Annotated in this window: 113 protein-coding genes and 1 pseudogene (2 of these 114 running past the window's edge); 42 read left to right on the top strand and 72 right to left on the bottom strand. The window is 68.6% G+C overall.

All coding sequences use genetic code 11. The annotated features are described in order from the left end of the window. The 5 genes from thyX to AC5Y4T_RS02815 all read right to left on the bottom strand — a co-directional run. Positions 1-213, bottom strand: the beginning of a protein-coding gene (gene thyX, locus AC5Y4T_RS02835; RefSeq protein ID WP_499919321.1) for an FAD-dependent thymidylate synthase. 540 nt of this gene lie to the left of the window's left edge; 213 of the gene's 753 nt are visible here — the first part of the coding sequence; it begins with the start codon at positions 211-213; its stop codon lies beyond the left edge, outside the window. A 30-nt stretch (positions 214-243) separates the two neighbouring features. Next, positions 244-1,467 (bottom strand): winged helix-turn-helix domain-containing protein, encoded by a 1,224-nt coding sequence (locus tag AC5Y4T_RS02830; protein WP_499951933.1) that lies wholly within the window; start codon positions 1,465-1,467, stop codon positions 244-246. Between the two features lie 35 nt (positions 1,468-1,502). Next, positions 1,503-2,174 carry a cell division protein DivIVA gene (locus AC5Y4T_RS02825; protein ID WP_499952011.1) on the bottom strand — a complete coding sequence of 224 codons (672 nt, stop codon included), beginning with the start codon at positions 2,172-2,174 and terminating at the stop codon, positions 1,503-1,505. Positions 2,175-2,282: 108 nt separating this feature from the next. Continuing rightward, a complete protein-coding gene (locus tag AC5Y4T_RS02820) occupies positions 2,283-2,801 on the bottom strand; it encodes a dihydrofolate reductase (protein WP_499951931.1) in 519 nt (172 codons plus the stop codon). Positions 2,802-2,851: 50 nt separating this feature from the next. Beyond that, on the bottom strand, positions 2,852-3,652 hold the full coding sequence (locus AC5Y4T_RS02815) for a thymidylate synthase (protein WP_499919315.1): 801 nt from the start codon (positions 3,650-3,652) through the stop codon (positions 2,852-2,854). A gap of 98 nt (positions 3,653-3,750) precedes the next feature. On the opposite strand from AC5Y4T_RS02815, the gene AC5Y4T_RS02810 reads away from it, so the two are divergent. Beyond that, positions 3,751-4,500: a dienelactone hydrolase family protein gene (locus AC5Y4T_RS02810; RefSeq protein WP_499951927.1), complete on the top strand. Its 750-nt coding sequence runs from the start codon at positions 3,751-3,753 to the stop codon at positions 4,498-4,500. Here the strand turns inward: AC5Y4T_RS02810 and AC5Y4T_RS02805 are convergent. Genes AC5Y4T_RS02805 through AC5Y4T_RS02790 form a run of 4 tightly spaced genes read right to left on the bottom strand, consistent with a single transcriptional unit; the run spans position 4,489 to position 8,798 of the window. Beyond that, positions 4,489-5,703, bottom strand: a complete 1,215-nt coding sequence (locus tag AC5Y4T_RS02805; RefSeq protein ID WP_499951924.1) for a glycosyltransferase — start codon at positions 5,701-5,703, stop codon at positions 4,489-4,491. The two genes, AC5Y4T_RS02810 and AC5Y4T_RS02805, sit on opposite strands and share 12 nt — an antisense overlap. Positions 5,704-5,728: 25 nt before the next feature. Further along, positions 5,729-6,832 carry an acyl-CoA dehydrogenase family protein gene (locus AC5Y4T_RS02800; protein WP_499951920.1) on the bottom strand — a complete coding sequence of 368 codons (1,104 nt, stop codon included), beginning with the start codon at positions 6,830-6,832 and terminating at the stop codon, positions 5,729-5,731. Then, entirely contained in the window at positions 6,829-8,019 is a 1,191-nt protein-coding gene (locus AC5Y4T_RS02795; protein WP_499951915.1) for an acyl-CoA dehydrogenase family protein, read from the bottom strand. Before AC5Y4T_RS02795 ends, AC5Y4T_RS02800 begins: the two co-directional genes overlap by 4 nt. Then, positions 8,016-8,798: an SDR family oxidoreductase gene (locus AC5Y4T_RS02790; RefSeq protein ID WP_499951910.1), complete on the bottom strand. Its 783-nt coding sequence runs from the start codon at positions 8,796-8,798 to the stop codon at positions 8,016-8,018. The genes AC5Y4T_RS02795 and AC5Y4T_RS02790 overlap by 4 nt, the downstream gene beginning before the upstream one ends. A gap of 134 nt (positions 8,799-8,932) precedes the next feature. Between AC5Y4T_RS02790 and AC5Y4T_RS02785 the strand changes: the two genes are divergently transcribed. Further along, on the top strand, positions 8,933-9,253 hold the full coding sequence (locus tag AC5Y4T_RS02785) for a PE-PGRS family protein (RefSeq protein ID WP_499951905.1): 321 nt from the start codon (positions 8,933-8,935) through the stop codon (positions 9,251-9,253). Positions 9,254-9,265: 12 nt separating this feature from the next. Here AC5Y4T_RS02785 and AC5Y4T_RS02780 read toward each other — a convergent pair whose 3' ends face one another. Together AC5Y4T_RS02780 and AC5Y4T_RS02775 are read right to left on the bottom strand one after the other, a co-directional pair. After that, entirely contained in the window at positions 9,266-12,502 is a 3,237-nt protein-coding gene (locus AC5Y4T_RS02780; RefSeq protein ID WP_499951903.1) for a carboxyl transferase domain-containing protein, read from the bottom strand. Next, complete coding sequence (locus AC5Y4T_RS02775; RefSeq protein ID WP_499951901.1) at positions 12,499-14,031, bottom strand: class I adenylate-forming enzyme family protein; 1,533 nt, start codon at positions 14,029-14,031, stop codon at positions 12,499-12,501. The genes AC5Y4T_RS02780 and AC5Y4T_RS02775 overlap by 4 nt, the downstream gene beginning before the upstream one ends. Positions 14,032-14,075: 44 nt before the next feature. Here AC5Y4T_RS02775 and AC5Y4T_RS02770 point away from each other — a divergent pair, with 44 nt between their 5' ends. Then, complete coding sequence (locus AC5Y4T_RS02770) at positions 14,076-14,909, top strand: acyl-CoA thioesterase domain-containing protein (protein WP_499951899.1); 834 nt, start codon at positions 14,076-14,078, stop codon at positions 14,907-14,909. 42 nt (positions 14,910-14,951) lie between these two features. After that, on the top strand, positions 14,952-15,446 hold the full coding sequence (locus AC5Y4T_RS02765; protein WP_499951898.1) for a hypothetical protein: 495 nt from the start codon (positions 14,952-14,954) through the stop codon (positions 15,444-15,446). Here AC5Y4T_RS02765 and AC5Y4T_RS02760 read toward each other — a convergent pair. The 4 genes from AC5Y4T_RS02760 to AC5Y4T_RS02745 all read right to left on the bottom strand — a co-directional run bounded on the left by AC5Y4T_RS02760 (position 15,443) and on the right by AC5Y4T_RS02745 (position 17,732). Continuing rightward, positions 15,443-15,898 (bottom strand): flavodoxin family protein, encoded by a 456-nt coding sequence (locus tag AC5Y4T_RS02760; RefSeq protein WP_499951897.1) that lies wholly within the window; start codon positions 15,896-15,898, stop codon positions 15,443-15,445. The genes AC5Y4T_RS02765 and AC5Y4T_RS02760 overlap by 4 nt on opposite strands. Then, positions 15,895-16,359 (bottom strand): tetratricopeptide repeat protein, encoded by a 465-nt coding sequence (locus AC5Y4T_RS02755; protein WP_499951896.1) that lies wholly within the window; start codon positions 16,357-16,359, stop codon positions 15,895-15,897. The genes AC5Y4T_RS02760 and AC5Y4T_RS02755 overlap by 4 nt, the downstream gene beginning before the upstream one ends. Then, entirely contained in the window at positions 16,356-17,093 is a 738-nt protein-coding gene (gene dapB / locus AC5Y4T_RS02750; RefSeq protein ID WP_499951894.1) for a 4-hydroxy-tetrahydrodipicolinate reductase, read from the bottom strand. Before dapB ends, AC5Y4T_RS02755 begins: the two co-directional genes overlap by 4 nt. 81 nt (positions 17,094-17,174) lie before the next feature. After that, positions 17,175-17,732: a hypothetical protein gene (locus tag AC5Y4T_RS02745; RefSeq protein ID WP_499951893.1), complete on the bottom strand. Its 558-nt coding sequence runs from the start codon at positions 17,730-17,732 to the stop codon at positions 17,175-17,177. Positions 17,733-17,961: 229 nt separating this feature from the next. Here AC5Y4T_RS02745 and AC5Y4T_RS02740 point away from each other — a divergent pair, with 229 nt between their 5' ends. Then, the gene (locus tag AC5Y4T_RS02740) at positions 17,962-19,326 is read left to right on the top strand and encodes an HNH endonuclease signature motif containing protein (RefSeq protein WP_499951892.1); all 1,365 of its coding nucleotides are present in this window, start codon (positions 17,962-17,964) and stop codon (positions 19,324-19,326) included. Here AC5Y4T_RS02740 and AC5Y4T_RS02735 read toward each other — a convergent pair. Beyond that, entirely contained in the window at positions 19,294-20,376 is a 1,083-nt protein-coding gene (locus AC5Y4T_RS02735; RefSeq protein WP_499919296.1) for an NAD(P)H-dependent amine dehydrogenase family protein, read from the bottom strand. The two genes, AC5Y4T_RS02740 and AC5Y4T_RS02735, sit on opposite strands and share 33 nt — an antisense overlap. Then, a complete protein-coding gene (locus AC5Y4T_RS02730) occupies positions 20,373-21,380 on the bottom strand; it encodes an aromatic ring-hydroxylating dioxygenase subunit alpha (RefSeq protein WP_499951890.1) in 1,008 nt (335 codons plus the stop codon). Before AC5Y4T_RS02730 ends, AC5Y4T_RS02735 begins: the two co-directional genes overlap by 4 nt. Before the next feature lie 117 nt (positions 21,381-21,497). On the opposite strand from AC5Y4T_RS02730, the gene AC5Y4T_RS02725 reads away from it, so the two are divergent. Further along, positions 21,498-22,148, top strand: a complete 651-nt coding sequence (locus tag AC5Y4T_RS02725; protein WP_499951887.1) for a TetR/AcrR family transcriptional regulator — start codon at positions 21,498-21,500, stop codon at positions 22,146-22,148. A gap of 2 nt (positions 22,149-22,150) precedes the next feature. Here AC5Y4T_RS02725 and AC5Y4T_RS02720 read toward each other — a convergent pair whose 3' ends face one another. The 5 genes from AC5Y4T_RS02720 to AC5Y4T_RS02700 all read right to left on the bottom strand — a co-directional run bounded on the left by AC5Y4T_RS02720 (position 22,151) and on the right by AC5Y4T_RS02700 (position 27,990). After that, positions 22,151-23,227, bottom strand: coding sequence for a PDR/VanB family oxidoreductase (locus tag AC5Y4T_RS02720; protein ID WP_499951885.1), 1,077 nt, complete (start codon positions 23,225-23,227; stop codon positions 22,151-22,153). 12 nt (positions 23,228-23,239) lie between these two features. Beyond that, on the bottom strand, positions 23,240-24,997 hold the full coding sequence (locus AC5Y4T_RS02715) for an SDR family oxidoreductase (protein WP_499951884.1): 1,758 nt from the start codon (positions 24,995-24,997) through the stop codon (positions 23,240-23,242). After that, entirely contained in the window at positions 24,997-25,905 is a 909-nt protein-coding gene (locus AC5Y4T_RS02710) for a metal-dependent hydrolase (protein ID WP_499951883.1), read from the bottom strand. The genes AC5Y4T_RS02715 and AC5Y4T_RS02710 overlap by 1 nt, the downstream gene beginning before the upstream one ends. A 138-nt stretch (positions 25,906-26,043) precedes the next feature. Beyond that, positions 26,044-27,507 (bottom strand): flavin-containing monooxygenase, encoded by a 1,464-nt coding sequence (locus AC5Y4T_RS02705; RefSeq protein WP_499951880.1) that lies wholly within the window; start codon positions 27,505-27,507, stop codon positions 26,044-26,046. 21 nt (positions 27,508-27,528) lie between these two features. Further along, a complete protein-coding gene (locus tag AC5Y4T_RS02700) occupies positions 27,529-27,990 on the bottom strand; it encodes an SRPBCC family protein (protein WP_499951879.1) in 462 nt (153 codons plus the stop codon). A gap of 90 nt (positions 27,991-28,080) precedes the next feature. On the opposite strand from AC5Y4T_RS02700, the gene ald reads away from it, so the two are divergent. Beyond that, positions 28,081-29,196, top strand: coding sequence for an alanine dehydrogenase (gene ald / locus AC5Y4T_RS02695; protein ID WP_499952010.1), 1,116 nt, complete (start codon positions 28,081-28,083; stop codon positions 29,194-29,196). A gap of 8 nt (positions 29,197-29,204) precedes the next feature. Here the strand turns inward: ald and AC5Y4T_RS02690 are convergent, their stop codons facing one another. From AC5Y4T_RS02690 to AC5Y4T_RS02670, 5 genes are all read right to left on the bottom strand, one after another. Continuing rightward, positions 29,205-30,230, bottom strand: coding sequence for a nitronate monooxygenase (locus AC5Y4T_RS02690; RefSeq protein WP_499919818.1), 1,026 nt, complete (start codon positions 30,228-30,230; stop codon positions 29,205-29,207). Positions 30,231-30,305: 75 nt separating this feature from the next. Continuing rightward, positions 30,306-31,688: a M16 family metallopeptidase gene (locus AC5Y4T_RS02685; protein WP_499951877.1), complete on the bottom strand. Its 1,383-nt coding sequence runs from the start codon at positions 31,686-31,688 to the stop codon at positions 30,306-30,308. Beyond that, the gene (locus tag AC5Y4T_RS02680; protein ID WP_499919285.1) at positions 31,666-33,930 is read right to left on the bottom strand and encodes a polyribonucleotide nucleotidyltransferase; all 2,265 of its coding nucleotides are present in this window, start codon (positions 33,928-33,930) and stop codon (positions 31,666-31,668) included. Before AC5Y4T_RS02680 ends, AC5Y4T_RS02685 begins: the two co-directional genes overlap by 23 nt. 355 nt (positions 33,931-34,285) lie before the next feature. Continuing rightward, positions 34,286-34,555, bottom strand: coding sequence for a 30S ribosomal protein S15 (rpsO, locus tag AC5Y4T_RS02675; RefSeq protein WP_007775081.1), 270 nt, complete (start codon positions 34,553-34,555; stop codon positions 34,286-34,288). A 144-nt stretch (positions 34,556-34,699) separates the two neighbouring features. Next, positions 34,700-35,674, bottom strand: a complete 975-nt coding sequence (locus AC5Y4T_RS02670; RefSeq protein WP_499919283.1) for a bifunctional riboflavin kinase/FAD synthetase — start codon at positions 35,672-35,674, stop codon at positions 34,700-34,702. A gap of 114 nt (positions 35,675-35,788) precedes the next feature. Between AC5Y4T_RS02670 and mntR the strand changes: the two genes are divergently transcribed. Further along, positions 35,789-36,481 carry a manganese-binding transcriptional regulator MntR gene (mntR, locus tag AC5Y4T_RS02665; RefSeq protein ID WP_499951874.1) on the top strand — a complete coding sequence of 231 codons (693 nt, stop codon included), beginning with the start codon at positions 35,789-35,791 and terminating at the stop codon, positions 36,479-36,481. An 81-nt stretch (positions 36,482-36,562) separates the two neighbouring features. On the opposite strand, the gene AC5Y4T_RS02660 is transcribed toward mntR, so the two are convergent. From AC5Y4T_RS02660 to pptH, 5 genes are all read right to left on the bottom strand, one after another. Further along, positions 36,563-37,810, bottom strand: a complete 1,248-nt coding sequence (locus AC5Y4T_RS02660; RefSeq protein WP_499951870.1) for an acyl-CoA dehydrogenase family protein — start codon at positions 37,808-37,810, stop codon at positions 36,563-36,565. A 7-nt stretch (positions 37,811-37,817) separates the two neighbouring features. Further along, positions 37,818-39,008 (bottom strand): lipid-transfer protein, encoded by a 1,191-nt coding sequence (locus tag AC5Y4T_RS02655; RefSeq protein WP_499919281.1) that lies wholly within the window; start codon positions 39,006-39,008, stop codon positions 37,818-37,820. A 74-nt stretch (positions 39,009-39,082) separates the two neighbouring features. Beyond that, positions 39,083-39,979, bottom strand: coding sequence for a tRNA pseudouridine(55) synthase TruB (gene truB / locus AC5Y4T_RS02650; RefSeq protein WP_499919280.1), 897 nt, complete (start codon positions 39,977-39,979; stop codon positions 39,083-39,085). Then, positions 39,976-40,656, bottom strand: a complete 681-nt coding sequence (pptT, locus tag AC5Y4T_RS02645; RefSeq protein WP_499919279.1) for a 4'-phosphopantetheinyl transferase PptT — start codon at positions 40,654-40,656, stop codon at positions 39,976-39,978. The genes truB and pptT overlap by 4 nt, the downstream gene beginning before the upstream one ends. Continuing rightward, a complete protein-coding gene (gene pptH / locus AC5Y4T_RS02640; protein ID WP_499919278.1) occupies positions 40,653-41,630 on the bottom strand; it encodes an ACP phosphodiesterase PptH in 978 nt (325 codons plus the stop codon). The genes pptT and pptH overlap by 4 nt, the downstream gene beginning before the upstream one ends. Positions 41,631-41,789: 159 nt before the next feature. Here pptH and AC5Y4T_RS02635 point away from each other — a divergent pair, with 159 nt between their 5' ends. Beyond that, a complete protein-coding gene (locus tag AC5Y4T_RS02635) occupies positions 41,790-42,377 on the top strand; it encodes a DUF3558 domain-containing protein (RefSeq protein ID WP_499919277.1) in 588 nt (195 codons plus the stop codon). 28 nt (positions 42,378-42,405) lie between these two features. Here the strand turns inward: AC5Y4T_RS02635 and AC5Y4T_RS02630 are convergent, their stop codons facing one another. Then, on the bottom strand, positions 42,406-42,966 hold the full coding sequence (locus AC5Y4T_RS02630; protein WP_499919276.1) for a DUF1802 family protein: 561 nt from the start codon (positions 42,964-42,966) through the stop codon (positions 42,406-42,408). Continuing rightward, complete coding sequence (locus AC5Y4T_RS02625; RefSeq protein WP_067354023.1) at positions 42,963-43,232, bottom strand: DUF2277 domain-containing protein; 270 nt, start codon at positions 43,230-43,232, stop codon at positions 42,963-42,965. The genes AC5Y4T_RS02630 and AC5Y4T_RS02625 overlap by 4 nt, the downstream gene beginning before the upstream one ends. Positions 43,233-43,334: 102 nt before the next feature. Between AC5Y4T_RS02625 and AC5Y4T_RS02620 the strand changes: the two genes are divergently transcribed. Further along, entirely contained in the window at positions 43,335-44,084 is a 750-nt protein-coding gene (locus AC5Y4T_RS02620) for an enoyl-CoA hydratase (RefSeq protein WP_499949163.1), read from the top strand. Positions 44,085-44,141: 57 nt separating this feature from the next. Continuing rightward, the gene (locus tag AC5Y4T_RS02615) at positions 44,142-44,723 is read left to right on the top strand and encodes a hypothetical protein (RefSeq protein WP_499951869.1); all 582 of its coding nucleotides are present in this window, start codon (positions 44,142-44,144) and stop codon (positions 44,721-44,723) included. On the opposite strand, the gene AC5Y4T_RS02610 is transcribed toward AC5Y4T_RS02615, so the two are convergent. The 6 genes and pseudogenes from AC5Y4T_RS02610 to rimP form a co-directional block, all read right to left on the bottom strand. Further along, the gene (locus AC5Y4T_RS02610; protein ID WP_499952009.1) at positions 44,720-45,685 is read right to left on the bottom strand and encodes a DHH family phosphoesterase; all 966 of its coding nucleotides are present in this window, start codon (positions 45,683-45,685) and stop codon (positions 44,720-44,722) included. The two genes, AC5Y4T_RS02615 and AC5Y4T_RS02610, sit on opposite strands and share 4 nt — an antisense overlap. A gap of 27 nt (positions 45,686-45,712) precedes the next feature. Further along, positions 45,713-46,190: pseudogene (gene rbfA, locus AC5Y4T_RS02605) on the bottom strand (30S ribosome-binding factor RbfA); the annotation flags it as partial. A 12-nt stretch (positions 46,191-46,202) separates the two neighbouring features. Next, on the bottom strand, positions 46,203-48,944 hold the full coding sequence (infB, locus tag AC5Y4T_RS02600) for a translation initiation factor IF-2 (RefSeq protein WP_499951866.1): 2,742 nt from the start codon (positions 48,942-48,944) through the stop codon (positions 46,203-46,205). Positions 48,945-49,019: 75 nt separating this feature from the next. After that, the gene (locus tag AC5Y4T_RS02595) at positions 49,020-49,265 is read right to left on the bottom strand and encodes a YlxR family protein (RefSeq protein WP_499919816.1); all 246 of its coding nucleotides are present in this window, start codon (positions 49,263-49,265) and stop codon (positions 49,020-49,022) included. A gap of 183 nt (positions 49,266-49,448) precedes the next feature. Then, positions 49,449-50,495: a transcription termination factor NusA gene (gene nusA, locus AC5Y4T_RS02590; RefSeq protein WP_499949169.1), complete on the bottom strand. Its 1,047-nt coding sequence runs from the start codon at positions 50,493-50,495 to the stop codon at positions 49,449-49,451. After that, on the bottom strand, positions 50,492-51,028 hold the full coding sequence (gene rimP, locus AC5Y4T_RS02585; RefSeq protein ID WP_499951864.1) for a ribosome maturation factor RimP: 537 nt from the start codon (positions 51,026-51,028) through the stop codon (positions 50,492-50,494). Before rimP ends, nusA begins: the two co-directional genes overlap by 4 nt. A 229-nt stretch (positions 51,029-51,257) precedes the next feature. Here rimP and AC5Y4T_RS02580 point away from each other — a divergent pair, with 229 nt between their 5' ends. Beyond that, complete coding sequence (locus AC5Y4T_RS02580) at positions 51,258-51,788, top strand: hypothetical protein (protein ID WP_499919267.1); 531 nt, start codon at positions 51,258-51,260, stop codon at positions 51,786-51,788. Then, complete coding sequence (locus tag AC5Y4T_RS02575) at positions 51,785-52,231, top strand: ferritin-like domain-containing protein (RefSeq protein ID WP_067130971.1); 447 nt, start codon at positions 51,785-51,787, stop codon at positions 52,229-52,231. Before AC5Y4T_RS02580 ends, AC5Y4T_RS02575 begins: the two co-directional genes overlap by 4 nt. Here the strand turns inward: AC5Y4T_RS02575 and AC5Y4T_RS02570 are convergent. From AC5Y4T_RS02570 to mqo, 8 genes are all read right to left on the bottom strand, one after another. Continuing rightward, entirely contained in the window at positions 52,228-53,973 is a 1,746-nt protein-coding gene (locus AC5Y4T_RS02570; protein WP_499919266.1) for a proline--tRNA ligase, read from the bottom strand. The genes AC5Y4T_RS02575 and AC5Y4T_RS02570 overlap by 4 nt on opposite strands. 126 nt (positions 53,974-54,099) lie before the next feature. Next, positions 54,100-55,716, bottom strand: a complete 1,617-nt coding sequence (locus tag AC5Y4T_RS02565; RefSeq protein WP_499919265.1) for an MFS transporter — start codon at positions 55,714-55,716, stop codon at positions 54,100-54,102. Between the two features lie 33 nt (positions 55,717-55,749). Further along, complete coding sequence (cobA, locus tag AC5Y4T_RS02560) at positions 55,750-56,955, bottom strand: uroporphyrinogen-III C-methyltransferase (protein WP_499919264.1); 1,206 nt, start codon at positions 56,953-56,955, stop codon at positions 55,750-55,752. A 119-nt stretch (positions 56,956-57,074) separates the two neighbouring features. Then, on the bottom strand, positions 57,075-58,472 hold the full coding sequence (locus AC5Y4T_RS02555; protein ID WP_499919263.1) for a cobyrinic acid a,c-diamide synthase CobB: 1,398 nt from the start codon (positions 58,470-58,472) through the stop codon (positions 57,075-57,077). Next, complete coding sequence (cobO, locus tag AC5Y4T_RS02550; RefSeq protein WP_499919261.1) at positions 58,469-59,083, bottom strand: cob(I)yrinic acid a,c-diamide adenosyltransferase; 615 nt, start codon at positions 59,081-59,083, stop codon at positions 58,469-58,471. Before cobO ends, AC5Y4T_RS02555 begins: the two co-directional genes overlap by 4 nt. A 19-nt stretch (positions 59,084-59,102) precedes the next feature. Continuing rightward, the gene (locus tag AC5Y4T_RS02545) at positions 59,103-60,944 is read right to left on the bottom strand and encodes a magnesium chelatase subunit D family protein (protein ID WP_499919259.1); all 1,842 of its coding nucleotides are present in this window, start codon (positions 60,942-60,944) and stop codon (positions 59,103-59,105) included. Then, complete coding sequence (locus AC5Y4T_RS02540) at positions 60,941-61,411, bottom strand: GNAT family N-acetyltransferase (RefSeq protein ID WP_499919258.1); 471 nt, start codon at positions 61,409-61,411, stop codon at positions 60,941-60,943. Before AC5Y4T_RS02540 ends, AC5Y4T_RS02545 begins: the two co-directional genes overlap by 4 nt. Further along, a complete protein-coding gene (gene mqo / locus AC5Y4T_RS02535) occupies positions 61,408-62,907 on the bottom strand; it encodes a malate dehydrogenase (quinone) (protein ID WP_499919254.1) in 1,500 nt (499 codons plus the stop codon). Before mqo ends, AC5Y4T_RS02540 begins: the two co-directional genes overlap by 4 nt. 135 nt (positions 62,908-63,042) lie before the next feature. Here mqo and AC5Y4T_RS02530 point away from each other — a divergent pair, with 135 nt between their 5' ends. Both AC5Y4T_RS02530 and mtr read left to right on the top strand, forming a co-directional pair. After that, positions 63,043-64,059 carry an alpha/beta hydrolase gene (locus tag AC5Y4T_RS02530; RefSeq protein WP_499919815.1) on the top strand — a complete coding sequence of 339 codons (1,017 nt, stop codon included), beginning with the start codon at positions 63,043-63,045 and terminating at the stop codon, positions 64,057-64,059. A 4-nt stretch (positions 64,060-64,063) separates the two neighbouring features. Then, a complete protein-coding gene (gene mtr / locus AC5Y4T_RS02525; protein WP_499919251.1) occupies positions 64,064-65,443 on the top strand; it encodes a mycothione reductase in 1,380 nt (459 codons plus the stop codon). On the opposite strand, the gene AC5Y4T_RS02520 is transcribed toward mtr, so the two are convergent. Further along, positions 65,440-65,934 (bottom strand): Fur family transcriptional regulator, encoded by a 495-nt coding sequence (locus tag AC5Y4T_RS02520; RefSeq protein ID WP_499919247.1) that lies wholly within the window; start codon positions 65,932-65,934, stop codon positions 65,440-65,442. The genes mtr and AC5Y4T_RS02520 overlap by 4 nt on opposite strands. Before the next feature lie 157 nt (positions 65,935-66,091). On the opposite strand from AC5Y4T_RS02520, the gene nicT reads away from it, so the two are divergent. The 22 genes from nicT (at position 66,092) to AC5Y4T_RS02410 (ending at position 85,880) form a co-directional block, all read left to right on the top strand. Then, positions 66,092-67,204 (top strand): Nickel transporter NicT, encoded by a 1,113-nt coding sequence (gene nicT, locus AC5Y4T_RS02515; RefSeq protein ID WP_499919244.1) that lies wholly within the window; start codon positions 66,092-66,094, stop codon positions 67,202-67,204. A 102-nt stretch (positions 67,205-67,306) separates the two neighbouring features. Next, positions 67,307-67,642 (top strand): hydrogenase maturation nickel metallochaperone HypA, encoded by a 336-nt coding sequence (locus tag AC5Y4T_RS02510; protein WP_499919242.1) that lies wholly within the window; start codon positions 67,307-67,309, stop codon positions 67,640-67,642. A 12-nt stretch (positions 67,643-67,654) separates the two neighbouring features. Next, a complete protein-coding gene (gene hypB, locus AC5Y4T_RS02505) occupies positions 67,655-68,428 on the top strand; it encodes a hydrogenase nickel incorporation protein HypB (protein WP_499919240.1) in 774 nt (257 codons plus the stop codon). 268 nt (positions 68,429-68,696) lie between these two features. Beyond that, entirely contained in the window at positions 68,697-69,752 is a 1,056-nt protein-coding gene (locus AC5Y4T_RS02500; protein ID WP_499919236.1) for an NADH-quinone oxidoreductase subunit B family protein, read from the top strand. A gap of 97 nt (positions 69,753-69,849) precedes the next feature. Continuing rightward, on the top strand, positions 69,850-71,649 hold the full coding sequence (locus AC5Y4T_RS02495; RefSeq protein WP_499919233.1) for a nickel-dependent hydrogenase large subunit: 1,800 nt from the start codon (positions 69,850-69,852) through the stop codon (positions 71,647-71,649). A gap of 3 nt (positions 71,650-71,652) precedes the next feature. Continuing rightward, a complete protein-coding gene (locus tag AC5Y4T_RS02490) occupies positions 71,653-72,579 on the top strand; it encodes a NifU-related iron-sulfur-binding protein (protein WP_499919228.1) in 927 nt (308 codons plus the stop codon). Continuing rightward, positions 72,576-73,220 carry a DUF5947 family protein gene (locus AC5Y4T_RS02485; protein ID WP_499919224.1) on the top strand — a complete coding sequence of 215 codons (645 nt, stop codon included), beginning with the start codon at positions 72,576-72,578 and terminating at the stop codon, positions 73,218-73,220. The genes AC5Y4T_RS02490 and AC5Y4T_RS02485 overlap by 4 nt, the downstream gene beginning before the upstream one ends. Continuing rightward, positions 73,217-73,870 carry a DUF6084 family protein gene (locus tag AC5Y4T_RS02480; RefSeq protein WP_499919223.1) on the top strand — a complete coding sequence of 218 codons (654 nt, stop codon included), beginning with the start codon at positions 73,217-73,219 and terminating at the stop codon, positions 73,868-73,870. Before AC5Y4T_RS02485 ends, AC5Y4T_RS02480 begins: the two co-directional genes overlap by 4 nt. Beyond that, positions 73,867-75,198: a hypothetical protein gene (locus AC5Y4T_RS02475; RefSeq protein ID WP_499919221.1), complete on the top strand. Its 1,332-nt coding sequence runs from the start codon at positions 73,867-73,869 to the stop codon at positions 75,196-75,198. Before AC5Y4T_RS02480 ends, AC5Y4T_RS02475 begins: the two co-directional genes overlap by 4 nt. A 12-nt stretch (positions 75,199-75,210) precedes the next feature. Continuing rightward, the gene (locus tag AC5Y4T_RS02470) at positions 75,211-75,330 is read left to right on the top strand and encodes a DUF6893 family small protein (RefSeq protein WP_499919218.1); all 120 of its coding nucleotides are present in this window, start codon (positions 75,211-75,213) and stop codon (positions 75,328-75,330) included. A gap of 17 nt (positions 75,331-75,347) precedes the next feature. Then, positions 75,348-75,842 carry a hydrogenase maturation protease gene (locus AC5Y4T_RS02465; RefSeq protein WP_499919216.1) on the top strand — a complete coding sequence of 165 codons (495 nt, stop codon included), beginning with the start codon at positions 75,348-75,350 and terminating at the stop codon, positions 75,840-75,842. Between the two features lie 3 nt (positions 75,843-75,845). Then, the gene (locus tag AC5Y4T_RS02460; protein WP_499919214.1) at positions 75,846-76,118 is read left to right on the top strand and encodes a HypC/HybG/HupF family hydrogenase formation chaperone; all 273 of its coding nucleotides are present in this window, start codon (positions 75,846-75,848) and stop codon (positions 76,116-76,118) included. After that, the gene (gene hypF / locus AC5Y4T_RS02455; protein ID WP_499951861.1) at positions 76,115-78,472 is read left to right on the top strand and encodes a carbamoyltransferase HypF; all 2,358 of its coding nucleotides are present in this window, start codon (positions 76,115-76,117) and stop codon (positions 78,470-78,472) included. The genes AC5Y4T_RS02460 and hypF overlap by 4 nt, the downstream gene beginning before the upstream one ends. Further along, a complete protein-coding gene (locus AC5Y4T_RS02450) occupies positions 78,469-79,188 on the top strand; it encodes a HypC/HybG/HupF family hydrogenase formation chaperone (RefSeq protein WP_499951859.1) in 720 nt (239 codons plus the stop codon). Before hypF ends, AC5Y4T_RS02450 begins: the two co-directional genes overlap by 4 nt. Next, positions 79,185-79,859, top strand: coding sequence for a D-sedoheptulose-7-phosphate isomerase (locus AC5Y4T_RS02445; protein WP_499919206.1), 675 nt, complete (start codon positions 79,185-79,187; stop codon positions 79,857-79,859). Before AC5Y4T_RS02450 ends, AC5Y4T_RS02445 begins: the two co-directional genes overlap by 4 nt. Then, on the top strand, positions 79,859-80,971 hold the full coding sequence (hypE, locus tag AC5Y4T_RS02440) for a hydrogenase expression/formation protein HypE (RefSeq protein ID WP_499952008.1): 1,113 nt from the start codon (positions 79,859-79,861) through the stop codon (positions 80,969-80,971). Before AC5Y4T_RS02445 ends, hypE begins: the two co-directional genes overlap by 1 nt. Positions 80,972-80,982: 11 nt before the next feature. Beyond that, positions 80,983-81,255, top strand: a complete 273-nt coding sequence (locus AC5Y4T_RS02435; protein WP_499919202.1) for a HypC/HybG/HupF family hydrogenase formation chaperone — start codon at positions 80,983-80,985, stop codon at positions 81,253-81,255. A gap of 12 nt (positions 81,256-81,267) precedes the next feature. Further along, complete coding sequence (gene hypD, locus AC5Y4T_RS02430; protein ID WP_499951857.1) at positions 81,268-82,398, top strand: hydrogenase formation protein HypD; 1,131 nt, start codon at positions 81,268-81,270, stop codon at positions 82,396-82,398. Beyond that, the gene (locus AC5Y4T_RS02425) at positions 82,395-83,141 is read left to right on the top strand and encodes a DUF6390 family protein (RefSeq protein WP_499951855.1); all 747 of its coding nucleotides are present in this window, start codon (positions 82,395-82,397) and stop codon (positions 83,139-83,141) included. Before hypD ends, AC5Y4T_RS02425 begins: the two co-directional genes overlap by 4 nt. Before the next feature lie 21 nt (positions 83,142-83,162). Continuing rightward, entirely contained in the window at positions 83,163-84,284 is a 1,122-nt protein-coding gene (locus AC5Y4T_RS02420) for an alkaline phosphatase family protein (protein ID WP_499951854.1), read from the top strand. 78 nt (positions 84,285-84,362) lie between these two features. Continuing rightward, complete coding sequence (locus AC5Y4T_RS02415) at positions 84,363-84,821, top strand: hypothetical protein (RefSeq protein ID WP_499951853.1); 459 nt, start codon at positions 84,363-84,365, stop codon at positions 84,819-84,821. A 108-nt stretch (positions 84,822-84,929) separates the two neighbouring features. Further along, positions 84,930-85,880: a PPE family protein gene (locus AC5Y4T_RS02410; protein WP_499951852.1), complete on the top strand. Its 951-nt coding sequence runs from the start codon at positions 84,930-84,932 to the stop codon at positions 85,878-85,880. Here AC5Y4T_RS02410 and AC5Y4T_RS02405 read toward each other — a convergent pair. From AC5Y4T_RS02405 to dxr, 13 genes are all read right to left on the bottom strand, one after another. Then, positions 85,877-86,656, bottom strand: a complete 780-nt coding sequence (locus tag AC5Y4T_RS02405; RefSeq protein ID WP_499951851.1) for a 3-oxoacyl-ACP reductase — start codon at positions 86,654-86,656, stop codon at positions 85,877-85,879. The genes AC5Y4T_RS02410 and AC5Y4T_RS02405 overlap by 4 nt on opposite strands. 2 nt (positions 86,657-86,658) lie before the next feature. Next, positions 86,659-88,023, bottom strand: coding sequence for an aldehyde dehydrogenase family protein (locus AC5Y4T_RS02400; RefSeq protein ID WP_499951850.1), 1,365 nt, complete (start codon positions 88,021-88,023; stop codon positions 86,659-86,661). Between the two features lies 1 nt (position 88,024). Then, positions 88,025-88,819, bottom strand: coding sequence for a gamma-glutamyl-gamma-aminobutyrate hydrolase family protein (locus tag AC5Y4T_RS02395; RefSeq protein WP_499952007.1), 795 nt, complete (start codon positions 88,817-88,819; stop codon positions 88,025-88,027). Then, positions 88,785-90,179 carry a glutamine synthetase family protein gene (locus AC5Y4T_RS02390; RefSeq protein WP_499951848.1) on the bottom strand — a complete coding sequence of 465 codons (1,395 nt, stop codon included), beginning with the start codon at positions 90,177-90,179 and terminating at the stop codon, positions 88,785-88,787. Before AC5Y4T_RS02390 ends, AC5Y4T_RS02395 begins: the two co-directional genes overlap by 35 nt. Positions 90,180-90,199: 20 nt before the next feature. Continuing rightward, positions 90,200-90,751: an alpha/beta hydrolase gene (locus tag AC5Y4T_RS02385; protein ID WP_499919812.1), complete on the bottom strand. Its 552-nt coding sequence runs from the start codon at positions 90,749-90,751 to the stop codon at positions 90,200-90,202. Positions 90,752-90,880: 129 nt separating this feature from the next. Continuing rightward, the gene (locus tag AC5Y4T_RS02380; RefSeq protein ID WP_499952006.1) at positions 90,881-92,386 is read right to left on the bottom strand and encodes a cobyric acid synthase; all 1,506 of its coding nucleotides are present in this window, start codon (positions 92,384-92,386) and stop codon (positions 90,881-90,883) included. Positions 92,387-92,397: 11 nt separating this feature from the next. After that, a complete protein-coding gene (gene map, locus AC5Y4T_RS02375) occupies positions 92,398-93,255 on the bottom strand; it encodes a type I methionyl aminopeptidase (protein ID WP_499951846.1) in 858 nt (285 codons plus the stop codon). 149 nt (positions 93,256-93,404) lie between these two features. Continuing rightward, positions 93,405-93,989: a DUF1707 SHOCT-like domain-containing protein gene (locus tag AC5Y4T_RS02370; protein ID WP_499919180.1), complete on the bottom strand. Its 585-nt coding sequence runs from the start codon at positions 93,987-93,989 to the stop codon at positions 93,405-93,407. 92 nt (positions 93,990-94,081) lie between these two features. Continuing rightward, positions 94,082-95,896: a penicillin-binding transpeptidase domain-containing protein gene (locus tag AC5Y4T_RS02365; protein ID WP_499951844.1), complete on the bottom strand. Its 1,815-nt coding sequence runs from the start codon at positions 95,894-95,896 to the stop codon at positions 94,082-94,084. Positions 95,897-96,090: 194 nt separating this feature from the next. Beyond that, a complete protein-coding gene (locus tag AC5Y4T_RS02360; protein WP_499951842.1) occupies positions 96,091-96,945 on the bottom strand; it encodes a GNAT family N-acetyltransferase in 855 nt (284 codons plus the stop codon). Between the two features lie 49 nt (positions 96,946-96,994). After that, positions 96,995-98,161: a flavodoxin-dependent (E)-4-hydroxy-3-methylbut-2-enyl-diphosphate synthase gene (gene ispG, locus AC5Y4T_RS02355; protein WP_499951841.1), complete on the bottom strand. Its 1,167-nt coding sequence runs from the start codon at positions 98,159-98,161 to the stop codon at positions 96,995-96,997. 75 nt (positions 98,162-98,236) lie between these two features. Then, entirely contained in the window at positions 98,237-99,460 is a 1,224-nt protein-coding gene (locus AC5Y4T_RS02350) for a M50 family metallopeptidase (protein ID WP_499951840.1), read from the bottom strand. 19 nt (positions 99,461-99,479) lie between these two features. Further along, positions 99,480-100,703 carry a 1-deoxy-D-xylulose-5-phosphate reductoisomerase gene (dxr, locus tag AC5Y4T_RS02345; protein ID WP_499951839.1) on the bottom strand — a complete coding sequence of 408 codons (1,224 nt, stop codon included), beginning with the start codon at positions 100,701-100,703 and terminating at the stop codon, positions 99,480-99,482. Positions 100,704-100,824: 121 nt separating this feature from the next. Between dxr and AC5Y4T_RS02340 the strand changes: the two genes are divergently transcribed. Next, the gene (locus AC5Y4T_RS02340) at positions 100,825-101,079 is read left to right on the top strand and encodes a DUF2631 domain-containing protein (RefSeq protein ID WP_499919174.1); all 255 of its coding nucleotides are present in this window, start codon (positions 100,825-100,827) and stop codon (positions 101,077-101,079) included. A gap of 21 nt (positions 101,080-101,100) precedes the next feature. Here AC5Y4T_RS02340 and rlmN read toward each other — a convergent pair whose 3' ends face one another. From rlmN to pyrH, 4 genes are all read right to left on the bottom strand, one after another. Continuing rightward, complete coding sequence (gene rlmN, locus AC5Y4T_RS02335) at positions 101,101-102,195, bottom strand: dual-specificity RNA methyltransferase RlmN (RefSeq protein WP_499952004.1); 1,095 nt, start codon at positions 102,193-102,195, stop codon at positions 101,101-101,103. 33 nt (positions 102,196-102,228) lie between these two features. After that, the gene (locus tag AC5Y4T_RS02330) at positions 102,229-103,125 is read right to left on the bottom strand and encodes a phosphatidate cytidylyltransferase (RefSeq protein WP_499952002.1); all 897 of its coding nucleotides are present in this window, start codon (positions 103,123-103,125) and stop codon (positions 102,229-102,231) included. 62 nt (positions 103,126-103,187) lie between these two features. Beyond that, entirely contained in the window at positions 103,188-103,745 is a 558-nt protein-coding gene (gene frr / locus AC5Y4T_RS02325; protein WP_067130836.1) for a ribosome recycling factor, read from the bottom strand. Between the two features lie 65 nt (positions 103,746-103,810). Next, positions 103,811-104,644 carry a UMP kinase gene (gene pyrH, locus AC5Y4T_RS02320; protein WP_499951838.1) on the bottom strand — a complete coding sequence of 278 codons (834 nt, stop codon included), beginning with the start codon at positions 104,642-104,644 and terminating at the stop codon, positions 103,811-103,813. A gap of 343 nt (positions 104,645-104,987) precedes the next feature. On the opposite strand from pyrH, the gene mbp1 reads away from it, so the two are divergent. Both mbp1 and AC5Y4T_RS02310 read left to right on the top strand, forming a co-directional pair. Further along, positions 104,988-105,227, top strand: coding sequence for a microaggregate-binding protein 1 (gene mbp1 / locus AC5Y4T_RS02315; protein ID WP_499919171.1), 240 nt, complete (start codon positions 104,988-104,990; stop codon positions 105,225-105,227). A 201-nt stretch (positions 105,228-105,428) separates the two neighbouring features. Then, positions 105,429-106,184 carry a winged helix-turn-helix domain-containing protein gene (locus AC5Y4T_RS02310; RefSeq protein ID WP_499951836.1) on the top strand — a complete coding sequence of 252 codons (756 nt, stop codon included), beginning with the start codon at positions 105,429-105,431 and terminating at the stop codon, positions 106,182-106,184. Positions 106,185-106,195: 11 nt separating this feature from the next. Here the strand turns inward: AC5Y4T_RS02310 and AC5Y4T_RS02305 are convergent, their stop codons facing one another. Beyond that, positions 106,196-107,134, bottom strand: a complete 939-nt coding sequence (locus AC5Y4T_RS02305) for a lysophospholipid acyltransferase family protein (RefSeq protein ID WP_499951833.1) — start codon at positions 107,132-107,134, stop codon at positions 106,196-106,198. 95 nt (positions 107,135-107,229) lie between these two features. Then, positions 107,230-107,787 carry an MPT63 family protein gene (locus AC5Y4T_RS02300; RefSeq protein WP_499919167.1) on the bottom strand — a complete coding sequence of 186 codons (558 nt, stop codon included), beginning with the start codon at positions 107,785-107,787 and terminating at the stop codon, positions 107,230-107,232. 356 nt (positions 107,788-108,143) lie between these two features. Between AC5Y4T_RS02300 and AC5Y4T_RS02295 the strand changes: the two genes are divergently transcribed. Together AC5Y4T_RS02295 and AC5Y4T_RS02290 are read left to right on the top strand one after the other, a co-directional pair. After that, positions 108,144-108,983, top strand: a complete 840-nt coding sequence (locus tag AC5Y4T_RS02295; protein WP_499951831.1) for an SDR family oxidoreductase — start codon at positions 108,144-108,146, stop codon at positions 108,981-108,983. A 112-nt stretch (positions 108,984-109,095) separates the two neighbouring features. Next, positions 109,096-109,428 (top strand): hypothetical protein, encoded by a 333-nt coding sequence (locus tag AC5Y4T_RS02290; RefSeq protein WP_499951827.1) that lies wholly within the window; start codon positions 109,096-109,098, stop codon positions 109,426-109,428. Here AC5Y4T_RS02290 and AC5Y4T_RS02285 read toward each other — a convergent pair. From AC5Y4T_RS02285 to AC5Y4T_RS02270, 4 genes are all read right to left on the bottom strand, one after another. Beyond that, positions 109,394-109,747, bottom strand: a complete 354-nt coding sequence (locus AC5Y4T_RS02285) for a hypothetical protein (RefSeq protein ID WP_499951824.1) — start codon at positions 109,745-109,747, stop codon at positions 109,394-109,396. The genes AC5Y4T_RS02290 and AC5Y4T_RS02285 overlap by 35 nt on opposite strands. Before the next feature lies 1 nt (position 109,748). Then, the gene (locus AC5Y4T_RS02280; RefSeq protein WP_499919156.1) at positions 109,749-111,239 is read right to left on the bottom strand and encodes a molybdopterin-dependent oxidoreductase; all 1,491 of its coding nucleotides are present in this window, start codon (positions 111,237-111,239) and stop codon (positions 109,749-109,751) included. 11 nt (positions 111,240-111,250) lie between these two features. Beyond that, entirely contained in the window at positions 111,251-111,751 is a 501-nt protein-coding gene (locus AC5Y4T_RS02275) for an oxidoreductase (RefSeq protein ID WP_499951820.1), read from the bottom strand. Positions 111,752-111,866: 115 nt separating this feature from the next. After that, positions 111,867-112,327, bottom strand: the 3' end of a protein-coding gene (locus AC5Y4T_RS02270) for an Hsp70 family protein (protein ID WP_499951815.1). The gene runs 1,378 nt beyond the window's last position; the window shows 461 of its 1,839 coding nt (coding positions 1,379-1,839); its start codon lies off the right edge, out of view — the gene reads right to left on this strand; its stop codon occupies positions 111,867-111,869.

Genomic DNA, 112,327 nt, shown 5'->3' with positions numbered 1-112,327 from the left:
CGAGAAGTGGCCGACATCGATGATGTGCTTGATGTAGCCGGCGTTGGTCGCGGTCTTGGGGTTCGGTTTCGACCAGCTCTGGTAGCAGGCCCGGCCGGCGAACTCGACCAGCGCGGCCCCGCCGTCGGCGTCGGTGGCCCACGGCACGTCGGGGGGTGCCAAGAAGTCGGTCTTGGCGATCAGTTGCACGCGCAGCGGCGCGATCTCGGCCACGGCGCTCACCTTAGCCCGGCGACGCTGGCCTCAACTGACCCGCTTGGCCGCCGCGCGCAGCTCGGCGGCCAGATCACCGCGGCCGGCGACGCTCAACCCGCCCAGGCCCAGCCACGACGCCATGGACTCGCACTCACGGGCCAGCGCCGCAGCGACGCGGGGCTTGGCCACACCGGGCTCGCCGAACGCACCCAGGACCCGCAGCGAGTCGGCGGCGCGGTCGGCCTTGAGGTCGACCCGCGCCACCAGTCGTCCGTCCATGAGTAGCGGCCACACGTAGTAGCCGTACCGCCGCTTGGCGGCCGGGGTGTAAATCTCTATGCGGTAATGGAATTCGAACAATCGCTCGACGCGCGGGCGAAAGAAGATGAGTGGGTCGAACGGGCACAGCAACGCAGTGCCGCGGTCGGTGCGGGGCACCGTGCGCCCCTCCCGCAGATAGGCCGGTGCGGACCAGCCGTCGACGTCGACCGGCTCGATGTCTCCGGCGGCCACCAGTGCGGCGATCGCCGGCTTGATCTGTTGCGCCGACAGCCGAAAGTAGTCGCGGATGTCGGCCTCGGTGCCCACGCCCAACGCGGTGGCGGCCCGCAGCGCGAGCTCGCGGATCGCCTCGTCGTCGTCGACCTCGCGGGCCAGCACGCCGGCCGGCAGCACCCGTTCCACCAAGTCGTAGTGGCGAGCGAAGCCCACCCGGGTGGCGGTGGTGAGCACGCCGGCCGAGAACAGCGCCTCGGCCACCCACTTGGTGTCGCTGCGGCTGCCCCACCAGCTTCCCCTGGGCCCGCGTGTTTCGGCTTCCAGATGGGCCTCGATCTGCCCGGCGGTGCTGGGCCCGAGTTCGGCGACGGCGGCAACGATCTTGTCGGCAAGTTCCGGGTTGGCCTTGACGATGTGGGTGCCCCACCGGCCGTGGGAGTACTGGCGCATCCGCCAGCGCAGCAGCGGCCAGTCCTCGACGGCCATCAGCGCGGCCTCGTGCGCCCAGTACTCCGCCAGCAGCCGCGACGACCGCGGGCCCCAGGCGGCGCGGTCGAGCACGTCACGGTCGTAGGGGCCGAGCCGGCTGAACACCGGCGCGTAGTGTGCGCGCACCGCCACCGAGACCGAATCCAGTTGCAGCACCTGAATTCTGGAGATCAACCGCTTCAGGTGGGCCCGGGTGACCTCGCCGCCCGGCCGGGGTTCGGTAAATCCTTGGGCCGCAACGGCTATCCGCCGGGCTTGGGCGGCCGATAGCCTGCGGGTCGACACGCGCCGAGAATACCGGCCGTGTCCGACATGCCGCGTTAGGACGCTGAGCCGGCGCTGACTTTCTCGTCCAACCGCGCCATCGTGTCCGTCTCGGGCGCATTCTTTTGTTCGTCGTATGCGGCATCGAGGGCATCCGGAACCGCTTTCAGGTCGCGGTAGACGCCCATCAGCTGTTCGAGGATCCGGATCCGTTGCCGGCTCGCCTCCTCGACGGCCCGTCGGGCCTCCTCACGATCCCGGTCCGCCCTCTCCTTCGCCTCCGCGAGGAGCCGCTCACGCGCCTGCTGGGCGTCTTCGCGCAGGCTGGTCAGCTCCGCTTCGAGCTTTTCCTTGGTCACTTGGTACTCGGCTTCCATGGCTTCGCGCTCCGCGGCCATGTCCGACAACATCTGCTCGCGCTTTCGCTGGGTCTCTTCGGCCTCGGCCTCGGCCGCCGCGATCAGCGCATCCGCTTCTGCTCGCGCCTCGGCCTGCATCTCCGCCACCTCGTCGACCGCGCGGCTCAGCATTTTCGCCAACCGCTGCTGCACCGCGTGCGGCGACGGCGACGTGTCCGTCAAAGCGGCCACTTCCTTGCGCAGCGCGGCCGTTTGTTCGCCGGATTCCCGCAGCCGGGCACGGAGGCTCTCGACGTCGTCGAGCAGCAGTTGCTGCTTGGCGGTCAGCATCTCGACGTGGGCATCGACCGCGGTCGCGTCATACCCCATGAATTTTCGCGCGAACGTCCTGGGTTCGGGTGTCACTGCCAATTCCCCCTCCTAATGCGAACGCCTGATTGACCCCGTACGACCGACCCCGGGTCCGAGTATGTCAGGTCAGGCCGTGGGCGCGACCGGGTGCGCGGCGCTGCGACGGTAGCTGTGGAAGCGATACCGCAGGCCCGAGCGGCTGGCCCGCCACTGCCCCGTTTCACCCACCCAAGTGTCGTCCAGCGTCGGCGCCAGCGCATCGTCGTCATCGCGTCGCAAATCGATTTCGATCTCGGTGACCTCACAGCGCGTGGCGTACGGCAGGGCCAGCAAATAAATCTGTGCGCCGCCGATCACCCACGTTTCGGGCCCCCCCTTGGCGAGGGCTTCGTCCAGGGTGCCGACCACGCACGCCCCGTCGGCGACGAAACCGGTGTCGCGGGACAGGACCACATTGCGCCGGCCCGGCAGGGGCCGCACCTTCGCCGGCAACGAATCCCAGGTCCGCCGGCCCATGATCACCGGGTGCCCGATGGTCACCTCTTTGAAGCGCATCAGATCTTCCGGCACTTTCCAGGGGATGTCGCCATCGCGCCCGATGACGCCGGAGGTCGACTGAGCCCACACCAGGCCCACCTCGGTCATACGCGCTACTCCTTGCAGGCCGCCCGAGCCGGCGTCGTCGCCGGCGCGATTCATACAGCGACTGGGGCTTTGATCGCCGGATGGGGGTCGTAGTTCTTCACGACAACGTCGTCGTAGGTGTAATCGAAAATCGAATCCCGTGGCCCCAGAACGAGTTCCGGGTATGGCCGGGGGTCGCGGCTCAGCTGCAGCCGCACCTGCTCGACGTGGTTGTCGTAGATGTGGCAGTCCCCGCCCGTCCAGACGAACTCACCGACGGCGAGGCCGGACTGGGCGGCCATCATGTGCGTCAGCAGCGCGTAGCTGGCGATGTTGAACGGCACGCCCAAAAACAGGTCGGCGCTGCGCTGGTAGAGCTGGCAGCTCAGCCGGCCGTCGGCCACGTAGAACTGGAAGAACGCGTGACACGGCGGCAGGGCCATCTGCGGGATTTCGCCGACGTTCCAGGCCGACACGATGATGCGCCGCGAGTCGGGGTCGGTGCGCAGCAGGTCCAGAGCCGCACTGATCTGGTCGACGTGCTCGCCCGACGGCGTGGGCCAGGACCGCCATTGCACACCGTAGATCGGCCCGAGATCGCCTGTGCTGCTTGCCCATTCGTCCCAGATGGTAACCCCGTGCTCGTGCAGCCAGGCGACGTTGGAATCGCCGCGCAGGAACCACAGCAATTCGTAGATCACCGATTTCAGGTGCACCTTCTTGGTGGTGAGCAGCGGGAACCCGGCCGACAGGTCATAGCGCAGCTGCCGACCGAACAGGCTGCGGGTCCCGGTGCCGGTGCGGTCGGATTTGGCCGCCCCCTGGTCGAGCACCAAGCGGAGCAAGTCCTCGTAGGGGGTCGGGATCGGCACGCCGCAAGCTTAGCGGCGATCGCCAGCGCGGCGTGGCCGGGCGCGGCGGGTCGGCGCCGATTGATTCGGGTCTAGGCGCGCGGAGTAGAACGGGTGCCATGCCGAACATCATCGACGTCGTCACCACACCCGATGGCAGCTGCACGGTGCACCTGTTCACCCCCGACGGCCCGGAATCGCAAGTCCCATGGCCCGCGGTGGTCATGTATCCCGACGCGGGCGGCGTGCGTGACACGTTCGAGCAGATGGCGGCCAAGCTGGCCGGGTTCGGTTACGCGGTGCTGCTTCCGGATGTCTACTACCGCACCGCGGACTGGGCGCCGTTCGACATGGCGACGGTGTTCAGCGACCCGAAAGAACGCGGACGCCTGTTCTCGATGATCGGCAGCGTCACCCCGGACCGGATGGCCGCCGACGCCGGCGCGTTCTTCGACTATCTGGCCGCCCGCCCCGAGGTGGCCGGCGAGCGATTCGGGGTGTGCGGCTACTGCATGGGCGGCCGGACGTCGCTCATGGTGGCCGGCCGGGTGCCGGACCGGGTGGCCGCGGCGGCGTCCTTCCACGGCGGCGGCCTGGTGACCGACGCCGACGACAGCCCCCACCTGCTCGCCGACCGGATGACCGCCACGGTGTACGTGGGCGGCGCCAAGGATGACGCGTCGTTCACCGCCGATCACGCCGAACAGCTCGACAAAACGCTGACGGCGGCCGGCGTCGAGCACACCATCGAGTGGTACCCGGCCGGCCACGGATTCGCGGTTCCGGACAACGCGCCCTACGACGCCGCGGCGGCCGAGCGGCATTGGGCGGCGCTGACGGAGGTGTTCGCGTCCGCGCTACCGCGCTAGCGCGGTCATCAGCAGCGTCGCGGCCACCGAAGCGCCGTCTGTGCGGATCTTTGCGGCCACAGAACTCGCCCGTGCGCGGACGTGATCGGTCAGGACCGCCTTGAGCGCGGTCGACAGCGACTCGGTGGTGGGAGCGGGACCGTCATGGGGGGCGCCGATGCCGAGGTCGCGCACCCGGGCAGCCCAGTGGGGTTGATCGGCCCCCTGGGGCACCACCACCTGCGGGGCGCCCGCCCGGGCGGCCGTCGTCGTGGTGCCCGCGCCGCCGTGGTGCACGACGGCGGCGACCCGCCCGAACAGCGCCAGGTGGTTGACCTCGCCGACGGCGAAGCAGTCGTCCCGGTCGTCGATCGGGGCAAGGCCGGCCCAGCCGCGGGACACCACGGCGCGATGGCCCAGCGCGCGCACCGCCTCGATGGCCGTGCGCGCGACGTCCCGCGAGGCGCGCATCGGCATGCTGCCGAAGCCCACATAGACCGGCGGCGCGCCCGCGTCGAGGAATGCCAGCAAGTCGGCGGGCAGCGGGCGTTCGTCGCGCAGCAACCACGCTCCGGTTTGGACGACGTCGAGGTCGGCGGCCTGCCACGGGTCCAGGATGGGGTCCGTCGCCAGCCATGGGCAGTCGGTCAGGGCGTAGTCGCGCAAGTTGTCCAGCGGCGGCAGGCCGATCGCCGCACGGTGACCGTTGAGCGTCGCGCCGAACAGCTCCTGCATGTGCCGTCCATCCAGTTGCCACAGGACGCGGTTGTCGGCCATGCCGAATGGAATCGGCCCGTTCGCGTACGCCGGCGGTGAGTGGTGCGGCGACGGCAGGATGGTGGGCTGGTAACTGACATAGACGTAGTGAAGTCCCAGCCTTTCGGTCGCCGAGCGCGCGGCTGCCGCGGCGGCCGGGAAGCCGGCGACCACCAACGCGTCACAGCCTTCGGCCGCGGCGGCCACGGTGTCGAATTGCGCGGCGATGAGCCGGTCCAAGTGCCCGCGCAGGTCCTCCTCCGACGGCGTCGTGCCCGTCTTCATCGCCCGCAGCGATTCGCCGAAGGGCAACAGCGGCACGCCGGCACGGGCCAGCAGTTCGACGAATTCGGCGTCCGGCGGCGCGCTCACCCGCGCGTCAACGCCGAGCGTCCGCAGCTGCACCGCGAGCGCGGCGAGCGGCTCGACGCCTCCGCGCGAGTCGTACGCCGACAGCAACACTCGCACTGGCCCAGCTCCGAAAGATGTGTGGTCAGAACGCCGGCAGGTCCACCAATTCGGCCAGCCGGGCGCGGTGCCGGTAGGCGGTGCCGAACGCCAACTGGTCGCTCTTGGCCCGCTTGAGGTACAGGTGCGCGGGATATTCCCAGGTCATGCCGATGCCGCCGTGCAGCTGCACGCACTCTTCGGCGGCATGCACGGCGACGTCGCCGCAGTAGGCCTGGGCGATCGCCGCCGCTGCGTCGGCGTCCTTTGCGCCCCGGGCGCAGGTGTCGGCCGCATAGCGCGCCGCGGCGGTTGCCGCGCCGACCTCGAACCACAGATCCGCCAACCGATGCTTGATCGCCTGGTAGGAGCCGATCGTGCGGCCGAACTGCCTGCGTTGCCTGACGTATTCCAGCGTGGTTTCAAAGCACCATTGGGCGACCCCGAGTTGCTCGGACGCCAGCAATGCCGCTGCGGTCCGGATGGCCTCGGTGACCGGCTCGTCGCCCGCCCCGACAAGGGACGACGGAGACCCCGAAAATGCCACGGCGGCAAGGGGTCTGGTCATATCCAGCGCGAGCAGCGGGGAAATCTGCACGCCCGCCGCGTCGCGCGCCACGGTGTGCAACTCGAGCCCGTCGCGCCCGGCGACCGGCACCACCAGCACGTCGGCGGCGTCGGCACCTGCGACGCTGGTGACCGACCCGCTCAGTCCGTCGGCGTCGGCGCTGACCGCGGTGACCGGGTCGCCCGGTGCGTTCGACAGCGGGACCACCAGCGCCGCCGTCAGCTCGCCCTGGGCCAGGGCCGGCAGGGTTGCGGTGTCACCGGCGCGTAGCAGCGCGATCGTGGCGAGGACCGCGCTGGACAAAAAAGGCACCGGCGCAACGGCGCGGCCGATCTCCTCCATGACCACGGCGGCCTCGCGCACGCTGGCGTCGGCGCCACCCAGCGACTCCGGAACCAGCAGGCCGGCCACGCCCAGTTCGGTGGCCAGCGTGTGCCACACAGCCGAAAAGTCTTGTGGCTGTGGGTCGTAGAGGCGCGTCACCGATTCGGCCGGGCACCGTTCGGTGAAGAGTTGACGGACACCGGCCCGCAACGCCTCTTCGGTGTCGGAGTACAGCAGGTCCGCGGCGTGCGCGCTCATCGGGGGAGGTCCTTCCACGCGGCCTCTTTGTCGACACGGTGTTCTCCCGGCAGGCCCAGGATCCGCTCGGAGATGGTGTTGCGCAGGATCTCCGACGTACCGCCCTCGATCGAGTTGCCGCGCGCCCGCAGGTAGCGGTAGCCGGGCCCGCGACCGACCAGGTCGACCGTCTCGGGCCTGCGCATGGTCCAGTCATCGTAGAGCAGCGCCGCTTCACCATGCAGCTCGATCTCGAAGCCCGAAATCGCTTGTGCCAGCTTAGCGAACGCCACCTTCATGCCAGCGCCTTCCGGGCCGGGCTGACCGGTGGCGGCCTGTTGCCGCAACCGTTCACCGGCCAGCCGAAGGACCTCGGCCTCAACCCACAGCCGCATCAGCTGGTCGTGCATTGCGGGGTTGCGCAGCGCCGGGTCGTCGCGCCAGGCCTCGGTGACCTTGCCGATGTGGCCACTTTCCCGGGGCGCCCCGGCGCGCGACCCGATGGCGACGCGCTCGTTGTTGAGGGTGGTGGTCGCGACCCGCCAGCCACCGCCCTCCGGGCCGAGCCGATTCGCATCGGGCACCCGCACGTCGGTGAGGAACACCTCGTTGAATTCGGCCTCGCCGGTGATCTGGCGCAACGGCCGGATCTCGACGCCCGGCTGCGTCATGTCGCACAGAAAGTAGGTCAGGCCGTGGTGTTTGGGCACGGACGGATCGGTGCGGGCGACCAGGATGGCCATCTGCGCGTGCTGCGCCTGCGACGTCCACACCTTCTGCCCGTTGACAATCCAGTCGTCACCGTCGCGCACCGCACGGGTGGCCACCCCCGCCAGGTCCGATCCGGCGCCCGGCTCGCTGAACAGCTGGCAGTAGATCTGCTCACCGGTGAACAACGGGCGCAGGAACTTTCGCTTCTGCTCGTCGGTGCCGAACGCCGCGATCGTCGGCGCCGCCATGCCCATGCCGATGTAATTCTTGCGGGTGCCGCCCACCGGAGCACCGGCGGCCGCCAGCCGCACATCGACTCGCTCCTGGGCGGTGCGCGGCAGGTCCAGCCCGCCGAAGCCGCGCGGCAGGTGCACCCAGGCCAGGCCCGCATCGTATTGCGCGGCAAGGAAATCCCGCGGGTCACTGGTGGCCGGATCGTGCTCGTCGAGCAGCGCCTGAATCCGCGCGTCCAGGCCGGCCGCGTCGGCGGCGGTCATTGCCCGCCGCCGGGTGCGGACTGGAATCCCTGGGCGGCGCCCAGCAGCAGGCCACCGTCGATCACCATGGTCTCGCCGGTGATCCAGCTCGCCGCGTCGGAAACCAGGAAGGCGACGGCCGCGGCCACGTCGACCGGCTCCCCGATGCGACCGAGCGCGATCGACGACGCCAGCGGGTCCTCGTGGTCCTTCCACAGCGCCTCGGCCAGGCGGGTGCGCACCACGCCGGGCGCGATGGCGTTGACCCGGACGCGCGGCGAAAGTTCCAGTGCCAATTGCTTGGTGACGTGGATCAGCGCGGCCTTGGTGGCGTTGTACATGCCCATGGCCGGTGACTGGTGCAGTCCGCCGATTGACGCGGTGTTGACGATCGCGCCGCCGTGCTCCCCCATCCACGACTTGACCGCGAGTGAGGTCCACAGCAGCGGTGCCCACAGGTTGACGTCGAAGATCTTGGTGAAACGGGCGTGATCCTGGTCGATCAGCGGACCGTAGGCGGGATTGGTTCCGGCGTTGTTGATCAGGATGTCGACGCTGCCGAAGCGCTCCAGCGTGAGGTCGACGCAGCGGCGCGCCGCGTCCTCGTCGACCGCGTGGGCGCCCACCCCGAGGGCCTGCTGCCCCACCTGGGCGGCGGCCTCGTCGGCGGCCTCCTGCTTGCGCGCGGTGAGCACCACATTGGCGCCCGCGGCCGCCATCTGCTGAGCTATCGAGAGGCCGATTCCGCGCGACGCGCCGGTGATGATCGCGGTGCGGCCGGTCAGATCTTGTGAGGTCATGGTGTCAGGCCTTCCGTCGCGGTCAAGAGCCGCCGGGCGGCAGCGCAGACTTGGTTGCTGCCGAATTTTATTCACGATGTTTTGGACATGTGTTGAGGTGGTATGCCACGCGCATGTTATCGAAATTGACACTCATGAAACCGCTGGTTGTTGCCGGTGCCGTCGCCGCGGCCATCGCCGCCGCGCCCGCGGCCGCGGCCGAGGTCTACGTCGCCGGACCGGCCGCTGCACCCACGCACGTGACCTTCAAGGACGACCCGGGCGGCGGCGGCTGCGACGCGAACGGAAACTGCGGCTCGGGCGGCCAGTTCAACGGCCCCGGCGGCGGTCCGGGCGGCCAGGGCTGCGTCCCGGGCGTCGGCTGCGGCTCCGGCGGGCAGAACGCTGGACCCGGCGGCATTCCGGGCGGGCAAGGCTGTCTGCCGGGCGTCGGCTGCGGCGGCGGCCACGCGTAATCGCTGAACCCGTCAGCCTCCCGAGAGCCTGGTGATCCAGGCCCGGGAGGCTGCTGGGTCGATGACGTCGTCCAGTTCGAATGTGGTGGCCGCCCGCAGCGCCTTGCCGTGCTCGTAGGCGCCGGCCACCAAGCGATCGAACAGGCTTTGCCGCTCGGCGGGATCGCCTGACTGGTCCGCGGCGGCCAGTTCCTTGCTGAAGCCAAGCCGCACCGCGCCTTCCAGGCCCATGCCGCCGATCTCTCCGGTCGGCCAGGCGACGGTGAAGTGCGGCGCGCGAAATGAGCCGCCGGCCATCGCCATCGCGCCGAGCCCGTATCCCTTGCGCAGGATGATCATTCCCAGCGGCACCGTCAGCCGCGCGCCCAGGACGAACATCCGACCGAAGCGGCGAACGGCCGCTTCCTTTTCCGCGTCGGGCCCGACCATGAAGCCCGGGGTGTCGCACAGCGAGATCACCGGCAGCCGGAACGATTCGCACAACGCCAGGAAGTCGCCGGTCTTGTCGGCGGCCTCGGCATCGATCGCGCCACCCAGATGGTGGGTGCTGTTGGCGATCAACCCGTACGGAACCCCCTCGACGCGCACCAGCGCGGTGACGATTCCCACGCCGTAATCCGGACGCAGCTCCAGCACCGATCCGACGTCGACGATCGCCTCGATCGCGCGGTGCACGTCGTAGGCGCGTAACCGGTTCTGCGGCACCACATGCCGGGCCAACCGCGGATCGGGCGCCGCCCAGTCGCTGACCGAGCCCTGAAAGTACGACAGGTACTGCTTGGCCAGTGCGACAGCGTGCGCCTCATCGCGGGCGACCAGGCTGACCACGCCGTTGCGGCGCTGCACGCCGATCGGCCCGATCGCCTCGGGCGGATACACGCCCAGCCCGCCGCCCTCGATCATCGCCGGCCCGCCCATCCCGATGTTGGCGTCCGGCGTCGCGATGATCACGTCGCACACCCCGGCCAGCGCGGCATTGCCGGCGAAGCACCGGCCCGAGACGACCGACACCAGCGGCACTTCCCCACTCAGTCCCGCGAGCATCCGGAAGGTAGGGACGTCCAGCCCGGCGGCGCCCCCGACGTCGGTGTCCCCCGGCCGGCCCCCGCCGCCCTCGGCGAACAGCACCACCGGCAACCGCTTTCGCGCGGCGAGGTCGAACACGCGGTCGGTCTTGGCGTGGTTGCGCATGCCCTGCGTGCCGGCCAGCACGGTGTAGTCGTAGGACACCACGACGGCCTGCGCCGCCGCCCGGCCGAACCGATCCGCGCCGATGGTGGCCAGGCCGGCGACCAGGCCGTCGGCCGGGGTGTTGACGATCAGGTCCTCCTCCGAGCGCCGGCTGCGCTGCGCGGCGATGGCCAGCGCGCCGTATTCGACGAAGCTGTCGGGGTCGACGAGGTCGGCGATGTTCTCCCGCGCGGTGCGCCGGCCTTGGTTGTGCCGCTTGGTGACCGCGGCCTGGCGGCCCTCGTCGAGGGTCAGGGCGTGGCGGTGCACGACCTCGTCAAGATCGGCACGTGGACGATCGAGATCGGTTCCGGCCGAGACGGATTCGCTATCACCAGCATCGGCGGTGCGGGTGAAGACCAACAGCGGGTCTCCGGTGCCGACCACCTGGCCCGGAGCCACCAGGACCCGGACAATCCGCAGCGCGTCCGGCGCGACGAGCACGTGCTGCATCTTCATCGCTTCCAGCACAACCAGCTGACCACCCGCGGGGTATTCGGTGCCCTCGGGCACCACCTCGACCACGGTGCCGGCCAGCTGCGCGCGCAGCGCGTCCTCACCGGGGTAGAGCTCGACCGCGGCCACCCGCGTTTCCTGCCGGTGCGACAGCGCCGCCTGGGCGAGTTCGGGTAGCTTCTCATCGAGGAAACCGGTGCTCACCCAACCGGACTCGATGCGATCGTCGCGCAGCAGTTCGCGCAGGAATGCGATGTTGGTGTTGACGCCCTCGATGCTGAACTCGGCCAGGGCGGTGCGGGCTTTGCGCACCGCCGCCCGCCAGGACGACCCATGCACAAAGACGATGAGCTTGGCCAGCAGCGAATCGTACTGGGGGCTTATCACCAATCCGGCCCGGCCATAGGTGTCGACGCGCACGCCGGGACCGCTGGGCGGGGAGAACACCGTGAGCGTGCCCGCCGATCCGGCGACGGAGGAGTCGGGCCCGAAGGTCTCCGTGTTGACCCTGAGTTGCATGGCGATGCCGTGGTGCGCGGCGGGCTCGCCGATGACTTCCATTCCGTCGGAGGCGATCCCGGATGCCAGCCCCAGCTGGTAGAAGGATGCACCGCCGGCGATCGCCAGCTGGACGGCCACCAGGTCGAGTCCGGTGGTTTCCTCGGTGACGGTGTGCTCGACCTGGATTCGCGGGTTGACTTCGAGGAAGACGAATTGCTCGCCGGTGACCAGGAATTCGACCGTGGCCAGTCCGCGCAGGCCCACGCGGGCGCACAGGCGCACCGCCGCCTCGTGCAGTGCTCGGCGGAGGTCGTCCGAAAGTCCTTGCGCGGGAGCGATTTCGATGATCTTCTGGTAGCGCCGCTGGATGCTGCAGTCGCGGTCGCCGACCGCGCGGGCGTGCGTCTGGTGACCCGCTGGCGCGGCGACGACCTGCACCTCGATGTGGCGCGCGTCGGTGAGCAGCGCCTCGGCGAACAGCGCGGGATCGCCGAAGCCCAGCTGCGCCTCGGCGGCGCACCGCCGATAGGCCTCGTCGATCCGATCGGCGTTGCGCACCTTGCGCATTCCGCGCCCTCCGCCACCGGCGAGGGCCTTGATCATGATGCCACCGCCGTGGGCGGCAAAGAATGCCCTGATGTCCTCGACGCTGCTCGGCCCCTCGGTTGCCGGCAGCACCGGCACCCCGGCGGCGATCGCGGCGCGGCGGGCCGACGTCTTGTTGCCGAGCAGCTCGAGCACCCCGGCGTCGGGACCTACGAACGTGTAGCCGCCCGTCGCGCAGGCATCGGCGAATGTGGCGTTCTCGCTGAGGAATCCGTAACCCGGATGGACCAGATCCGCACCGGAGTTCTTCGCCGCGGCCAGCACGGCGGACTGGTCCAGGTAGGCGCGCGGCCCGGCGCCCGGCAGGCCGATCGCCTCGTCGGCCGCGTGCACATGCGGGCTCTCCGCATCGTCCTCGGCATAGACCGCGATCGTGCGCATCCCCAGTTCGGTTGCCGTGCGGATGATTCGAAGGGCGATCTCGCCGCGGTTGGCGACCAGCAGGCTCGGGCTCATCGCAGCGGGTCTCCCCACTGGACCTGCTCGCGGAGTCTGGCCTTGAGCAGTTTGCCGCCGGCATTGCGCGGCAGCGCACTGTCTACCACCGTGACGTATTGCGGCACTTTGAAGTCGGCCAGCTGGCTGCGGCAGTGGTCGAGCACCGCCGGCACGTCGATTTCGTCGTCGCCGCCGAACAACACCGCCCCCACCTTCTCGCCCATGACCTCGTCGGAGACCCCGAGCACGCAGGCGTCGGCCACGTGCGGCGCCGCCAGCAGCACGGCCTCCACCTCGACGCTGGAGACGTTCTCACCACCGCGGTTGATGATGTCCTTGAGCCGGTCCACGATGTGCACCCGGCCCGCATCGTCGACGCGCACCACGTCGCCGGTGTGCAGCCAGCCGTCCGCAAACGTCGTGGCGGTGGCCGCGGAGGTCCTAGCCCGATTCCAGTAGCCGGTGGTCACATTGGCGCCCCGCGCCACCAACTCCCCTACACCCGGGTCGTCCCCGAACGGGATCACCCCCAGGTCCACCGATGGAACCGCGTAGCCGACGGAGTCGGCGTGCTCGACGGCCTCGCTGTCGGGCAGCACGGTCATCAGTGACGCCGTCTCCGTCATGCCATAGCCGTTGAACACCGTGGCGCAGGGGAACGCGTTCTTCACCGACCGCACCAGCGACGGGGCGATCGGTGCGCCGCCGTAGCCCACCCACCGCACGTTCGACACGTCGAGGTCGGCAAAACCGCTGTGCCGCAACAACAGCGAATATATTGCCGGGACGGTGACCATGACCGAGATGCGTTCGGCGGTCAGCGTGGCGAGCAACGCGTCCAGATTGAGCGTGGGCATGATCACCGAGGCTCCCCCGAGCCGGGCGGCGGCCAGCAGCTGGGTATTGCAACCCGTCACATGAAACAGCGGCACGGAGATGAGCGTGCGCATCGCTTCGCCGAGGTCCCGCGGCTGTTGCAGACAGCGGATCGCGTTCTCGGTGTTGGTCAGGAACGCCTCGTGCGTGGTCGGAACGCCCTTGGGGTGGCCGGTGGTGCCCGACGTGTAGAACAGGGCCGCCGTGTCGGCGCGGCCGCGTTGCTCGGTGACGTAGGGCCGCCCGTCGGGCAGCGCGGCGTCCGGCGCCAGATCCACTCGCGCACCGGAGTCCGACAGGACGAACTCGACCTCGGGCTGCGCCGATCGCGTATTGACCGCCACCACAACGCCACCGGCCATCACGGTGCCCCAGAACGCCAGCGCCCAGTCGATTCCGGCGGGGTAACGCACCGCGACGCGGTCGCCCGGCTTCAGGCCGTCCGCGCGCAGCCCCCCGGCGACCCGCGCCGCGCGATCCCAGAGCTGCCGGTATGTGAGACGCCCGGCCCCCAGCTCGACCAGGGCTTCTGCGCCCGGACGGGCGTCGACCTGTTCGGCGAGCATGTCCAGCAGGGACGCGGGCAGCTCGTCGAAGCGCGGAATACCATCGCGACCCCGGAACACGCCGGTCAGCGGGAACGGGTTACGGTCGCGCGGAATTTCGATCACAGCATGCCCGGTCCTTGCTAATCCGGTGTCCTATCGTGATAGCGGTGACGATCGACGATTCCGCCATCATGCCCGAGGCGTTCTTCACTGTAGACGGCGACTCCTATGTTCCGGGCCCGATGACGCAAGGCCCGTGGGGCTCGGCGATGGGCGGCCAGATCGTCGGGGGTCTGTTGGGTTGGGGCATAGAGCAATCCGGCATCGATCCGGACCTGCAGCCCGCCCGCTTCACGGTTGACCTGTTGCGCCCGGCCCTGATGGAGCCGGTGCAGATCCGGACCGCGGTGCAGCGCGAGGGCCGGCGCATCAAACTGGTCGACGGCAGCCTGGTCCAGAACGGCACCGTCGTCGCCCGGGCCAGCGCGCTGTTTTTGCGCCGCGGCGATCATCCCGAGGGTCAGGTGTGGTCGTCGCCGGCGCAGATGCCGCCGCTCCCGACATCCTCGGACGGCTTCGGAGACGGGATGCCGTTTCTCATCTGGGGGTATGGTGCGACGCTGCAAGGCAGTCCGGGAATCGCGGCCGGCGAATGGGAGCAGACCCACTCCCAGAAGTTCGCCTGGGCGCGGGTGTTTCGCCCGATGGTGCACGGACATCCGCTCACACCGTTCACCCGCCTGGCCTTCGTCGGTGACATCACGAGTTCGCTCACCCATTGGGGCACCGGTGGATTGCGCTACATCAACGCCGACTACACCGTGACGGCGAGCCGATTGCCCGACGGCGAATTCCTCGGTCTGGCCGCCCAGAGCCACTACGGCGCGGCCGGTGTCGCCACCGGCGCCGCGACCCTGTTCGACCGGCACGGGCCGATCGGCACCAGCTCGGCGCTGGCCCTGGCTCAACCGGCCGACGCCTTCAAACCGACCTACGCCTAGGCGGCCGGCCTGGACTCCCGAGCCGTTCCACGGGAACCTTGAGTGGTGAGCCAGCGCCTAACGGACAATCGCCTCGCGGCCGCCGCCGTCGCCTTCCTCGGCTACACGGCGCTGATGCTCGTGCTGGAACGTCGCATGCGCCGCAGCGGCGGGCCGGGGATCATCGCATTCGAGTTGGCCGGCAATGCATCTCGGGCTGAAGACATCATGACGCGGTGGGGCAGCGACGGCCGGCGGTCCGCGCGCCTGTCGCTGTGGCTCGATTTCGGCTACATGGCCACCTATGGCGTGCTGACGGCGCTGCTCGTCGACCGCGCGCGCCGGCGGCATGGCCACCCGGCCGGTCTGCCCGCCGCCGTGCTTGTCGCCGTCGCCGGTGATGCGGCGGAGGGAGTTTCACTGCTGAGGGTGCTGCGCGGGACACGGATCGGCGTCCATGCCCGGCGCGCACAGGTCGCCGCGCTGATCAAGTTCGCGGTCCTCGTGGGGGCACTGGGATACGCCGTTACCGGATCGGGCCGTCCGGTCGCCGGTTAGTCCATCAGCTGCGCGGCGACCGTCGCCCCGAGCTCCCAGCACGCCTGCAGCTCGTCCTTGCCGGGTTTGCCCGACACGATCACGGTCTCCGCTGCTTTGACCCAGCCCAGCCCGGTGGTGATGGTGTCGACGGCGCGCTCGGCGCCCTCCGTGCCCTCGTTGCCGTGCAGGTACAACCCGAAAGGTCGCCCACGGGTCGAGTCGAGAAGCTGGTAGTAGGCGCAGTCGAACGCGTGCTTGAGAGCGCCCGAGATGTAGCCGAGGTTCGCCGGGGTGCCCAGCAGGTAGCCGTCGGCGGCCAGCATCTCGGCCGGCGAGACCGTCAGCGCCGGGCGCCGCAGCACCTCGACGCCCTCGATGTCGGGGTCGGTGGCGCCGGAAATTACGGCCTCGAACATCTCCTGGCAGTGCGGTGATGGCGTGTGGTGCACGATCAGCAGCGTCTTGCTCATGGGCTGCTCTGCAGCTCGACCGCCGTCTTCATGGCCTCGCGGGCGCGGCGGCGATCGCCCGCGTAGTCATAGGCGCGGGCCAGCCGGTACCAGCGCCGCCAGTCTTCCGGGTGGTCCTCCACCTCGGTTCGGACCGCGGCGAACAGTTCGTCGGCCGCGTCGCGCCGGATGCGGCCCGACGGGCGGCGCGGCAGCGCGCTGGTGTCCAGCTCCATTCCGTCGGCCGCGATCAGCCGGGCCAGCTTCTGGTGCGCGAACCCGGCGCGCAGGGTGGCGATCATGGCCCACAGCCCGATCACCGGCAGGATCAGCACCGCGAGTCCGAGGCCGACGGCGGCGGCCCGGCCGGAGCCGATCATCGCGACGGCCACGCGCCCCAGCAGCACGAAGTACACCAGCAGCGCGACGCACATGAAGGCGACGAGCAACTGGGTGCGCACCACCCGCGCGGTGTCGCTCATTGCAGATTGAGCAGGGCCTCGAGACCCACCGTCAGGCCGGGGTGTTCCTTGATCCTCCGCACGGCCAGCAGCACGCCGGGCACGAACGAGGTCCGGTCGATGCTGTCGTGGCGGATGGTCAGCGTCTCCCCGTCGGTGCCGAACAGGATCTCCTGATGGGCGACCAGCCCGGCCAGCCGAACCGAGTGCACCGGGATGCCGTCGACGTCGGCCCCACGCGCGCCCGCCAGGCTGGTGCTGGTGGCATCGGGGTTGGGCGGCAAGCCCTTTCGCGACTCGGCGATCAGTTTCGCAGTGCGGGTCGCGGTTCCCGACGGGGCGTCGGCCTTGTGCGGGTGATGCAGCTCGATCACCTCGGCCGAGTCGAAGAAGGGCGCGGCCTGCTTGGCGAAGTGCATCGAAAGCACCGCCCCGATGGCGAAGTTCGGCGCGATCAACACCGACGCGCCGGGGCCGTCGGCGAGCCAATCCTGCACCTGCCGCAGCCGCTCGGCGGTGAAGCCCGTGGTCCCCACGACCGCGTGAATTCCGTTGCCTATCACGTACTTCAGATTGTCCATCACCACGTCGGGGTGGGTGAAGTCGATGACGACCTCGGTGTCGCCCTCGGTCAGCAGGCTCATCGGATCGCCGGCGTCCACTTCGGCCGACAGGGTCAAATCCTCGGCGGCCTGCACGCCCGCCACCATCGCCGATCCGACCTTGCCCTTGGCTCCCAGCACCCCTACCCGCATGGCCTTCACCCTAGACCGCGTCGATTCCGCGCCGCGCGTGCGTCTTTCCACGACAACTCGGATGGCGCTGATTCGCGGCGATCAGGTGTGGACGATCCAGCCCGCTTCGGTATAGGGAGCGGGTTGCTTGGGGTCGTTGATCGTGATGTACAGGTCGCCTGGCGTCGGCATAGCGAAGCCGACGAATCCGTGGGCGGTCTGCCCGTCGTGAAGGCCGCCCGATTGCAGCGCGGGCAGCTTGTCGAGCCGCCGGTAGTCGACCGCCAACGTTGACGGCTCGGGCGCGTCGTCGGGATGAGTCCAAGGCTGAGGGCCGCCGCCGTATCCGGCGAACATGTAGCGCTGGTCGAACTGGAAGAACTGGTGGGACGTCGCGGTGACAGTCATTTCCACTACGTTGCATCCGGGGCCACTCGGAGCCGCGAAATGAGAGGCGCACCCTGGCGGAAACCACGTGGCACTGTTGACCGTGATGTCGGCGGTCGCGCCGCTAGCCGTCTGCACATGCACGGGCACGCCCATCTGACCGATCGGGAACGGTGGACTCTCCGGCGTGGAGTCGGCCGAACCGGAGGGACACGACCATCCGGCGATGACGACGGTGACCGCCGTTGCCGCACTGACGAATCCCGCGCGCACCAGAACAGGCTACCGCAGCGCTGCCACGAAAACCGCGGAATCGTTTCGATCCAGCGCGTTTGCTGGATCCCCTTGCGGCTGAGGTCGAATCGACAAAATGATCCGGCAGGGTGACCCCCGTCTGCGTGCCGCGCGGGCGTGGCGGGTTGGCTTGTCCACAGTTCGGGGTTCATCCACAGCTGCCGCGCGGTCCGTTTTCTTCGCTGTTCCCTGGGCATACGATTCGAACATGCATTCGATCGAGTTTCCGGCCGAGGTGTCCGCCGCCCTGGCCGCGCAGGATGCCGCCGATGCGGCCATCCGCGGGCTGAACTTCGATGCGCTGCGCCCCGCCGTCCGGCTGCGCGTCCTCGAACGGATCGAGGCGTCGCGGCGCCGACAGGTGGCGGTGAGCCATGACGTCATTGCCGGCTTAGCGGCGGAGGATCCCGCCGACATCGGCGGCCCGGTGCACAAAGTTGTCGCCGGCTGGCTGCGCATCAGCTACGCCGAGGCGTGCCGCCGGGTTCGCGACGCCAAAGAGCTATCGCCGCGCTCGACCCTCACCGGCGCGGAGCTGCCACCGCAGTTGCCGGCCACGGCCGTCGCGTGGCGTGAAGGCGCTCTCGACGGTCACCACCTACGAGTCATTCAAACGTTCGTCCGGGATCTTCCGGAGTCCATACCCGCTGCCACGGTGGAGAACGCCGAACGATTCCTGGCCCGGCAGGCGCGGACGCTACGGCCGGATCAGCTGCAGAAGCTCGCGCACCAGTGCGCGCTACGGATCAATCCCGACGGCAAGTTCTCCGACGTCGACCGGGCCCGCCAGCGCGGCTTCACCTGGTGCGGTCAACGGCCCGACGGGATGAGCGTGGGGAAGCTGATCGCCTCGCCGGAGCTGCGGGCCAACCTCGACGCCTGGCTGGCCCGGTTCGCGGCCCCCGGGATGTGCAATCCCGGTGACCAAACCCCTTGCATCGCAGACGAACCCGACGACGAGCGCGTGCGCAGCGATCTGCGCAGCCCCACGCAACGCCGGCACGACGCACTCAACGCCCTGGTGCGCGGCCAGCTAGGCGACCCGAAACTCGGCCAGCACAACGGACTGCCGGTCACGGTCATCGTGTCGACCACACTGCAGGAGCTGACCTCGGGCACCGGGCGAGCGGTGACCGGTGGCGGGACGCTGCTACCGATGCGCGATGTGATCCGGATGGCCCGCCACGCCTACCACTATCTCGCTGTGTTCGACGAACACTCCAGCCGCCCACTGTATCTCGGACGGTCGCGACGCATCGCGACACCGGATCAGCGCATCGTGCTGTACGCCCACGACCGCGGCTGCACCCACCCCGGCTGCGACGCACCCGGCTACTGGTGCGAGGCGCACCACCTCTCCGAGTGGGCGACCGGCGGCACGACCGACGCGGACAATCTCACGTTCGCCTGCGTGCCACACCACAAGCTCGCCGAAAAGGGCTGGCGGACAACGAAAACACGCCGAGGTGACACCGAGTGGATACCGCCGCCCGAACTAGACCGCGGTGCGCGCACCAACGAGTTTCACCATCCCGAACGCCTACTTCCGGAACCGCCCGGCGAATCCGCGTAGCGGTAGGTCGGCGCTGGTGATCAGTCCCGGTGGCGCCGCGACCACCGACTTGATGGAAGCCAGCGCCGGCATGCCGGTGACGGTCATGCCGATCGAGGCGAAGTTGTCCGGGTTGGACAGGTCTACGCCGGGCTTGGGGAAGATCATGTGCTTGTTGTAGATGCAGGGGTCGCCTTGAATCTGAGTGATGTAGCAGCCCTTGATGTTCCAGCTCGGGTCTGTGTGCGGGGTCATCTGCCATTCGAGGTGCGTCTCGACCCGCGGCACGCCGTCGACCATGCCCTGGTACTTGATGTAGTTACCGCCCAGCGAACCTTTGGGCAGCGTGTACCAGCCCAGGTCGACGTCCTTGGTGCAGGCGCCCAGCTCGTAGCTGAACTTGACCTCGTCGAGCCGCAGGTCGAAGCAGTCGGCCATCATGTAGACACTGTCGGCGAACACCCGTGTGTACTTCTCCAGCTTCGAGGGAATCTCGGGGTCGTCGACCGGCTGGCCGTAGCCCACCTCGATCCAGGTGTCTTTGGAGTGGTGGCACGACACGTCGACCGATTCGATCGTGGTGACGTTTTCGATGTCGGCGACGTCGGCCGAGCACACCACGCCCAGGATCTGGTTCAGACCCGGGTTCATCCCGGTGCCGTAGAACGTCGCGCCACCCAACTCAGCGGCCTCGGCCAATAGCTGGCTGACCGGCTTGCCCGACGGATGTGGGTGGTTCGTGTCGCGGTGCCAGCCGGTGATCCAGTCGGCGGTGGTGACGATATTGATGCCCGCCTCGAGCACCTGTAAGTAGAGGTCCTCGTCGGGAAACACGCCGTGGAACGTCAGCACGTCCGGCTTGGCGGCGATGATCTCCTCGATCGTACCGGTGAACGCCACCCCGTTAGGCGCCAGGCCCGCGAACTCTCCGGTATCCTTGCCCACCTTCTCCGGCGAATAGCAGTGCACGCCAACGAGTTCGATGTCGGGCTGGGTGGCGATCCGCTTGATCATCTCGGTGCCGACGTTTCCGCTTCCGACCTGAAAGACGCGAACCGGTGCTGTACTCACTGCCTTAAGCCTTCCTGCGCTACCAACGCTTCGGGATAGAATTGCTTGGCCCACTTGCGAATTGCGGTGAAGCCTTCGTACTCGTCGGTGGCCAGGGCCGGCGGATCCGAATAGCGCTGGTGCTGCCAGATCTCGATGTCCTGCTCGAACTGGCGGATGACCTCGCGTCCGAATTCGTCCGCCTTGAGTTCGGCACGGGCCGAATCGTTTCCGGGGACCCGGCCGATGTAGACCATAAAGCGCACATCGGAGGTGAACTCGTCGATCGGCGTAATCGCCGAGATGGTGCGGTTGTCGATCATGCCCCAGCTCTTGGTCACGGCGATGCCCAGTCCACCGTTGATGGCCTGCACGCCGCTGTTGACGTCGTCGATCAACTGGGCGTCGTCGCCCTCGAAGGTGATGGTGAAGTCGACGTAGGACACCGGCTCGTCGAAATCGTGGCGGGTGAACACCGGCACGATCGGGGTGTTGTGCACGTACTTGAAGTGCGCGAAGTCCACCCCGTTCTCCAGCACGTATTGCGGGTGCATCTCCAAACCCTCGCGGTACAACCGCTGTTGCGGGTAATAGTCGTCAGCGCAGCTGCGGTCGTCGAACGCGGCGAACACGTCCGGCGCATCGAAATAGGGCTCGCGGCGGTGCAGGTCGTGCCAGATGTACACCGATGCGTTGCGCTCGACCACCGGGTAGGTGCGAATGCGGCGGCCGCGGTTGGGCCGATCCTGGTACGGGATGCAGACGTTGCGGCCCTCCTGGCTCCACTGCCACCCGTGGAAGGGACACTGCAGCACCTCGCCGACGACCTTTCCGCCATATCCCAGGTGCGCGCCCAGGTGCTCGCAGTAGGCGTTCATCACCGTGAGCTCGCCGGATTCGGCGCGCCAGGCGACCATCTCCTGGCCGAAGTACTTCATCTTGTGCACGTCGCCGACGCCGATCTCGTCGGACCACGCGACCTGGAACCAGCCGGTCGGTGTCATCGACAACGGTGGCTTAGCCATCGATCTTTGCCATGTGAGCCGCCCTCCCGGATGAATGATAGGCCGCGCCGCGACGAAATCAAAGTACCCTCTATGAAACCCGGCGGTGCAACCGGCGTCAGTGGATAAGATCGGCGAATGACCCGCGCACGCACCGGCGCCGGCGTGGACGGCCGGCGGCCGAACCGGCGGGGCAACGCGACTCGCGAAAGCATGCTCGAGGCGGCGTTGCGCTCGCTGGCGTCCGGCGAGCCGGGCTCGGTCTCGGCCAACCGCATCGCCAAGGACATCGGCGCCACCTGGGGCGCGGTGCAGTACCAGTTCGGCGACACCGACGGGTTCTGGGCCGCCGTGCTGCACCGCACCGCCGAACGTCGCGCGGCGACGTTCTCGACGCTGTCGACGCCGATCTCGCCAGACGCTCCGCTGCGCGAGCGTGTCGGCGCCATCATCGATACCCTCTACCGCGGCCTCGCGTCCCCGGATTCACGTGCGATCGAAAACCTGCGGGCCGCGTTGCCGCGCGACCCCGAGGAGCTCGAGCGGCTCTACCCGCGCACCGCCGCCGAGCTGTTTTCCTGGGGCAAAAGCTGGCTGGAGACCTGCCAGCACGCCTTCTCAGGTCTGGCGGTCGACCCCGATCGGGTTCGCGAGGTCGCCGCCCTGATTCCCGGCGCGATGCGCGGCCTGGTGTCGGAGCGTCAGCTGGGTTCCTATGCCGACCTCGATATGGCGCGCCGGGGTCTGACCAACGCCCTGGCCGCCTACCTGGAGCAGTCCCGGCCTTAACCTCAGGCGTCGATGACGACGCGGTCGCCGTCGGCCCGCGAGACGCACACGAGCATGCCGTCGTCGCCCGGGTCGGTGCGGCCACGGTGATCCACTTGTCCGGCAAGCACTTTGACCCGGCACGTCCCGCAGAATCCCTGCCGGCACGAGTACGGGGTGGTCGGGTCCCTGTCGAGCATGACCTCGAGCGCGGTCCGATTCGCCGGTATCGCGAGCACCTGCCGTGATCGCGCGAGCTCCAACTCGAACGGCACCCCATCGACGACGGGCGCCGGGCTGAACCGCTCGTAATGCAATGGCGCACCGGCATGCTCGTTGCGGGCGACGCGGACCGCCTCCAACATGGCGCTCGGCCCGCAGACGTATACGGCGGTCGTCGGTCCCGCTCCGTCCAGCAGCTCCGCCACGGTTGCGAAGCGGCCGCGCTCGTCGTCGGCCCACACCGTCACCCGGTCTCGCCCCAGCGACACGACCTCGTCGAGCAGCGGCATGTACTCGCGGCTGCGGCCGGTATAGATTGCGCGCCAATCGATCCCGCGCTGCGCGGCTACCTGGAGCATCGGCAGGATGGGCGTCACCCCGATGCCCCCGATGACGAACAGCGCCTGCTGCTCGGCGGTGCCGAGGTAGAACGCGTTGCGCGGACCTTCGAACGACAGCGTGTCACCGACGTCGAAAGTCTCATGCATCTCGATGGATCCGCCTCCGCCGTCGGCGATCCGGCGAATGGCGATGCGGTAGTCGGTGCGCCGCCCGGGCGCGCCGCACAACGAGTACTGCCGGCGCCGGCCCGAGGGCAACAGGACGTCGATGTGGCCACCCGGTGTCCAGGACGGAAGCAAACCGCCGTCGGGGTCGGCCAGGGTCAACGCGACGACGTCCGGCGCGACGACCTCGCGCTTGGTCACCACCGCGGTCAGCTTGCGCGGCACCGGCTGCACCCGCGACGGCGACCACCGTGACACCGTGGCGAAGCCCTCGAACACCGCCCGCACGCCCCACAGCAACGACCCGAAGCGATCGCGCTCGCGCCGTCCGTACAGGTCGGCGGGTCTGCTGGACCAAATGCTCTCCGGCACCGAAACCGCCCCTTACTTCTGCCGAATGTCGAAGCGCGCGAACAGCCGGATCGCTCCCGGGCTGATGCGCCGCATCGCGTAGCCGATCCGCGACTCCGCGGCGATCGGCAACACGGCCGGAGCGGTCTTGACGGACTTGACGATTGCCTTGGCGGTCGCTTCGGGGGTGAAGTTGCGGCGCCGATAGGCGGCGTCGGCCTTGCCCCGCGCCCGCTCCTGCTGGTCCGCGCTCATGCCCGCGTAGATCGTGTTCTTTGCGATGTTGGTGTTGACAAATCCCGGGCACACGGCCGTGACGCTGATCCCCTCGTCGGCGAAGTCGGCGCGTAACGATTCGCTCAGCGCCAGCACCGCCGCCTTGGTGGTGCTGTAGGCGACCATGGACTTCGAGGGCAGGTAAGCCGCCGCCGACGCCACGTTGATGATCGTGCCGCCCTCGCCACGTTCGACCATCTGCGCCCCGAACGCCCTGCTGCCCGAGATGACGCCGTGGACGTTGACGCCCATGATGTTCTCCCAGTTCGCCGAGCTCGTCTCCAGGAACCGGCCCGCCATGCCGATGCCGGCGTTGTTCACCAGGATGTCGACCACCCCGTGTTCGTTGCGCACTTGGGCCGCAAGCTCATTCATGGCGGCCTCGTCGCTGACGTCGACCTGGTACACCGCTGCCTCGGCGCACGCGGCGCGTACGGCGTCGGCGGTTTCCTTGGCGGCGGCCAGATCACGGTCGACGAGGACGATCTTTCGGGCGCCGTTTCGGGCGAGCTCCACCGCCGTGGCCCGGCCGATTCCGGCTCCGGCGCCGGTGACCAGGGCGAGTTTTCCGCGCACGTCACGCCGCTCGCCGCGCATCTCGGCCGGCCCGGCGGCGGGAGCGCCATCGACGTTGCGGTCGACCCACTCGGCGGTCAACCGGGCGATGACGTCCGGGCGCGACGTCACCACCCAGTGGCCGCCCTCGATCTCGATCACCCTGCCGCCTAACGGAATCGCTCCGGTGAATCGTTGCAGCGCGGGCGTGACGAACATGTCGCGGCGCGGCACCAGCGTCTGGACGGGGACCTTGGTCTCGGGCAGCCGGCGTCCCGGCGCCAGCATCGGCGCCGGCATGTTCTGCCGGTACAGGTTGAGCCCGTGCACATAATCGGTGACCGAGCGCAGCGTGTCGTGGTGCTGGCTGCGCGTGCTCGATCGGCCGATGCGCTCAAGCGCCTCAATGACTTTCACGCCGACGCGCGAGCGAAACGACAGTTCCGGCACGCCCGGGCACAAGAAGAAGCCGATGTAGCCCGACGCGATCAGTTGCCTGAGCACCTGGGCCACGGCTCGCGGCGTGCGCGCCGAGCGCAGAAATGCGCCGGCATAGTTCAGGTGCGGGCCCGAGATCGAGGTGAAGGACGCGACTTTGCCCATCACCGAGTCGTCGGTGACCGCCGCCCACGCCTGGATCGACCCCCAGTCGTGGGCCAGCAGGTGCACCCGCCCCACACCCAGGCTGTCGATCACCGCACCGATGTCGGAGATCAGTTGCGCGAACAGGTATCCGGATCTCTGTGCGGGACGCGATGATTCACCGGCGCCCCGCACGTCGTAGGCCACCACGTTGTAGGGTTTGCCGGTCAGTTCGTGGGCCACGCCGTCCCAGACGTGGTGGTTGTCCGGAAATCCGTGAATTGCCAAGATGGTTGGCCGCGCCGGGTCGATGTCGGTGTACCGGTGCACGGCCAGCGTGACGCCGTCGCCGGCGGTGAGGGTCGATGTGCCGGTCATCAGTGCGAGGCGCGCGCGGCCGGTGAGACGGACAGGTAGTCGACGGCCAGACCCAGCCCACCGAGCTGCGAGGGGTGAAATCCCGGCCGGTAGTAGTTGGCGACCGCCCGGACGAAGCGCATGGGCCCGGGCACCAGGCCGCGGCGCGCCGCCGAGAAGTAGTCCCGCCAGCGCGGCTTGGCGCCCGGTGGCAGCTGGGGATCCAGCGAGTACATGAACCGCACGCCGCGGATCCACAACAGCAGCATGGCGGGCGTCACGACCAGCTGGGCGCGCGTCTGGCGCCAGTAACCGGCCCGCAGATGCTTCATGGTGTCGAAGGCCACCGCCTTGTGCTCGACCTCCTCGGCGCCATGCCAGCGCAGCATGTCCAGCATCACCGGATCGGTGCCGATCTGGTCGTGGGCCGGCGAGTCGAGGATCCACTCGCCCAGGATGGCGGTGTAGTGCTCGATGGCGGAGACCAGCGAAACCTGCTCGAGCAGCCAGCTCTGCCGGCGGCGCTGGCTCCAGGTGGGCCGGGGCCCCAGCAGCTTGTCGAACAGCCACTTGATCTGGCCGGTGTAGGGGGTCAGGTCGATGCCGCGCGCGGCGAAGTGCGCCAGCACGTTCGCGTGCGCCTGCGAATGCACGGCCTCCTGGCCGATGAAGCCCTGCACGTCGAGCCGCAGCTGGTCGTCCTTGATCAGCGGTAGCGTCTGCTTGAACACCTCGACGAAGAACTCTTCCCCGGCGGGCAGCAGCAGGTGCAGCACGTTGAGGACGTGGGTGGCAAACGGTTCACCGGGCACGTAGTGGAACGGCAGCTGAGTCCAGTCGAAGTCCACGTCGCGGGCTTCCAGCACCAGGCGCTCGTGATCGAGGGAGGCATCATGCGGACCCGCTGCTTGGTTGTCGACGGTCAGCATCGTGCCCCCTACCTCGGCTTTTAGCCCTCGATCCGGTCTTGTGGTGGACGTCGCGCGTCCCAAGTATAAGTACGCGGCGCAGATATGCGAAACCGCCGGTACTGGGTTCTTCCGCGATGAATTCTTGCGTGATCGTCTTCAGCCGGCCGCGACGTGGCGGCGCAGCTCGTACTGGCCGGGGTCGGGGTGGGCCAGCATCCGGCGGTGTTCGGCCGGCGTCAGCGGCCACACCTCGGGCACACCGTCCTTGTTGAGGTACCAACTGTTACAGCCGGTGGTCCACACCGTGTCCGGCATCGCGGCGCGCAGCTTCGCGTTGAAACGCTCCGTCGCGGCGGCCGTCGGCTCGACCGTGTCGAATTCGCGGCGGCGCCAGCGCTCGATCCAGCCCAGGATGTGCTCGGCCTGCGATTCGGCCACGGTCGTCAGCGCGAGGTTTCCCACCGGGCTGTGCGGCCCCAGCATCATGAAGAAGTTGGGAAAGCCCGACAGCGCCACGGTTTGGTAGGCCCGAGGCCCGTCGCGCCAGACGTCATTGGCGTGGATGCCGTCGCGGCCGATCAGCTCCATCGGCCGGAAAAAAGCGTGGGTGTCGAATCCGGTGGCGAGCACGATGATGTCCACCTCGTGCAGGACGCCGTCGGCGGTGACGATGCCGCGCCGTTCCACGTGGTCGATGCTCGCCGTCACCAGCTCGACGTCGTCGCGCTGCATCGCCCGGTAGAAACCGTTCGACATCACCAGGCGCTTGCAGGCCGGCGTGTAGTCGGGCGTCAGCGACCGCCGCAACTCGGGATCGCGGATTTCCCAGAGGCTGGCGCGGCACAGCGCCGCCATGATCTTTCGGCGCAGGCCCGGCTTGGTCAGCCCGACCGCGAAGAAGTCGAACGCGAGGCTGTAGAGGCGGTACGCCAACTTATCCAGCCACGGCATCTTGCGCCGGGTGATCCCGGTGAAGCCGCTGTAGCGCGGATTCGCCAGGCGCAGCACCCATTGCGCGGTCCGCTGGAACATCGCGACGTGGCCCGCCACCCCGGCCAGACCGCACACCAGCTGCACGCCCGTCGAGCCGTTGCCGACGATCGCGACGCGCCGACCCCGCACGTCCACGCCGTGATCCCACCGCGCGGAGTGAAAAACATTGCCGCCGAAGTCATCCAAGCCCGAAATCGACGGCAGTCGCGGGTGATGCAGGACGCCGGTGGCCGAGATCAAGAAGTCGACCGTTGATTCCTCGCCGGCGTCGGTGCGCAGCACCCAGCGGCCGTCGTCGAAACGCGCGTGAGTGACTTCGGTGCCGAACCGGATGCGTTTCCGCAACCCGTAGCGGTCGGCGACGTCCCGGAAGTAGGCCTGGATTTCGCCGCCGGGTGAGAACAGGTGCGACCAGTCGGGATTCCTGGCGAAGCTGTACTGGTAGATGCGCGACGGGATGTCACAGACCAGACCCGGGTAGGTGTTCTCCCGCCAGGTGCCGCCCACCTCGTCGGCCTTCTCGTAGATGGTCACGTCGGTGATACCGCTGCGCAGCAAGGCAATTGCGACGCACAGCCCCGACATGCCTGCTCCGACGACGGCTACGGCGGGATCGCGTCGCGTCATCGGTACTCCCGTGGTTTTCGGCTACTCGGCCTCGGCGCGCTGCTTGAGGCGCTGCAACGTGAGCCGGATGTGCTCGGTGTTGGCGGCCGCGCGATCGGCGACGCCGGTGGCCCTGCCGGCGACCTTGCGAAACCACCCGGGTCTGCGGTCCCAGGTGCTTTCCGTCACCTCACACCCGCCGCCGGCCGCGGCGATGTCGTACTGCCAGCGGGCGATCGGAAAGACCGTGTGAGTCACGTCGAACGCAAAGCGGCGGCCCGGTTCCGCGTCGGTGACCGTGCACTTGGTGCTCCAGCTGCGGCTGCCGCTCTTGTTGTGGCCGGTGAACACCGCGCCGGGCGTCACCGCGTCGCCCTTGCGCCATTCCATCGCGACCGCCTCCTCGGCCAGCTCGGCCAGCGTGGGCAGGTCGGTGATGAGCCGGTACACCACGTCGGGCTGGGCGTCGATCTGCACGGTGGCCTGCACGCACGGGTCGGTCATTCGCCGATCATAGCCAGCAAACAGCCAGCCTTTGCGGCTCCCGCGAAGTTTCTTCACACTTGAACGTGAACCGGCAACCTAGGGGCGATGATGCGAGTCGGCGTACCGACCGAGACCAAGACCAATGAGTTTCGGGTCGCCCTCACCCCCGCCGGTGTCGCCGAGCTGACCCGCCGCGGCCACGACGTTCTTGTGCAGGCCGGCGCCGGCGAAGGGTCGGCGATCCCCGACTCGGAGTTCAAGGCGGCGGGCGCCCAGCTGACCGAGGCGGCCGAGCAGGTCTGGGCCGACGCGGACCTGCTGCTCAAGGTCAAGGAGCCGGTGCCGGCCGAGTATGACCTGTTGCGGCGCAACCAGATCCTGTTCACCTTTCTGCACCTGGCGGCCTCGCGGGCGTGCACCGAGGCGCTGTTGGCATCCGCAACGACGTCGATCGCCTACGAGACGGTCCAGACCGCCGACGGCACATTGCCGCTGCTGGCCCCGATGAGCGAGGTCGCCGGCCGGTTGTCCGCTCAGGTCGGGGCCTATCACCTGATGCGCACCCACGGTGGGCGCGGCGTGTTGATGGGCGGTGTGCCCGGCGTCAAGCCCGCCGACGTCGTGGTGGTGGGCGCGGGGACGGCCGGGTACAACGCGGCGCGGGTCGCCGGCGGCATGGGGGCGTCGGTCACGGTGCTCGACGTCAACATCAACAAGCTTCGCCTGCTCGACGCGGAGTTCGGTGGCCAGGTCCGCACCCGCTACTCGTCGGCCTACGACCTGGAGGGCACCGTCAAGCGCGCCGACCTCGTCATCGGCGCCGTGCTGCTGCCCGGCGCGAAAGCCCCCAATTTGATTCCGAATTCCCTTGTCTCACAGATGAAATCGGGCGCCGTGCTGGTCGACATCTCGATCGATCAGGGGGGATGCTTCGAGGACTCCCAGCCCACCACGCACGACGACCCGACCTTCGGCGTGCACGACACGCTGTTCTACTGCGTGACGAACATGCCCAGCGCGGTGCCCAAGACGTCGACGGTGGCGCTGACCAACGCGACCATGCCGTACGTGCTCGCGCTCGCCGATCGCGGCTGGCGGGCGGCCTGCCGCTCGGATCATGCTCTGGCCAAAGGCCTTTCGACCCACGACGGCGGGCTGCTGTCGGAACAGGTGGCCACCGACCTCGGCCTGCCGTTCACCGACCCGGCGGCCGTTCTGGGCTGAGCGGGGCGTTAACTTGTCGCCGCGAGACTGGCGATGATGTCGGCCGCGGGGCCCGCGCACGCGTTCTTGAACGACGTTCCGGCCCACAGCGGCATCCCGTTGGGATCCTCCATGGCGGCGGCCGCTTCCCGTATCGGCGAGGTCATCTGGTTGACCTCGGGGTAGCCCAACGGCGCGACGTGATCGAGCATGCGGGTGAAATCGTTTTCCAGGCCGCGCGCGTAGCGGCCCGAGAACGCCCGCGTGACAACGGTCGTGGCGAACAGCGGGTTCTTCAGGGCGACCCGGTGCGCGGCGTTGGTGCCCGCCTCGTCGGCGAGCAGTAGCGCGGTGCCGACCTGGGCCGCCACCGCTCCCCTGCGCAGCGCGGCCCCCACTTCATCGGCGGTGCCCAGTCCGCCCGCCGCGATGATCGGCACGTCGTGCGCGTTGCGGATGCGGTCGATGAGCTGATGCAGCGACTCGTTGGCCGGTTCCATGTCCGGTGCGAAGGTGCCGCGGTGCCCGCCGGCCGCAGGCCCCTGAACCACGAGGCTGTCCGCGCCGGCGGCGACCGCGATTCCCGCCTCGTAGGCCGACGTCACGGTGACCATCACCAGCAGGCCCAGCGCGCCCAGCCGCCGGATCACGTCGGGTGGCGGCACGCCGAACGTGAAGGACACCAGCTCGGGCCGAAGGTCGGCGACCACCTCGAGCTTCTGCTCCCACTCGTCGTCGTCGCCGTGCTGCGGCTGACCGACCTCCACCTGGTAGTGCTCGGCGATTTCTTCGAGTTCGGCCGCGTAGTAGTGCAGGGCCACCCAGTCGGCGACGCTGGGCTGGGGCACGAACAAGTTCACCCCGAGCGGGCCGGTGGTGGCCTTGCGCGCCGCGGCGATGTCGTCGGCGAGTTGCTCGGCGCTGCGATGCCCGCCGGGCACGAAACCGAGCCCACCGGCATTGGTCACCGCGGCCGCCAACGCGGGAGTCCCGGGCCCGCCGGCCATGGGCGCGCCGACGATGGGCACGGGGATGTCCCAAAAGCCCAGCACCATCTGGCCCAGTACCATTCGGCTAGTCCGTCGACGGCGAGCGCCGGCACGGCGCGAGTGTGGAGGCGGACATGCGAGCTACGTTACCATCGCCCGAAGTTGTTGGGGCAGTGACCGTTTGGCGGCATAGGGACCAAGAACCGCAGCGCCGTAGCGCTGCCCGAGCAGCTTGTGCGCCACCGCGTTGACCTCGTCGACGGTCACCTGGTCGATCTGGCGCAGGGTGTGCTCGATGCTGCGGTGTTTGCCGTAGTTGAGTTCGTTGCGGCCCAACCGGCTCATCCGCGAGCTGGAATCCTCCAGGCCGAGCACCAGACCGCCGCGCAAGGATCCCTTGGCGATGCGACATTCCGATTCGGTGATGCCGTCGCGTGTCACCGAGTCGAGCACGTCGCGCGTCACCGCCATCACCTCGGCGAAGCGTTCGGGTTGGCAGGCCGCATAGACGGACAGCGCGCCGCTGTCGGCGAAGACGTCCACCGTCGAGTACACCGAGTAGGCCAGCCCGCGCAGCTCTCGAACCTGCTGAAACAACCGCGAGCTCAGGCCGCCGCCCAGCGCGGTGTTGAGCACCGACAGCGCCCAGCGATGCTCCCAGCCACGCCCGGGCGTGCGGACGCCCAACGACACGTGAGCCTGCTCGGCGTCCCGGTTGCCCAGCAGCAGAACGGGGCGACCTGTGACCCGTCCGGCACCCTTGCGCGGCGCGATGGGTTCGCGGCCGCGAACCAGATGCGGCCCAAAATGCCTGCGCACCAACGCGACCACCTCGTCGTGGTCGACATTGCCGGCCACCGCCACCACCATCCGCTCAGGCGTGTAGCGCCGGACGTGAAACGAGTGCAGCTGATTTCGGGTCATCGACGCCACCGACCGTGCGGTGCCGATGACGGGACGGCCCACCGGGTGGTCGCCGAAGAGCGCGCTCAGGAACATGTCACCGAGCGCGTCCTCGGGGTCGTCGTCGCGCATCGCGATCTCTTCGAGGACCACGTCGCGTTCCAGCTCGACATCTCCTGCCGCACAGCACCCGTTGAGCACCACGTCGGCGACCAGGTCGACGGCCAGCGCCAGGTCGCTGTCGAGCACGTGCGCGTAGTAGCAGGTGTGTTCCTTGGCGGTGAACGCGTTCAGCTCTCCCCCGACGGCGTCCATCGCCTGGGCGATGTCCACCGCGGTGCGGCTGGGAGTGGACTTGAACAGCAGGTGCTCGAGGAAGTGCGCGGCCCCGGCGACCGTGGCACCCTCGTCGCGCGAGCCGACACCGACCCACACCCCGACCGATGCGGATCGCACCGAGGGCAGGTACTCGGTGACCACCCGCAAGCCACCCGGCAGCGTGGTACGCCGCAGCGCGGCCTGGGGTGCCGATTCCGCCTCGGCGGCCTTGCCCCGGCGCAGGGCGCCGGCCCGACCGGGACGCGTCCCGGCCGGCGAGTCAGCTGCTCGCCGTTGCGGCATCGGCAGGGGCGGCCGCCGGAGCGTCGGCGGAAGCCGCGTTGTCTTCCTCCACCAGGACCAACGAGATCTTGCCACGCTTGTCGATGTCGGCGATTTCGACGCGCAGCTTGTCGCCGACGTTCACCACGTCCTCGACCTTGGCGATCCGCTTGCCCTTACCGAGCTTGGAGATGTGCACCAGGCCGTCACGCCCGGGCAGCAGCGACACGAACGCACCGAAATCCGTTGTCTTGACCACGGTTCCGAGGAACCGTTCGCCGACCGTGGGCAGCTGCGGGTTCGCGATGGCATTGATGCGGTCGATCGCGGCCTGCGCCGAGGGCCCGTCGGTGGCGCCGACGAACACGGTGCCGTCGTCCTCGATGGAGATCTGCGCGCCGGTCTCCTCGGTGATGCCGTTGATCACCTTGCCCTTGGGCCCGATGACCTCACCGATCTTGTCCACCGGAACCTTGATGGTGGTGACCCGCGGTGCGTACGGGCTCATCTCGTCGGGCTGGTCGATCGCCTCGGCCATGACCTCCAGGATGGTCAGCCGCGCATCCTTGGCCTGCCCCAGCGCGCCCGCCAGCACCTGCGACGGAATGCCGTCGAGCTTGGTGTCCAGCTGCAGCGCGGTGACGAAGTCCTTGGTGCCGGCGCACTTGAAGTCCATGTCGCCGAACGCGTCCTCGGCGCCCAGGATGTCGGTCAAGGTGACGAAGCGACGCTCGGTCTTGCCGTCGACCTCGACGTCATCGGAGACCAGACCCATCGCGATGCCGGCCACCGGAGCCTTCAGCGGCACACCGGCATTCAGCAGCGACAGGGTGGACGCACAGACCGACCCCATCGACGTCGAGCCGTTGGAGCCCAACGCCTCCGACACCTGACGGATGGCGTACGGGAACTCCTCGACGCCGGGCAACACCGGGATCAGGGCACGCTCGGCCAGCGCGCCGTGCCCGATCTCGCGCCGCTTGGGCGAGCCCACGCGGCCGGTCTCGCCGGTGGAAAACGGCGGGAAGTTGTAGTGATGCATGTAGCGCTTCGCGGTTTCCGGTCCCAGCGAGTCGATCTGCTGAGCCATCTTGACCATGTCGAGCGTGGTCACACCCAGGATCTGGGTCTCCCCGCGCTGGAACAGGGCGCTGCCGTGCGCCCGCGGCACCACGGCGACCTCGGCCGACAACGCGCGGATGTCGGTGATGCCGCGGCCGTCGATGCGGAAATGGTCGGTCAGGATGCGCTGGCGCACCAGCTTCTTGGTCAGTGACCGGTAGGCGGCGCTGACCTCCTTCTCGCGACCCTCGTAGGTCCCAGAGTCTCCAGTGAGCCGCGCCAGCACTTCCGCTTTCAGCTCGTCGGTGCGCGCGTCGCGCTCGGCCTTGCCGCCGATGGTCAGCGCCTTGGCCAGCTCGTCGGTGGCCACCGAGGCCACCGAGTAGTAGACGTCTTCCTGGTAGTCCGGGAACGTCGGGTACTCGCCGACGGGCTTGGCGGCTGCCCCGGCCAGCTCCTCCTGCGCGGTGCACAACACCGCGATGAACGGCTTGGCGGCCTCGAGTCCCTCGGCCACAACGGTTTCCGTCGGTGCCTGGGCGCCACCCTCGACGAGCTCGATGACCTTGTCGGTGGCCTCGGCCTCGACCATCATGATCGCGACGTCACCGTCGACCTTGCGGCCGGCCACCACCATGTCGAACACCGCCCGCTCGAGTTGCTCGACCGTCGGGAACGCCACCCAGGTGCCGTCGATCAGCGCGACCCGCACGCCCCCGATCGGACCCGAGAACGGCAGGCCGCTCAGCTGGGTCGAGGCCGACGCGGCGTTGATCGCCAGCACGTCGTACAGGTCATTAGGGTCCAGGCTCATGACCGTGACCACGACCTGGATCTCGTTGCGCAGGCCGGAGACGAACGACGGGCGCAGCGGCCGGTCGATGAGCCGGCAGGTCAGGATCGCGTCGGTGGAGGGTCGGCCCTCGCGACGGAAGAACGAACCGGGGATGCGACCGGCGGCATACATCCGCTCCTCGACATCGACGGTCAGCGGGAAGAAGTCGAAGTGCTCCTTGGGGCTCTTGCTGGCGGTGGTCGCCGACAACAGCATGTTCTCCTCATCGAGGTACGCGACCACGGCGCCAGCTGCCTGCTGGGCCAACCGGCCGGTCTCGAAACGGATGGTGCGGGTGCCGAAGCTCCCGTTGTCGATGGTGGCGGTCGCCTCGAACACGCCCTCTTCAATTTCAGCGACAGACATAGACGTCCGTACGGCCTCTCTTGTATTCAGCTTTTTCGCGTGACCACGCGCGAACCGCAGGCCGACGGCCACGGGTCACCCGCGGGAGGCGCTGAGTCTGAATACGGCTACGGCCATCGATCGAAGCGGCCGACCTGCCCCAGATCCGGAGAGCCCGGCAGCCACTACCGAAGACCGCCCGATGCAGACTGGGCTGCTCCCTCGGGGGTGCGTAGTGACACGCTGGAACGGCACACGCGGATCTGCGTGACCGCACCGTTTGCTCGGGCCGAACCGGCCCAGAACGTCCTTACTCTACACGGGCGACCTCTGCCCGCGATATTGCTCGATTTCGCCGGCGCTGGCGCCGCCTGCCTCAGCGACGCAGGCCCAGCCGCTCGACCAGCGAGCGGTACCGCTCGACGTCGATCTGCGCGACGTACTTGAGCAGCCGGCGCCGGCGTCCGACCAGCAGCAGCAGCCCGCGCCGCGAGTGGTGATCGTGCTTGTGCACCTTCAGGTGCTCGGTCAGGTCGGCGATCCGCTTGGTCAGCAGCGCGACCTGCGCCTCGGGCGACCCGGTGTCGGTTCCGTGCAGGCCGTAGTTGCCCAGGATTTCTTTTTTCTGCTCGGCTGTAAGCGCCACGAACTATCTCCATCAATCGGTCCGCGAAAGGTAAATGTTCAAGGCGCGGCCACCGCGAACCGCAGCACGCGCCGATGTCGTCCGGCAGTTTAGCAGCGGTGCCGGTGCCGGGCACAAACCGCGGGGCACCCCTGCCGCGGCGCCTCAACCCGCCGACAGCAAGCCCCGGGCCCGCTCCGTGTCCTTGCCCATCGCAACCACGAGCTCCTCGATGGAGTCGAACTTCTGCTGGCCGCGGATGCGGGCGACGAAATCCAGGGCGACATGCTGACCGTAGAGATCGGCGGTGGTGTCCAGGACGAAGGCCTCGACCGTCCGGGTGCGCCCGGAGAACGTCGGATTGGTGCCGACGGAGACCGCCGCTTGGTAACGCTCACCGGGAACGACGGTGCCGGTGGCCGGTCCGTGGCCGAGCACGGTGAACCACGCGGCGTACACGCCGTCGGCCGGAATCGCCGAGTACATCGGCGGCGCCACGTTGGCGGTCGGGTAGCCCAGCTCGACGCCGCGTCCGTGGCCGCGGACCACGACACCTTCGACGCGGTGCGGGCGGCCCAGCGCCTCGGTGGCCGCCACCATGTCGCCGGCGTCCACGCAGGACCGGATGTAGGTGGACGAGAAGGTCACGGTCTCGTTGCTGTGATGCTCGGACAGCAGCGACATCGACTCGACGGCGAACCCGAAGCGGTCGCCGGCGCGCCGCAGGGTCTCGACGTTGCCGGCCGCCTTCTTTCCGAAGGTGAAGTTCTCCCCCACCACGACCTCCACGACGTGCAGGTGCTCCACCAGCAGCTCGTGCACGTAACGCTCCGGGGTGAGCTTCATGAAATCGGTCGTGAACGGCATCACCAGGAAGACGTCGATGCCCAGCTCTTCGACCAGTTCGGCGCGCCGGGTCAGCGTCGTCAACTGCGCGGGATGGCTGCCGGGGTAGACGACTTCCATGGGATGCGGGTCGAACGTCATCAACACGGTCGGGACGTTGCGGGCCCGCGCCGCCTTCACCGCATGGGCGATCAGCTCGGCGTGGCCGCGATGCACGCCATCGAACACACCGATGGTGAGCACACACCTGCCCCAGTCCGTGGGTATCTCGTCTTGGCCGCGCCACCGCTGCACGCCCGCAAGCCTACGGCGCCGGGTCGTCCGCCGGGAGATGGGAGAGGGGCTAAGCCCGGCCACGGTTTCGGGGAACGCGCCGGATCAGGCGTGGGTTGCCTAAACTTTCTGGTTGTGAGGGCTGACGAAGAGCGTGGCGGTATCACCGCGGTCGGCCAGGACTACCTCAAGGTCATCTGGAATGCCCAGGAGTGGTCGCTGGAGAAGGTCAGCACCAAGATGCTGGCCGAGAAGATCGGGGTGTCGGCCAGCACGGCCTCGGAGTCCATCCGCAAGCTCGCCGAGCAGGGCCTCGTCGACCACGAGAAATACGGTGCGGTGACGCTGACCGAGGCGGGGCGGCGGGCGGCGCTGGAGATGGTGCGCCGGCACCGGTTGTTGGAGACCTTCCTGGTCAACGAGCTCGGTTACGCCTGGGACGAGGTGCACGACGAGGCCGAGGTGCTCGAGCACGCCGTGTCCGATCGCCTGGTGGCCCGCATCGACGCGAAGCTGGGCTTCCCGCGCCGCGACCCGCACGGTGACCCGATCCCGGCCTCCGACGGGCAGGTGCCGACCCCGCCGGCCCGCCAGCTGTGGGCGTGCGACGACGGTGATTCCGGCACGGTGGCGCGCATCTCCGACGCCGACCCCGAGATGCTGCGCTACTTCACCGACGTCGGCATCAATCTCGACTCCCGGCTGCGGGTCCTGACCCGGCGCGAATTCGCCGGCATGATCTCGGTCGCGATCGACTGCGGCGACGGCGCCGAGACGACGGTCGACCTGGGCAGCCCCGCCGCCCGGGCCATCTGGGTGACGGCCTAGCCATTTCGGTTCGCCGAGCGTGACGTCACGGCGAAATTCCGCGACTTTTCCCGCCCTCAGTACACGTTCGGCGAACGAAGGTCAGTTGGTCAAGAGCCCCTTGGCGATGTGGGTGACCTGCACCTCGTTGCTGCCCGCGTAGATCATCAGCGACTTGGCGTCGCGGGCCAGCTGCTCCACCCGGTACTCGGCCATGTACCCGTTGCCGCCGAACAGCTGTACGGCCTCCATCGCCACCTCGGTGGCGGCCTCCGACGAATACAACTTGATCGCCGAGGCCTCGGCCAGCGTCAGCGGCTTGCCGGCCTGTTGGCGCTCGATGGTGTGAAAGACCATGTTCTGCACGTTCATTCGGGCGATCTCCATCTTCGCAAGCTTCAGCTGGATCAGTTGAAATTGCCCGATGTTCTTGCCCCACAACGTCCGGCTCTTGGCGTAGTCCACGCACAGCCGGTGGCATTCGTCGATGATGCCCAGCGCCATCATCGCGATGCCGATCCGCTCGGCGGCGAAGTTGGCGCGCGCGCTGTCGCGGCCGTCGCCGTCGGCGTGCTGTTCATTCTCGCCGAGCAGCCGGTCCGGGCTCAGCCGCACGTTGTCGAAGAACAGCTCGCCGGTCGGCGAGGACATCATGCCCATCTTCTTGAACGGCTTGCCTTGCGTCAGGCCCGGCATGCCGGCATCGAGCACGAACACCAGCACCGGCCGGTTGCGTTTGTCGTCGGTCGAGCCGTCGTCGAGCTTGGCGTACACGACCAGGACGTCGGCGCAGGGTCCGTTGGTGATGAACGTCTTCTGCCCGTTGAGGATGTAGTCCTCGCCGTCGCGCTTGACGTAGGTCTTCATGCCGCCGAACGCGTCCGAGCCCGAGTCGGGCTCGGTAATCGCCCACGCCGCAATCTTTTCCAGCGTCATCAGCTCGGGCAGCCAGCGTTCCTTCTGTGCCAGCGTCCCCCGGCTCATGATGGTCGCCGCGCCCAGGCCGAGGCTCACCGACGCGGTGCTGAGCAGACCGATGCTGACCCGGGCGATCTCGGACACCAACACCGCGATCATCGACCCCTGCGCGCCGCCCCCGAAACCGCTTGAGTCATCCGGCTTTTCGTCGAGCTGCTCGCCGTTCTGCTTGGCGCGCTCGCGGTCCAGCATCTTCTTGACCGACTCGGCGGCCATGGCGTCGAGACCGAACTGGCTGAACAGCTTGCGCACGATCGGATACGGCGACATTTCGCCGGTTTCCAATTCGTCCAGATGCGGGCGAATCTCTTTGTCCACGAACTGCCGAACGGCGTTCTGGACCATCAGGTCGGTGTCGGACCACTCGATCACGGCACCCCTACCGCTCGGCGCGCTGGTAAGCGGTGACGACGGCGGCGCCGCCCAGCCCGATGTTGTGTTGCAGTGCGGCGCTGACGTTGTCGACCTGACGCTTGTCGGCCGTCCCGCGCAGCTGCCAGGTCAGCTCCGCGCATTGCGCCAGCCCGGTCGCGCCCAGCGGGTGTCCCTTCGAAATCAGGCCGCCGGACGGGTTGACCACCCAGCGGCCGCCGTAGGTGGTGTCGTTGTTGTCGATCAGCTTGGGCGCCTCACCGGGACCGCACAGGCCGAGGGCCTCATAGAGCAGCAGTTCGTTGGCCGAGAAGCAGTCGTGCAGCTCGATCACCTGGAAGTCCTGCGGCCCTAGTCCGGATTGCTCGTAAACCTGTTGTGCAGCTTGAACATTCATGTCGTAGCCGATGAGGTTTTTCGCGCTGCCGTCGAACGTCGACGCGAAGTCGGTGGTCATGGCCTGGCCGACGATCTGGACCGCCTGGCCGGCCAGCCCGTGGCTTTCGACGAAGCTTTCCGAGGCCAGGATGGCCGCGCCCGAACCGTCCGAGGTCGGCGAGCACTGCAGCTTGGTCAGTGGATCGGAGATCATCCGCGCCGCCAGGATGTCGTCGAGCGTGTAGGACTCCTGGAACTGGGCGAACGGATTGTTGACCGAGTGCTTGTGGTTCTTGTAACCGATCTTGGCGAAATGCTCTGCGGTGCTGCCGTATTGCCTCATGTGCTCGCGCCCGGCGGCGCCGAACATCCATGGGGCGACGGGCATCGCGAACTCGTCGATCGCGGCCATCGCCTTGACGTGCTTGCCCATCGGCGATTCGCGGTCCTGGGCGCCCCCGCTCAGCGAGCCGGGCTGCATCTTCTCGAAGCCGAGCGCGATCGCGCAGTCGACAATGCCGCCGCGGATGGCCTGCGCCGCCAGGAACAGCGCCGTCGAGCCGGTGGAGCAGTTGTTGTTGACGTTGACGACCGGGATGCCGGTCATCCCCAGCTCGTAGAGCGCCCGCTGCCCCGACGTCGAATCACCCGCGACGTAGCCGACGTAGCCCTGCTGAACCTCGCGGTAGTCGATGCCGGCGTCGTTGAGGGCATTGGTTCCCGATTCCCGGGCCATGTCGGGATAGTCCCAGCCTTCACGGCGGCCCGGCTTCTCGAACTTGGTCATGCCAACGCCGACGACGTAAACCTTGCTGGACATCCTTGTCCCCTTCCGTAGGCCGCCTAGACACCCCAGTGTGCAACCTAGCCCAACCAACCGTTCGGCCGGGGCGGTTACAGCGTCGCCGGGCGGATGACCACCACCGGCTTCGTGCGCGCGCCCTCGTCGCGCAGCAGCGCCATCACCCGGCCGTCGGGGTCACAGGCGGCATAGACGCCCTCGATCCCCGCCGCCTCCAGGGCCCGCCCGTTGCCGGTCGCCTCGGCTTGTTCGGTCGACAGGTCGCGGCGCGGGAAGATCAACAGGCAGGCTTCGTCCAGGGTGTAGCTGAGCCGCGGGCGCTCCGCCAGTTCGTCGAGCGGGTATGCCTGATCGAGCCCGAAGCGCCCGACGCGGGTGCGCCGCAACGCCGTCAGGTGCCCGCCCACCCCAAGGGCGGCGCCGACATCGCGGGCCAGGGCCCGGATGTAGGTTCCCGACGAGCAGTCGACCTCGACATCCAGGTCGACGAAATCGTCGCCGCCGGTCCGGATGTCGCAAACCTCGAACCGGTCGATGCGCACCGGCCGGGCGTTGAGCTCGACGGTGTGGCCCTCGCGGGCCAGCCGGTAGGCGCGCTTGCCGTCGACCTTGATAGCGCTGACCGTCGACGGAACCTGTGCGATGTCGCCACGCAGGCCGCCCACGGCGGATTCGATCGCCTCGCTCGTCAGGTGCCGCGCCGAGACGCTGCGCACCAAGTCACCCTCGGCGTCGTCGGTCGACGTGCTCTGGCCCAGCCGGATGGTGGCGGTGTACGACTTGGCGGCCGCGGTCAACAGGCCGAGGATCTTGGTGGCGCGCTCGACGCCGATCACCAGCACGCCGGTGGCCATCGGGTCCAGCGTCCCCGCATGCCCCACCCGGCGGGTGGAGAAGATCCGGCGGCAGCGGCCGACCACGTCATGACTGGTCATCCCGGGCGGCTTGTCGACGACGACTATGCCGGGCCCGCTGGAGCTTTCGCTCATAGCACGATCGCGGTGAGCACCAGCCCGCGCTCGACCGACCACCGGCCCCGCAGCGCGGTCAGCGGCGGGCCCGACAGCGCCTCCGGATCGATCAGGATCTTGGAGACGAACACGCCGGTGGTTGCCCCGTCGGGCGGGTCGAGGTCGAACACGACATGCGCGTCCTCGAAACCCAGCCACCGCTTGGTCAGCGGGAACCAGGCCTTGTACGTTGCCTCCTTGGCGCAGAACAGGATTCGGTCCCAATGCAGCCCCGCGGGCAAGGCGGAGAGTTCGTGTCGCTCCTCGTCGAGCGCGATCGCGTTCAGCACGCCATCGGGCAGCACGTCGTGCGGTTCGGCGTCGATGCCCACTGAGCGCACCGCGTCGGTGCGGCCCACCACCGCACCCCGATAACCCGTGCAGTGGGTGAGGCTGCCCACCACGCCGTCGGGCCAGCACGGTTCGCCCTTGTCGCCCTTGAGGATCGGCACCGGCGGCAGCCCGAGCTCACCCAGCGCGACCCGGGCGCAGTGCCGCACGGTGATGAACTCGTTGCGCCGTTTGGCCACCGACTTGGCGATCAGCGGCTCCTCTTCGGGCAGCGGCGCGAGATCGGGCGGGTCGGAATACACCTCCGAGTAGGCCAGGCCGTCCGCCTCGGGCAGTACAGCGGAAACCAGCGAGTCGAGGGTCATCGTGATTGCCTCTGCCGCAACCGTTCCCGGAACTGCGCGGCCTGACGCCGCATCTCGGGGGTGATCTCGAAGTGGCCGCCGAAGTCGTTGAGGTCGCCCGGCGCGTACTGCGGATCCGGCAGCACCTGTCGCAGCCAGCTGGGCGGCCTGCGACGCCGCCACTCCCGCGGATAGCCGACGGACACTTCCTCGAAGCGCACGTCGTCATACCAGGTGGTCCGCGGGATGTGCAGGTGACCGTAGACCGAGCAGACGGCGTTGTAACGGGTGTGCCAGTCGGCGGTCTTGGTGGTGCCGCACCACAGCGAGAACTCGGGATAGAACAGCGCGTCGCAGGGTTCGCGGACCAGCGGGAAGTGATTCACCAGGACGGTCGGTGTCATCCAGTCCAGCTCTTCGAGGCGGGCACGGGTGATCTCGAGACGCTCTCGGCACCACGCCTCACGGGTGGCGTACGGCTCCGGGGAGAGCAGGAACTCGTCGGTGGCCACCACGTTGCGCTCGCGCGCGATGGTCAGGCCTTCGGCTTTGCTCGTGGCCCCGTCGGGCAAGAAGCTGTAGTCGTAGAGCAGGAACATCGGCACGATCGTGGCCGGGCCACCGCGCTCGGTCCACACCGGGAACGGGTGCTCGGGCGTGACCACACCCATCTCGTCGCACATGTTGACCAGGTACTCGTAGCGCGCCTTGCCGAAGACCTGCACCGGGTCGCGGGTGGTGGTCCACAGCTCGTGGTTGCCCGGCACCCAAATCACCTTGGCGAAGCGCCGTCGCAGCAGGTCAAGGGCCCACCGAATCTCGTCGGTGCGTTCGGCGACATCGCCGGCGACGATCAGCCAGTCGTCCGGGTGGGACGGATGCAGCGATTCGGTGACCGGCTTGTTGCCGAGGTGACCGGTGTGCAGGTCGGACACCGCCCACAGCGTCGGTTGCCCACCGTTGGTCGATTCCTGCCCCGATGTATGCCCAGCCACGATTAACCACCCTAACGACCCGAACCGGGCAAGCCCGTTTCGCGGGCGTCGTTTCGGGCGGCGGGCGGGTGAGTTAGAACAAGTTCAGGTTTGCCTGTGGCGTCTCCCGCGGGACTTGTACACTCCCCCAAAAGGACCGCTGGGGCGTCAGGGGGTGTCGTGTTCGCCAATGTTCGTCTGGTGGGGGCGCTGGGGGCGCTGCTCACAGCGGCCATCGGGGGCACGGTGGGTGTGTTGACCGCCCCGGCCGGGCCGGACGCCGGCGGTCGGTCCGTCGAGCTGAGGTCGACCGCCCAGCCGATGGAAACCACCATGAAGAGCCCGATCGTGGCGACCACCGATCCGCGCCCGTTCGACGCGTGCGAGGACATTCCGTTCGATGTGATCCAGCGGCTCGGGCTGGGCTTCACGCCGCCCGAACACGAAGACGGGCTGCGCTGCCACTTCGACGCCGGCAACTATCAGGTGGCCGTCGAGCCGATCATCTGGCGCACCTACGAGGCCTCACTGCCCGCCGACGCCGTCGAGACGACGATCGCGGGTCACCGCGCCGCGCAGTACTGGGTGCTCAAGCCGACCTACCACAACAGCTACTGGTTCTACTCCTGCATGGTCGTGTTCAAGACCAGCTACGGGGTGCTGCAACAGGCGCTGTACTACTCGACCGTCTATTCCAATCCCGAGGTCGATTGCATGCAGACCAACGTGCAGCGCGCCAACGACCTCGCGCCGTATTACAAGTTCTGATTCCAGTCGCGCAGCACCGGCCGAGTTGTCAGCCCACCGCGGCGCGGACCCGGGCGGCGACCGCGGCCAGCGCTGCGTCATCGTGCACCGGCGCCCCCAACGGCGCCTGCACCGGCAGCTCCACCCAGCTCTTGCAGCCGCCGTACTCCGCGGCCCGCATCATGCGCACCGGCTCGACCAGTGGGCTCACCGACACCACCAGGACGGCCAGCCTGTGCTTGGGGCGGAAATCGAGCCGGTCGGCGCGCACCGAATCGGCGGTCCAGATGTGCAGGTCCTCGATCGCCGAAAGGCCATCCGGGCGCTCAACCGGCACCGCCGCAACGACTTTCGCGGCGGCCCGGATCACCAATTGCTCGTCGGTGCTGTCGGCGGCGGCGGCCGCCAGCAGGTCTTGATGCTCGGCGCGCACGCGCTCGGCGTGGCTGTGCGCGACCGTCGGGAACAGCAGGAATTCGCGAGCGGCCAGTTCGAATCGCTTCTCCCCGATGCCGCCCTTGCGCAGCAACACCCGCTGGCGGCCGTCCAGCAGGGCGTGCACCGCGGCGCTCCACTCCTTGAGCGCGGGAACTGTTGTGGTGACGGTCATTTGGCGCCCGCCATCCGCGCCACCACCTCGGGGCGACGCAACGGCGGAACCGTCTTGGGCGGCTGGCGCCGCGGCGGCAGCTGCCCCAGCAACCGCGTCGTCGTCTCGGTGACCTCGGCGACCGCCGCCTCGAACGCATCGACGTTGGCGGCCGACGGGTGGGTGATGCCGCTGACCTTGCGCACATATTGGCGGGCCGCCGCCGCGATTTCCTCGGCGGTGGCCGCTGGCTGCAGGCCGCGCAGTTCGGTGATGTTTCGGCACATCTTGTCCACGATAAGCGTTGCTCGGTGCCGCCGCTCCCCGGCGAAATTGCCCGCGGTGAGGCGCCCGCCCGACCGTGCCGGGCGACTGGCTACGGTGAGCTGATGACCGACGAGATCCTGCTGATCGACACCGACGAACGAGTGCGCACCCTGACCCTCAACCGGCCCCAGTCGCGCAACGCGCTGTCGTCGGCATTGCGGGACCGCTTCTTCGGCGCATTGGCCGACGCCGAAACCGACGACGACGTCGACGTCGTCATCGTCACCGGCGCCGACCCCGTCTTCTGCGCGGGACTGGACCTCAAGGAACTGGGTGGCTCCTCGGCGCTACCAGACATCTCGCCGCGCTGGCCGGCCCTGACCAAGCCGGTGATCGGCGCGATCAACGGCGCCGCGGTGACCGGCGGGCTGGAGCTGGCGTTGTACTGCGACATCCTGATCGCCTCGGAGAACGCCCGGTTCGCCGACACGCACGCACGGGTGGGGCTGCTGCCCACCTGGGGCCTGAGCGTGCGGTTGCCGCAGAAGGTGGGCGTCGGGCTGGCCCGGCGGATGAGCATGACCGGGGACTACCTGTCCGCCGCCGACGCGCTGCGCGCCGGCCTGGTGACCGAAGTGGTGGCGCACGACCAGCTGCTTCCCGCCGCCCGCGCCGTGGCGGCATCGATCGTCGGAAACAACCAGGACGCGGTGCGGGCGCTGCTGGCGTCCTATCACCGCATTGACGACGCGCAGACCAGCGCGGGGCTGTGGCAAGAGGCGACGGCGGCCCGGCAGTTCCGGACCAGCGGGGACGACATCGCCGCCAACCGGGAGGCCGTGCTGCAACGCGGGCGCTCGCAGGTGCGCTGACGTGGCGATCTGCACCAGTCCGGCCCGGCGATTCGGCCCAGCCCATACGATCAGTTGATGCACGCCGTCGTCGGGATCGCCGTGAGGCTGCTGGTCGGCCTGGCACTGGCGGCCGCGTCGGCGATCGCGGTGTTCGCCTCGCCGGCGGGCGCGCTGCCGCCACCGGGATTCCCCAACCTCGACGCCTTCACCGCGGTGCCTGCCGACGGCTACCTGGGCACCGGCGCGCCGGGAAGCCCGCCGCGGGTCAGCTTCTCCGCCGGTCCCGCCCTGGTCTGTGATTTCTACGGCGGGCCGCCGCCCGTGCCGCAACCGTCGCAGGACATCAAGTGCAAGGGCGACATGCCGGGAATGGATGACGTCCCGATTCCCGGGGGGCGCTCACGACCGGGCGACTGCGTGGTCGGATCGGTGGACTTCAAGGGACCCGGCTACCAATTGAGCCGGATGTCCTACAGCGGATGCGACGGTAACCCGGCGCCGCTGCCGGCCGGCGGCAAGGCGCTGGCGCCCGGCCAGAAGTTGACCTACCTCAACGTCACCTGCGCGGTGGGGGCCGACGACCTCGTCGCCTGCCTGGACACCACCAGCGGCGACCACGGGTTCGTGGTGCAGCGCTCGGGCAGCTGGGCGTTCTAGCCGAGCGCGTTGCGCAGCGACGCCACCGCGTCCTCGATCGTGCCGCTGGTCGAATAGCCGGCCGCCAGCCGGTGCCCGCCGCCGCCGAACCCGGACGCCACCGACGCCAGGTCCACCGCGGCCTTGGCCCGCATCGACACCGACCACTGCCGCGGCGCGACCTCCTTGAACACCGCGGCGACCTCCGCCTGCTGCGTGGTCCGCACGATGTCGACGATGCTCTCGACTTCCTCGGGGCGTGAACCGGCCCAATCCTGGTGGGCGACAACGGCGTACACCAGTCCGAGGCCGCCCGCGGCGTCGGGGAGCAGCTGGGCCGAGGCCAGCACCCGCGACAGCAGCGGCAGCCAGCCGAACGGGTGGCTGTCCATCAGGGTGCGGCTGATCGCGGCGTTGTCGACGCCGCCGTCGACCAGCCGGGCGGCCAGCCGTAGGGCGCGCCCGCTGGCCCAGCGGAATGAGCCGGTGTCGGTGGTCAGCCCGGCGTAGATGCAGTGCGCGACATCGGAATCGATGGGCTTGCCCCAGGCGTCGAGAATGTCGGCGATCATCATCGTGGTCGAATCGGCTGACACGTCAATGAAGTTGGCGGTGCCGAACACGTCGTTGGAGGCGTGGTGGTCGATCACCAACACCTCGTCGGCCGCTACCGCCAGTTCGCTCAGCGCGCCGAGCCGCTTGACGCTCGGAACGTCAACGGTGACAACCAAATCGGCGTCGCGACGCATCGCGTCCGGACTGACCAGCAGGCGGCGGCCGGGCAGCGTTGCCAGCGACTCGGGCAGCCCCGCCGGCTCGGCGAAACTAACCTCGACCCGCTTGCCGCACTTGTCCAGCACCAGCCCCAGCGCCAGCCCGGCGCCGATGGTGTCGGCGTCGGGATGCACGTGTGCGATCACCGCGACGGAGTCGGCCCCCGACAGCAATTCGACCGCACCCGCGGCATCGACGCGCGCCCCCATCCTGGAGCCGCCCAGTTCAGTGTTCGCGTTGGTCGTCGTCACGGATACTCCCGTCGAAGCCGGGCTCCACGCCCGATCCGCTGTCCCGGTATGGATCGGCCTCCCCAGCCGGCTTGGCGCCGGAACGAACCCGCGCCAGATCAGCGTCCGCAGCACGCGCACGCGCCAACAACTCGTCCATCCGCTGCACGTTGTCCGACGTGGTGTCGCGGGCGAACGTCAGCGTGGGCGTGAAGCGCACGCCGGTGCCGGCCCCGACCATGGTGCGCAGCGCGCCCTTGGCCCGTTCCAGGGCGGCCGCGGCGGCCGCGTAATCCGGCTCGTCGTCCAGCGTGCGTCCCATGACCGTGTAGAACACCGTCGCATCGTGCAGATCGGCGGTCACCTTCGTGTCGACGATGGTGACGCCCTCGAGCCCGGGATCCTTGATCTCGAACTCGATCGCCGAGGCGACGATCGTGTTGATCCGCTTGGCCAACCGGCGCGCCCTGGCCGGGTCAGCCATGCCGGCCGCCCATCAGGTGCGCTCTTTCTGGACCAACTCGTAGGACTCGATGATGTCGCCTTCCTTGAGGTCGGAGTACCCCAGCGTCATACCGCACTCGAAGCCCTCGCGAACCTCGGTCACGTCGTCCTTCTCCCGTCGCAGCGAGGTGATCGAGAGGTTGTCGGTGACCACGATGTTGTCCCGCAGCAACCGCGCCTTGGCGTTGCGGCGCACGATGCCGCTGCTGATCATGCAGCCGGCGATGATGCCGACCTTGGAGGACCGGAAGATCGCCCGGATCTCGGCGCGGCCCAGCTGGTTCTCCTCGTAGATCGGCTTGAGCATGCCGCGCAGGGCCTTCTCGATCTCGTCGATCGCCTGGTAGATCACCGAGTAGTAGCGGATCTCCACACCCTCGCGGTTGGCCAGCTCGGTTGCCTTGCCCTCGGCGCGCACATTGAAGCCGATGATCACCGCATCCGAGGCCGACGCCAGGTTGACGTTGGTCTCGGTGATGCCACCGACACCGCGGTCGATGACGCGCAGCGCCACCTCGTCGTCGATCTGGATGCCCATCAGGGCCTCTTCCAGCGCCTCGACCGTACCGGCGTTGTCGCCCTTGAGGATCAGGTTGAGCTGGCTGGTTTCCTTCAGCGCCGAGTCCAGGTCCTCCAGGCTGATCCGCTTGCGGGAACGCGCCGCCAGCGCGTTGCGCTTGCGGGCGCTGCGCTTGTCGGCGATCTGGCGGGCGATGCGGTCCTCGTCGACGACCAACAGGTTGTCACCCGCGCCGGGCACCGACGTGAAACCGATGACCTGCACCGGCCGCGACGGCAGCGCCTCTTCAACGTCGTCGCCGTGCTCGTCGACCATGCGGCGAACCCGGCCGTACGCGTCGCCGGCGACCACCGAGTCGCCGACCCGCAGCGTGCCGCGCTGCACCAGCACCGTGGCGACCGGACCGCGACCGCGGTCCAGGTGCGCCTCGATCGCGACACCCTGGGCCTCCATGTCGGGGTTGGCCCGCAGGTCCAGGGCCGCGTCGGCGGTCAGCAGCACCGCCTCGAGCAGCTGCTCGATGTTGGTGCCCTGCTTGGCCGAGATGTCGACGAACATCGTGTCGCCACCGAAATCCTCTGCCACCAAACCGTATTCGGTGAGCTGCCCGCGGATCTTGGCCGGGTCGGCGCCCTCGACGTCGATCTTGTTGACCGCCACCACAATCGGCACGTCGGCCGCCTGGGCGTGGTTGATGGCCTCCACCGTCTGCGGCATGACGCCGTCGTCGGCGGCGACCACCAGGATGGCGATGTCGGTGGCTTTGGCACCGCGGGCACGCATGGCGGTGAACGCCTCGTGACCCGGGGTGTCGATGAAGGTGATCGGCCGTTCGACGCCGTCGTGTTCGACGGCCACCTGGTAGGCGCCGATGTGCTGGGTGATGCCACCGGCCTCGGCCTCGCGCACGCTGGCGTTCCGGATGGTGTCCAGCAGTCGGGTCTTACCGTGGTCGACGTGACCCATCACGGTCACCACCGGTGGCCGGGTCTGCAGGTCTTCCTCGCCGCCCTCGTCCTCGCCGTAGCTCAGGTCGAACGACTCCAGCAGCTCGCGGTCCTCGTCCTCCGGGCTGACGACCTGCACGACGTAATTCATCTCGCTGCCCAGCAGCTCGAGCGTCTCGTCGCCGACCGACTGGGTGGCCGTGACCATCTCGCCGAGGTTGAACAGCGCCTGCACCAGCGAGGCCGGGTTGGCGTTGATCTTGTCGGCGAAGTCGGACAGCGACGCGCCGCGGGCCAACCGGATCGTCTCGCCGTTGCCGTGCGGCAACCGCACACCACCGACGACGGGCGCCTGCATGTTCTCGTATTCGGCGCGTTTCGCCCGCTTCGACTTGCGGCCCCGTCGCGGCGCACCGCCGGGACGGCCGAAAGCGCCGGCGGCACCGCCGCGCTGGCCGGGACGGCCACCGCCGCCACCGCCACCGGGGCGGCCACGGAAACCGCCGCCACCGCCGGGCGGGGCGCCGACTCCGCCGCCTCCGCCGCCGCGGTAGTTGCCGCCACCTCCGTCACGGCCGCCGGGACCACCGGGACGGCCACCGCCGGGACGCGGGGCGCCGGGGCGGGCCGGACGGCCCGGTCCGCCGGCACCGGCGGGCCGGGGCGGCATGTTGCCCGGCGACGCGCCACCGGGCCGGGGCGCACCCGGCCGGGGCGCCCCGGGACGCGGCGCCTGCGGGCGCGGAATGGGCCGGTCGACGGGTTGCGCCGACGAGAAGGGGTTGTTGCCGACGCGCGGGGCGCGGGGCTTGGGCATCGGGCCCGGTCGCGGCGCCGGAGTCATGCCTGGGCGCGGCGCCTGGCCCGGCGGCTGCCCGGGCGCGGGCGGTTTCGGCTGCCCCGGAGACGGCGCCGACGGCCGTGCGGGGGCCGGGCCCGGGCGGGCCGGGGCCTCGGCGGAGGCCGAAGGGGCGGCGGGCTTGGCGGGGGTCGCCGTCGCTTCGCCGTTACCGATGGCATTGTCGAGGGCCTGGTCGAGCGACTTGTCGGGGGCCTTGGCGGCGGGCGCCTTGGCCGCTTTCGCGGGGGCCTTCTCGGCGGTCTTGCCGCCGCCGAAGGATTCGCGCAGCCGGCGAGCCACCGGGGCTTCTACCGTCGACGACGCTGATTTAACGAATTCGCCCTGATCATTCAGCCGGGCGAGGACTTCCTTGCTGGTGACACCGAGTTCCTTAGCCAACTCGTGTACGCGGGCCTTACCTGCCACTACATCTCCTGTCTATGAGGCGACAGTCGTGGGGCCGCGCCTCGGGTTTAGCTATGACACATGGTCATCGGGACTTCACGGTGTGCTCATGTTCTTTGCTACCTGTTCTGTTGCCGGGCGATCGGGCGCACAGAGGAACTCTATGTGCTCGACCACCGCGGATGTATCCGGTGAACCGGTGATGCGCAGCGCTTTGGTGAAAGCCCGCCGCCGGATTGCCTGTTGCACGCACTGCGGCCCGGGGTGCAGCCACGCACCCCGCCCCGGCAGGCTCCTGCCTGTGTCAACGATCACGGCGAAGTCGCCGTTCCCGTTCGGCACAGCCACCACTCGAAGCAACTCGACGGCCAGCTCTCGCTTCCGGCACCCGACGCATGTCCGTACGGGTCCACCCGCATGACGGTGCGCCAAGGCCGAAGGTTCGCGCTGGATCACGGCTCAGTCTAGCGTCACCGAATCGATGGTCAGAACCGCCCGAGGCTGCGCAGCCGCCGCCCGCCGGGCCTAGCGGTCGTGGGCCATTCCATGGGTGGCGCCGTGTTCTGACTGGCTCTCCGGATGCCCGCCGGGCGAGTCCCCGCGGATGTCGATGCGCCAGCCGGTCAGCCGGGCCGCCAGGCGCGCGTTCTGGCCCTCCTTGCCGATGGCCAGCGACAGCTGGAAGTCGGGTACCACCACGCGGGCGGCGCGGGCCGCCTGGTCGATGATCGACACCGACACCACCTTCGCCGGCGACAGCGCGTTGGCGACGAAGCGCGCGGGATCGTCGTCGTAGTCGATGATGTCGATCTTCTCGCCGGACAGCTCGCTCATCACGTTGCGGACCCGCTGCCCCATCGGACCGATGCAGGCGCCCTTGGCGTTCAGGCCGGGAAGGTTGGACTTCACCGCGATCTTGGAGCGATGGCCGGCCTCCCGGGCCACGGCGACGATCTCCACCGACTCGTCGGCGATCTCGGGGACCTCCAGCGAGAACAACCTGCGGACCAGGTTCGGATGGGTCCGCGACAGGGTGATCAGCGGCTCCCGGGCCCCGCGGGTCACCCCGATCACGTAGCACCGCACGCGGTTGCCGTGCTCGTAGCTTTCGCCGGGAACCTGCTCGGCCGCCGGGATGACGCCCTCGGAGGCCTTCGTCTCGGTGCCCATCCGGACCACGACCAGGCCGCGGGCATTGGCCCGGCTGTCACGCTGAATCACGCCCGCGACGATCTCCCCCTCGCGGGTGGAGAACTCGCCGTAGGTCCGCTCGTTTTCGGCGTCGCGGAAACGCTGCAACATGACCTGGCGGGCGGTGGTGGCGGCGATGCGCCCGAAACCTTCGGGGGTGTCGTCCCATTCACTGATGACGTTGTCGTCTTCGTCGGTCTCCCGGGCGATCACCCGGACGACACCGGTCTTGCGGTCGATTTCGATGCGCGCGTCGTTCTGGTGGCCTTCGGTGTGCCGGTAGGCGGTGAGCAGCGCCGACTTGATCGTCTCGAGCAGCTCGTTGACCGAGATGCCCCGGTCCACCTCGATGGCGTGCAGCGCGGCCATGTCGATGTTCATAGGCGCCGCTCCTCCGTCCTCCGGGCCTGACCCATACCCGCCAGTTCCAGCTCCGCTTGGCTAGGGGGCGAAAATTCCACCTGGACAACGGCTTTCGCAATGTCGACCAGCGGGATCTCGCGCACCGCCCAGTCCCGGCCGGCGCGGACCACCAGCGCGACCGCGCCGTCGGTCGTCGCACCGACCCGGCCGGTCAGCGTCGATCCGTCCGACAGCGCGACGTCGACCTTGCGACCGCGGGCCCGGCGGAAGTGTTTCGCACTCGTCAGCGGGCGATCCACGCCGGGCGAGGAGACCTCGAGCACGTAGTGGTCGGAGATGGTGTCCAGCCCGTCGAGCAGTGCCGATGCCGAGTGGGACAGCGTGGCTGCCGTGTCCAGGTCGAGGCCGTCGTCGCTGTCGGCGATCACCATGATTCGCGGGGGGCGGGTCCGGGCGTTGATGACCACGTCTTCGATCTCGAAGCCGGCGCGCGCAAACTCTCCACCGAGTAGCTCGATCACCTGCGTCTGCGACGGTAGCCCGGTGGTCACGGCGAGCTCCTCATCTTGAGTTGTCCGGTCATCTGGCGGATGTCGGCGCCCCGATGGCTTCGCAGGCGGCTTCCGGTGTCCCGGCGGAGGAGCATCCGTGCCGACGGTTTGCTGTCGGTGGCTGTCCTCTGCGAGAACCAGCTATCCACGATACGCCAGGATTCGAGGTTGACGGCGTGATCGCGTCCTGGCATCTTGTCCGCCTTCGCCCCGATGGCAGGATGTCCTTGTGCCTAGCGCAGTTCCGTTCCTCAACAGACGAGATGTCCTCGCCGGCGGTGCGGCTTTGGCTGCGCTCGGGGCGGTGGTGAGCGCCTGCGGCAAGCCCGCGCCCAAGCCCCCGCCCGTCGAGCAACTGCTGGGGCCGCTCGATCAGGCCCGGCACGACAGCGAGCTCGCGGGTGCCGCCGCCGCGGCGGTCGGGAATCCGCCGCAGGTCGCCGCCGCGCTGAGCGTGGTGTCCAGCCAGCGCGCCGCGCATGCCCGCGCGTTGTCGGCCGAGATCTCGCGGGCGGCCGGCAAGCTGGCCACGTCGTCCTCGAGCGGAACGCCCAGCCCGAGCCAGGCCCAACCGGCCGGGCCGCCCCCGCCCCCGCCGCCGGTGTCCGACGTGATCGACGCGTTGCGCGCCTCGGCCGACAGTGCGAGTCGCCTGGTGGGCACCGAATCCGGCTACCGGGCGGGGCTGCTCGCCTCGATCGCCGCATCCTGCACGGCGTCGTACACGGTTGCGCTGGTGCCCGGGGGTCCGTCGATATGACCTCGGGCAAGGACGCCGACAACACGGCGCTGTGCGACGCGCTGGCCATCGAGCATTCGACGATCTACGGCTACGGCATCGTGTCCGCGTTGTCGCCGCCCAGCGTGAACGACATGGTGGTGGAGGCGCTCGCGCAGCACCGCCAGCGCCGCGACGACGTCATCGCGATCCTGAACGCCCGCAAGGTGACCGCACCCGTCGCCGCGGCCGGCTACCAGCTGCCCATGGTGGTGGGCGGTCCGGCCGACGCCGCGCGGCTGGCCGCGCGGATGGAGAACGATGGGGCCGGCGCATGGCGCGTGGTCGCCGAGCACGCGGAGACCGGCGCGGATCGCGCGTTCGCCGCGACCGCCCTGGTGCAGAGCGCGGTCATGGGCGCCCGGTGGAGCCGCGTGCTGGGCGCCTGGCCCATCACGACGAGCTTCCCCGGCGGCAACGACTAACCCAAGGCCGCCGCGATGTCGGCGGCCAGCGACGGGCCGGTCGACAGTTCGCGGGTCTGGCCGCCGAAGCGGTCGCGCAGCTCCACCACGCCGTCCGCCCAGCCCCGTCCCACCACGACGATCCACGGCACGCCAAGCAGTTCGGCGTCCTTGAACTTCACGCCGGGCGAGGCCTGGCGGTCATCGAGCAGCACTTCGATGCCCAACCCGTCCAGCTCGGCGGCCAAAGTGGTGGCGCCCGTGCGGGCCTGCGCGTCTTTGTTGGCGATCACCAGGTGGACGTCGAAGGGCGCGACCGCCGGCGGCCAGCGCAGGCCCAGCTCGTCGTGGTGCTGTTCGGCGATGACGGCCACCATCCGCGACACCCCGAGGCCGTAGGAGCCCATCGTCAGGCGCACCGGCTTGCCGTCCTCACCGAGCACGTCGGCGGTGAAGGCGTCGGTGTACTTGCGGCCGAGCTGGAAGATGTGGGCCACCTCGATACCGCGCGCCGAGACCAGCGGGCCCGCGCCGTCCGGCGAGGGGTCACCGTCGCGCACCTCGGCGGCCTCGATGGTGCCGTCGGCGGTGAAGTCGCGGCCGGCGACCAGCCCGACGACGTGCCGCCCGGCCTCGTCGGCCCCGGTGATCCAGCTGGTGCCGTCCACCACCCGCGGGTCGACCAGATAGCGAACATCGTTGTCCTGCAACGCCTTCGGTCCGATATACCCCTTCACCAGGAAGGGATACTTGGCGAAGTCGGCGTCGTCGAGCAGCGCGTACTCGGCCGGTTCCAGCGCCGCGCCCAGCCGTTTGTCGTCGACCTCACGGTCCCCCGGCACCCCGATGGCCAGTAGCTCCCACTCGCCGCCGGGCTGGCGGACCTTGAGCAGGACGTTCTTCAACGTGTCGGCCGCGGTGACGGGGCGGCCCAGGTCCGCCTGGTTGGCCCAGTCCACCAGGGTGGCGATGGTCGGGGTGTCCCCGGTGTCGTGGACTACCGCCTCGGGCAGCCCGTCGATGGGCTGCGCCTCCGGGCGCGCGGTGACGACGGCCTCGACGTTGGCCGCATACCCGGACTCCAGGCACCGCACGAAGGTGTCCTCACCGACCGCGCTCTCGGCCAAAAACTCCTCCGAGGCGCTGCCGCCCATCGCGCCCGACACGGCGGAGACGATGACGTAGCGCACCTGCAGGCGCGAGAAAATGCGCTGATAGGCCTCGCGGTGCGCGTGGTAGGCGGCCTTGAGCCCGGCGTCGTCGATGTCGAACGAGTAGGAGTCCTTCATCAGGAACTCGCGGACCCGCAGGATGCCGGCCCGCGGCCGCGCCTCGTCACGATATTTGTTCTGGATCTGATACAGCAGAACCGGAAAGTCTTTGTAGGAGCTGTATTCGCCCTTGACGGTCAGGGTGAACAGCTCTTCGTGGGTGGGGCCCAACAGGTAGTCGTTGCCGCGACGGTCCTGCAGCCGGAACACCGAGTCGCCGTACTCGGTCCACCGGTTCGTCGCCTCATACGGTGCGCGCGGCAGCAGGGCTGGGAACAAGATCTCTTGCCCGCCAATGGCGTTCATCTCGTCGCGGACGATGCGCTCGATGCGGCGCAGCACGCGCAATCCCAGCGGCAGCCAGCTGTACAGCCCGGGCGCGACGGGCCGGATGTAGCCCGCCCGGATCAACAGCTTGTGGCTGGCGACTTCGGCGTCGGCGGGATCGTCGCGCAGGGTGCGCAAAAACAACTGGGACATCCGGGTGATCACAGCGGGCCAGCCTAGCGTGCTGGTAGCTGCGTCGAACGTCACGCCAGCGCAACGCCCAGACCCTCACGCCACTCTGGCGTGACACGCAACGGCAAGGCGGTCGCGAGCAGCGCCCGTGCGGGTGAGCTACAGCTCCCCGGCCTCCATCGCTTCCTTGACTTCTTGCGCGTGCGCGACCTGGTCGGGGGTGTAGCCGATCATCAGCGCGGCGGCGCCGACGATCACGGCCACGCCGGCCACCCACAGCAGCCCGTAGGTGTAGCCATGGTCCAACGCGGACAACTGCGCGTCGCTCATGAACTTCACCGGTCCGGTGGTGCCGCCCAGATACAGCGTCCGCGAGGTGATCACCGCCTGGATGACGGCCAGCACCAGCGGCCCGCCCAGGCTTTGCAGCATCAACGTGACCGCCGAGACCGGACCGATCTGATCGAATCCCACGCCGGCGATGGCCGACAACGTCAGCGGGACGACGGCCATCCCGATGCCGATCCCGCCGACCACGATGGGCAGCACCAGGTTGGGGAAGTAGGCGACCCCGCGGTGCATGAACGCCCAGCCGTACAACATCGCCCAGAACAGCAGGATCCCGCCGCCGATGGTCAGCACCCGCGGCGAGAACCGCGACACCAGCTGCGAGGAGACGCCGAGGCCGATGCCCATCGCGATGACGAACGGGATGAAGCCGATGCCGGCGCGCAACGCGCTGTAACCGAGGATGTCCTGCACGTACAGGCCGATGCACACGGTCAGGCTGAACATGAGCCCACCGGCCAGGAAGATGGCGGTGAAGGTGACCAGCCGGTTGCGGTCACGGAACAGGTTGAACGGGACGACGGGATTCTCCGCCGTGCGTTCGACGATGACGAAGGCGAGGGCGGCACCGAGCGCCACGACGCCCGACCCGATGGTGGTGATCGACACCCAGCCCTTTTCCGGACCCATCGAGAAGGCGAACACGGCCGCGGTGCACGTCAGGGTGGCCAGCATGGCGCCGGTGGCGTCGAGCTTCATCCGCTCGCGGTTGGTCTCGCGCAGCGCGGTGCGGGCCAGGTAGATCATCACCAGACCGATCGGCACGTTCACCAGGAACGCCAGCCGCCACGACACCTCGGTGAGCGCGCCGCCGACCACCAGGCCCATCACCGAACCGATCGCCGTCATCGCGGCGAACACGGCCGTCGCGAAGTTGCGGGCCGGGCCCTTGGGGAAGGTGGTCGCCACCAGAGCCAGACCGGTCGGCGAGGCGATCGCCGATCCGACGCCCTGCGACAGCCGGGCGATGACCATGGTCGCCTCGTCCCACGCGACCGCGCACAGCACAGAAGAGATGGTGAACAGCGCGACACCGACGATGAAGGTGCGCTTGCGCCCGATGGTGTCGCCGAGGCGGCCACCCAGCAGCATCAACCCACCGAACGTCAGCACGTAGGCGGTGATCACCCAGCTGCGGCCGGCGTCGGACAGGCTGAGCTCGTTCTGAATCTTGGGGAGCGCCACGATGGCGACGGTGCTGTCCATCGTCGCGAGCAGCTGCATACCGCCGATGGCGATCACGGCCGCGATGAAACGCCGAGAGGGCAGCCACGCCGGGTAGTACTTGCTGATGCGCTTCAGGGCGGTCTCCGCCGGGGGCTTGGAGGCGGTCTCCGCCGGCTGCGCTGCGCTCGCCGGGGCCGGACGATCGGGGCGCGCCGACGCAATTTTCTGCATCGCGCGCTCTGCATCGTTGAGAGCCGTCATAAAGGGTTACCTTACAGTAATCTTAAGAATCGTTTAAAGCCCGAAGGCCGCCACGGCGCCGATCACGATGATCGCGGGAGGTCGGATACCCTCGGCGCGAACCTTCTCGGGCGTGTCGGCCAGGGTGGCCCGCAAAGTGTGCTGGGCGGCGGTCGTTCCATGTTGAACGACCAGCACCGGCGTATCCGCAGGTCGTCCGCCTTTGAGCAGGGCGTCGGCGAAGAGTTCGATGCGTTCCACCGCCATCAGCAAAACGATTGTGCCTGACATTGCGGCCAGCGCATCCCAATTCACTAACGATTCGGGATGCCCGGGCGGCAAATGTCCGCTGACCACCACAAACTCGTGATTTATCGCCCGATGAGTCACCGGAACGCCCGCCAGAGCGGGCACTCCTATGGCACTCGTCACACCCGGCACCACCGTCACCGGAATTCCGGCCTCGACGCACGCCAGCACCTCTTCGTATCCGCGCGCGAACACGAAGGGATCGCCGCCTTTGAGGCGCACCACGAAGCTGCCGGCGCGGGCGCGTTCGATCATGACGCCGTTGATGGCGTCCTGGGCCATGGCCCGCCCGTACGGGATCTTGGCGGCGTCGATGACTTCCACGTGTGGGGGCAGCTCGGCGAGCAGTTCCGGTGGCGCGAGACGGTCGGCGACCACGACGTCGGCCTGGGCCAGCAAACGCCGGCCGCGCACGGTGATCAGCTCGGGATCGCCGGGCCCGCCGCCGATCAGCGCGACGCCGCCCTTGACGACGTCGGAGCTCACCGGGCTGTCGGGCGTGATGAGCCCGGTCTGCAACGCCTCGCGGATGGCCGAGCGGATCGCCGCCGAACGGCGGTGGTCGCCGCCGGCCAGGACTCCGACGGACAGCCCCGCGTAGTCGAAAGACGCTGGGGTCACCGCGGTCCCCTCGACGGCGATGTCCGCTCGGACGCAGAAGATGCGACGGCTTTCGGCCTCGGCGACCACCGCCTCGTTCACTCGCGCGTCGTCGGTGGCCGCGATCGCGTACCAGGCTCCGTCGAGGTCGCCGTCTCGATATTCGCGCAGCGCCAGGGTGATTCCCGTCATCGCCTCCACGGACCTGGTGGCGCTGCGGGAGATGACGTGCACGTCGGCGCCGCTGGCGATGAGCAAGGGCAGCCGGCGCTGGGCGACGGTGCCGCCGCCGACCACGACGACCTTTTTGCCGTTCAGTCGCAGCCCAGCGAGGTAGGCGCTCTCGGTCACCCGGCAAGCCTAGTGGCGATCGCGAGTGCGGCGAAGCCGGGCGCTGCGGGTCGCCACCATCGATCTAGTGGCGATCGCGAGCGCGGCGAAGCCGGGCGCTGCGGGTCGCCACCATCGATCTAGTGGCGATCGCGAGCGCGGCGAAGCCGGGCGCTCGCGTGTGCGACGAAGCGCGCCACCGCCTCCGGCGCGGCGGCCGGATGGGTGTGCAGATATGACGCGTGCACACCGGCGTGCACGACGCCGTCGCGCACGGGACCGTCCTGCCGATCGGCATCATGGGTCCGGTACATCCAGGCGGGCTGGTAGTCGCCGGTGAAAGTGACTGTGGTCCGGTGGAATTCATGCCCCACCGCACGCTGGCCGGCTGTGTACAACGACGAATCCGCGACGGCGACGGCGTCGCGATACGCCAGGGACAGGTGCGGCGTGAATTGCGCCTGCCCCGCCAGCACACCGCACATCGGATGGCCGTCGAGCTCGGAGACCAGGTAGATCAGCCCGGCGCACTCGGCGTGTATCGGCGCCCCGGCGGCGGCCAGTTCGTTGATCTGCCGGCGCACCCCCTCATTGGCCGAGAGCTCCGCGGTGAACTGTTCGGGAAAACCGCCGGGCAGCAGCACCGCGTCGGTGCCGTCGGGCAGGGCGTCGGCGAGCGGGTCGAATTCGGCGACGTCGGCGCCAGCGGCCGCCAGCAGCTCCGCGTGTTCGGCGTAGCCGAAACTGAATGCCTTGCCGGCCGCCACCGCGACAGTGGCGCACCCTCCGGGCGTCTCCCCCACCGCCGCCACGGGATCCCAGGGCGGCTGCGCGACTCGGGCGCCGGCGACCGCGACGATGGCCGGCACATCGACGTGGCGGGCGACCAGGGCGGTCATCGCCGCCACCGCCAACCGTGCGCGCTTCCCGTACTCCAGGGCCGTGACCAGACCCAAATACCTTGTCGGCAACTCTATTTCGGCCACCCGGGGGATGGCGCCCAGCACCGCAACCCCGGCCTGCTCGCAGGCCTGCCGCAGCACCTGCTCGTGCCGCGGCGATCCGACCCGGTTCAGGATCACACCGGCGACGCGGGTCGCGGTGTCGTAGGTCGAAAAGCCGTGCAGCAGGGCGGCGATGCTCTGACTCTGCCCGCGCGCATCGACAACCAGGATCACGGACGCGCCCAGCAGCGCGGCGACGTGGGCCGTCGATCCCGGCGCGGGGGTGGTGGCGGTGGACCCGATCCGGCCGTCGAACAGCCCCATCACTCCTTCGACCACGGCGATGTCCGCACCATGCGCACCGTGGGCGTAGAGCGGGCCAATCAGGTGCTCCCCCACCAGGATCGGGTCGAGGTTGCGGCCCGGCCGGCCGGCGGCAAGGCCGTGGTAGCCGGGGTCGATGAAGTCCGGGCCGACCTTGAACGGCGCCACGGCGTGGCCCGCGCGCCGCAGGGCGCCGATCAAACCCGTTGCCACCGTGGTCTTTCCGCTGCCGGACGCGGGAGCGGCGATGACGACGGCGGGAACACTCACCACTCGATGCCCTTCTGCCCCTTACGCCCGGTGTCCATCGGGTGCTTGACCTTGGCCATCTCGGTCACCAGGTCGGCCGCGTCGATCAGGCGCTGCGGCGCGTCGCGTCCGGTGATGACCACGTGCTGATGTCCGGGCCGGCTGGCCAACGTCCCCACCACTTCGTCGACGTCCACCCAACCCCACTTGAGCGGATAGGTGAACTCGTCCAGGACGTAGAAGTCGTGACGCTGATCGGCCAGCCGGCGCGCGATCTCCGCCCAGCCGTCGGCCGCCGCCGCCGCGTGGTCGACGTCGCTGCCCGCCTTACGTGTCCAAGACCAGCCCGCGCCCATCTTGTGCCATTCGACGGGCCCGCCGACCTGATGCTGGTCGTGCAGCCGGCCCAGCTGGGCGAAGACCGCCTCCTCGCCCACCTTCCACTTGGCGCTTTTGACGAACTGGAACACCGCGACGGACATTCCGGCATTCCAGGCCCGCAGCGCCATGCCGAATGCCGCCGTGGACTTTCCCTTGCCGGCGCCGGTGTGCACGGCCAGCACCGGCGTGTGACGGCGCGCCCGCGTGGTCAGGCCGTCGTCGGGAACCTGCAATGGAACGCCTTGTGGCATCAGCGTTTACCTTTCCGGTTCAGGCCGCGTCGCGCACCGCACGCGTCAGGGAATCCGCGTGCAGGTGCTCGAGCCGGACGGCCGGCGCGCCGAGTTGGCGGGCCAGTTGCTCGGCCAGGCCCAGCCGCACGAAAGACGTCTCGCAGTCGACGACCACCGCGGCGGCACCTTCGGCGGCCAACCGGGCCGCCGCGGTTCGGGTGCGGCCCAAGGGATCCGGACCGGCGGTGGCCCGGCCGTCGGTCAGCACCACCACCAGCGAGCGCCGCGCGCGGTCACGCGCCTTCTCTCGGACGATCAGCTCACGCGCGGCCAGCAGCCCTTCGGCCAGTGGTGTCTTGCCACCCGTGTCGAACCGGGCCAGTCGCCGCCCGGCGATGTGCGCCGACGAGGTCGGCGGCAACAACAGCCGGGCCCCCTGTTGGCGGAAGGTGATCACGGCAACCTTGTCGCGACGCTCATACGCGTCGCGCAGCAGCGACAGCGTGGCGCCGCTGACCGCCGCCATGCGGTCGCGCGCGGCCATCGAACCCGAGGCGTCCACGACGAAGATCACCAAATTGCCTTCGCGCCCCTCGCGCACGGCGCGGCGCACATCATCCGGCCGCGGCCGTAGCGGTCCGGCGCCGGCGCGCTCGGCGGCCGTGAGCAGGGTGGCGAACAGGTGCAGTCCATGCCCGGCGCAACTCGGGTCGTCCGCGCCGGCGGCGGCGATGACGCTGCCACTGGCGTTGCGGGCGCGCGACCGCCGTCCGGGCGCCCCCTCCCCCACACCCGGGACCCGCAGCGCGCGGGTGCGGAAGGTTTTCGACGGGGGCGCGCTGGGCCTGGTCTTCGGCTGCTGCGGCTTGGCGTTCTCCGGTGTATTCTGTTGCGGCACATCGTGTTCCGAATTGACCGACTGGCCGCCGCCGGGCGGGTCGGGATCGGGGTCAGGCTCGGAACTGGCTTGCGCCAGGGCCTCGTCGAGCTGGTCGCGGTCGATGCCCGGATCGTCGAACGGGTCGCGACGGCGCCGATGCGGCAGCGCCAGCTCGGCGGCTACCCGGATGTCGGACTCCTCGACCGTGTGCGCGCCGCGCCAGGCCGCGTGCGCGACGGCGGTGCGGGCCACCACCAGGTCGGCGCGCATGCCGTCGACGTCGAACGCCGCGCACAGCGCCGCGATGCGCCGTAATTCGTTGTCAGGCAACACCACATCGTCGACGAGTGCGCGCGCCGCAGCGATCCGCCGGGCCAGCTCGGCGTCGGCGTCGGCATAACGCTCGGCGAAGCCGTCCGGGTCGGCCTCGTAGGCCATCCGCTGCCGGATGACCTGTACGCGCACGTCGACGTCGCGCGAGGCGTGGACGTCGACGGTGAGCCCGAACCGGTCCAGCAGTTGCGGACGCAGTTCGCCCTCCTCGGGATTCATGGTGCCGATCAACACGAACCGGGACTCGTGCGAATGCGAGACGCCGTCGCGTTCGATGTGCACCCGTCCCATCGCCGCGGCGTCGAGCAGCACATCGACCAAATGATCGTGCAGCAGGTTGACCTCGTCGACGTAGAGCACGCCGCCGTGCGCGCGGGCGAGCAGGCCCGGCGAGAACGCGTGCTCGCCGTCGCGCAGCACCCGCTGCAAATCCAGCGAGCCGATCACCCGGTCTTCGGTTGCCCCGAGCGGCATTTCGACCAGGCCGGCGTCGCTGCCGGTGGCCTCGGACAGCAACGCCGCAAGGCCGCGCACGGCCGTCGACTTGGCGGTGCCCTTCTCACCGCGGATGAGCGCGCCACCGATCTCCGGGCGCACGGCGCACAGCAGCAGGGCCAGGCGCAGCTGGTCGTGCCCGACGATCGCGCTGAACGGGTAGGGCTTCACGGCTTCACCGCCAACCCCGAGCCACGCCGCAGCATGGGCACGTGCGGAACGCCGTCGTCGAGGAAATCGTCACCGTCGCGGACGAATCCATGCTGGGCGTACATGTCCGTCAGGTAGGCCTGCGCATTGATGCGGCACGGGTAGTCACCCACCTCGGCCAGCGCCGCGCGCAGCAGCCGGGTGGTGTGCCCCTGACCGCGCGCGTTGCGCTTGGTGCACAGCCGCCCGATCCGGAACGCCTTCTCGCCCCCGGCGTGCTCCTCCATCAGCCGCAGCGTGGAGATCACCTCGCCGTCCGGCGTTTCCAGCCAGAAGTGCCGGGTTTCGGCGAGCAGGTCGCGCCCGTCCAGCTCCGGGTACGGGATCGCCTGCTCGACGACGAACACCTCCACCCTGAGCCTGAGCAGCTCGTAAAGTGTCTGGGCGTCAAGGTCTTTGGCCCAAATACGTCGCAGCGCTTCTGTCACCGGCTCCGCTCCTCATCGCCCAGCCCCAGCACCTTCGTTCCCCAGGAGAAAACCTCGTCGTACAGCGCCGGCTCATCCGACAGCGTCGCTCCCAGCGACGGAACCATCTCCTTGAGCGCGGGTAGCCACGATTGAAAGCGGTTGGCGAAGCAGCGTTCCAGCACGCCGAGCATGATCGGCACCGCCGTCGACGCTCCCGGGGAACCGCCGAGTAACCCAGCGATGCTTCCGTCGGCGGCGCCCACCACGGTGGTGTCGAAGTCGAGCACCCCGCCCTTGCGCTTGTCCCGCCGGATCACCTGCACCCGCTGACCGGCCACCGTCAGCTCCCAGTCCGAAGCGACTGCGGTCGGGGCGAATTCGCGCAGCATGCGCAGCCGGTCACGTTGCGAGAGTCGCAGCTGGCCGAGCAGATATCTGACCAGCGCCCGCTGGCTGATGCCGACACCGAGCAGTGACGCCAGGTTGTCCGGCTGCACCGAGCGGGGCAGATCGGTGAAGTGGCCGTGCTTCAAGAACTTCGGTGACCACCCGGCGTAGGGACCGAACACCAGCCACGGCTTGCCGTTGACGTAGCGCAGGTCCAGATGCAGCGCCCCCAGCGGCGGGGCACCCGGCGCGGGCACGCCGTAGACCTTGGCCCGGTGCGCGACGGTGAGCGCCGGGTTGCCGGCGCGCAGGAATCGGCCGCCGATCGGGAACCCGGCGAAGCCCCTGACCTCAGCTATGCCGGACCTCTGCAATAGCGGCAGCGCGTCACCGCCGGCCCCGACGAAGACGAATTTGGCGTTCAGACGGTGATTTTCACCGGTGCGCCGGTTGCGGACCGACAGCGTCCATGTGCCGTCGGACTGGCGGGACAGGTTGCGGACCTCGTGGCCGAACAGCGCGGTCGCGCCGCCGCGCACGCAAAAGCCGACGAGTTGTCTTGACAGCGCGCCGAAGTCGACGTCGGTGCCGTTGGGCGCCCAGTTGAGCGCCGTCGGTTCGGCGAAGTCGCGTCCGGCCGCCATCAGCGGTAACCGGCGAGCGAATTCGGCCGGGTCGTCGATCAATTCGACGCCGGCGAACAGCGGGTTGGGCGCCAAGGCCCGCGCTCGGCGCCGTAGATAGTCGACGCGCCGCGCGCCGCGCACGAAGCTCGCATGCGGGACCGCGGTGAGAAAACATCGATCGGTCAAGATCGCGTTCTCGATTGCATAGGCCCAGAACTGGCGGGTCACCTGGAATTGCTCGTTGATGCGCACCGCTTTGCCGATGTCGATCGAGCCGTCGGCCCGCTGCGGGGTGTAGTTCAGCTCGCACAGCGCCGAATGCCCGGTGCCGGCGTTGTTCCACGGGCTGCTGCTCTCGGCGGCGACGGCATCCAGACGCTCCACGAAGGCCATCGACCAATCCGGCTGCAGCCGGCGCAGCAACGCCCCCAGCGTCGCGCTCATGATGCCCGCGCCTACCAGCACGACGTCGGTGGACGTGGTTCTGGCTAGCGCTGACACCGGCTTGCTGGTCCTTCCCTCGACTGGGCCGATCCCCAGGTTATCCCGAGGCAAATGGGCCGCGGGCGCCGTGCGCCGCCCCGCACCCAGCAAAAGCTCTAAGCTGGCCTCGTGACTGGCAGGGCGGCCCGCGAAGTGACCGGCTGGGTGCCCGATGTCCTTCCGGGTTATCAGCAGCGCACCATCGCGCTCGGGTCCGATCCGGCCGGTGAGGGCGACATCGTCGCGACGCTGATACGCCGCGGACCCGAACCGCGGCAGGCGGGCCGCCCGACAGCGCACGCGGTGCTGGCGGTGCACGGCTACACCGATTACTTCTTCCATACCGAGCTGGCCGATCATTTCGCGGCCCGCGGCTTCGCCTTCTACGCGCTGGACCTCCACAAGTGCGGCCGGTCGCGGCGCGACGGCCAGACGCCGCACTTCATCACCGACCTCACCAACTACGAGGCCGAACTCGATCAGGCGCTGGCCGGCATCGCGGGGCACGACCGGGTGCTGCTGTACGCGCATTCCGCGGGCGGGCTCATCGTGTCGCTGTGGCTGGACCGGTTGCGCCGGCGCGACCCGGCCGGGCACGCCCGCGTCGGCGGCCTGGTCCTCAACAGCCCGTTCCTGGACCTGCCGGGCCCGCCCATCCTGCGGCATTCGGTGACGGTGGCGCTGATCGCCGGCCTGTCCCGGGTGCGGTCCAAGGGCGTGGCCCGGTCTCCGGGTCAGGGCGGTTACGGCGCCACCCTGCACCGCGACTACGGCGGCGACTTCGACTACAACCTGCAATGGAAACCGGTGGGCGGCTTCCCCATCACGTTTGGCTGGCTGCACGCCATCCGACGCGGCCAGGCCCGGCTGCACCGCGGCCTCGACGTCGGGGTGCCCAACCTGATCCTGCGATCGGATCACAGCGTGCACGAAAGCACCGATTCCGCGTCCATGCGATGCGGCGACGCGGTTCTCGACGTCACCCAGATCGCCCGCTGGGCGGGCTGCGTCGGCAACCGCACCGCTGTGGTCCCGGTGGCCGACGCCAAGCACGACGTGTTCTTGTCGTTGCCCGGGCCGCGCGCAGTCGCCTATCGGGAACTGGATCTGTGGCTGGACGGCTATCTGCGCGCTGACCACGATGCCACGGCGTCGCTGCGAAAGGGGTGACGGCTTGGAGACCTACGACGTCGCGATCATCGGGACCGGTTCTGGCAACAGCATTCTCGATGACCGCTTCGACGACAAGCGGGTGGCGATCTGCGAAGAGGGCACCTTCGGTGGCACGTGTCTGAACGTCGGGTGCATCCCGACCAAGATGTTCGTCTACGCCGCCGAGGTCGCCCAGACGGTCCGGGATGCGGCGCGCTTCGGCATCGACGCTCGCATCGACCGGGTGCGCTGGGACGACATCGTGTCGCGCGTCTTCGGGCGCATCGATCCGATCGGGTTCGGCGGTGAGGACTATCGCTGCGCGGCACCCAACGTCGATGTGTACAAGCAGCACACCCGCTTCGGTCCGGTCCAGTCCGACGGACGCTTCCTGTTGCGCACGGATGGGGGCGACGAGTTCACAGCCGATCAGGTGGTGATCGCCGCGGGGGGGCGGGCCGTGGTTCCCCCGGCGATCCTCGAGTGCGGCGCCCGGTACCACACCAGCGACACGATCATGCGAATCCCCGAGCTGCCGGAGCATCTGATGATCGTCGGAGGCGGATTCGTCGCGGCCGAATTCGCCCACATCTTCTCCTCGCTGGGCTCGCGCGTCACCCTGGTGGTCCGGGGCTCCACACTGCTGCGACATCTCGACGACGTCGTCAGCGAGCGCTTCACGCGAATCGCGTCGAGCAAGTGGGAACTGCACACCCACCGCAACGTCGTGGGCGCCGAAAACCACGGTTCGGGCGTCGCGGTGCAACTCGACGACGGCCGCACCGTGCACGCGGACGCGTTGCTGGTGGCGACCGGCCGGGTGTCCAACGCCGATCAACTCGACCTCGAGCAGGCCGGCGTCGCCGTCGAGGACGGCCTGGTGGCCGTCGATCAATACCAGCGGACCACGGCGCGTGGGGTTTTCGCGCTCGGCGACGTCTCCTCGCCGTATGAGCTCAAACACGTGGCCAACCACGAAGCGCGCGTCGTGCAGCACAACCTGTTGTGCGACTGGGACGACACCGAGGCGATGGCCGTCACCGACCATCGCTTCGTGCCCTCGGCGGTGTTCACCGATCCGCAGGTCGCCTCCGTCGGCCTGACCGAAAACGAAGCCATCGCACAGGGTTTCAAGGTGTCGGTCAAGGTCCAGGACTACGGCGACGTCGCCTACGGCTGGGCGTCGGAGGACACCACCGGGATCGTCAAGCTCGTCGCCGAGCGCGGCACCGGGCGGCTGCTGGGCGCGCACATCATGGGGCAGCAGGCGTCATCGATCATCCAGCCGTTGATCCAGGCGATGAGCTTCGGGCTGACCGCGCCGCAGATGGCCCGCGGGCAGTACTGGATCCACCCGGCGCTGCCCGAAGTGGTGGAGAACGCGCTACTGGGTTTGGCCTAGCGCCGGCGCGGTCGCGCGGCGGGCCTGTCGTCGTCCTGGCATTGCGGACACAGGCCGTGCAGCGTCAGCCCGGCGGCGTCCGACAGCGCGAAGGAACTGCCCGCGATCGCGTGTTCGAGCGCCGAACTCAGCTGACGGGCGGGCACTTCGATGATGGTGCCGCAGTTGGTACATACCGCGTGATGGTGCGGCACGGTGGCCAGCCCGTAGGTCGTCACGCCGCCGCCGATTGTCAACGCGTGCAGCACGCCCTGATCGACGAGCGTGGTCACCGTGCGGTAGACGGTCGCCACGTCGGGCGGGTGGGCCTCGGACGGCAGGCACTCTCGCATCCGCCGGTAGATCTCGGCGACGGGCAGGTGACCGTTGACCGGCTCGAGCACCGCCAGCACCTGGATGCGGGACGCCATTCGCCGCAGCCCACGGGCGCGCAGAAGATCGCCGATCCTCTCGGTGACCGACGCATCCAGTGCCGAGGGCTTGGGCGCCACCGCTTCAGTGTCGCGCCCGGGCGGGCGGATCGCCAGTCTTCGTCGCAATCCAGGCTCCGCGATTCCTGCAACTCACTTGCATCTGGAAAGCCGTGGAACTTACAGTCGTGCCGGTTGTTCTCAGCCGATACCGCAAGGACGCGCCGGAAGGACCCCAGTGGCCAGTACCCAGATCGACTGGCGGCCGTCACGGACGACCAGGCTTCTCGGCGCCCTGACGCCGGCGCAGTGGTGGCGACTGGCATCGATGCTGGCGGTGATCGTCGCGCTGCACCTGCTCGGCTGGTTCACCATGATGTTCTTCGTGGCGCCGGCCCAATACAGTCTGGGCGGCAAGGCATTTGGCGTCGGTATCGGCTTGACGGCCTACACCCTGGGCATGCGTCACGCCTTTGACGCCGACCACATCGCCGCCATCGACAACACCACCCGCAAGCTGATGAACGACGGGCAACGCCCGCTGGCCGTCGGCTTCTTCTTTTCGCTGGGCCACTCCACGGTGGTGTTCGGGCTGGCGGTGCTGCTGGCGTGTGGAGTCAGGACGGTCGTCGGACCGGTCAGCGACGACTCCTCGACGCTGCATCACTACACCGGGCTGATCGGCACGAGCGTCTCGGGCGTGTTCCTGTACGCCATCGCGCTTCTCAACGTCATCGTCCTGGTCGGCATACTGCGCGTCTTCGCGCGGTTACGCCGGGGCGAATTCGATCCCGACGCCGACGCGGCCGAACTGGAGCGGCATTTGGACAGCCGTGGGCTGATGAACCGGTTGCTCGGTCGCTTCACCAAGTCGATCACCAGGTCCTGGCACTGCTATCCCGTCGGCTTGTTGTTCGGGCTCGGGTTCGACACCGCCACCGAGATCGCACTACTGGTGCTGGCCGGCACCAGCGCAGCCGCCGGACTGCCGTGGTACGCCATCATGTGTCTGCCGGTGCTGTTCACCGCGGGCATGTGCCTGCTGGACACCATCGACGGCTCGTTCATGAATTTCGCCTACGGATGGGCTTTTTCCAACCCCGTGCGCAAGATCTACTACAACATCACCATCACCGCGCTGTCGGTGGCGGTCGCGTGGGTGATCGGCAGCATCGAACTCCTCATCCTGTTCGCCGACCAGTTCGGTTGGCGCGGGCCGTTCTGGAGTTGGATCGGTGGGCTGGACCTCAACGCGATCGGTTACTTCGTCGTCGGCATGTTCGTCCTCACGTGGGCGGTGGCTCTGCTCGTCTGGCGCTACGGGCGCATCGAGGAGAAGTGGACGGTCTGAACCGAACGAGCCAAGGCCGACCACCGACCGCCGTTCGGGTGTAGAACAGTGCTCATGGGCTCGTTGGCCTGCGCCCAGCTCGCGGATCGGCGGTAACCGGCGGTGCACGAGCTGTCGCTGTGCGAGGCGATCGCCGGTGTGGTCAAGGATCACGCCGACGGTCGCCACGTCGACGTGGTGCGGGTGCGGGTGGGCGCGCTGCGGCAGGTGGTGCCGGAGTCGCTGTCATTCTGCTGGACGCTGGTCCGCGACGCCGAGGACATGCCGGACGCCGAACTGGAACTCGAGTGCGTCGGCGCCGAAGTCAAGTGCCGTGCGTGCGGCGGGCAATCCGAGATCACCTCGCCGTGGTCGATCTGGTGTCCCCGGTGTGACAGTTCCGACGTCGAGGTGCTGCAGGGCAACGAATTCCTGGTGACGTCGCTAGATGTCTCGTGAAAGGCGTTGACGATGGGTAGATTTCATCGGCACGACGATGGAACGGTGCACACCCACGAACACGATCACGTTCCGCACGATCACGATCACGGCGATCACAGCCGCTATCGGACCGGCAGTCAGCGCATCGACGTGCTGGAGGCGATCTTCGCCGAGAACGACGCGCTCGCCGATGCCAACCGGACGGCCTTCGAGAGCAACGGGGTGCGCACCCTCAACCTGATGAGCTCTCCGGGATCGGGCAAGACCACGATCCTGCAGGCAACGCTCGACCAACTCGCCGGCGAACTCGCGCTCGGGGTGATCGAGGGTGATATCGCCACCGACCTGGATGCGGCAAAGCTCAGCGGCCGCGGCGCCCAGGTGTCACTGCTCAATACCAGCAACGGATTTGGCGGCGAATGCCACCTCGACGCGCCCATGGTCAGCCGGGCGCTGCCCGGCCTCGACCTCGCCGCGCTGGACCTGGTGATCATCGAGAACGTCGGAAATCTCGTCTGTCCGGCGGAGTTCGATGTCGGCGAGCACGCCAAGGCCATGGTCTATTCGGTGACCGAGGGCGAAGACAAGCCGCTGAAATACCCGGTGATGTTCCGGTCGGTGGACGTGGTGCTGCTCAATAAAATCGACTTGGTGCCCCACCTCGACGTGGATGTCGACACCTACATCGCCCATGTCCGGGAAGTGAATGCCGCAGCGACGATTTTGCCGGTCAGCGCGCGCACCGGCGATGGCATGGGTGCCTGGTTCGGCTGGCTGCGGCGCTTCGCCACCGACGCGCCCTGACCGGCGCGCGGGGACCCCCGCCGGCGGCCGTCCTCCTGCGAAACATTCGCAGGATGGCCGGCCCTCCGATGATGCGCTGCAGTCGACGGGTTACTTAGGCGTGCAATGACTTTCGATGCTATACAACACATGTTTACTTAGTTGCTGATGCCGAACCATTGACAACGCTCGGCAGCGGGAGTAGACCCGGAAATTAGCGCTGCGCAAGTGGGCCGACGGTCGACTCCGGCGGCGCAGGAGCCTCAGCCCGGCTCCGGAAAGCTGCATCATGCCAACTGAAGCAGCAGTCAAGGCAGAACAAACATTGATCCATGTTCTATGGATCAATGCGGGCCTCAGTTGTGACGGTGATTCGGTGGCGTTGACTGCTGCCACCCAGCCGAGCGTCGAGGAAATCGCTTTGGGGGCCTTGCCCGGACTCCCCCAAGTCGCCGTGCACTGGCCCCTGATCGACTTCGAATGCGGACCCAACGGGGGGGCGGACGACTTCCTGGAGTGGTTCTTCAAAGCCGACCGAGGCGAGTTGGAGCCCTTCGTGCTCGTCGTCGAAGGATCCATCCCGAACGAGAAGATCAAAAACGAAGGCTACTGGTGCGGCTTCGGCAACGACCCGGCCACCGGACAGCCGATGACCACCAGTGAGTGGCTCGACCGGTTGGCGCCCAAGGCCACCGCCATCGTGGCGGTCGGGACCTGCGCCACCTACGGGGGAATCCACGCGATGGCCGGCAACCCGACCGGAGCGATGGGCGTGCCGGACTACCTCGGTTGGGACTGGAAGAGCAAGGCGGGCATTCCGATCGTCTGCGTGCCCGGCTGCCCGATCCATCCCGACAATTTGTCGGAGACGCTGACCTACCTGCTCTACATGGCGACCGGTCAGGCGCCGATGATCCCGCTCGACGACGCGCTTCGCCCGCAATGGCTGTTCGGCAAGACCGTGCACGAGGGTTGCGACCGGGCCGGTTACTACGAGCAGGGCGACTTCGCAACCGAGTATGGATCGCCGAAATGCATTGTGAAGCTGGGCTGTTGGGGTCCAGTTGTCAAATGCAATGTGCCCAAGCGGGGGTGGATCAACGGCGTCGGGGGCTGCCCCAACGTCGGTGGAATCTGCATCGGTTGCACGATGCCGGGCTTCCCGGACAAGTTCATGCCGTTCATGGACGAGCCACCGGGCGGCAAGATCTCGAGCACCGCATCGGGTCTGTACGGAGCCGTGATTCGCAGTCTGAGGGGTATCACGGAACGCACCGTCGACAAAGAGCCGCGGTGGCGCCATAACGGTGACCAGCTCACCACTGGAGCGCGCCGCACCTGGTAGGTCACCTACCCGGTCGGCGCGCTCTTCTTTACTCGAAGCCGAGCCGTCGCCGCATCAGCCAACGCTGACGGCAGCCAAAGCGGGAAGAAGTAGCGCGATGACAACCATCATTCCTGAACCCACCCACGCCAAGCGGGAGCCCGGCCAACTGGTCGACATGGCCTGGGACCCGATCACCAGGATCGTGGGCAGCCTGGGCATCTACACCAAGATCGACTTCGAGAACCGAGAAGTCGTCGAGTGTCACAGCACCTCGTCGATCTTCCGCGGCTACTCGATATTCATGAAGGGCAAGGATCCCCGCGACGCCCACTTCATCACCAGCCGCATCTGCGGCATCTGCGGCGACAACCACGCCACCTGTTCGTGCTACACGCAGAACATGGCCTACGGCGTCAAGCCGCCGCATCTGGGTGAATGGATCGTCAACCTCGGCGAGGCCGCGGAATACATGTTCGACCACAACATCTTCCAGGAAAACCTGGTGGGCGTGGACTTCTGCGAGAAGATGGTCTCCGAGACCAACCCGAGCGTGCTTTCCCTGGCCGAGAAAACCCCGGCGCCGCACGCCGACGCACACGGGTACTCCACGATCGCCGACATCATGCGCTCGCTCAACCCGTTCAGCGGCGAGTTCTACCGCGAGGCGCTCGTGGTCAGCCGCTGGACACGAGAGATGTTCTGCCTCATGGAGGGTCGCCACGTGCACCCGTCCACGCTGTACCCCGGCGGGGTCGGCACCGTCGCGACCGTCCAGCTGATGACCGACTACATGACGCGGCTGATGCGCTACGTCGAGTTCATGAAGAAGGTCGTGCCCATGCACGACGACCTGTTCGACTTCTTCTACACCGCACTGCCCGGTTACGAGAACGTCGGGCTGCGCCGCACCCTGCTCGGCTGCTGGGGTTCCTTCCAGGATCCCGAGGTGTGCAACTTCGAATACAAGGACATGGAGCGCTGGGGTAACGCGATGTTCGTCACCCCGGGCGTGGTGGTCGACGGAAAGCTGGTCACCCACTCGCTGGTGGACATCAACCTCGGCATCCGAATCCTTTTGGGCAGTTCGTATTACGATGACTGGACCGATCAGGAGATGTTCGTCAAGACCGACCCGCTGGGCAACCCGGTGGACCGGCGCCACCCGTGGAATCAGCACACCAACCCGCACCCGCAGAAGCGGGACTTAGAGGGCGGCAAGTACAGCTGGGTGATGTCACCGCGCTGGTTCGACGGCAAGGACCACCTGGCGCTGGACACCGGCGGCGGACCGCTGGCCCGGCTGTGGGCGACGGCGCTGGCCGGTTTGGTCGACATCGGTTACGTGCAGGCGACCGGCAGCAGTGTCAAGATCAACCTGCCCAAGACGGCCCTGAAGGGACCCGTCGAATTGGAGTGGAAGATCCCGAAGTACGGCAGCAACACGATCGAGCGCGACCGGGCGCGCACCTACTTCCAGGCCTACGCGGCGGCGTGCGGTTTGTACTTCGCCGAGAAGGCGCTCGAGGAGATCCGCGCCGGGCGCACCAAGACGTGGGAGCGCTTCGAGGTGCCCGACGAGGCCATCGGATGCGGCTTCACCGAGGCGGTGCGCGGTGTGCTCAGCCACCACATGGTGATCCGGGACGGCAAGATCGCCAACTATCACCCGTACCCGCCCACGCCGTGGAATGCCAACCCGCGCGACAGTTACGGCACACCGGGTCCGTACGAGGACGCGGTGCAGGGGCAGCCCATCTTCGAGGAGAACGGCCGCGACAACTTCAAGGGGATCGACGTGATGCGCACGGTGCGCAGCTTCGATCCATGCCTGCCCTGTGGCGTGCACATGTACCTGGGTAAGGGCAAGACCCTGGACAGACTGCACACGCCAACCCAGTCACCCGTCGGGGAGTGACGCATGGCGGATCGCCCGGAGAAGTCCGCGAACGACACGCGGTGGCGTGAAGCGGGCGATCGCATCCAGACGCTGCTCGATTCGTGCGCGGCAGGTGGGACCGCCGCGTATGACCGTGCGCAGCAACTGGTTCGAGAGGTAGTCGGGCTGTACGGTGCCGGGCTGGAACGGATCGTGCGGATGGCCGGCGATCCCGCGCCGGAAGGGGGGCTGGTCGAGCGGCTGGCCACCGACGACCTGGTGGCCAGCCTGCTCCTGGTGCACGGTCTGCATCCGCACGACGTACACCGCAGGGTGTCCGCCGCGCTGGACCGGGTGCGGCCCTACCTGGGTTCGCACGGCGGCGACGTCGACCTGCTCGAGGTCGTTCCGGGCGACCGCCCGCAAGATCTCACCGTGCGGCTGGCCTTCAAGGGCAGCTGCAAGAGCTGTCCGTCCTCCGCGGTGACGCTGGAGCTGGCCGTGCAGGATGCGGTCCGCGCGGCCGCGCCGGAGATCTCCTCGATCGAGGTGGTGACCGCCGAGACCGCACCGGCGAATGTCATTCCCGCCGAATCGCTTCTGACGCGCCTGCATTCCAACGGCCAGGGGCCGACCGCCTGGCACCCGGCACCCGAACTCGCCGAGTTGGCATCCGGTGAAGTGGCGGGATTCGTGGTCGACGGGGTCACAGTGCTGGCCTGCCGTGTCGGTGACCAGACCTTCGCCTACCGGGATCACTGCCCGGTGTGTGACGACTCGCTGGCGGGTTCGAAACTGCAGGGTCGAACGCTGCGCTGCCCGCGCTGTGAAACGGACTTCGACGTGGTCGGTGCGGGAGCCGGTGTGGCAGATGCGTCGGGCGATCACCTGGACCCGATTCCGCTGTTGACGCGCGACGGAGTGCTGTCCGTGGCGTTGCGGACCGATCCGTTGGGTGCACCGGCATGAGCACCCCGTTCGATGTCCTGGCCCGCATCCGCAGCGACCGGCGCGCCCCAGAGCCGGCGGGCGAGCGCTGCGAGATGTGCGCGGAGTCGATCGCCGACGAACATCAGCACGTGGTCAATGTGGCCGGCCGCCAACTGATGTGCGTCTGTCGAGCCTGCTATCTGCTGTTCACCGACACCGAAGCCGACCTGCGTTACCGCGCGGTACCGGATCGGTATCTGTCGTTTCCCGACTTCGCGCTCGATCGCCTGGTGTGGGAAGCGTTGCAGATCCCCGTCGGGGTCGCCTTCTTCTTCACCAACTCCGCCCTCGCGCGCACCGTTGCCTTTTACCCGGGGCCGGCCGGGGCATGCGAATCCGAGCTGGACATGGAGGTCTGGGACACCATCCGCGGCGCCGACCCGCGGGTGAGCCTGCTGGCCGACGACGTGGAGGCGCTGCTGGTTCGAGTCGCCGACAGCGCCCAGGATGGCGAATTACCGCAGCCACAAACGTATCTGGTGCCCATCGATGCCTGCTACGAATTCGTCGGACGCCTGCGCCTGGTGTGGCGCGGCTTCGACGGCGGCCAGCAGGCCCGCGAATTCATCGACGACTTCTTCGACCGGCTCGCCGCCCGTGCCACCAGGACACCGCGATGAACGCGCCGATGAACGTGAGCTTCGCGGTCCTGGACGTGACCGCCGAACCCTACACCGTCAGCCCGGTCTTGACCGCCCGCGTCGGCGTCACCGCCAGCGGCGACGACCCCGTGCACGCCATCGCCCTGCGCTGCCAGGTCCGGATCGAGCCGCTGCGCCGCTCCTACTCCGACGACGAAGCGGCCGGACTGCTGGATCTGTTCGGCGGCCGCGAGCGCTGGGCCAGCACCCAACGCACCTTCCTGTGGCAGCATTGCGCCACGATGGTGCCGGGGTTCACCGGCCACACGACCGCGACCCTGCCTCTGGAATGCACCTACGACTTCGAGGTCGCCGCCGCCAAATATCTGCACGCGCTGCGCGACGGCGCGGTCCCGCTGCAATTCCTGTTCAGCGGCACGATTTTCGTCAACGCCGAGCGCGGATTCTCGGTGCAGCAGGTCTCGTGGGACTGCGAGGACAACTACGCGATGCCGGTCGCGGTCTGGCGCGACCTGGTCGCCCAGCACTATCCCAACACCGGATGGATTCGGCTGAGCCACGAGACCGTCGCGCAGCTGGCCGGTTACAAGTCCGCCCACGGGATGCTCGACTTCGACCGCGCGGTCACCTCGTTGCTGGACGTCACCGATCGTGAGGTGACGCGATGACATCGAGCTGGGATCGCGCTCGCGCCGTCGCCGACGCGGTGCTCTACGAAGGCTATCTGCTCTACCCGTACCGGGGGACGTCGAGCAAGAACCAATCACGCTGGCAATTCGGCGTTGTGGGGCCCCCGGGCGCCGCCGAATCCGGCCTGGGCGAAGACGACGCCATCGCCGCGGATTTCCTGGTCGACGACGCCCGGGCGCTGATGCTGGTGGTGCGGTTCCTGCAATTGCAGCACCGGCGGGCCGAACAAGCCACCGGTACAGGCGATTTCGTACCCGTCGACGAACTGCGGACCCCGGCCGGCTCGTGGCTGACCTGGGACGAAGCCGTGGAACGCGAGATCTCCTTCGGCCCCCTCGCGTTCGACGATCAACCCTTGGCGCTGCCCTTGACGGCCGGCGCGGCAACCGACGTCGAAGCGGTGGACGGCGGCCGCCTGGTTCGCGAACGCCACGAGATACGCGGCCTATTGACCGTCACCAGCGAGCCCGACGGTGGCCTACGGCGGGTCTCGGTGCGGGTGGCCAACATCGGTGCACCCGCACGCGACAAAGGCGACGCGATCGCGCGTTCCATGATCGGTACCCACCTCCTCGCCGAAGTGGTTGGCGGCCGGTTCATCTCACTGCTCGAGCCGCCACCGTCCGCAGCCGAGGCGGCGTCCCGGTGCGGCCGGCATCGCTGCTTCCCGGTGCTCGCGGGCGCGCCGGGCACCGACGACATGCTGCTGATCTCACCGATCATCCTCTACGACCACCCCGAGGTCGCCGAACAGAGCGACACCGCCCTGTACGACTGCACGGAGATCGACGAGATCCTCACCCTGCGCGTGATGACCATGACCGATGAGGAGAAGGCGCAGGCCCGGGCGACCGACCCGCGCGCCGCGCGCATCATCGACGAATGCGACGCCATGTCGCCCGAGGCCATGACGCGATTGCACGGGGTGCTGCGCGATCCGCACTCGCTCAACGTCCCCGCCGGCCTGGTACCCGAGATCCCCGAGGGAGTGGATTGGTGGAACCCATTGGCAGACACCGCCGTCCGTCCGGAGGTCGACGCGGTGCTGGTGAACGGGATCCGGATCGCGCGAGGCAGCAGGGTCCGGTTGCGCCCACGGCGCAACGCCGACGCCCAGGACATCTTCGTCGCCGGCAAGACCGCCCGCGTCACGTCGGTGCACGAGGACGTCGAAGGCAACAAGCACGTCGGCGTCGTCGTCGACGAGGACCCGGCCGCGGACCTGCACGACTGGTATGGCCGCTATTTGTACTTCTCCCCCGACGAAGTCGAACCGCTGCAAACTCAGCACAGCACAAACCCCTGAAGGGAGTTCACTATGGAAGTCCTCGGTTGGATCTTCATCGCCATCGTCGCGCTGGTGGCAGCGATCGGGCTGGCGCTCGGCGCGATATCGGTTCCGGACGCCCGACGTTATCTCAAGTTGAGGCGGATGTAACCGACGCGAGTGCCACTATGACGACGCGCATCCTGGTAGCCGGGATCGGCAATATCTTCCTGGGCGACGACGGGTTCGGCTCGGAAGTCGTTCGCAATGCCGATCTGCCCCAGGACGATCCGATGGTCCAGGTCATCGACTACGGAATCCGGGGCATGCACCTCGCGTATGACCTGCTCGAAGAGTGGGACACGCTGGTCCTGGTCGACGCCGTGCCGAGCCGGGGCCATCCCGGCACGCTGCACGTCTTTCAGGCCGACCACGAGTCGTCGTCCGGGCCGGACGGCCTTGACGGGCACAGCATGGACCCGGCCGCGGTCTTCGCCAGCCTGCGAGCGTTGGGTGGCCGGCCGCCCTACACCGTGGTGGTCGGCTGCGAGGCGGGCAGCGTCCAGGAGGGCATCGGCCTCACCGAACCGGTCGCGCAGGCCGTCCCGCGGGCGGCGCGGGCGGTGGAAGAGATCGTCGCGGCGTTGCAGGCCGCGCCGTCGGCGGCCGAAAAGGGGTGCTGAGCCATGTGTTTGGGCATACCCGGAAAGGTCATCGAAATGCTGGACGGTTTCGAGGGACAGCTCGCGCTCGTCGACGTCGCCGGTGAACAGCGCAAGGTCAACGTCGGCATGTTGCCGGAGGAGACGTTCGCGCCCGGCGACTGGGTGATCATCCACATGGGCTTCGTCGTCGAGAAGACCGATCAGGCCGGGGCCGAACGGGCCATGGCGGGCCTGGAACTGATGGGCCGCGGCCGCACGGACCTGACACCGCACCCTGGGAGCCGGTTGAGATGACCGATACCCCACTGCTGTTGCGTCACGGCACCGCTGACACCCGGCAGCGCGTCACGGTGACCGGCGTGGTGCAGGGGGTCGGCTTCCGTCCGTTCGTGCACCGGATCGCGACCGAACTGGGTCTGGCCGGATTCGTCGGTAACGACTCGGGTGCGGTGTTTCTCGAGGTGCAGGGCCGGCCCGCCGCGCTGAAGGAATTCACCCGCCGGCTGCGTGCGGAGGCCCCGCCCTTGGCGCGGGTCACCGACGTGCGCGTCGCCGGCGTCGCCGCCGACCCCGCGTGCCGGCCCGAATTCCGGATCGTGCCAAGCCAATCGGCCACCGGCGCGACCAGCCCGATCCCACCCGACATCGCGGTGTGCGACGACTGCATCGCCGAACTGTTCGATCCGCTCGACCGGCGCTACCGGCATCCGTTCGTGACATGCACCAACTGCGGGCCTCGGTTCACCATCATCAGACAACTCCCGTACGACCGGCCGGCCACCACGATGTCGGGGTTCGCCATGTGTGCGCGCTGCGCCGCCGAATATCACGATCCGGCGGATCGGCGATTCCACGCGCAGCCGATCGCCTGCCCGGGCTGCGGGCCGAGCCTCTGGTTCGCATCACCGGCCGGCCGGGTGAGCGGGGCGGACGCGGCGCTGGGCGCGACGCAGGTCGCGCTGGCATCAGGCGCCGTGGTGGCCATCAAGGGCGTCGGCGGCTATCACCTGGCCTGCGCGGTCGACGACGAGGCGGCGGTGGACGCATTGCGCGCGCGGAAAGCGCGTGGCGCCAAGCCGTTCGCCATGCTGGTGCGCGATCTCGACGTGGCGCGACGTTACGCCCACGTCGACGGCGCCGAGGCCGCGGTGCTGTCCAGTCCGGCCCGCCCGATCGTGTTACTGCGGCGGCGCGCCGGCGCTCCGGTCGCCGGGGCGGTCGCGCCCGGCAGCCCGCTGCTCGGGCTGATGCTGCCGTACTCCCCCCTCCATCACCTGCTGCTGGCGCCGGTCCCCGGAGCTTGCGGGACTGCACCCGATGCGCTGGTGCTGACCAGTGCCAACCGCTCCGATGAACCCATCTGCTTCACCGACGACGATGCCGCACAACGGCTTCCGGCGCTGTGCGACGCCGTGCTCGATCATGACCGCCCGATCCACGTGCCGTGTGACGACTCGGTGGTGCGCGTCGTCCACGACGAGCGCGGGGCCACCGAGCTGCCGATCCGCCGGTCCCGCGGCTACGCGCCGCTGCCGATCGACTTGAAGCTCCAGGCCCCCGCCGTGCTGGCCGTGGGCGGCGAACTGAAGAACACCTTCTGCCTCACCGACGGCCGCCGGGCCTACCTGTCCGGACACATCGGCGACATGGCCACCTGGGAGACGCTGCGCGCGTTCGAACGGGCGGTGAGCCAGCTCAGCGAAATCCGCGGCCGGCCAGTGCGGTTGGCCGCCGACCTGCATCCGGGCTATCACACCCGAAGCTGGGCCGAGCGTCAGGCGGACGAACGCCCGCTGGATCTGGTCCAGCACCACCACGCCCACGTCGTGTCGCTGCTGGCCGAACACGGGCGCCTCGGCGAACCCATCGTCGGGGTCTCCTTCGACGGCACCGGCTACGGACGCGACGAAACGATCTGGGGCGGTGAGATTCTCACCCTCGACACCCGAAGCCATCGCTTCGTCCGGGCCGGACACCTGGCGGCGGTGCCGCTGCCGGGTGGGGACGCGGCGGTGCGTAACCCCTGGCGGATGGCGCTGGCGCAGTTGTGGATGGCCGGCGTCGACTGGACCCCCGGCCTGGCGCCGGTGGCGGCCGCCACCGCCGACGAATTGCAGCTGATCCGTTCGCAATTGGAGACAGGGGCGGGTTGCGTGCCGTGTTCCAGCATGGGCCGGCTGTTCGACTCGGTCGCGTCCCTGCTCGGGGTGCGGCACCGCATCGACTACGAGGGGCAGGCCGCGATCGAGCTCGAGGCGCTGGCGGCCGGTCAAACGGGCACACAGCCGGTGTTGCCGCTCGTCGTGCGCCCCGACGGGGTGATCGATCCGGCCCCGATGGTGCGGGCCATGGTCGCGGCCCTGCGCGCCGGGACCTCATCGCCGGTGCTCGCCGCGGCGTTTCACCGGGCCGTCGCCGCCGCGGTCGCCGAGGCCGTCGCCCTGGTGGCGGGCGGCACCACGCTGGTGGGTCTCACCGGCGGGGTGTTTCAGAACGTCCTGTTGCTGGGTGCGTGCCGTGCACTGCTGCGGCAAAACGGCTTTGAAGTTCTCACTCATCACATCGTGCCGCCGAATGACGGGGGGCTGGCCCTGGGCCAGGCCGCGGTCGCGGTGCTGACCGCAATGGAGGAGGCGTCGGCGCGATGATCACCACCGCCATCGATCGCGGGCTGAGTTCCGAACTGGCCGAAGAGCTCGCCGCCACCGCTCTGACCCTGGCCAAGCGATTCGCCGCGGGCGCCACGATGTGGTCCATCGCGCCATCGTGGGAACCCCACGCGCTGCACATCGCGGTCGAATTCGTCCATCCGGTCATCATGGGGAAGCGGGCCCTGCCGGCCGTCGCGCTGACCGGGCCCAATCTGGTTGACCTGGTGCGGGTATCGGTTCGGCCCGGCGACATCGTGGTCGCGATCGCCGGAGCGGACAATGCGGAGGTCCGCTCGGTGATGCGACGCGGCCCGGCCTGGGGCGCCACCACCATCTGGATCGGCAGCGGCGCGCCGCCCGCGGCGGGCGCGGCGGATCACCTGCTGTGGCTGGATGATCCCGACCCGCGCGTGCCCGCCACCGGTGGCTTCGTGCTGTTTTACCACCTGTTGTGGGAGCTGACCCATGTGTGTTTCGAGCATTCCGGGTTGCTCAAGCCCGACGACGACAACGGGGCGTGTGTCACGTGCAGCGACGAGGGCCGACCGGGCGAGGTCGTGAGCGCGCCGGTCGACGGCGAGGCAAGGGTACGCACGGCGCGGGGACTCGAGAACGTGGTCACCACACTGGTCGATCCCGTTGCGCCCGGCGATCTGGTGCTGGTGCACGCCGGCACGGCGATCGGCCGCATCGACGAGGAGGACGTTTCATGAGCCCCACCGACGAACCCACCAACTTCCTGTATCCGTTCATCGACGCCGAAGAGGACGACGCCTCCGCGCTGCTCGCCGACCTGGCCGCGTCCGCGCAGGCCAAGGCGTCCGAAAGCGTGGCGCTGCGGCGCGCCACACTGGAAGCCAACGCCGGCCTGCTGAAGTCGGCCGCCGCCGAGGTGGCGCGCCGATTCGCCGCCGGCGGAAGGATGTTCACCTTCGGCAACGGCGGCAGTTGCACCGACTGCACCACGCTGGCGCGATTGTTCGCGCGGCCACCGCTCGGCAAGCCGCTTCCGGCGTGGTCGCTGACAGCCGATCAGGCGATCCTGACCGCACTGGGCAACGACGTCGGTTTCGAGTTGGTGTTCGCGCGGCAGCTGATCGCCCGCGCGAGGGACGGCGACATCGCGATCGCTCTTTCGACCAGTGGCAATTCGCCCAACCTGTTGACCGCGTTGGCCGAGGCGCGCAACCGCGGCCTGTACACCATCGGGTTCGCCGGCTACGACGGCGGCGCGTTCGTGGACAACCCGAACGTGGACGCCTGCTTCGTCGTTCGTTCGCAGAGCGTGCACCGGATCCAGGAATCGCAGGCGCTGGTGGGTTATCAGTTGTGGCTGGCGGTTCACGAATGTCTGGGCGGCGACCAAGGTTTGGGGGCGGCATGATGAACAGGCCGGCGGGTGACTACCTTTCGTCGGGACCGCGGTTCGGCGAAGGCGACGTGATCGAGCGGATCGAGTCGTTCCGCCGGCGTCGCCCCCGACTCCTCGACGACCATGTGACCCTGGCGCACGGGGCGGGCGGCAAGGCGTCGGCGGCGCTGGTGGACGCGGTGTTCGTGGAGGCGTTTCGCAATCCGTTGCTCGAATGGCTGGGCGACGGCGCCGTTTTGGCCCTGCCCAGCGGCGAGCGGGTGGCGATGTCGACGGATTCGTTTGTGGTGCAGCCCCGCCGGTTTCCCGGCGGGTCCATCGGCGAGCTGGCCGTCAACGGCACCTGCAACGACCTGGCGGTGGCCGGTGCCGTGCCGTCCTGGATCTCGGCGGCGTTCGTTCTCGAAGAGGGTTTCCCCATCGCGGAATTGAGGGAGATCGTCGCCGACATGGCCGCCGCGGCGGCCGCCGCCGGCGTGCAAATCGTCACCGGCGACACCAAGGTGGTACCCAAGGGCGCGGCCGACGGACTGTTCATCACCACCGCCGGAACCGGCGTCATCCCGGCGGGCCGCACACTGTCGGCACAGTCGGTGCGGGCCGGGGACAAGGTGCTGCTGTCGGGGTCGATGGGCGATCACGGCATGGCGGTGATGCTCGCGCGGGGCGACCTGGCCATCGAGGCCGACATCGCCTCCGACACCGCGTCGGTCAGCCCGTTGGTGGAGTCGTTGCTGGCGGCCGCCCCGTCCACCCGGTGGATGCGTGACGCGACGCGGGGCGGCGTGGGGACGGTGTGCAACGAGCTGGCCCAGGCCTGCGGTCTCGGGGTGCTGCTCGACGAGGAGCGACTTCCGGTGGCGCCCATGGTCAATGGCGCCTGCGAATTGCTGGGCATCGACCCACTTTACGTCGCCAACGAGGGCAAATTCGTGGCCGTCGTCGCGCCGGAGGAGGCTGAGGCCGGGCTGGCCGCGTTGCGGTCGCAGCCGCTGGGCGCCGGCGCGGCCGAGGTCGGGCAAATCGTCACCGAACCCGCCGAGAGCGTGGTGCTGCGCACCGGGTTCGGCGGCACCCGCATCGTCGACATGCTCGTCGGCGATCCGTTGCCGCGGATCTGCTAGGAGGTAATCAGATGTGTCTGGGAATTCCGGGCCGGATCGTGGAGATCACCGATCCCGCCAACTGTTTGGCCAAGGTCGACGTCAGTGGCGTGCAGCGGGCGATCAGTGTCCGGCTGCTGGAGAACGACATGCCCGCCCCGGACGACTGGGTGCTGGTGCACGTCGGGTTCGCGATGGCCAAGATCGACGAGACCGAGGCGCTGCTGACCCTGGCCGCCATCAAGAAACTCGGTGACGCCTACGCCACCGAAATGCAGGCCTTCGATTCGTCGGCCATCGTTTAACGAGGAGCGGCAATGAAATTCGTTGACGAATTCCGCGACCCGGCCGCGGCGCGCAAGCTGCTGACGGCCATCGAGCACCTGGCCGGGACGGGCGGTGAGCAGTTCAAGTTCATGGAGGTGTGCGGCGGGCACACGCACACCATCTACCGGCACGGCATCGAACACCTGCTGCCCGACAATGTCGGACTGGTGCATGGCCCGGGCTGCCCGGTCTGCGTGATCCCGATGGGCCGCATCGACGACGCGATGTGGCTGGCCGGCCAGTCCGACGTGATCTTCACCTGTTTCGGGGACATGATGCGCGTGCCCGGCTCGCACGGCAGCCTGCTGGATGCCAAGGCCCGCGGGGCCGACGTGCGATTCGTCTACTCGCCACTGGACGCGCTGAAGATCGCGGTCGACCATCCCGACAAGCAAATCGTGTTCTTCGCCATCGGTTTCGAGACCACCGCCCCGTCGACCGCGGTGACGCTCGTGCGGGCGCGCGAGTTGGGCCTGCCCAATTTCAGCGTCTTCTGCAACCATGTCACGATCGTGCCGCCGATCAGGGCCATCCTGGAGTCGCCGGACCTGCGGCTGTCGGGGTTCATCGGCCCCGGCCACGTGTCCACCGTGGTGGGCAACCGGCCCTACCGGTTCGTTCCCGAGGTGTATCGAAAGCCGTTGGTGGTGGCCGGTTTCGAGCCGCTGGACATCCTGGCCTCGGTCGCGATGCTGCTGCGCCAGATCCGCGAGGGCCGCTGCGAGGTGGAGAACCAGTACAAGCGCGTGGTGCCCGAGCGCGGCAACCCGGCGGCGCTGGCGCTGATGGGCAAGGTGTTCGCGCTGCGCCCGCACTTCGAATGGCGCGGGCTCGGCTTCATCTCCCAAAGCGCGCTGCGGCTGCACGACGATTTCGCCGAGTTCGACGCCGAGTTGCGGTTCGCCATGCCCGGCGTGCGGGTCGCCGACCCGAAGGCCTGCCAGTGCGGCGAGGTGCTCAAGGGGGTGCTAAAGCCCTGGGAATGCAAGGTTTTCGGCACGGCATGCACACCGGAGACCCCGATCGGGACGTGCATGGTCTCGCCGGAGGGGGCTTGCGCGGCGTACTACAACTTCGGCCGCATGCACCGCGACGCCGTCAAGCTGGTGGGGCGCACTTGACCCCTGACCAGGGCGCAGAGATGTTCGCCCGCTACGCCTATGCGCCCAACGCGCTCGGCTATTGCGGTCCGCCGTTGGGTGCCACCCTGCGCGACGGTTCGGTCGCCGAGGTGCGCAGGGCAGCGACGAAATTCTCGGGCGCATGGCCGTATCTGCTGGTGCTGTCGAAGCTCACCGGCATCGCCGACCCGCTGGATTATCGTCTGGTCGAGGCGTATTGGCTCGGCGGCGGCGTCGCCGCCGACCTCGACCCCCAGGAGTTCTTTGCCGCGCTGCTCGCGATCATCGGCCCACAGGCGGGCCACTACTGGGCGCACCTCACCACGGATCTGGCGTGCGAGGCCGCCGGCAACCACTGCTTCCACGTGTTCGGGGTGTATCCGTGGACGCGGTTCTTAGGCGGCGGAGGCCGCAAAATCAATGTCGAGCAGCCGCTGAACGTGCTCGACAACTGCCGGATCACCTCCGGCACAGTGCTTTCCCGCGACGGCGACCACGTCGAGGTGTTGTGCCGAAGGCTCGCGTGGGACGGTCGGGCCCTCACCCTGTCGGCGCCGTCGGCGCGCGTCCTCGAAGTGTGGGCCGACGGGTACAGCGCGGTGCCCGACGTGGCCGCCGGTGATGTGGTGGCGATGCACTGGGGCCGGTTGTGCGGGCGGCTGTCGCCGGCGCAGGTTCGCGCGCTCAGGGACAGCACCGATCGGCAGCTGCTGGTGACCGGCCGGCGACTGGCGCGCGTCTGACTTCGCCGCCAGACTGGCCCGGTGCCCGGTTCCCTGTGCGACGTACTGCCCGCCGCGGCCGCCCTGCTCGAGATCGAGGATGCCGTCGACAAGTTGGCGGTGGCGGACTGGGTGGGCGCCCGCGTCGACCGGGTCCTGGTCATGCTGGTGGACGGGCTGGGCTGGCACCTGCTGCCCCAGCTGGCCGGCAGCGCGCCGCTGCTGGCGTCCGTGCTGGGCGGCGCCACCGGGCGGCTGACCCAGCTGGACTGCACATTCCCCTCGACCACGCCGACCAGCCTGGTGTCGTTGTGCACCGGCGCGCTGCCCGGCGAGCACGGCATCCTGGGTTTCACGCTGAGGGTGCCCGGCACCGACCGGGTGCTCACCCACGTCCGGTGGCGTGACGACCCGCCCCCCGCCCTGTGGCAGCCGGTGCCGACCTGGTTCGAACGGCTCAAGAACGCCGGCGTGAGCGCCCGCGCCGTGCTGCCGGCGGTGTTCATCGGTAGCGGACTGACCGAGGCCGCGTACCGGGGCGCCGAATTGCATCCGGCCACCCCCACCGACGACTACGCGCGCCTGCTGGCCGACCAGCTGCGCGCGGCGCCCGGGCTGGTGTACGGCTACACCGCGGACCTCGACACCGCCGCCCATATCTTCGGTATCGGCTCTGACCAGTGGCACACCGCGGCGGCGAACGTCGATGCGCTGCTGTCCCGCCTGCTCGACGCGCTGCCCGCGAACACGGCGGTGCTGGTGACCGCCGATCACGGGGGCATCAACGTCCCACCCGAGGCCCGCGTCGACCTCGACACCGACCCCAGGCTGGCCGACGGGATCCGGGTGGTGGCCGGCGAGGCCCGGGTCCGGTATCTGCACACCGAGCCGGGCGCCGCCGGCGACGTGCAGGCCGTGTGGAGCGAGCTGCTGGACGGACGCGCCACCGTCTACAGCCGCGAGCAGGCCGTGGCCTCCGGCATGTTCGGGCCGGTCACCGCGCGACACGCCGAGCGGCTCGGCGACGTGGTGGTGGTTTGTTCCGGCGACGCCGCGGTGCTGGCCAGCGCGCATGAGCCTCCGGAAATGTCTCGCCTGATCGGCTTCCACGGTGGGGCCACGGCCGCGGAGATGGCGATTCCGCTCATCGCCTTTCGCGCGTAGAACACACAACGGACTCGGATCGAGCTCACAGCTCGCTGGGACCGTTCACCGATTTCGGCGCGGTACATTCGGTGCACTGTGGCTTTCCGGGGTGTCGGTGAAACTCGGCGATGGCAGCGTGTCATCGCGGTTGCCGCGGCTCTGGGAGCGTTCATCGCCCTGGCCACGGGGTCCGCGCTGCGACAAGGTGTCGCGGCGGCGGCACCGCGGGAGCCGACGGCTTGGTCGGCGTCAACCGTCGACGCGCACGCCGGACCGATGCCCGGCCGCCCCGCCGCCCTCAGCCGGCCCGCCTCGACCGTTTCGCTGCCTTCGGCGCCGGCGAACAAGACCAACAAGAAGCCGCTCGGCCGCGCGTGGATGACGAAAGAGCGACCGCTCACCTGGAACCGCTTGTCGGCGCAATCCTTGCTGACGCCGGTGCCATTGTCGTTCACCCCGATCGTGTTCGCCCCCGGCGGCGCCCGATCCCGCGCACCGGCGGCCATTGCGTTCGACCGAGACATCTTGACCGAGGTCTGCGTCGCCCGCCGCTGATCGTTGCGCCCACGCCCCGCGGCTCGTAACCCACATGGCTATCTCGTGAAAGAAGACCCTCATGTTTTCGGGCAGCACCGACACCGCCACAGGCAGGCGGAGGCCGTAATGGATTTCGCGACGTTACCTCCGGAGACCAGCTCCGGGCTGATGTATTCCGGCCCCGGCGCCGGATCGATGATGCGCGCCGCCGCGGCGTGGGAAGCGTTGGCGGCGCGGCTGTTCAGCGCGGCGGCCGACTACCGGGCGGTGACGGCACGGCTGCGGACCGGCGCCGAGTGCGCGGCGCTCACCCAAGCCGCGACCCGCTACGCGGACTGGCTCGATGCCGTCGCAGGCCGAAGTGAGCGCGCGGCCATCGGGCTCGAGGCGGCGGCCCGCGCGCATCGGTCGGCCATCACCGCGACCGTGCCGCCACCGGCGATCGCCGGCAACCGCACGCAACGAAGGTCGCTGGTGTCGACGAATTGTCTGGGCCAGAAGAGCGCGGCGATCGCGAACGTCGATGCCGAGTACGACGCGATGTGGGCGCAGAACGCCCACGCCCTGCGCGCCTACGCGGAGTCCGCGGCGCGCGCCGTGACCCTGGCTCCCTTCCCCGCTCCGCCCGGCAATGTCCCTGTGATGAAACGCAATTGGGCTATCCGGTCGGCGCCGGACGTCACATCGGCGGGCCGCGAAGTGATGTCGGTGATACCCGGGGCGCTGCGCGGCCTGTCGTCGTCACCGCTGACAACGTTCGCAGCGTCGCTGGCCGCGGTCACCCCGACGCTGTCGAAGCTGAATTCACTGACCGCGCCGTCGGACTTCGCGATCGGTCACCTCAATGCGATGAACAAAACGGCGGCGCTGCACTCGCTGTTCCCAAAGCCGGCCGCCACCAGCGTGGTCAGCGCCGGCCTGGGCCGGGCAACTCCGGTCGGTGGGCTGTCGGTGCCGCGGACTTGGACAACCGCGGCTCCCGCGCGGCAGCGGCTGCGCGGGGCCTGGGTCGTCGAGCCCATCCACCTGGTCAGCGAGCCGCCCGGCACCCAAGCGGCCGACACGTACGGAGGTTAAAGCGGGGTGACGTAGGCCGCGCTGATGCCGCCGTCGACCATGAACGTCGACGCGGTGATGAATGACGCGTCATCGCTCGCCAAAAACGCCACCGCGGAAGCGATTTCGTCGGGGTCGGCGAAGCGGCCGACCGGGACGTGCACCAGCCGGCGGGCGGCCCGGTCGGGATCCTTGGCGAAAAGCTCCTGCAGCAGCGGGGTGTTGACCGGGCCGGGGCACAGCGCGTTGACCCGGATGCCCTGCCGGGCGAACTGCACGCCCAGCTCGCGCGACATCGCAAGCACCCCACCCTTGGAGGCGGTGTAGGAGATCTGCGACGTCGCCGACCCCAGGACGGCCACGAACGACGCCGTGTTGATGATCGAGCCTTTCCGCGCGGGAACCATGTGCCGCAACGCCGCCCGGCAGCACAGGTACACCGACTTCAGGTTGACGTCCTGGACACGTTGCCACGCCGGCAGTTCGGTGTTCTCGATGAGGTCGTCGTCGGGCGGTGAGATGCCGGCGTTGTTGAACGCGATGTCGATGCGCCCGTGGGCCCGCGCCGCGGCATCGAACAGCGCATCGACCGCGGCCTCGTCGGAAACATCGGTCGGCACGAACAGGCCGGACAGTTCGTCGGCCGCCGCGCCGCCGGCGTCACCGTCGATGTCGCCGACCACGATCGTGGCGCCCTCGGCATGCATCCGCCGCGCCGCGGCCAGCCCGATACCGCCGCCGGCGCCGGTGACGACGGCCACGCGGCCCGCCAATCGTTGGGTGAGATCGACCGCCACGCCTACTCCTCTTCGATCGCGATGAACACGTTCTTGGTCTCGGTGAAATTCAGCGGTGCATCCGGTCCCAGCTCGCGGCCCAGCCCCGACTGCTTGAACCCGCCGAACGGCGTGTTGTAGCGAACGGACGAGTGCGAATTCACCGATAGATTCCCGGATTCGATCGCCCGGGATACGCGCAGCGCGCGGGACAGGTCGTCGGTCCAGATCGATCCGGACAGCCCGTAGCTGGTGTCGTTGGCCAGGGCGACGGCGTCGTGCTCGTCGTCGAAGGGCAGCACCGTGACGACCGGGCCGAAGATCTCGTCGGTGACGCAACGGTCGGTGCGCTGCGGCGTCAAAATGGTTGGCGGGAACCAGAACCCACGTCCGGCCGGCGCGGTGCCGCGAAACGCGACCGGGGCGTCGTCGGGCACATAGGACGCCACCTTGTCCCGGTGAGCGGCCGACGCCAGCGGCCCCATCTCGGTGTCCCGGGACGCCGGGTCGCCGACCACGACGCTGGTGACGGCGGGCTCGAGCAGCTCCATGAACCGGTCATAGACGCTGCGCTGCACCAGGATTCGGCTGCGAGCGCAGCAATCCTGGCCCGCATTGTCGAACACCCCGGCCGGTGCCGTCGCGGCGGCGCGCTCGAGGTCGCAGTCGGCGAACACGATGTTGGCGCTCTTGCCGCCCAGTTCCAGGGTCACCCGCTTCACCTGGGCGGCCGCACCGGCCATCACCGTCTTGCCGACGCCGGTGGACCCGGTGAACACGATCTTGCGGATGTCGGGGTGGGTCACGAACCGCTGCCCCACCACCGGGCCCCGCCCCGGCAGCACCTGCAGCAGGTCCGCGTCGAGCCCGGCCTGCGCCGCCAGCTCACCGAGCCGGATCGTGGTCAGCGGCGTGGCCTCCGCGGGTTTGATCAGCACGGCGTTGCCCGCGGCCAGTGCGGGTGCGAAGCCCCACGATGCGATGGGCATCGGAAAGTTCCACGGGGTGATCACACCGACCACGCCCATCGGTTCGTTGAACGTGACGTCCAGGCCACCGGCCACGGGAATCTGCTTGCCGGACAAGCGCTCCGGGCTCGCCGCGTAGAAGTTCAACACGTCGCGGACGTGACCGGCTTCCCATTCGGCCGCCGCGATGGGGTGCCCCGAGTTGGCGACTTCGAGTGCCGCCAGCTCGCCGAGATGGGTGTCGACGGCGGCGGCGAAGGCCCGCAATCCGGCGGCCCGCTCGGCCGGCGACAACCGCGCCCACCGCCGCTGGGCCGCCCGCGCCCGCCCGACCGCGTCGTCGACCGCGGCGACGTCGGCGTGCTCGACCGAGCGCAGCACCTCCTCGGTCGCCGGGTTGATCAGCTGCGTCGCGGTCAACTCAGCTCACGCGTCCCGCGTACGACCGGGCGGCGCCGACGATGGCTGCGAACAAGCGCAGATCCTCCAGCGACTGTTCCGGATGCCATTGCACCGCAAGCACAAACCGGTCCCCGGGCAGCTCCAGCGCCTCGACGACGCCGTCGGCGTCCCGCGCGCTGACCACCAGGCCGTCGCCCACCCGGTCGACGGCCTGATGGTGATAGCTCGGCGCATCGGCGGATTCCCCGATCAGCGCGGCCAGCCGGGTGCCCGCGACGGTGCGCACCGGCAGCCTGTTGAACACCCCGTTCCCGGCCCGATGCCCGCTGTGCCCCAGCACGTCGGGCAGGTGCTGATGCAGGGTGCCGCCCAGCGCGACGTTGAGCACCTGTGCCCCGCGGCAGACTCCCAGCACCGGCAGGCCCCGGCGCAGCGCGCCCCCCAACAACGCGAATTCCCATGCGTCGCGGTCGGTGCGGGGCTGGTCGGTGGTCGGGTGCGGTTGCTGACCGTAACTGGCGGGGTCGAGGTCATATCCCCCGGTGATCACCAGCGCATGCAGGCCGTCCAGTACGGAGTCGACGATCTCGCCGTCCACCGGCTGCGGGGGCAGCAACACCGCGATCCCGCCGGCCTGAACGACGCCTTCGAAGTAGTCGGCGGGCAGGAATCCGGCGCGGATATCCCAGATGCCCGTCTGCACCTGCTCCAGATACGTCGTCAGGCCGACCACCGGGCGCCGTGGCGATCGCAAGCGCGGCGCAGCCGGGCGCGGCGATCTAGAGGCGTTCAAACCCACGCATCCTCTCCCAATCGGTGACCGCCGCGTTGAACGCCGCCAATTCCACCCGGGCGTTGTTCAGGTAGTGGGCGACGACGTCGTCGCCGAACACGTCCCGAGCGAACGTCGAGCGTTCGAACGCCGAGACCGCCTCGGCCAGCGTGCCGGGCAGCCGCTCGACGCCGGGAGTCTGGTACGCATTTCCGGCGCAGGGGTCCGGTAGCTCCAGGCCCCGTTCGATACCGTACAGCCCGCCGGCGATCATCGCCGCCACCGCCAGATACGGGTTGACGTCGCCCCCGGGAACCCGGCACTCGACCCGGGTGCTGGGACCATGACCGACCACCCGCAACGCGCAGGTGCGATTGTCCAGCCCCCACGCCAACGCGGTGGGCGCGAAACTGCCGTCGGCGAATCGCTTGTAGGAGTTGATGTTCGGCGCGTAGAACAGCGTGAGGTCACCCAGGGTGGCCAGCAGGCCGGCCAGAAAACCGCAGAACGCCGGCGACATGCCGTGCGGGCGGCTGGGATCGGCGAACACCGCGCCGCCCTGCGAGTCACGCAGCGAGAGGTGAACGTGGCAGCTGTTCCCCTCTCGCTCATCGTATTTCGCCATGAACGTCAGGCTTTTGCCGTGCTGGTCGGCGATCTCCTTGGCGCCGTTCTTGTAGATCACGTGGTTGTCACAGGTGACCAGAGCGTCGGCGTAACGGAATCCGATTTCCTGCTGGCCCTTGTTGCATTCGCCCTTGACGGCTTCGAAGCGCAGGCCGGCGCCGATCATCCCCCGCCGGATGTCACGCAGCAGCGGCTCCATGCGCGACGACGCCGAGATCGCGTAGTCGATGTTGTAGTCGCTGGCCGGGGTCAGCCCGCGGTACCCGCTGGCCCACGCCTGCCGGTAGGGCTCGTCGAACACGATGAACTCGAGCTCGGTCGCGACGTCGGCGGCCAGGCCGCGTTCGGCCAGCCGGTCGAGTTGGCGGCGCAGGATCGCCCGCGGCGACACCGTGACCGGACTGCCGTCGGCCCAGCCGACGTCGGCGATCACCAACGCCGTACCGGGCAGCCACGGGATGCGCCGCAACGTCGACAGGTCGGGCGTCATGACCGTATCGCCGTAACCGGTGTCCCAGCTCGAGATCGCGTAGCCGCCGACGGTGTTCATGTCGACGTCCACGGCGAGCAGATAGCCGCAGCACTCGGCGCCGTGTGCGGCCACATCGTCGATGAACAGCCGCGCGTCGATACGCTTCCCGACCAGCCGGCCCTGCATGTCGGCGAACGCCACGATGACCGTGTCCACCTCGCCGGTGTCCGCCAGTCGTTCGAGCGCCGTCAACGACAGCATCTGGGTCTTGGGATCGGTCACAGCACTGTCTTCACTGGCCATGACCGTCAGTCAACCAGGCGCTACCAGGTACTGGCGCGCAAAATGATCTCCGCGGCCAGTTGCGCCGTCGACTCCTGCACGCTGCGGCGCCCCAGGTGCACCACCCGGTAGTCGGCGTAGACGTAGCGCTGGCTGGCCTGTGCCACCGCCCGCGCGGCCGGCGAGCTGACCAACACGGTGGTGCCGATCTCGACGGGCGGGCAGTGTCCGTCGGTGATGGCGCCTTCGTAGTCGGCGGCCTTTGGGTGGCCGCGGTCGACTACCACCAGTCCGACGAAACGGCCGAGCCGGGTTGCGGTCAGTTCCCACGCGAGTTCGGCGCCCGCGCGGTCGCCCATCACCACGGCCCACCCGATGCTCAGCGCGTCGAGGACGCCGATCACCGACTTGGGCGTCAGCCGCGAATCGAACCCGATCACGACCGTCCGAAGCGACGCGGTGTGCAGGCGCTCGCAGACGGCGTCATACGCCGCCGGGATGCGGTTCTCGTCCCCCAATATGACGACGACGACGCCGGTCTCCGGGCCGGCCACAACCACCGGGACGGGGAACCCGTCCAGCGTGGTCATCATCGAGGACACCCCAGCACGCTACAGCCAAGCGGCGTGCGAGCGCGACGATTCTGGGCAATTTATACAGAGACTTAACGTTTTTACCGCGTCGTCAACGGCGACGCTCGAGCCGCCAAGACAGCGAATCACTCACGGCCGCAAGCGACTTGCGAGATGTGGCCGGCGTGGCGGTGGACCGTCAAGCAACCTGAGAATACCGTCGATGTCGAGATGGCAGGCCAGCAGATCGGCGGCGAGGTCGAGCTGCGCATCGCGGCGCGCGGCGACGTCGACGTGGCCGACCACGAAGCCGCTGCGGCCGGCCGCGTCGGCGACCCGGCCGAGCCAACCGCGCCGGAACTCGTCGTTGTCGAGCAAGCCGTGCCAATGGGTCCCGAACACCGCGCCACGCACCACGCCCTGCGGGTGCGGATCCGCGCCGGCATCGAACCAGCTCTGTTCGCCGCAGCGGGCGACCCGGCCGTGATGGATCTCGTAGCCGCTCAGCGGCTGCCGCCAGCGCCGCAGCGTCTTGCCGGGATGAAAGGTGATGTCGACGTCCAGCAGCCCCAGCCCCGGCACGCCCGCGGTTCCGGATTCCACCGGATCGTCCAGGCGACTGCACAGCATCTGAAATCCACCACAGATGCCCAGCACCGGCTTCCCGGTAGCAGCGTGCGCGGTGATCGCGTCGGCAAGGCCGCGATCGCGCAGCCAGGTCAGGTCTAAGACAGTGGCCTTGCTGCCCGGGATGACGATCAGGTCGGTGTCGGTGAGGTCGGCGGGGTCGACTACCCAGCGAACCAGCACACCCGGCTCGCAGGCCAGCGCCTCGACGTCGGTGGAGTTGGAAATGCGGGGCAGCCGAACCGCGGCCACCCGCAGCCACTGGTCACCGCGCGGGGGCCCGGGCGTGCCGATGACGCGGTGCGCGACCACCGACAACGAATCTTCGGCGTCCAACCACAGCTCGTCGGCGTACGGCAGCACCCCGTAGGTCGGGCGCCCCGTCAGGTCGTGCAGCTGACGCAACCCGGGTTCGAGCAGCGCGGGGTCACCGCGGAATTTGTTGACGATGAAGCCGGCGATCAGCGCCTGGTCGTCGGGTTCGAGCACCGCGACCGTCCCGAACAGATGCGCCAGCAGGCCGCCCCGATCGATGTCCCCCACCAGGATCACCGGTAGATTCGCGGCCCGGGCCAGCCCCATGTTGGCCAGATCGGTGGCGCGCAGATTGATCTCGGCCGGCGAACCGGCGCCCTCACAGATCACCGCATCGAATTCCTCGCGCAGGCAGGCCAATTCGTCGAGCACGATGGAGGCCAGCCGATCACGATGCTGCACATAGCTTTTCGCGCTGACCGAGCCGGCGACCTGACCCTTGATCACCAGCTGCGAGGTGCGGTCGCCGCCCGGCTTGAGCAGGATCGGGTTGAATCGCACGCTGGGTTCCAGACCCGCCGCACGTGCCTGGATCGCCTGGGCCCGGCCGATCTCACCGCCTTCGACGGTCACCACCGAGTTGTTGGACATGTTCTGCGCCTTGAACGGGGCGACGCGGGCCCCGCGGCGGGCCAACAAGCGGCACAGGCCCGCCGCCACCACCGATTTCCCGGCGTCGGAGCTGGTGCCCGCGACCAGCAACGCTCCGGTCATCGGAGCAAACGTCATGGCAAGGTGAGGATTTCGACACCGGTGTCGGTGACCAGCAGGGTGTGCTCGAATTGCGCAGTCCACTTGCGGTCCTTTGTGACCACCGTCCAGCCGTCGTCCCAGATCTCGTAGTCCAGCCCGCCGAGGTTGATCATCGGTTCGATGGTGAACGTCATCCCCGGTTGGATGACGGTGGACACCGACGGCTGGTCGTAGTGCAGGACCACCAGTCCGTTGTGAAACGTGGTACCGATGCCGTGGCCGGTGAAGTCACGAACAACGTTGTAGCCGAATCTATTTGCGTACGACTCGATGACGCGACCGACGACCGAGAGCGCACGACCGGGCTTGACGGCGTTGATGGCGCGCATCGTCGCCTCCCGGGTTCGCTCCACCAGCAGCCGGTGTTCTTGCGCGACATCGCCGGCCAGGAAGGTCGCGTTGGTGTCGCCGTGCACCCCGTCGATGTAGGCCGTGACATCGATGTTGACGATGTCGCCGTCGGCGATCACTGTCGAATCCGGGATTCCGTGGCAGATGACCTCGTTGAGCGACGTGCAGCACGACTTCGGGTAGCCCTTGTAACCCAGCGTCGAAGGGTAGGCGCCGTGGTCGACCATGTACTCGTGGGCGATCCGGTCCAGTTCGTCGGTGGTCACCCCGGGTGCGACGGCTTGGCCCGCCTCCACCAGCGCGCCGGCCGCGATCCGGCCGGCGACGCGCATCTTCTCGATCACCTCGGGGGTCTGCACCCATGGCTCGCTGCCCTCTTGGGCCGTCGGCTTCCAGGCGTACTCGGGGCGCGGGATGCGGCTGGGCACCGGAAGAGTCGGGGACAACTCTCCGGGAGCGAGCGCGGTGCGAGCGGGCATGGCGCCAGCTTAATGGCAGGCCGCGCGACCCGGCCGAGCGTCGAGGCGCGGCCCCTCGCCGCGAAGTGCCGCGCAGCGTTCAGTGTGTCGTCACGGCGGGAATTCGCGCGTTTTCTCGCCGCCAACGCACACTCGACGAAGGCGGGCGCTCAGAGCCGCTGGCGGCGCAGCAGCGAGCGGCGCGGTCCTCGGATGTTCACCGAGCCGCACACCACCCGCCCGGTCAGCACCACGTGCGGCCGGCCCTCACCAGGCGGGTCTTTGCGCCGGTCGCTGGCGCTGCCCACATAGACCTCGACGTCGTCGATCGACGCGCTCGCCCCGTCGGGCAATCGAATCTCCACCGAGCCGAATCTCATGTCGAGTTCGACGACCACCACCGGGCCCGCGAATCGGGCCTTGGTGAGGTCGAGTTCCACCGAACCCAGGCGGCGGACCAGCGCCAGGCGGGTCGGCACCGTCCACTCGCCGTGGCGCTTCAGCGAACCCGCCCAGCCGCGCAGTTCCACCCGGTCGGCCGCGGAGGTGACGATGGCGCCCGGCCCCGGCAGGTCGCCGACCAACCCGTCCAGCTCGCCGCGCGTGCGCGCGTAGGACACCTGCGACGAACGCTGCTCGAACTCGTCGATGTCGATCAGCCCGAGCGCGACCGCGTTGTGCAGTCGCCGCATCGTGCCATTGCGGTCGGCGTCGGAGACGCGCAACGCCACCATGTCGCCGCCGGTATCCGTCATGTTCGCAATTTACCGCTGCAGCGGCCCGGGGTCGCTAGGCAGATGGCGCCGCCCCGCTGCGCCGGGCGCACGCGCCGCGCTGGCGACCGGCGCTAGGCGAGGAAGTTCGGTGGCAGCGCCTCGAACATGAACTTGGTCATCCGGACCGCCCACTCCGAGCTGCCGCCCCCCACGATCAGCGAGGCGAAGGCCAGGTCGCCTCGGTATCCGGCGAACCAGGAGTGCGATCCGCCCGGAAATTCGGCCTCACCGGTCTTTCCGTAGATCTCGCCGCAACCGGCGATCTCCTTGGCGGTGCCGTTGGTCACCACCAGACGCATCATCGGCCGCAGCGCGTCGATCATCTTCGGGCTGATCGGCGTGGTGTCACCCTGCACGGCCGTCTGGCGGCCCACGATCAGTTGGGGCACGGGCGTCTTGCCGGCGGCGACCGTGGCCGCCACCAGGGCCATGCCGAATGGGCTGGCCAGCACTTTGCCCTGGCCGAAACCGTCCTCCGTGCGCTCGGCCAGGTCCACCGTCGGTGGCACCGAACCCGTCACGGTGGTGACGCCGTCCACCGTGTAGTCGAGGCCCATCCCGTACTGGGCCGCCGTCTGGGTCAGACCGCGAGGCGGCATCCGGCTGCTCAACTCCGCGAACGTGGTGTTGCACGAGCTGGCGAACGCGCGTGACAGCGACACCACGCCGAGATCGAAGCCGCCGTAGTTGGGCACCGTGCGGTGACCGATGTCGAGGTGGCCCGGGCAGCCGAGCATCGAGTTGGGCGTGGCCATGTCGCGGTCGACGGCCGCGCCGGCGGTGATCATCTTGAACGTCGACCCCGGCGGGAACAGGCCGTTGGTGGCGGGCAACCCGTCCGCATCGGCGCCGCCGTTCTGCGCGATCGCGAGGATCTCTCCGGTCGACGGCTTGATCACCACGATCATCGCCTTGCCGCCCTTGTTGTCGACCGCGCGCTGGGCGGCGTTCTGCACCACCCGGTCCAGGGTGATCGACACCGAGGGCGCCGGTGACCCTTCGACCTCGTGCAGCACTTCGACCTCGACGCCGTTCTGGTTGACGCTCACCACCCGCCAGCCCGCCTCACCGTCGAGCTGGTCCACCACGGCCTTCTTCACCGCGGAGATGACCGCCGGCGCGAAATGCGGGTCGGTGGGCAGCATTTCGGGCTGGGGGGTGATCACGACGCCGGGCAGGTGCCCGACCAGGGGCGACACCTTGTCGTTGTCGTCGGGATGCAGGGTCACCCCCAGATCCACCGGGTGAGGCGTCGAGCTGGCTTGCTCGGCGAGCAGCTGCGGGTCGTTGAGGGCCCCGTTGAAGGGGTGCAGCACATCGACGATCGCGTGTGCCGTGCCGGACAGGGCCTGACCGGCCTGGGTGGCGTCCAGCGTGTAGTGGTACAGGTAACCCGGGACCAGCACGTCGCTGCCGCCGACCTCATTCACCGAGGCGCGGTGCGGCCGGTCGGCGCGCAGCGCGAACGTCTGGTGCTCGCCCAGCTTGGGGTGCAGCGCCGTGGTGGTCCACCGCACCGCCCAGTGCCCCTCGTCGCGGGCCATCTTCAGCTGGCCGTCGTAGGTCCAGGCCCGGTTCTTGGGCAGGTGCCAGGTGAAGCGATAGCCGACGGTGCCGCTGTCCTCGGCGTACTTGGCGTTGAGGACCTGGGCGTCGAGGTGGGATGCCTGCAGGCCGGACCAGGCCGCGTTGAGCGCCTCGCGGGCCTCGTTGGGGCTGTCGCTGAGCTGCGCGGCGGTCGCGGTGTCGCCGATGGCCAGGGCGCAGAAGAATTTCTCCGCCGCCGGGCCCGGGCCGTCGGGCCGTGGCGTGCATCCGGACAGGACGATGACCGCGACCAGCAGCAATCCTGAGGCAGATGAGGCCATTGTTGTTCTAGTTGCCATCGGTGCAAATGTTAAGAACTGTGGCCTGAACGGTGGCGCCGACACACCGAGACCGATCCGTGATGTGTGGATCGAGGGCGTCCTCGTCCGCCGGGCGTCACGCCCGCGTGACATTCGTCACCGGGCGTCACGCCAGCGTGGCATTCCTCACCGGGCGTCACTGCCAGCGTGGCGGTCTGCTGCAGAAGGCGCTGCTAGTCGAGCAGCACCGTGGCGAAGGTGCCGATCTCGGTGAAGCCCACACGGGCGTACGCGGCGCGCGCCACGGTGTTGAAGTCGTTGACGTACAGGCTGGCGGTTCGCCCGGTGCCGACGATCACCGCGGCGACCGTCGCGGTACCCGCGGTGCCCAGGCCGGCCCCACGCCACTCCGGGTGCACCCATACGCCCTGGATCTGGCCCACGCCCGGAGACTGCGAGCCGACCTCGGCCTTGAAGACGACCTGGCCGTGCTCGAACCGCGCCCAGGCGCGACCGGCCGTGATCAGGCTGGCGACGCGTCGCCGGTAGCCGCGTCCGCCGTCGCCGACCCGCGGGTCGACACCCACCTCGCCGATGAACATGTCGACGGCGGCCACCAGGTAGGCGTCCAGCTCTTCGGGCCGGACCTGTCGCACCCCGGGGTCGAGCTCGCAGCCGGGGTGGTTGGACAACGCCAGCAGCGGCTGGTGGTCGCGCACGTCACGCGCCGGGCCCCAGGCCGCCTCGAGCCGCTCCCACATCGGCATCACCAGCTCGGCCCGGCCGACCAGCGACGAACAGCGCCGCGTCCCACGCATGGCCTCGTCGGCGAACGCGCTCAGATCGGCCGGCGCCCCGCGCAGCGGGATCAGGTTGGCGCCGGCGAAGCACAGCGACTCGTCGGCACCGCGCAACGTCCACAGTTCGCCGCCGATGGAATTGGGATCGATGCCGTGGTCGGCCACCCGCGCCGCGACCATGCACGACGCGACGGGGTCGGCGTCGAGCACCCGCCAGACAGCAGCCGCGTCGCGCACCACGGACACCCGTCGCTCACCGACAAGGCGGAACAGGGGCGGAGCCGACATATGGCGAACTCTCTGTGGTGCGAACTCTTCGACCGGGCGCTGGCGATAATCAGCTTACGGTGACAACAGGTGAACCGCTCGATGTTGCATCCGGTCCGCCGTCGGTGCCCATTTCCGCGGCGATTCGCATCGCCTCTTCGATCAAAGTCTCGACGATCTGGGCTTCGGGCACCGTCTTGATCACTTCGCCGCGAACGAAGATCTGGCCCTTGCCATTTCCCGACGCGACGCCCAGGTCGGCCTCGCGGGCCTCCCCCGGGCCGTTGACGACGCAGCCCATCACGGCCACGCGCAGCGGCACGTCGAGGCCGTCCAGCCCGGCGGTCACCTCGTTGGCCAGCGTGTAGACGTCGACCTGCGCGCGCCCGCACGAGGGACACGACACGATTTCCAGACCGCGCGGCCGCAGGTTCAGCGATTCGAGTATCTGGATGCCGACCTTGACTTCCTCGACCGGCGGCGCCGACAGCGACACCCGGATGGTGTCGCCGATGCCGCGCGACAGCAGTGCGCCGAAGGCGACCGCGGACTTGATGGTGCCCTGGAACGCGGGGCCGGCCTCGGTGACCCCGAGGTGCAGCGGGTAGTCACATTGCTCGGCCAGCTGCTCGTAGGCGGCGACCATCACCACCGGGTCGTTGTGCTTGACGCTGATCTTGATGTCGCCGAAGCCGTGCTCCTCGAACAGCGAGGCCTCCCACAGCGCCGACTCGACCAGCGCCTCGGGGGAGGCCTTGCCGTACTTCTCCATGAACCGCTTGTCCAGCGAGCCCGCGTTGACGCCGATGCGGATCGGGATGCCTGCCGCACCGGCGGCCTTGGCGACCTCGCCCACGCGGCCGTCGAATTCCTTGATGTTGCCGGGGTTTACCCGCACCGCGGCGCACCCCGCGTCGATGGCGGCGAAGATGTACTTGGGCTGGAAGTGGATGTCCGCGATGACCGGGATCTGGCTGTGGCGGGCGATCTCGGCCAGCGCGTCGGCATCCTCCTGACGCGGGCAGGCCACCCGGACGATGTCGCAGCCGGCCGCAGTCAACTCGGCGATCTGCTGCAGCGTCGTGTTGACGTCGTGCGTCTTGGTGGTGCACATCGACTGCACGGAAATCGGATGATCGCTGCCGACCCCGACGTCACGGACCATCAATTGGCGCGTAGTACGCCGGGGAGCGAGCGTGGGCGCCGGTGTCTGCGGCATGCCCAGGCCAATGGTCATTTGCGCCACTCCTCCTCATCGCTACACTCTGCATCGTCGCCGGCGCGGGTCACGGTGTTGATTCCTTCGGTCTCGTTACTGGAAGAGCCTGATCGGGTTGACCAGATCGGCGGTCACGGTGAGCAGCATGTAGCCGACCACGAACACCAGCACGACGTACGTCGCGGGCATGAGCTTGAGGTAGTTCACCGGCGCGGCCGCGACCATGCCACGGGCCGACCGGATCAGGTTGCGGATCTTCTCGAACACCGCGATGGCGATGTGGCCGCCGTCGAAGGGCAGCAACGGCACCAGGTTGATCGCGCCCAGGATCAGGTTCAGCTGGGCCAGGAAGAACCAGAACGCCACCCACAACCCGTGGTCGACGGTGTCGCCGCCGACGATGCTGGCCCCGACGACGCTCATCGGCGTCTCCGGGTCGCGCTGCCCGCCGCCGATCGCGTGCACCAGCGCACCGACCTTCGTCGGGATCGCGACGAGCGCCTTGCCCACCTCGCGGGTGAGGTCACCGGTGAAGGCGATGGTGGCGGGGATCGCCGTCAACGGCCCGTAGTGCGTGGGCGCGACCTTGACCGCGCCGACGCCGATGGCGCCGACCGTCGAGGGTTGCTGCCGACCGCCCTTGGCGTCGGACCCGGTACTCAGGTAGCGCTGGGTGGTTGTGACGTCGACGTAGGCGGTGATGGTCGTGCCGTTGCGCTCGGCGACGATCGGGACGTTGCCGTGCAGCTTGCGGATCGCGGCGGCCATGTCCTCGAAGGTCGAAACCGGGGTGTTGCCCACCTTGACGATGACGTCGCCTGGGCGGATACCGGCGAGCGCCGCCGGACCGGGCCCGGTGCAGTCCGCGACCTTGCCCGGCGCCACTTCCGGTGCCACGCAAGCGGTTTCGCCGACCACCGCCCGAGTCGGCGGATGCAGGTTCGGCAGGCCCCAGATCAGCGCGATGCCGTAGAGCAACACCAGGGCGATGACGAAGTTCGCGGCCGGACCGGCGAACAGCACCGCCACCCGCTTCCACACCTTCTGCTTGAACATGGCGCGGTCGGTCTCGTCGGGCGCCAGCTCCTCCACCGAGGTCATTCCGGCGATGTCGCAGAAGCCGCCCAGCGGAACCGCCTTGAGGCCGTACTCGGTCTCCCCGCGCCGGGTCGACCACAGGGTGGGGCCGAAGCCGACGAAGTAGCGCCGCACCTTCATGCCGGTCGCGCGCGCAACCCACATGTGCCCGCACTCGTGCAGGGCCACCGAGATCAGGATGGCCAGTGCGAACAGCACAATGCCGATAACGAACATCATCTGGTCTGCTGGACCTTTCTCACACCACTCCGGAGGCTTTTGCTGACACCTTGGCGGGCTGGACTTGTGCGACGGAACGCCGCGCCCGGTCACGTGCCCAGCGCTGCGCGTCGAGTACCTCATCCACGTTAGCGGGTACTTCCCCAAATTTGGGTGCCCACTGGTCGGCGGCGTGCAGCACGTCGGCGATGGTTTTGACGATCGCGGGGAACCCGACCCGGCCAGCGAGGAAGGCCTCCGCCGCCTCTTCGTTGGCCGCGTTGTAGACGGCGGTCATGCAGCCACCGGTCTGCCCGGCGTATCGGGCCAGTTCAACGGCGGGGAACACGTCATCGTCCAGGGGCTCGAAATCCCAGCTAGAGGCCGTGCTGAAGTCGCAGCTCGCGGCCGCAGCGGGGACCCGCTGCGGCCAGCCCAGGGCCAGCGAGATCGGCAGCTTCATGTCCGGCGGGCTGGCCTGGGCCAGCGTCGAGCCGTCGACGAAGGTAACCATCGAATGAACGATCGACTGGGGGTGCACGACCACCTCGATGCGGTCATACGCAATGCCGAACAGCAGGTGGGTCTCGATGAGCTCGAGCCCCTTGTTGACCAGCGAGGCCGAGTTCAGCGTGTTCATCGGGCCCATCGACCACGTCGGATGGGCGCCCGCCTGTTCCGGGGTGACGTCCTCGAGCTGCGCGGCCGTCCAGCCGCGGAACGGGCCGCCGGAGGCGGTCAGCACCAGCTTGGCGACTTCGTCGGCGGTCCCGCCGCGCAGGCATTGCGCCAGCGCGGAATGTTCGGAGTCGACCGGCACGATCTGCCCCGGCTTGGCGGCCTGGAGCACCAGCGGACCGCCGGCGATCAGCGATTCCTTGTTGGCCAGCGCCAGCCGGGCGCCCGACTCCAGCGCGGCCAGCGTCGGCCGCAGGCCCAACGCCCCCACCAGCGCGTTGAGCACGACGTCGGCCTCGGTCTCCTGGACCAGCCGGGTGGCCGCTTCGGGCCCGGCGTAGGGGATGTCGCCGGCCCGCTGCGCCGCCGCTTCGTCGGCGACCGCGATGTTGGTAACACCCGTCTCGGCGCGCTGGCGCAACAGCGTGTCCAGGTTGGCGCCGCCCGCCGCAAGGCCGACCACCTCGAAGCGGTCCGGGTTGGCGGCGATGACGTCCAGCGCCTGGGTGCCGATGGAGCCGGTGCTGCCCAGCACCAGCACGCGGAGCCGCTCCCGCGTTTGCCCGTCCGTCATCGGGTTGGTCACCCACTCATTGTGCCGCCCGGCACCGACCGGGGCCATCTGCCGGGCCACGCCCCCTAGCCCGCCCGGGGGTGTGCCAGAATTCTCCAAGGACAAGCCAATCCGATCCGAAGGGGATTTCGCCGTGGCCAGTACCGAGGTGGAGCACGTCAGCGGCGTCGACGCCGTCGAGGTCCCGTCGGCAGCGTGGGGTTGGAGCCGGATCAACCACCGGAGCTGGCACATCGCGGGACTGGTCGGCTTCGGCTTCCTGCTGGCGATGCTGCGCGGCAACCACGTCGGCCACATCGAGAACTGGTTCCTGATCGGTTTTGCGACGCTGATCCTGGTGGCTCTGATCCGCGACCTGTGGGGCCGTCGCCGCGGCTGGATCAGGTAGCCGTCACAGCCCGCCCCCGCGTCATCCGCGTTCGGCGGCCAGCTGTCCGCAGGCGGCGCTGATTTCGCGTCCGCGAGTGTCGCGCACCGTGCACGAGACGCCCTTGCCGCGGACCCGCCGCACGAACTCCCGCTCCACGGCTTTCGGGCTGGCGTCCCACTCGCTTCCCGGGGTCGGGTTGAGCGGAATCAGGTTCACGTGCACCAGCGGCCCGAGCGCGCGATGCAGCCGCTGCCCCAATAGGTCTGCGCGCCAAGGCTGGTCGTTGACGTCGCGGATCAACGCGTACTCCACCGAGACCCGGCGTCCGGTGACATCGGCGTAATAGCGTGCGGCGTCGAGGGCTTCGGTGATCTTCCACCGGTTGTTGACCGGCACCAGCGTGTCGCGCAGTTCGTCGTCGGGCGCGTGCAGCGACAGCGCGAGCGTGACGCCGAGGCGTTCGTCGGCGAGTTTGCGGATGGCAGGCGCCAGGCCCACCGTCGAGACGGTGACCGAACGGGCCGAGATACCGAATCCCTGTGGCGGCGGGGCGATGATGCGCCGCACCGCGGCGACCACGCGGGCGTAGTTGGCCAGCGGCTCCCCCATGCCCATGAACACCACGTTGGACAGCCGGTCGCCGAAGTCGTCGCGCAGGGCCGCGGCGCCGGCGCGGACCTGTTCGAGGATCTCGGCCGTCGACAGGTTGCGGGTCAACCCGCCCTGACCCGTCGCGCAGAACGGGCACGCCATGCCGCAGCCGGCCTGCGACGAGATGCACACCGTGTTGCGTTGCGGATAGCGCATCAGCACCGACTCGACGGTGACCCCATCGAGGGCCCGCCACAACGTCTTCCGCGTCTGGCCGGCATCGCAGGTCACGTCGGAGGCCGCGGTCAGCAGAATGGGGAACATCGTCTCGGCGATGGCGTCGCGCAATCCCGCCGGCAGATCGGTCATCTGCCGCGGATCGGCGATCAGCCGGCCGTAGTACTGATGCGCCAGCTGCTTGGCGCGAAACGCCGGCAGGCCCAGCTCCGCGACGGCGGACGCGCGGCCGTCCTCGTCGAGATCGGCCAGGTGCCGCGGCGGCCTGCCGGGGCGGGGCTCGGAGAAAACCAACTGTTGAACCATGACCTGTCCAGTATCGGTCACGTTCGGACCGGCCTAGCGAACGAGTGTCAGCACCGTCCAGGCCGCGACCGCCGATGGCAGCACCCCATCGAGCCGATCCATCAGGCCACCGTGGCCGGGCAGCAGCCGGCCCATGTCTTTGATGCCGAGATCGCGCTTGACCTGCGATTCCACCAGATCGCCGAGCGTGCAGGTCAGCACCAGGACAACGCCCAGCAACGCGCCGATCCACGGCGGCTTGCCGGCCAGGAAGGTCGCCGTCAGCGTCGCCGCGGTGATTCCGAACACCAGGGAACCGGCGAATCCCTCCCAGGACTTCTTGGGGCTGATCGCCGGGACCATCGGATGCTTGCCCAACAGCGACCCCACGGCATATCCGCCGGTGTCGGAGGCGACGACGGTGATCATCAGGCAGAACACCCGCCCCGCCCCGTCGTGCGGGTAGACCAGCAGCACGCCGAAGGACGCGAACAGCGGCACCCACGCGGCCAGGAACACGGTGGCCGAGGCGTCCCGGAGGTAGTTGGACGAAGAGCCGTCGGCCGGCTCCGTCCGTGTGCGGCTGTGCCGCATGAACAGCCGCCACACGTTGCACACCACGACGGTGACGCCGAAGCCGGCCAGTGCGCCCGCGGCGTGGAACGGCCAGGTCAGCCAGACGGTGAGCTGGCCCCCCGCCAGCAGCGGGATCACGGGTATGACGTAGCCGGCCTCGCGCAACCGCCGGACCACCTCATGGGTGGCCACGACGATGGCCAGGGCGACGATGGGTACCCAGAACCGCGGCGCGAACACCAGCGTCACCACCAGGACGCCGCCGATAGCCGTGCCCACCGCGATGGCGGCGCGCAAGTCGCGTCCGGCCCGGGATGCCTTCTCGGCCGGCTGCGCGACGGTGTCCTTGCCCGCGCGCGCCGGATCGTCGGGCAGGTCGGTTGCGCCGGGTTCTGGGGTAGCCACTGGCGTGGATGAACTTAGCTGCTGAGCGGTCGCTAGACCTCCAGCAGTTCGCCTTCTTTGTGCTTGACCAGCTCTTCGATCTGGGTGACGTACTGGTGGGTGGTCTTGTCCAAGTCCTTTTCGGCCCGGCCGACCTCGTCCTCGCCGGCCTCGCCGTCCTTGCGAATCCGGTGCAGCTCCTCCATCGCCTTGCGGCGGATGTTGCGCACCGAGACCTTGGCGTCCTCCCCCTTGCCCTTGGCCTGCTTGACCAGCTCCCGGCGGCGCTCCTCGGTGAGTTGCGGGACCGCCACCCGGATCAGGGTGCCGTCGTTGGTGGGGTTGACGCCGAGGTCGGAATTGCGAATCGCCGTCTCGATCGCGCCCACCTGGCTGGCTTCGTAGGGCTTGATGACGACGAGGCGCGCCTCGGGCACGTTGATACTGGCCAGTTGCGTGATGGGCGTGGCCGCGCCGTAATAGTCGATCACGATCCGCGAGAACATGCCCGGGTTGGCACGCCCGGTCCGGATGGTCGACAGGTCGTCGCGGGCAACGGCTACGGCCTTTTCCATTTTCTCTTCCGCGTCGAAGAGAGCCTCGTCAATCATGTGCGTCGCTCCTCTTCATTGCTGCGCTGCACGTCCTCCCACGGCACGTCATCGCGTCGTCGGTTTCAGGTGGTGACCAGAGTCCCGATCTTCTCACCAGCGACCGCCCGGGCGATATTGCCATTGGTCAGCAGGTTGAACACCAGGATCGGCATGCCATTGTCCATGCACAGGCTGAACGCGGTTGCATCGGCCACTCGTAGCCCGCGGTCGATGACCTCACGATGACTGATCGCGGCGATCAATTCGGCATCGGGATGCTGCCGCGGATCCGCGTCGAACACGCCATCGACGGCCTTGGCCATCAGGACCACTTCGGCGCCGATCTCCAAGGCACGCTGCGCGGCGGTGGTGTCCGTGGAGAAGTACGGCAGTCCCATACCGGCTCCGAAGATCACCACGCGCCCCTTCTCGAGGTGGCGCACGGCGCGCAGGGGCAGATAGGGCTCCGCGACCTGACCCATGGTGATGGCGGTCTGGACCCGGGTGACGATGCCTTCCTTCTCCAGGAAGTCCTGCAGCGCCAGGCTGTTCATCACGGTGCCCAACATGCCCATGTAGTCCGAACGGGTGCGTTCCATGCCGCGCTGCTGAAGCTGGGCACCCCGGAAGAAGTTGCCGCCGCCGATTACGACGGCGACCTGGACGCCGCCGCGAACCACCTCGGCGATCTGTCGCGCCACCCGCGCCACGACATCGGGGTCCAGGCCGACCTGGCCGCCACCGAACATCTCACCGCCCAGCTTGAGCAACACCCGCGAATACCTCGCCCTGCCGAGCGGCTGGCCAGAACCCGATCCGTTTTCCGGTGCAGATGTCGATACGCCGTTGCCGCCGGTTGCCGGCTCCGGCCTCGGAGCCGCCGAGCCGGCGACGTGGGGCTCCCTGGACTCCGTCATCAGACTCCTCGCATGAGAGTGCCATCCCGGGCGACCTCAATCCGGAACGGCATTTCACATCCTGCCTCATCGCAGCACAATGCGGCCTCGGCGGGGTGCATTATGCGCACAGTTGGGGCGCCGGGCCAATTTTCGAGTCTGGCGGTACCGAAATACCTCACGCCGATGTGCTTTCTGCCGACGCGCGTTTGAGCCACGGATGGCATGGGAATCCGCATCAACGCGGCAGAGATGCGGTCTTAAGCAATGAGGACCGGCCTCGCCGTATGACCGGGTCGATCGCTCGCGATCGCCGTTGAGCAATGGATCGCTCAGAGTACGCCAACGAGGAGGAAGCACTTCCATGGCTGAAGAAAACAAGTCCGGACCTGCCGAAGCTGTGAAAGGCGTCGTCGAAGACGTCAAAGGCAAGGCCAAGGAGGCCGTAGGCGCGGTGGCCGGTCGTGATGACCTCACCCGCGAGGGCCAGGCGCAGCAAGACAAGGCCGAGGCGCAGCGCGACGCGGCGAAGAAGGAAGCCGAAGCGGAGGCCGCGCGCGGCGGCGCCAAGGCGGCCGAGGAGCGCCAGAAAGACGCCCAGTAGCACGTCGTAGACGATGGGCCCGGTCCGTGAAAACGGGCCGGGCCCGTCGTTGTTCGCAGGCGCATCGGCCAGTACTGACCTCAAGTCGCATAGCTTTTGCATAGTTTCGGACGAGCTGGGTACCCACGGCTAGCGCTGTACGACATCTCCGCAGAGGTGCCTACGGACCGGGGGGGAACCGGGACGTCACGAGGTTAGGAGATGCGGTTGGACGTGGTGGTGCTCACCGACGAGGACGACTTCGAATCTGCCCTCCCGTTGTCGACGTTCGCGCAACCGATGCGCCGCGCCAGCCTGACGGCGGACACCGACGGGCAGTGCGCCATGGCCGACATCGCCATCGTCGATGCGCGCACGAACATGGCGATGGCCCAGGATGTCAGCTCTCGGCTGACGACCGACAACCCCGGCACCGCGGTAGTGGCGCTCGTAGCACCGGCCGACGGTGCCACCGTCGAAGTCGACTCCCACTTCGATGACGTGATGCTGCCCGGCACCGGCGCCGAAGAGTTACAGGCCCGGTTGCGCCTTGCGATCAGCCGCCGGCGCAGCGCGATCGAGGGCAGCCTGAAGTTCGGCGACCTCCTGCTGCATCCGGCCAGTTCCACCGCGTCGCTGGACGGCAGCGACCTCGGTTTGACGCTCACCGAGTTCAAACTGCTGAACTTCCTTGTGCAGCACGCCGGTCAGGCATTCACGCGAACCCGGCTGATGCGAGAGGCATGGGGCTACGACAGCACCGGCAAGGCGCGGACGGTCGACGTGCACATCCGGCGGCTGCGCGCCAAGCTCGGTACGCGCCACCGATTCATGGTCGACACCGTCCGCGGAGTCGGCTACCGAGCCGCAACGCCGCCGCAGCCGGAATGGGTCGCCGGCTCGAGGCTCACGCCGATCTGGACCTCGACGACAACTCCCGCGCGTGGTCCGATGAATCCGGAACCAGCAGAGCCCTGAGCCGCCGTCGATCAGCCAAAGAGCGGAAACGCACGCTTGCGCGCCAGCGCATCCATTCCGTCCTGGATCGCGTCTTGCACCTCGTGGTATTTGCGTTCGACGTATTGGTCGTCGTCCGCTCGCTCGGGATCGTTGTCGAGTTCCACGGCGGGCATGAACCGGGTTCTGATCTTGGCCGGCAGGGGCAGCTGCGGGAGTGCCGCCGGTGCGATCCCCCAGGGCAACGAGACGGCCAACGGAAATACCTTGAGCCGCAAGATACGGTCCAGGCGCAGGGTTTTCGACAACCGGTCACCGCGGATCAGCACAGGCATCGCGTCGGCGCCGCCGACGGTCGCGATCGGCACGATCGGTACGCCGGCCCGAATCGCCATCTTGACGAAGCCGGTCCGTCCCGCCAGGTTGGCCTGATCGCGCTCGGTCCACGGGCGCAGTGAGTCCACTTCCCCGCCGGGCCACAGCGCCACGTCACGGCCTTCCGCCAATGCGGTGGCGATCGCGTCGGGCGCGGCCGGCAGCACCCCCATCGCTCGGAAGTACCGCCCGAACAAGGGGATTGCCATCAACGCATCGTGGGCGGTGCCGTGCAGGGGCCGCTCCTGCCCGAACCACCGCCACCATTGCAGGCCAACGGTCCAGGCGTCCCAGACGAATGGGGCCCCGGAGTGAATCCCCACCAGAAGCGCCGGCGGCTTCTCCGGAATGTTCTCCCACCCGTCGATTTCCATCCGAAACCAGTAGTCCACCAGCACATTCCACAGATATTTCTGTCGCTGCAGGGTGGTCTCGTCCTGGCCGGAAAGGTCCCATCGCGCCGCACGCTCGGCCACCCAGCCGCTCAGCCCGCCTGCTTGGTTGTCACGCCGTTCTTCCATCGCCGCGCGGGCGTCCTCGGCCTGCCGCCTCGCTTGGGCGCGTACCGGCGCCGGCCTGTGATCCGGGTTACTCATGCCGTACCGGGTACCCGATTCGGGCGCGCACGATTCCCCCGGACGCAAATCTCCCCGCGCCACTCGGCGTGGCGCGGGGAGCATTTGCAACCCGTTTAGGCGGTGTGCGGCGCCGGTGCGGGCGGGGCACCAGGTGCCGGTGCCGGGCTGTTCGGCGCGGCAGGCTCCGAGCCACCCTGCATGTTGGACGTCCACATCAGGATGTCCTGCATCCCGTCGTTGTAGACGACACCGTTCGGCGGCGCGCCGGTCACGTCGAAGTACAGCGTGCCGGTCGACTCGTTGCCCTGGGAGATCGGTGCCGGGTTGAGCCCATTAGGGGCACCGACCTTGTCGATCACCCGGTAGTTCTGGCCGTTGGGACCGCGGGCGATGAAATCGTTGACCATGGGAGTTACCAGCCCGCCGTCAGACCTGGCGGTGACGTCGGCCTGGTACAGCGTGCCTTTCGGCGTGTAGCCGGGGATGGTGACATTGCTGGGCTGCAGGTTGCTCACCGTGTAGTTGGTGATCAGCGGCCCGTCGACGAGCTGCTCGCTGGTGCCGAACCCCTGAATGTTGGGCGCGGCAGAAGCGGGCGTCGCGAAAAGGGTCGCCACCGCTATCCCCCCGGCAGCGGCAGCTGTCGCGACGGCAGTCTTGGTGACCTTCATTGTTCATTCCTTTCGTATCGAACAATTGCCCCCCTGAAGGGCATAGAGGTATAGCTAGCAAAATAGCCAACCCGCCGCCGTCTTAAACATCGGCAGTGATATCACGTGGTCAGCCGCGGAAATTCGACTGCATTGTTGAGCAGTATCTTTTGCATCAGGTGATAACAAATGCATCATTACTCACAACCGCCCGTGGCGATTAGGCCGAGCGTCGAAGGGTAATCGGTGCGCTAGGGCCGATCCGGCCTCGAAGCGGCCGAGGGCCTATTCAAGGCGACCGCGAAGGGAGCAGTCACGTGCAACGGCGGCGCGCGATTGAGGATCACAAATCACGTTGAATCGGTAAAGGAAATCGCATGGGTTTTGTAGCGCAACAACAATCCGTTCCCGGTGTGCAGGCGCAAATGGACCCGATTCCCGATTGTGGTGAAAACAGTTACCAGGGATCGGGAAAACTGCTGGGCAAAAGGGCGATCATCACCGGCGGCGACAGCGGCATCGGACGCGCGGTTGCGATCGCGTTCGCGCGCGAAGGCGCCGACGTGCTGATCGCCTACCTCAACGAGGACGACGACGCGCGCGACGTCGCCCGTTACGTCACCAGCGCCGGGCGCAAATGCGTGCTGGTGCCCGGCGATCTCTCCGACCCCGCGCACTGCCGCGCCGTCGTAGACCGGGCGGTGCAGGAACTGGGCGGCCTGGACATCCTCGTCAACAACTCCGCGTATCAGATGATGCGCAAGAGTCTCGACGAGATCAGCGACGAGGAGTGGGAGTACACCTTTCGGCTCAACATCGGCGCGTATTTCTATCTCGTCAAGGCGGCCGTGCCGCACATGAGCCCCGGCTCGTCGATCATCGGCAGCTCGTCGGTCAATTCCGATACGCCCAATCCCACGTTGGCGCCCTACGCGGCGACGAAGGCCGCCATCGCTAATTTTTCGGCCAGCCTGGCCCAGCTATTGGGCGACAAGGGCATTCGGGTCAACAGTGTGGCTCCAGGACCGATATGGACGCCTTTGATCCCGTCGACCATGCCGCCGGACAGCGTGGAGTCGTTCGGCGACAACGTGCCGCTGGGACGCGCCGGTCAGCCCGCTGAACTCGCCCCGATCTATGTGCTGCTGGCCTCCGATGACGCGAGTTACATCTCCGGTGCGCGGGTGGCGGTGACCGGCGGGCGACCGATTCTGTAGGCGGCGAGGCTTCCGGGTCGCCTGGCAACGTGTAGCGGTGCGCTCACCGGGGTACAGCCCGAACGCAGGATGGCATCGACGTGACTAGTGCGGCGCGGTAGAAGGAGTGCAGATGAGCACAACAACGCGGGAGCCCGAGCCGATCGGGACCGATGACGACTTCGAGCTACTCGCCGACCGGGTCGCGGCTCTCAAAGAACTCGCGCGACTCGACGACGTCCCCGAGGGCCAGATCTACGACTTCGGAATCCGTTGGGGGGCAGCACTTGCCGGGCGGTTCCGGCGGCTGGTGCACTACAGCTGTCTTGGCCTGCTCGACGAGGCCGCCGAACGCCGGTTCCAATCCCTATGTGACGAGCTGCGTTCGGTGTCGGACTTGATCGAGAGGTTCGGTCTCGCCCGGCCACGGTTCACCGATACCCCGAGCCACCCCAGGTTGCGCTAGCTTGTCTCGCCCTGGCCCGGCTCGCGATGTCCTCGACATTGGAGATCTCCCGGTAGTCGGACAAGAACTCGTTGGCCGCCAACACGATTCCGGTGCGCGGCGCGGGGCAGCCGCCATTGCGGCAGGTCAACGCCACCATGAAGGCGTCGTCATCCTCGTCGAGGAACAGAAACCCGAGATACAGCGCGTGCCCTACGGAGAAATCCTTGGCGCCGCATCCGGCGCAGTGACCGCCCTTGACCGCCACCAGCTCTAAGACCCGTTCGCGCTCAACGCTTTGCAGGTCGATCAGCTCGGGCCGCACGCTCGTGTCGGTCATCTCAGATCTCCACGTCCTTGTCGTAGTGGACGTTGTCCTCGCGCCAGCCGCCCAAACCGTGGCCGATGCCGGAGTAGTCGTCGATGAACTCGATCTGGTTGATCCACTTCGCCATCTTGAAGCCGACCTGGGTCTCGACCCGTAATCGCAGCGGCGCGCCGTGCTTGATGGGCAGCGGCTTTCCGTTCATCTCGTAGGCCAGCAACGTTTGCGGCTTGTACGCGAGTTCGAGATCGATCACCTCGTAGAACTGGCCCTCTCCTTCCGCGCTCGGCTCGTCGCGGCCGGTGTCCTGCATGGTCAGAAAGCAGATGTATTTCGCCTGCGGCAGGGGACGCACGTGGTCGGCGAGCTGGGCCAGCGGCACGCCACTCCACTGGCCGATGCTGGTCCAGCCCTGCACGCAGTTGTGCATCACGCGTTGCGACTGTCGATCGGCGAGGGAACGCAACTCGTCGAGGTCCAGCGTCACGGGGTTCTCCACCAGGCCGCCCACCCGCACACGCCAATCGACGAAGTTGTGCACGGCCATCACCTTGTACTCGGCGCTCGTCGGCGGCTTGCCGTTCACCCGGTGCTCCTTGGACGTCATGCGCTCGGGGTAGTTCTGCTTGGAATTCAGCGGCCGCAGTAGGACTTTGCGGGCGCGGGTGACCACGGCGCCCAGCACGCGGCGAACCTGAACGGGTCGGCGCAGACTCCACACCGTCGCCGCGATGTGCACGGCAACGATGGCCGCGATGATCACCAGCGACAAGACGGTGGCCCAGCCGATGTTGCGGACGGAGCCGAAGATCATTGCGGCGGTGAGCTGGCCCCAACTCCAGAAGAAGATCATCGACAGGTGGATGACGATGAAGACCAGGAAAGCGACCAGGCCGAGGAAGTGCAGGCTTCGCGCCCATTGCCGACCGCCCCACATGCGCACGTACCACGGGAACGCGGCCTCGATCGCCGGAGACTGCGCGGCGCCGGTCAGGATCTGAAACGGTGCCAACAAGAAGATCACGCCGGCGTAGGTCAGCTTCTGGATGGCATCCAGGGGTTCTCCGGGCAGCAGGGGCGGCAGGTTGAAACTCATGTAGGTGACGATGTCGTTCCACGCCTCGGGGAAGATCGACCATGAGGCCGGCCAATAGCGGTGCCACTGGCCGGTGGCGAACAGCAGGATGTAGTACGACAGCCCGACGAGGATCCAGCCGATCACCGAAAAGAAATGCCAGTGCCGGCCCATGCCCAGTTTCTTGTGGCCGGGCAACGAAAACAGGGAGCTGTAGTCCTCCTCCTCGTCGAGGGTGTCGTAAAGCTTGTTGATCGGCATTTCCTTGACCGTGAAGCGCGCCCACTCGCTGCCCGGCTTGCTGTCGTCATGCCAGTACAGCTTCGGGTGGGTGGACAGGATCTCGACGCCGCTGCGGATCACCAAAGTCAAAAACAACACGTTGAGCCAGTGGTCGATACGCAGCCACGCCGGGTAGTCAAGGACTGTCATGTCTTCACCGTTCAGTCGCGCCAATTCTGCCGTTGCGGATACGCCACGTTGATGCCGGACAGGACGGTGGTGTGCACGGCGATGAAGCCTGCGGCGAGCGCCATGGCAAGCGTCCCGGGCGCCAGGTCCCAGCGGCCGGTCAACGCCACCAGCCCGGGCAGGCCGGCGAACCGGCTGACCACATAGATCACCAGGAAGGCCGCGCTGATCAGACTGCCGGCAAACCAGCCCGCCTGCGGCACAAGAGGTTTGAGGGGAAACGCCATCGCCCCGGCGGCGGCGAGGCAGGCGGCGATCAGCACGGCGACGTATACCAGGAAATACAGCGGTAGACCCGGCCGGCTGGCCAACAGATAGGCATGTATCGCCGCCAGGCCCACAAGCAGCGATGCGCCCAAGCCCGTCACCGTGCGCGGCAGATCAAAGGCGACGTAGCCGTTGAGCGTGAGGAGGGGCGAGGTGAAAACCTTGTGCCACGCTTTGAGCCACAGGCGTGCGAGCAGCCCGACCATTACCGCTGACTACCCGCCTGACCGGCCGACAAACTGATGTTCGGCAAGCTTTCAGCGTCTTCACAGTTTGCGTGTGGAAGCGGTGGGTCAGTAAGGGCCACAACGGTTCTGGGGTTCAGTGCTCTATGGCGGTCGTGGGCATCGTCGGGTACGCCGGCGTCACGCTCTGGCTCACGGTTGGATACGGGGCCACCGGATACGGAGTCGTCGGATAGGTGGTCGCCGGATACGGAGTCGGCAAAGAGGTGGTCGGGTACGGAGTCGTCGGATAGGAGGTGGTCGGGTGGGCGGAAGTCGGGTAGGTGGAAGTCGGGTAGGTGGTGGTCGGCGACGTCGTCGTCGGCGGTGGCTGCGTGGTTGTAACCGTCGTCGACCGCGGCGGCTGCGATTCGGTCGACTCGGAATTCGGTGAGACCGGGGCGGCGCTGGTAGTCACCGGCGGTGCTAGCCGCGACGATTCGACCGGCGGGGTTACGTTGCGCACGTTATCGGTCGGTCTGTTCCCGACGCCGCCCAGCCGCACGGCCAACCCGGCGGCCACGAGCAGCACCAGTGCGGCCGCGCCGGCGGTGCTGA

The organism is Mycobacterium sp. NGS11, from assembly GCF_059813315.1.
Note: the sequence above shows the minus strand (reverse complement) of the source record. Positions and strands in the feature narration are given on the sequence as shown.

Bases quoted from the DNA above. Each gene is read 5' to 3' on its own strand.
- AC5Y4T_RS02435 (WP_499919202.1), top strand. From the start codon at position 80,983: ATGTGTCTGGGAATTCCGGGCCGGATCGTGGAGATCACCGATCCCGCC.
- AC5Y4T_RS02490 (WP_499919228.1), top strand. From the start codon at position 71,653: ATGGCGGATCGCCCGGAGAAGTCCGCGAACGACACGCGGTGGCGTGAA.
- AC5Y4T_RS02295 (WP_499951831.1), top strand. From the start codon at position 108,144: ATGGGTTTTGTAGCGCAACAACAATCCGTTCCCGGTGTGCAGGCGCAA.
- AC5Y4T_RS02485 (WP_499919224.1), top strand. From the start codon at position 72,576: ATGAGCACCCCGTTCGATGTCCTGGCCCGCATCCGCAGCGACCGGCGC.
- AC5Y4T_RS02470 (WP_499919218.1), top strand. From the start codon at position 75,211: ATGGAAGTCCTCGGTTGGATCTTCATCGCCATCGTCGCGCTGGTGGCA.
- map (WP_499951846.1), bottom strand. From the start codon at position 93,255: ATGCCCGCTCGCACCGCGCTCGCTCCCGGAGAGTTGTCCCCGACTCTT.
- AC5Y4T_RS02725 (WP_499951887.1), top strand. From the start codon at position 21,498: ATGACCCGCGCACGCACCGGCGCCGGCGTGGACGGCCGGCGGCCGAAC.
- AC5Y4T_RS02310 (WP_499951836.1), top strand. From the start codon at position 105,429: ATGCGGTTGGACGTGGTGGTGCTCACCGACGAGGACGACTTCGAATCT.
- AC5Y4T_RS02710 (WP_499951883.1), bottom strand. From the start codon at position 25,905: ATGCTGACCGTCGACAACCAAGCAGCGGGTCCGCATGATGCCTCCCTC.
- AC5Y4T_RS02705 (WP_499951880.1), bottom strand. From the start codon at position 27,507: ATGACGCGACGCGATCCCGCCGTAGCCGTCGTCGGAGCAGGCATGTCG.
- rlmN (WP_499952004.1), bottom strand. From the start codon at position 102,195: ATGGTTCAACAGTTGGTTTTCTCCGAGCCCCGCCCCGGCAGGCCGCCG.
- AC5Y4T_RS02680 (WP_499919285.1), bottom strand. From the start codon at position 33,930: ATGTCTGTCGCTGAAATTGAAGAGGGCGTGTTCGAGGCGACCGCCACC.
- AC5Y4T_RS02390 (WP_499951848.1), bottom strand. From the start codon at position 90,179: ATGGCCAGTGAAGACAGTGCTGTGACCGATCCCAAGACCCAGATGCTG.
- ald (WP_499952010.1), top strand. From the start codon at position 28,081: ATGCGAGTCGGCGTACCGACCGAGACCAAGACCAATGAGTTTCGGGTC.
- hypB (WP_499919240.1), top strand. From the start codon at position 67,655: ATGGGTAGATTTCATCGGCACGACGATGGAACGGTGCACACCCACGAA.
- AC5Y4T_RS02800 (WP_499951920.1), bottom strand. From the start codon at position 6,832: ATGAGCGCGCACGCCGCGGACCTGCTGTACTCCGACACCGAAGAGGCG.
- truB (WP_499919280.1), bottom strand. From the start codon at position 39,979: ATGAGCGAAAGCTCCAGCGGGCCCGGCATAGTCGTCGTCGACAAGCCG.
- AC5Y4T_RS02810 (WP_499951927.1), top strand. From the start codon at position 3,751: ATGCCGAACATCATCGACGTCGTCACCACACCCGATGGCAGCTGCACG.
- AC5Y4T_RS02715 (WP_499951884.1), bottom strand. From the start codon at position 24,997: ATGACCGGCACATCGACCCTCACCGCCGGCGACGGCGTCACGCTGGCC.
- frr (WP_067130836.1), bottom strand. From the start codon at position 103,745: ATGATTGACGAGGCTCTCTTCGACGCGGAAGAGAAAATGGAAAAGGCC.
- AC5Y4T_RS02285 (WP_499951824.1), bottom strand. From the start codon at position 109,747: ATGACCGACACGAGCGTGCGGCCCGAGCTGATCGACCTGCAAAGCGTT.
- AC5Y4T_RS02655 (WP_499919281.1), bottom strand. From the start codon at position 39,008: ATGTCCAGCAAGGTTTACGTCGTCGGCGTTGGCATGACCAAGTTCGAG.
- AC5Y4T_RS02760 (WP_499951897.1), bottom strand. From the start codon at position 15,898: ATGAGCAAGACGCTGCTGATCGTGCACCACACGCCATCACCGCACTGC.
- AC5Y4T_RS02475 (WP_499919221.1), top strand. From the start codon at position 73,867: ATGACATCGAGCTGGGATCGCGCTCGCGCCGTCGCCGACGCGGTGCTC.
- cobO (WP_499919261.1), bottom strand. From the start codon at position 59,083: ATGCCACAAGGCGTTCCATTGCAGGTTCCCGACGACGGCCTGACCACG.
- AC5Y4T_RS02275 (WP_499951820.1), bottom strand. From the start codon at position 111,751: ATGGTCGGGCTGCTCGCACGCCTGTGGCTCAAAGCGTGGCACAAGGTT.
- AC5Y4T_RS02290 (WP_499951827.1), top strand. From the start codon at position 109,096: ATGAGCACAACAACGCGGGAGCCCGAGCCGATCGGGACCGATGACGAC.
- AC5Y4T_RS02755 (WP_499951896.1), bottom strand. From the start codon at position 16,359: ATGAGCGACACCGCGCGGGTGGTGCGCACCCAGTTGCTCGTCGCCTTC.
- AC5Y4T_RS02690 (WP_499919818.1), bottom strand. From the start codon at position 30,230: ATGGTGCTGGGCTTTTGGGACATCCCCGTGCCCATCGTCGGCGCGCCC.
- hypD (WP_499951857.1), top strand. From the start codon at position 81,268: ATGAAATTCGTTGACGAATTCCGCGACCCGGCCGCGGCGCGCAAGCTG.
- pyrH (WP_499951838.1), bottom strand. From the start codon at position 104,644: ATGACGGAGTCCAGGGAGCCCCACGTCGCCGGCTCGGCGGCTCCGAGG.
- AC5Y4T_RS02685 (WP_499951877.1), bottom strand. From the start codon at position 31,688: ATGCCGCAACGGCGAGCAGCTGACTCGCCGGCCGGGACGCGTCCCGGT.
- AC5Y4T_RS02305 (WP_499951833.1), bottom strand. From the start codon at position 107,134: ATGAGTAACCCGGATCACAGGCCGGCGCCGGTACGCGCCCAAGCGAGG.
- AC5Y4T_RS02365 (WP_499951844.1), bottom strand. From the start codon at position 95,896: ATGGCAACTAGAACAACAATGGCCTCATCTGCCTCAGGATTGCTGCTG.
- pptT (WP_499919279.1), bottom strand. From the start codon at position 40,656: ATGACCCTCGACTCGCTGGTTTCCGCTGTACTGCCCGAGGCGGACGGC.
- AC5Y4T_RS02610 (WP_499952009.1), bottom strand. From the start codon at position 45,685: ATGGGGGCGCGCGTCGATGCCGCGGGTGCGGTCGAATTGCTGTCGGGG.
- nusA (WP_499949169.1), bottom strand. From the start codon at position 50,495: ATGAACATCGACATGGCCGCGCTGCACGCCATCGAGGTGGACCGGGGC.
- mbp1 (WP_499919171.1), top strand. From the start codon at position 104,988: ATGGCTGAAGAAAACAAGTCCGGACCTGCCGAAGCTGTGAAAGGCGTC.
- AC5Y4T_RS02565 (WP_499919265.1), bottom strand. From the start codon at position 55,716: ATGACGGCTCTCAACGATGCAGAGCGCGCGATGCAGAAAATTGCGTCG.
- ispG (WP_499951841.1), bottom strand. From the start codon at position 98,161: ATGACCATTGGCCTGGGCATGCCGCAGACACCGGCGCCCACGCTCGCT.
- hypE (WP_499952008.1), top strand. From the start codon at position 79,859: ATGAACAGGCCGGCGGGTGACTACCTTTCGTCGGGACCGCGGTTCGGC.
- AC5Y4T_RS02795 (WP_499951915.1), bottom strand. From the start codon at position 8,019: ATGACCGCCGCCGACGCGGCCGGCCTGGACGCGCGGATTCAGGCGCTG.
- AC5Y4T_RS02785 (WP_499951905.1), top strand. From the start codon at position 8,933: ATGAAACCGCTGGTTGTTGCCGGTGCCGTCGCCGCGGCCATCGCCGCC.
- AC5Y4T_RS02480 (WP_499919223.1), top strand. From the start codon at position 73,217: ATGAACGCGCCGATGAACGTGAGCTTCGCGGTCCTGGACGTGACCGCC.
- AC5Y4T_RS02575 (WP_067130971.1), top strand. From the start codon at position 51,785: ATGACCTCGGGCAAGGACGCCGACAACACGGCGCTGTGCGACGCGCTG.
- AC5Y4T_RS02410 (WP_499951852.1), top strand. From the start codon at position 84,930: ATGGATTTCGCGACGTTACCTCCGGAGACCAGCTCCGGGCTGATGTAT.
- AC5Y4T_RS02445 (WP_499919206.1), top strand. From the start codon at position 79,185: ATGAGCCCCACCGACGAACCCACCAACTTCCTGTATCCGTTCATCGAC.
- dapB (WP_499951894.1), bottom strand. From the start codon at position 17,093: ATGCGGGTAGGGGTGCTGGGAGCCAAGGGCAAGGTCGGATCGGCGATG.
- AC5Y4T_RS02350 (WP_499951840.1), bottom strand. From the start codon at position 99,460: ATGATGTTCGTTATCGGCATTGTGCTGTTCGCACTGGCCATCCTGATC.
- AC5Y4T_RS02780 (WP_499951903.1), bottom strand. From the start codon at position 12,502: ATGAGCCCGAGCCTGCTGGTCGCCAACCGCGGCGAGATCGCCCTTCGA.
- AC5Y4T_RS02495 (WP_499919233.1), top strand. From the start codon at position 69,850: ATGACAACCATCATTCCTGAACCCACCCACGCCAAGCGGGAGCCCGGC.
- AC5Y4T_RS02790 (WP_499951910.1), bottom strand. From the start codon at position 8,798: ATGACCTCACAAGATCTGACCGGCCGCACCGCGATCATCACCGGCGCG.
- AC5Y4T_RS02360 (WP_499951842.1), bottom strand. From the start codon at position 96,945: ATGTCGGCTCCGCCCCTGTTCCGCCTTGTCGGTGAGCGACGGGTGTCC.
- AC5Y4T_RS02730 (WP_499951890.1), bottom strand. From the start codon at position 21,380: ATGGCTAAGCCACCGTTGTCGATGACACCGACCGGCTGGTTCCAGGTC.
- AC5Y4T_RS02280 (WP_499919156.1), bottom strand. From the start codon at position 111,239: ATGACAGTCCTTGACTACCCGGCGTGGCTGCGTATCGACCACTGGCTC.
- AC5Y4T_RS02370 (WP_499919180.1), bottom strand. From the start codon at position 93,989: ATGACGGATACCGGCGGCGACATGGTGGCGTTGCGCGTCTCCGACGCC.
- AC5Y4T_RS02380 (WP_499952006.1), bottom strand. From the start codon at position 92,386: ATGACCGGAGCGTTGCTGGTCGCGGGCACCAGCTCCGACGCCGGGAAA.
- AC5Y4T_RS02740 (WP_499951892.1), top strand. From the start codon at position 17,962: ATGCATTCGATCGAGTTTCCGGCCGAGGTGTCCGCCGCCCTGGCCGCG.
- AC5Y4T_RS02700 (WP_499951879.1), bottom strand. From the start codon at position 27,990: ATGACCGACCCGTGCGTGCAGGCCACCGTGCAGATCGACGCCCAGCCC.
- AC5Y4T_RS02630 (WP_499919276.1), bottom strand. From the start codon at position 42,966: ATGACCGTCACCACAACAGTTCCCGCGCTCAAGGAGTGGAGCGCCGCG.
- hypF (WP_499951861.1), top strand. From the start codon at position 76,115: ATGACCGATACCCCACTGCTGTTGCGTCACGGCACCGCTGACACCCGG.
- AC5Y4T_RS02450 (WP_499951859.1), top strand. From the start codon at position 78,469: ATGATCACCACCGCCATCGATCGCGGGCTGAGTTCCGAACTGGCCGAA.
- AC5Y4T_RS02625 (WP_067354023.1), bottom strand. From the start codon at position 43,232: ATGTGCCGAAACATCACCGAACTGCGCGGCCTGCAGCCAGCGGCCACC.
- AC5Y4T_RS02615 (WP_499951869.1), top strand. From the start codon at position 44,142: ATGCACGCCGTCGTCGGGATCGCCGTGAGGCTGCTGGTCGGCCTGGCA.
- AC5Y4T_RS02460 (WP_499919214.1), top strand. From the start codon at position 75,846: ATGTGTTTGGGCATACCCGGAAAGGTCATCGAAATGCTGGACGGTTTC.
- AC5Y4T_RS02300 (WP_499919167.1), bottom strand. From the start codon at position 107,787: ATGAAGGTCACCAAGACTGCCGTCGCGACAGCTGCCGCTGCCGGGGGG.
- AC5Y4T_RS02620 (WP_499949163.1), top strand. From the start codon at position 43,335: ATGACCGACGAGATCCTGCTGATCGACACCGACGAACGAGTGCGCACC.
- AC5Y4T_RS02500 (WP_499919236.1), top strand. From the start codon at position 68,697: ATGCCAACTGAAGCAGCAGTCAAGGCAGAACAAACATTGATCCATGTT.
- AC5Y4T_RS02465 (WP_499919216.1), top strand. From the start codon at position 75,348: ATGACGACGCGCATCCTGGTAGCCGGGATCGGCAATATCTTCCTGGGC.
- AC5Y4T_RS02825 (WP_499952011.1), bottom strand. From the start codon at position 2,174: ATGGGGTATGACGCGACCGCGGTCGATGCCCACGTCGAGATGCTGACC.
- AC5Y4T_RS02385 (WP_499919812.1), bottom strand. From the start codon at position 90,751: ATGATGACCACGCTGGACGGGTTCCCCGTCCCGGTGGTTGTGGCCGGC.
- AC5Y4T_RS02820 (WP_499951931.1), bottom strand. From the start codon at position 2,801: ATGACCGAGGTGGGCCTGGTGTGGGCTCAGTCGACCTCCGGCGTCATC.